Source organism: Croceivirga sp. ABH4_376, assembly GCF_056160685.1.
In genome coordinates, this window is the sequence record NZ_JBSWXQ010000003.1 from 288,358 (window position 1) to 403,700 (window position 115,343).

Consider the following 115,343-nt stretch of genomic DNA (forward strand, 5'->3'; position numbering starts at 1 on the left):
TCATAACTAGCCGTTAGCAACATAAACCGCATAACATGTTTACGGGCTTCTGGCTCTAAAACAAAAGTTTTATTGATTTTAAGACTTTTAATTTTAGATGGGTATAACCCAAAGAAGAATGAAATTAGAATTCCTATAGCAACCACGATTCCCGGTGGTAGCGGCAAGATAAATAGTAAGGCAACGGTTAAAAATAACCTACTCCACATTTCGGTTTGGTAGGTAGTAGATAAGCTTACAAATTCTTGCTTTCCTTGATAGATACCCCTATTTAAACTCATAAAGAAGTACACCGGAACACCAATGGCAAAAATGACAAACATCCATGCACTGTCTGTATGAAAAAGGCTTTTTAAACTAGAAGAAAATAGAATTAACAGTACCCCAACAACCGCTCCAAATACCAGTACCATGAATAAGGTTTTATTCTTAAAAGCCTTCCATGTAGCTCCGGCAAATTCAACTGCAAATTTTGCTGCGGTCAATTGAAAAGTCATCCCAACAAAAGACAATACCAATAAAAGGGTAATTAATAAAGCGGCCTCCGCAAAAGCTTCCGGACCCAATATTCTACCAAGCAGTAAATTGTATAAATAGTTACCACCGTTAACCACAATTACACTTACCATGAACAATTGCTCTGGCGATAAACGTTTATGTATCGTTTTTAAAGCTTGCATTTGGTTAGTTTTGTACTTGATATTTGTAAATGTCCTTATGGTTATTGGAGTAATAAGAAATACTTCCGTTAACCTCATGTGCTATCTTTTTAAGCGCATGCATCTCCTTTACAATTTCGTTGGTAATCTTAGTTACACCATCTACATTTACCAATAACTGTTTACCAGCCTCTAATTGTGGTACTAGGTAACTCCTTAAACACGTAAGATTAGTGGTATCTAAACACCCATCTATGTAAATTACATTATTGTATTCCTTAATATGTAATGCCATACAGCAAATTTGTAGGTTAATATTTTTGGGAGAGCAAATCGCTCATAATACATATAACGCTTATTCTTATATTTATTGTAGTCTTAATCCTACTTTTCTTTATATTATGTTAATTTTAGACCATTTTCCTATCCATAAAGAGATAAACCCACTCGTTGATTTAAGTTTTCGTTAACATAAATTGAAATACTATCCTGGCTGTAAATCTTTTTCTATACCTCAAAAGTCTTGGTTTTAAGTATTCATTTATAAGAAGATTAGCCCAAATACAAACAAGTGTAGACCAACGTTAAAATGCCTACTATTGAATGTGTATGGTCATCATTTAACTTTACATACTCCCTTTTCACCAATAAAATCCAAATTTCATCGTTACCTAATTGTAGTATTTAACCTACTTTTTATGAAGCTAAATAGTATATCTATCTTATTTCTCTGTTTTTGCTGGATGACCAATGCACAGATGGACATTACCAAAGGATTTGCATTGTTGGATTCTGGACAATTTAAAGAGGCAGCAACTTTTTTTGAAGCTTATCTCAAAGAAGACCCGCAAAATAAATCTGCAAGAATCTGTTATGGCAGAGCTTTTGGTTTAAGTGGTAAACCGGAAGAAGCCATAAGCTATTTTGATGCTATGAAAGCAGATTACCCAAATGACTATGAGATAGAATCTAATTGGTGCGAAGCTTTTCTATGGGCAAAACAGTTTAAAGAGGCCAAGCCAAATTATAGAAAACTCGTTAAAAACTATCCGGATAAATTTGGTGCCGTGTTAGGTTTGGCCAATACCCTTTCTAATTTACAAGAATATGATGATGCCCTAGTGTGGGTAAATAAGGCTATTGCTATGCAACCCGAAAATGAAGGCGCAAAAGTTTCTAGAAAGTATATTTATTTAGGCCATGCCTATCTGTTATCCAAGCAAGATCAGTACAAACAAGCAGAAACTTTGTTAAAAAAAGTTTTCATAGACTTTCCTGAAGACAAACAAGGTTTGCAAAATTTGGCTAACCTATACCTAATGTCAAAAGAATATGACAAACAAATTGCTACTTATAAAAGAATGGCAACTACACATACGGACAGCATTACTGCACTAAACGGTATTGCTCTTGCACATCATCTAAAAGAAGATGACAAAACAGCGCTTAACACGGTGTTGAAAGCAAAAAATAAGGTAGACCTGGTAGCCAATCATCCACAAACAGAAGATACTTATAATAGGTACATTCAAGCCCTTATCTGGAACCAAAAATATGTTGTGGCCAGAAAAAAAATAGATAGTTTAGAAAAACTATATCCCAAGAGTAATTGGCCTATTCTGCTACGCTCAACCTTAGGCATGTATACGGGAGATTTTAAAACAAGTATTACAAATTATGATGTTATTTTAGAAAGGGACAGTACCTCTTTTGACGGTAATATGGGAAAAGCCAACGCCATGTTTGCTAATGACAATTTGGTGCCGGCCTATGAAAATGCGTTTAACACGCTTAAGATTTATGAGAACCAAAAAGATGCTATTGGTTTTATAGAAAAACTAAATTTACAAAATACCCCAATTGCGGAAGAATGGCTCCAATACACTTTTGATAATGGCAACAATGTGGCCTACGCGGCTACTACCACGGTAGATGTACCCATAACCCCTAAGTTCAAAACCGGAGTTTTATACCAATATAGAAATAGTGAAAATGAGATTACCGTAAATAAAGCAAGCTCACACACTTTCACCGGTACGGCCAGCTACAAATTGGCACCAAGGATTAATTTAATTGCCAGCGGCGGTGTGTATGCGGCCCGTTTTTTAGATACTACCTACGTAACGCCATTATTGGATTTTAAACTACAAACCAAACCTTTAAAATTAAATAGCCTAGAGCTAAATTATAAAAGAGAAGTACAAGCTTTTAATGCGGAATTGATTAAAAGAGAAATTATCATGAACCATTACGGTCTTACCTATAATTTAGGCACTAATTTTAATTTGGGTTGGTACACCCAAGCCATATATACCACACAGACAGATGAAAATGTTAGGCAATTATTATTTACCTCTTTGTATTATAATCTATTTAAAAAACCAGCCTTTAAATTTGGGGTGAATTTTCAATATCTATCTTTTAAGAACCAAGTACCCACCATATACTTTAGTCCTTCTATTTATAAAAACATGGAGTTGTTTTTTGATTTAAGAGGTGATTTTTCAAAGAAAACAAAAGGGTATGTAAGTGCTGCTGGTGGTTTGCAGCAAGTAGAACAGGATGACATGACGGTGATTTACCGTGCAGAAGGTGGGCTTACACATGCTTTTACAAAACGTTTAAGCCTTACTGCTTATGGAAAGTACAGTAATATTGCATCTGCTATTGGGGCCGGATTTCAATTTACGGAAATGGGGCTAAGACTTAAATGGAACATAACAGAAAAGCCCTTATTCTTTAATCAGCTTTTTGGTAAGGATATGGCCCTACTAGAAAAATAAAAAAACTAATTCATGCATAAAAAAAGGGTGCCAATGGCACCCTTTTTTTATGTAAATAGACCCACCTAATTTATTCTAGTGTGGTTATAAATTCTTTTGCTTTATCTAAAACCGGCAAAAATGTACTATGCAAAGCCGCCGACCCTTCCTTTAACTCTTCTTCATAGGTTACGGCCAGCTTGTAACCTTCTTGTAAGCCAACAATATTAAGTTTATGCTTTAATTTGTGCACAATACTTGCGGTTTCCTTTAAGTTACCCTCGTTATACATTTGTAAATAGTATTGGTATTCTTCTGGAAATTCCATTTTTACTATGTTAATAAAACTTGCTCTAAAATCTGCATCAGAGCCAGCTACATCGTCTATGTAAGTTGTGCTAGGTTGTTCTGTTACCATAAAATCAAGATTTAGATTCTGATAGGATATAAGCGGTTTTGGTAAACCTCAAGGTTTCCATTACACAGGCATTATCCTTTCCATAAAATTGAGTTCTTTTTACTGTAAGATTAGAAGCCTTATATAACTCTTCTAACAATAAGGCAGCTTTTATATCTAATTGCTGTACTTTACTTAAGTCTACTTTTAAGTTTTGTTCTGCCAATAACCGTTCTTGTAGAAATATTAAAATGGCACCAATGTTATGGGCATTAACCATACCCTTTAACACCACAACACCATCTTTCTCTTCAATTTCTAAAGCCATATCGTTATACTAAACGCAACAAAACTGTTTATATATAACGTATTTTCTTACTTTTATTGCGCTAAAAATAGCTGTTATTGTAGCAAATTTAATCGCTGCATTAGGTTTGGTCGCTGGGACCTGCTTATTGGAATTACACTTTTCTCTATGAGCACACTATTATCCTGTATATCAATAATTTTAGTGAAATTGATAACATAAGACCTGTGAATTTGCATGAACAAAGACTCTGGAAGTTTGTCCTTAATCTTTTTTAAAGTGCTATGTACCCTAAAGTCTTCTTTAATTGTTTTTACGTGAATATAGTCTCCCTTGGCCTCTATAAATAGGATATCCTTAAATTTTAGTTTAATGAGCCTTCTATCTATATTGATGAACAACTCATCTCCTGCACTACCGCTTTCTTCTTTATCTTGGTTGGCCGCTTTAGGTGCTTTCTGCTCTGAAAAGGCAGCCTCAATCCTAGAAACTGTTTTTTCAAAGCGATCAGATGTTATTGGTTTAACCAAATAATCTACTATGTTATCATATTCATAAGAAGCAGATGCAAATGATGGGTCAGATGTAGTTAAAACCACCTTTTGATCATTACTAATGGTTTTCAAAAAATCTACTCCAGAAAAATCTTTCATATGCAGATCAAGAAAAATTAAATCTACCTTGTGGTCCCCCAAATATTTTAATGCTGCTATACAACTAGGAAATTTCTCTGCTATTTCTAGCTTGGAATGTGCCGTTATAAGCTGCCCCATAATTTCTTGGGACAACATTTCATCATCTATGACAATACAGTTCACGTGTTTTTAAATTTTCTGAATATAATTGCTAACTACAGCTAATACGGTTTCAAAGTTAGTTTTGAGGGAATAATCTTCTACTTTTAGGCCTTCTTCGTAGTTTACCGCAATTTGGTATCCATTATTTAAACCTAAAATACCAAATTTATTTTTTATTTTATGAACTAACTCTGCAGCTTCTTTGTTTTTCTTCGTTTTAATTAAATCAAAATACGCTTCTCTTTCTTGTGGAAACTCTACTTTTACTACCTGTAAAAATTTATTCCTTACCACATCATTTCCACCAGAAATATCGTTTAGATAAGCCAGGTCTACCACATGTTCCATTACACTTCCTTTAAATTCAATGTAAAGTAAAATATGGCCCCTAGACCTTTTTGGGAGTCTAACCAGATTTTACCGTTATAATAATTGATTATTTTTTTGACCAAGGCCAAACCAATACCAGTAGCTGTAGCATCGTTTTCTAGTTTTTTAAACATATCAAAAATACCATCTTGCAAATGCCTAGGTATACCTTTACCGTTATCTTTTACCGTAAAAAACCAGTTATCGCCATCTTTTTCTGCCGATAGAACAATTTTACCTTCCGGCTTTTCCGAAACTGCACTTACTGCATTGGTCAACAAGTTTTTAAACAGTTGTTCCAGCCTATATTTACCTGCCATTAATACGGGTAGCTCCCCGTTGATACTTATTTCTACGTGTTCTGGTATAAAGATGGTACGCTGTATTTCTGCAACTAATGCATTTAAATCTACCGGTATGGTATCTTCTTCCAGTGCATCTATGGTAGCATGCTTTAAAATTCCCTTAATTAGGCTGTCCATTTTGGTTAAATTTTGAAAAATTAAATCAAAATTTTCCTTGTAGGTAGCCTTAAAATCTTCTGAGCCATCTTCGTAGGTCCAGCCAACCAATGAATGTATATTCCTTATGGGCGATTTTAGGTCATGAGAAACCATATGGGCATAATTGTTTAAAGCTTCATTTTTTCGCTCTAAGTTGGTAAGTAACTCGTCTTTTTCTTGGTTTATAGAAATAATACGTTGCGTTTGCTTTTCAATATTCTCTACCAATTCAGACGTCTTTATTTTAATCTCATTACTATCAGATACCGTTTTGTTTTCCATTGCCGCTATTGCAGTACTTAACGCATCCAGAATTTTTTGTTGGCTATCGGTTTCTTTGTTCAATCGTTGGTTGGCCTCATACAATTCTTCTGAACTTAATGCCGTGGCACGTTGTATCATATCTAATTTATCATCGTAATCCACATAAGACCTATTAACAGCTTCTAGAAACGTTTCTAAATCCTTGTTGTCTTTACAACTGTCTGGTAAAAATTTACGTATTTGTCTTCTAAGTAATGAATGCATCCTATTCACTCATTAAGGTTAATGTCATAGTCTGGTTGTGTAAAAGACAGTTAGATTGACCAGAAAAGGGTGCCATTTCTCCATAAGAATAAAAGCCACTTATAATAGCTGCTTCACCAATTACTTCTCTAACCTCCTCAATTTCTTCTTCTGTTCTGCCTGCTAGAACCAATTTTCTACCTACACAGCTTACCAACAGTGCCAACTCTGGTGTTTTACTCCGTTTTTCCATTGCCAAATTAGCTGCCTTAGAAGCTGCTTCGGCAATATCGTTCATGGTAGACATCATTAATTGTACCATTGCCCCTTCTGGAACATCTCCGGCCAATATCATAGAATTTGTCTTTTCGTCTATATTTAAAATGGTACGCACCAATGGTTTATCATCCCCAACTTTTACAGATAATGGATAAAGTAGTGCTGCTTGTGGCAAATCTTTAGATTTTTCGCCTAGGTATTTTTTATACAATTCTAATGCTGGCTGCCCATCAATTTCAAACAGCACGTTGTCTTTAGACCGGGTAACCGATCGGTTTGGTCCAAATACGGACCAACCACCGTAGTTTGCATAACTTACTTCCAATTCTTCTCCATAAAAACCAATTACAACAACCTCTCCTTCTTTTGGGTTGCTATTGTAAGCGGCTAACGTTCTTTCAAAACGTGCACCATCTCCACAAAGACCACCGGTAATTGGAGCGTTATTACTACTAAATTCTTCAATACCCTTGATCAGTTGGCTGCCATTTACAAAACTACCATCTGAGACCACGAAAATGTGATTCAAATTCTCTTGTGGCAATTTTTCGGCCAAAGACCTACCCAATTCTGCAATGGAATTATAGTTTTTTACATTATCTGTTACTATTTTAAATTGGGTTTTTTCAAACTCAATAGCCGTAATTGCTATAGACTCTTCAAAAACATTGGTGTCATATATTTCTCCTGAAGTAGAACCAAAAACAAGTTCCCCGTCTGGATACATTGCCCGTATCTCTTCAAAAATCGTTTCAGATTCTAGTAAAAACCGGTCTCCGAACACTAGAACTAAAGGATTGGCTAGGGGTGTTTTTTCTGTAAAAACCCAATCTCCATTTTTCTGTTTTATACCTTGATTAAACTTCATTACAAATTCTTTTTTAGGGTGAAGTGGAATGTAGTACCTACACCAATTTCGCTATCTAACCAAACCTTACCTTGATATCTATCTATAATCTTTTTTACTATGGATAGTCCTATACCGGTACTTCTTTCATTATTACCAATAGATTGAAATATTTTAAAGATTTTTTCATGATATTCCTTAGGGATACCAACACCATTATCTTGAATACTAAATTGCCAATGCGAGGCGGTCTCTTTACCAGAAACTTCTACTAATCCAACCTCTTTATCAATATTTACCACGGCATTACCAATTATATTTTGAAACAATTGGTGCATTTTTACTTTGTCTGCCTGTATGGTTGGCAAATCTCCCTTAATTTTTACCTGAACATTATCTGGTATATAAATAATATCTGCAATCTCTTCTACTACCTTATTTAAATCAACAGCGGTACTATCTAGGGTATCATTATTTACTGTAGAGTATTTTAAAATACCACCAATAAGCCTATCCATACCCTCAATTTTATCCGTTATCATTTTTAGGGTGTTCTTACCATTTTCATCCAATACCGCTGCATAGTCTTCTTGTAACCATGTTATTAAAGCGGTAACACTTCTTAAGGGCGATTTTAAATCGTGAGAAACAATATGGGCATATTCTTGTAAGCCCTTATTACTTTCAGCTAATTGCTTTTCTAGTTCTTTTTGCTCCGTAATATCTAAATGTACTCCAATGGACCCGATAACGTTTCCAGACTCATCAAAATTGGGGCCGGCACTTATTAGCCAATGGCGCAGATTACCATTGTAATCTGTAATTTCTATCTCATAAGAATCAGACACATGATGCTTACGCTTGTTAATTTGTTCCCGTATTTTATTCCTATTGGCCTCATCTAGTTGCATTAGATTCACCACATTCTGGCCCACAATAGCTTCTTTGGAATACCCAATCATTTCTAAGAAACGACCGTTGGTCATAAGAATATTACCATCTCCATCTATTTCTACCAGACCAAGATTCATGTTATCTACAATGCTGCCATACTTTCTGCGCTCTGCCTCTAAGTTTTTACGGTAGTTCTTTTTAATGGTAACATCATTATAAGACCATAAATGCCCTTGATAAACATTGTCTATGTAAAGGGGAATATAATCTCTCTCTAGCGTACGGCCATCTGCAAGTTCTATCTCGTCTGACATTACCAGTTCTCGCGCTTCTAATACGTGATTTAATCTTTCGATAACCGCATCTGGGTTTTTAAAGACATCTTTACTTTTTTCCAGGTAAGCCTTACAATCTACACCAACCAAGCTTTCTGGTGCAATAGGTATGTTAAAGAGCTCACAGAACTTCTTGTTGGTCAATACCATTTTCCTGTTCGCATCTTCCAAAAGAATTCCTGTTTGCAGGTTTGTGATCAAAGTAGACATTCGCTGCTCAGAAGCACGTATTTTTTCTTCTGCAATACGATCTTGGGTAATATCTTCTATCATTACTACTTGATAGACAATTTCTCCTTCTTTATTGCGAACGGTATTTACCGAGGTTTTTCCATAAAGTGTCTCACCTGTTTTTTTTCTAAATTTTCTAACTATAGAATATTTATCACTTATCGAGGTATCATCACTCTCTAAAATGCGTTCCAACGCATCTAAATCTTCAACAGAAGAAATGTCATCCAAGGTTTTACTAGCCAATTCTGTTGCCGAATAACCCAATAGTTCTACAAAAGTCTTATTGGCTTTTACAATTACATCCTTTACCGTAAGTAAGATGCCCAAAGAAGAATTTTCTACAATGATATCTTGTTGCTTTTTTTGATCTTCTAGCAACTCCTTAATTTCTACTTCTCTAGTGGTATCTCTAATAACCCCTTGGGCCGCAATAGGGGTACCCTTATCATCATAGATAAGGCTTGCATTCATATTTACAAAACGCTCCCCGTTAGATAAGGTATTTAATTTGGCATTATAATTTTTAATAATACCCGTATGCATTAAAGAGGCAAAAGTGTTTTTGGTGTATTCTACGTAGTCTTTATGAACAAGCGATCTAAGATTTACACTTTGTTTTTCATGGTCAAAACCAAAGAATTCTTTGGCGCTTTGGTTCATACTCAAAACATTGCCAGAAATATCCATTACCACGTAGGGGTCTATAATATTTACAAAAGCATCTTCCCAAAGAGAATCTTTAGTAGATAGCATACCTTGTAACCGACCGTTTACTTCGCGTAAATGCATAGATGCGTCATAAAGCTGCTTGGATTTTTCTTCTAACAAACCCTCTGCTGCCCTACGCGCTGTTTTCTCTCTTTTTAAGGCACGTTTAAGTAATTCTACTTCTTTGTTGCTATCCATGTTGGACTATAGAAAACTTTACTTCCGTTCCCTGCTCGTTAAGCAGCTCCATTTCTACATCTACCTTCTTATTAAAATGCTCAAAAGTTTTGGTCATTAATCCATGTGCCAATGCATATAGCCCTCTAGAAGAACTGTAGATTATAACCATGGTATTATCCGTTTTTTCCAACACCTTAAAGGTTGGCAGTTCTGCATCTGGATATAATTTCTTTACATGAACATGAATATGATCTTCTATGGAATATAAAAGATTGAGCGGTGCTTTATAGCCAGCTACCACCTCTGGATGCACACCTGCCAAGCTATTGAACAAATAGGTGCCAAAGGTATACAGTAAGTCGTTCGCCGGAATTTCGGTTTCTTGGCTCAAGTTCGTCAGCAATTGTACCATTTCATTAAAATCATAGGTACCAACTGCGGTATATGCAGCCCCTGAGGGTAAATCTGCATTTTCAATGATATTATCAACGGTTTCTAGACCAAAAGTTTCTTCTACCATTTCAAGAAACTCGGTAAAAACAATTCCTTTCATAATAAGACAGCGTTAGTTTGTAGATAAACGTAAGAAATAGACTACTTATTATACAGGTAACAAAGAAGTATATTGGGTACTAACCTTTGATTAGCTCATTAATTTCCCAGTACTGAAAAGCCCTCTTAATTTTATCTTCGTAATCTTCGTATTTCAAAGGCTTAATAATGTATCCTGCAATACCAATCTTAAAACATTCCAATAAGTCTGTTCGGTTTTCAGAAGTTGTAAGAATTATAGTAGGTAAGTATCTAAGTTTTTCATCATTTTTTAGAATAGTTAGAAATTCTATTCCATTCATCCTTGGCATGTTCAAGTCTAGAAATATTATATCTGGTAAGTCACCTCCCTTAAGAATATTCAAAGCCTCTTCGCCATTTTTGGCCTCTATAATTTGGTGTTTGGTAGTGAACTTGGATACGGCACGTTGCATTTTCATGCACTCGATCATATCGTCTTCAATGAATAATACTTTCATTACTTGTTTGTTTGGATAACTACAAATTTGTCTTTTTTAACCTTATGGGGGAGAGCGTTAAAGCATCAACAGTTATTTACTATCGATGAATAACCTAAAAGTTTCGATGAAGTTAATAATAATATTCTTACAGATAGGTGCCTGTTTAAATTATTCGGCAGATGCTAGCGCTTCTTTCTGTTTTTTGGTCAATTTAGCTACGACCAAATTATAGGAGTGGTCAATCATTTCTTTATATTCCCTAGCTTCTAAATTGTTTAAGACAACCGTATTCCAGTGCTTTTTATTCATATGATAGCCAGGCAATACTACTCCGTCAAAAGTTTCTCTTAGTTCAACAGCTTTTTCCGGGTCACATTTTAAGTTAATTTGGGCGGGCAGGCGCTCCAAGGGTGCCAAGGCAAACATTTTATCCATTACTTTGAATACCAAAGTACTTTCATCAAAGGGAAAGGTTTCCGTTGCCCCCTTTTTTTGTAAACAATATTCTCTAATGGCTTCTATATGCATTTAATCGATGCTATTAGAATCATAGACAATTACTTTTTCCCATAAATCTTTACATTCTTCTATAAATAATAAGTGTGCAGGCTCTTCTTGATATTTGGCTTGTTCTTCTGCAGAAGAAAATGTTGCAATTAAATTATAGGTAAAGCTATCATCTACTACATCTCTAATAGCCTTGGGCGGTGTACCAATATATTGTGTTTTGGCATATTTAGAGTTGTCCATGAATTTTTTTAGAGAAGCTTCAAAAGTGGCCTTTGCTTCTGCATTATTTGGTTCTTTAAACCAGAAATATACCACATGGGCAAAATTGCCGTCAAATTCTTTCATATTAGTGTCTTGTGCTTTAGCTATAAAGCTAACACAAATTAGGGTTAATACTACAAGTGTTTTTTTCATTTTTTTTATAGGTTATTGTTCCAAAAATTGTTTGTCCCTATTAGATATTTCTAGGGCAGAATAGTCTAACTTCCATCCTATGGTCTCTACTATTTTTTCCATTAAAAGTACTGCTTGCAACGCTTCTGTTTTTGCAGAATCCAATAAACCGCTTTCGGGTATTTTGGTCCTTATATGCTCTTTGGCATTTGCGTTTAACTTGGTTAAATCATCTGGGGAAAACGAATTAAAAAACCCATTTTTAATATCGTAAAATTGTAAATCTGGTTCTATGGAAAGTACTTCGGGTTCTGGAAATTTAGAAAGCAATACTTTTTTATTTTCCGTATCCGCTTGCAGTTCCAACTTCTTTAAATCATACCCTACTTGGGCTTTGGCATTAATTACAATCAATGCTTTTTTCTTACTGCTAAGAAGACTCATAAAACCTTCTTTGGTATTCTCATAGGTGTAAATTTCAGCAAATTCACCTTCCACGGTGGTAAGCTTACAAACACTTTTTATTTTTTCTAATATAACCGTGGATTGATGCTCTACCAGCTCTCTTCTTTTCTTTTTGTTGAAAAGTGAGTAGACCCAATACATGATTATGGCACCAAGAATTAGGCCTAAAAATGCTTCTACAATACTATCCATACCCAAATATACTGTGTTCTAATCTATTATCTTGTACAAGATTGGCCTACTAGGCGAAGCATCGTTTACTATTGCCGCCAGTTGTAGGTTTAAGAAATAAGTGCCGTCTACAACCTTATTGGGCACATAAATAAACTCTGTGATGGTTGCCTTTGTTCGTACCTTGCCCGTAACGTTCCAGAATGCTTTATGAGCTACAAGGGCACCTTCATCTTTTTCCTTGTCTACAGAGGGCAAATCTATCAGTAAATGCTGTATGCCTTTCTCTTTCAAAAAGTTTGCGGCAGCCTCAGACATAAAAGGAGGATTACTATTAGCGTATTGTCTGGATTTTTTCTTTCTGGTATTAGGCAAAGTCCTAATAACAACCGCCTCTCTCTTCTTTTTGCCCAATGCATAACTAAGTTGCTTTTTAGATATAATCCAATCGTCTCCTTTCTTTTCAGGAGCAATGGTAATTACCTCTGCCAAGAAAAAATACTTTTTAAACTTATCATGAACAGAAACCAATTGTTCCGAAATATGACCAACCGTTTCCGTATGTGTAATATGCGCGTGTGGATTAAAGGTTATGGTATTAAAATTGATGGAAGCACCTTCTTTAACACTCCCAACAAAACCCTCTTCAATATGAGGTTTTATCTGAGCTGGCGGTAAGTACCATGCATTTACATCCGTTTCATCTCCTTTCATGGGTATGGACAAATCCAACGGTGCTTTTAAATCAATTTTATAATTTTTTGAATTGAGTTTTATCGTTGCTATCATGCTTATAATTTAACCATAAATAAATCAGATGCAATTCCGTCTACTAAAAATTTCCCCTTACGTGTTGCCCTAAGTATATCATCTTCTAAAAACAGTAAATGTTCAGCCACATATTTTTGCGCCTGCATCTTAGCATACGCAGCGTAATTGGGTCCAAATTCTTTGGCTATATGTGTTAAAGAAATTCCCCAAACGGTACGCAATCCCGTCATTACATATTCATTGTAACGATCCTTTACGGAAAGTTCTTCAATTTCTATTGGCAACTCATCAGCTTCTAAAGCTTTTACATAAGTTGTGTTATTACAGACGTTCCAGCCTCTATGGGTACCGTTAAAAGAATGTGCAGAAGGCCCAATACCCAAGTAGGATTTACCCAACCAATAAGCGGTATTGTTTTTGGAGAAATAACCCGCTTTCCCAAAATTAGAAATCTCGTAATTAATAAAATCTTTGCTTTCTAACTCTTTAACCAATTGTAAAAACTGGCGTTGTGCTTGTTCATCATCTACCTCTGGCACAATGCCCTTGGCTACAAAATTGGCCAAAGCCGTTTTAGGTTCTACAGTAAGGGCATAACTAGAAATATGGGGTACTCCAGATGCTAAAGCAATGCTAATATTTTCTTGCCATTCTGTATCGGTAAGTCCTGGAATACCATAAATTAAATCTATACTAATGTTGTTAAAATACTGCGTGGCCCAATCCAACACCTGTTTGGCTTCTTGAGCATTGTGGGCCCGATTCATTAACTTTAAATCTTTCTCAAAGAAGGATTGCACGCCTATGCTTAAGCGATTTACCGGAGACCCTGCCAAGGTTTTTATACGCTCTATTGATAAATCGTCTGGGTTGGCTTCTAGCGTAATTTCCGGGTCTGCTATTATTGTGTAGTTTTCCTGTACAGTGCCAACCAAATCCAATATTTCATCCGTTGATAATATGGAGGGCGTACCGCCACCAAAATAAATAGTTTCTATTGTGGCACCACCTAATTCATCTTTACGCAAAACCAGTTCTTTTTTTAAGGCATTGAGTACGGCTTCCTTTTTTTTAAGCGAAGTAGAAAAATGGAAATCGCAATAATGGCAAGCCTGTTTGCAAAACGGGATGTGTATGTAAATACCGCTCATGATTAAGTATTTACTTTTTAACCTTATTGGCATTGGCTTTTACAAAGGCTTCCCAACCCGAGTATTGGGTACCCAACTCTACCCTTCCTTCATTATAAAAATGGCATACAGCAGCCGCCAAACCATCTGTACTATCCAAATTTTTTGGTAAGGTTTTTAACCCCAAAAGCCCTTTGAGCATCTTAGCCACCTGCTCCTTGCTTGCGTTACCATTACCTGTAATGGCCATTTTTATTTTCTTGGGAAAATACTCCGTAATAGGAATTTCCCTAGATAAACCGGCAGCCATTGCTACGCCTTGTGCCCTGCCCAATTTTAGCATGGATTGTACGTTTTTACCGTAAAAGGGAGCTTCAATAGCAATTTCATCTGGGTTATAAGTATCTATTAATTCTATGGTACGCTCAAAAATCAACTTTAACTTTATGTAAGGATCTTTATATTTATTTAAGAGCAACTCGTTCATTTGAACAAAATGCATCTTTTTGTTAACCACCTTAATAATTCCAAACCCCATGATGGTGGTACCCGGATCAATCCCTAAAATTATTTTCTCTTTTGACAATTATTCTGTTGTTTTTAAAATCAAGGGCAGCCTTATGGAAACCCCAACCGGAACACCTTGTTTAATAGCCGGTGCTACGGTGGTCAAATCATTAAGGCGAGTGGTTATTTCTTGTTTTATATTGGGCAGAACGGACATAATTTCGCCGTTTTCTTCAATATCCCTTATGGTAATAAAGCCATGTTCGTCTATTAAAAAATCTACCTTTATGGTATCGTTCATATCTTGTTCCACCTCAAATTGCAAACCGCTAAACGCTTTTGCAAAATGATTTAACATAGTGGTTTCAAAACAAGCTTTTTGTATTTCCTTTGAGACGTTTTCATCGCAGTTGTCAAAAAGTGGATATTGATCCACCGAGTCCCAATCTATTGCCATTAACTCTTGGTTTACACGGCGCTCCATTTGCTTTTCTTTTGAGATAAAAAGCTCACAGGATGTAAATACCAATAAAACCACCAAGAAAAGAATCCGTTGCATATTCCCCGTTATGGGGCTGAAATTACGATAATTTAGAGAAATTAATTCGCAGCGAAGTGTATTTCCTCCTTTAGCTCTGTAATTCTAATTTTTGCCCGTTCTTTTAAATAGGGCACCAGTTCTGGATAGCGTTCTAACAAACGTTCATAATAGCCCAACTTGGTTTTGGGGTCTTTGTAATACGCATCTGCCAAAGTACAGATTTGATAATAAAAATGCGAATTGGTGGTATCTTCTTTCCATGCCAGGGTATAATACTCCATCGCCTTTTTCAAGTTTCCCTTTAACTTGTAAATATGGCCTAAACTGGCGTATTCCTTGGAAAAGGAAACGGTATTTTCTTTAATACCTTCTTTATAGTAGTAAGTGGCACTGTCAAATTGTTTGGCTTTTAAATACACCGCTCCCAGACCCAAATAGGCATCTCCCGTGTAGTCTGGAAATTTGGCCATTTGCCTGTAGGCCTCTACCGCTTTTTGTGTTTCCCAAAGAGCATTCTCTGCAAATCCCAATTTTTTAAAAATAAAAGGTTTCTTTTCTCCTAGGGCAATTAATTCATTAAACAAACCAGCTGCTTCTTTATAATTACCATTTTCAAAATACACTAAGGCCTTTAAATTTAAAAGTGCAACATCTTTGGGAGCCGTCTGCAATCCAAGGTTTATAATTTTCTTGGCGTTACTAGGTTCTCCATGGGTAAATAGGTGTTTGGCCAAAACATAAATAGCCTTTAAATGGGTATTGTCTTTGTCTATGGCTTCTTGGAGCGCTATTTTTCCTGAGTTATAGTTACCTAAGGCCAATTGGGTTTTCCCCAAATGATAGAAAAATCCGGCGTTAGATTGGTCATTCGCGGTTAGGCGTACAAAAAGCGGCAAGTCGCTAGAAGCCTTATTTTTAGCAGCCAATAGTTTACCTAGCTCAAACATGGCAATGGTTTGTGTACTATCTGGGGTAATTATGGACTGGTATGCCATTACCGCTTTTTCTGAATTGCCCAATGCAGCATATGCCCTTGCAATCTGTAGTTTGGCTTTTTCGCCTTCTAAACCTGCATAGGTATTTATGGCTGCAGTATAATTACCAACTGTATAGAGGCTATCTGCCACGGCAAAGGCCGGACCTTGAGCTCCGGCTTTTGCCATTAACAATATCAGCAGTAGCGAAAAAAAAGACTTCATCTTAAAGCTTAAAAGTAATGGGTATAGAGTGAGCTACATCTGCCAATTCACCGTTATTGCTGGCTGGTTGCATTTTAGGCAAACGTTTAATAATTCGCTCTGCCTCTGCCTCTAAAATTGGGCTTGGTCCTCGTTTTTGTATATCTATAATCTCACCTTTGGTGTTAATTACAAACATAATGGCCACCCTACCTTGTATGCCCTTTTCTTTTGCTTCTTGCGGATAATTAAAATGCTTTTTAACGTGATTAATCATCTTTTCACTAAAACATGCTCTCGTATCAGCAGCGTCTTCGCATCCAGGAAAAACTGGTGGATTTTCTATTGCCCTAAACGGCACCCAATTGGTATCTCTTTTAGAAAATTGTGCAATTGCGTTATCTATACCATTCTCCTCTTGTAACCTAAAAGTAATAGGTATAGAAAAAGGTACGCTTACTACTTCGCCTTTGTGTTTGCCCGGCTCCATTTTTGGTAACCATTCTATAATCCGTACTGCTTCTTCTTCCAATAGCGCGTGCGGGCCACGTTTTTCAATATTACCTATGGTACCATCTTCTTGTATGGTAAACATTAAAGAAACCCTGCCCTGGATATTTTGCTCCTGTGCCTCTAAGGGGTAATTAAAGTGTTTGCGAATGTGGTTTTGAATATTTTCTTGAAAACAAGCCCTTTTATCTGCTGCATTTTCACAACCAGGAAATACCGGGACTTGGTCTATAACACTAAAAGGAACTTTTTCATTATGAAAAATGAAGTTAGTAATCACAGGATTTAATAATTTAAAGTCTTTCTCTTCTATTAAAAAACTAAAATTGTCATCTAATAGTACAACGTTTCTTTTAGTGCCCTCATTGATTTTTAATGCCCTTTTTATTTCATTGATTTCCGATGAAGAAAGGTCTTTAACATTTACCACGTTAATCCAGTCCCCTTGACCTAAATTGGAATCCTTCTTTTTTACTAAACGAATACTATAGTTTGTATTTCTTAGCGAAGTTTTTAAATCCTCATCAAGAAGTTGAAATACTTCCCACCTATTTAAATAATCATTGTATTTGGCCGTATTAGGTAAAATATATTCATGATTTTCATCATTTGATGTAGACATTAACTCATACATTAGCAAAGACTGTGCAAAATATGTTTTCTTATTCATAGGTAAATTACCATTTTCAGAAACTTCAATTTCATTAGAAACTTCTTTCATCATGGTCAATAACCAGTCGTCACTTTCCTTTTTAGCTTTTATTATATCACGCCTTATTTCATCGATTAAATCTTGGTCTTCGTCATTATTACCTACTAATTGTTCTTCTTTTATATTTTCTTTGCCGTCCTCCTCACAAGAAGTATACACCAACATGCCTAGCACTAGCGGAATCAACAAGATGTACTTTAATTGAAAAATGCGCTTTGATTTTTGTTTTGATAACATGACTATTCGTTTTTTGATTAATGATTGTGTGAAAAATTGATTGATAAAACTGATATTTTCCGTCTTAAAAGCTTGGGACAACAAGATGGCGTACTGTTCTTTTTTATGTTCTTTGGCTACCTTGGCATCTGCAATAAACTCATGTAATTCTGATACCCTATTTTGATATACGTACACTAGCGGATTAAACCAGTAAGCAATACGCATTAGCTCAAAAAAGAACAAATCCAAAGAGTGCCATTGCTTTATGTGCACCAGCTCGTGTCCCAATATTTGCTGCTCCTTGTTTTTGGGCAACGCATCGCCCATAAAAATCGATTTAAAGAATGAAAAGGCTACATTACTCTCTTGAACCGTAACCCGCGTATACTCTGGGTAGTACTTTTTGAAGCCTTTTAGATGTAGTTTTCTAATCTTGTATAGTTTTACTACCAACCACACGGCCATGCCTAAAACACCAAAAATGTAGGTCCATTCCCAAGCCGAGAAATGCTCCCAAAAACCGGTGACTGTTGTGTTTTCTCCTACTACTACGCCTTCCATTTGTACAAACCAGTTGGCAGGGTAATACACCGCCTCTTTACTTACCGTGGTTTTTAAGGCCTCTATCTTAACCCACGGCAACACCAGCGATAGCAGAAAGCTTAATAGTAAAAAGGCCCGATTCCATTGAAAAAAAGTTTCCTTTTTCAGGAATAAATCATAAACCAGAAGACAAATAAGTTGAAACGCTACGCATTCTAATATATAAGTAAGCATAAGGTGTGTTTTTAATGTGGTCTGCTATTTTTTCTAAGGCTATTCTTCTTCCTTAATTTGGTCTAGAATTTCTTCTAATTCTTTTAGGTTGATGTCGTTCTTCTTCATAAAAAACGACACCATACTACTGAACGAACCTTGAAAGTAACCGTTCAATAATTTGTTGATGCTCTGGTTGCTGTAATCCGATTTTTTTACAAGTGGATAATACACATGCCCCTTACCTACTTTTTCATGGTTCACAAAACCCTTGTCTTCTAATATGCGCACAATGGTAGAAACCGTGTTGTAGGCAGGTTTTGGCGCACTAAATTCGTCTATTATGGCCGCTACGTTGGCTTTTTGTAGTTGCCAAAGCACTTGCATAACTTCTTCTTCTGCTTTAGTAAGTTGTTTCATGCTATTTATATATTGTTTTCTCCTAAATGATTTACCCGTACTTAAGTACTTTCTGTTTCTTTTTTAACTAAGTTTTTAGTTAAACACGATTCAAATATAACTAAATATTTAGTTTAAACTAATTTTTTAGTTAAAAAATGATTTAAAAAAACCTGCTAATGAGCGTTTTAGCAGGTTTTTGTCTTTTTTTTCTAGAACTGATAGGTAATTTTACCTCTTAAATAAAATGGGGTTCCTGGAGTAAAATGTATTTCTTCTACCGGGTTGGTTTCATTAAACAATCGGCTTTCCGTTGCAAATTGCGTTTCGTTCCATTCGGTATCAAATAAGTTTTCTACAATAAGACCAAAAGTCCATTGTTGGGTACTGTAGTTTAAAGTAGCATTGGTAACAAAATAGCCTTCTGCAACAATACTATTGTCTTCATTGGCCGCTCTATCGTCTATGTAACGGTAGTTTAACCCTCCAGAGAAACCTTGTTCCCTACCAAGACTTAGTCCACCCACTGCCGTAAAGTCTGGTGCAAGTGGAATGTAATCTTGGCCCTCTGCTTCTTCTGTGCTTCTGGCATGGGTATAATTGGCATCGGTATACACATAAAACCAATCCGTAGGTTGGTAACGGGCGCCTACCTCAACACCCATTCTTCTGGTTTTGCCGCTGGGCTCTACAATACCAGCATCACCCACATATACAAACTCTTGGTTTAGGAACAAACTCCATAACGTGGCGTTCAAAACTAAATTCTTGGCAGGTTTGGTAATTACACCAAGATCCACACCGTAGGCTGCCGGCAAAATATCTTCTCCACTATTGGCCACCACTACCCTTGCATCGTTGCTATGAAACCCTATTCCGGTTTTAACAAACAACTGGGTGTTCTCCGTTGCGTTAAAAATGGTATTGAATTTTGGGCTAAAAGCAAGCTTTTCTTGACCTTTATTATCGTAGGTTTCGGTAAGTCTGTTTACATAGTCAAACTTAAAATAATCTAAGCGCAAGGCCGGTTCAAAGCTAAACTTACCACTAGTAAAAGTTGCAGCTATAAATGCATTTGCATTGGTTTCGTCTACATCACCATAGGCCAAACGTTCCAGAATTTCTTTTCTGTTTAGTGTACGAGAAAGGGCTACATCATCTACATTATCATACCTAAAACCAAGGCCTGCTTTGTATTCAAAAGTACTATTCCCTAAGGTTGCCATGCTGTTTTTAAAAACCGTGCTTGCTCCTAGTAAACTTCTATCTTCTTCTTGCATTATCTGGTCGCCATTCTCTGGGTCTTCTAAGAAAAAGGTGAAGTTAGAAAACAATTTAAAATCGTACTTAGACACGTAGGCATCCGTTTGCCAACTCTTACCATTGCCCAAAAACTTTTTATGACGTAACATGATATTGCTTCGCGATGTTTCCCCTCCTTCGGTATCGTCTATCGCTCCAAAACGAGATATTAATCCTTGGTCTACGGCACGTTGTGGAATTTGACCGGATGCATCCCATTTGCTTTGAAAATGCGATACCGTTAATGTTACTTCAGAATCTGTGGCCAATTGCGCATTGTATCGCCCTAAAATATTGATACGATTAAAATTCTGTGGCGATTCTACCGAACCGTTAGTTAAATATACTTCTGACGCTAAATAAGCCGATTGGTTTTGCCCATCCAATACATTAAACATACCCAATAACCTACGGGTATCAAACTGGCCTGCTTCTAAGCTAATTCGGTTAGTATTCAAACGTTTTTTAAGTCCTAAATCTACGTAGCCTGCCGTATTAAAATTTCCCTGTTGGGCATAAAACGGGCCTTTACCAAAATCTACGTTTTCTATAGTTTCTGGTATTACAAAATGTAAATCTGCATAGCCTTGTCCATGCGCATGGCTTACCATATTCACGGGCATGCCATCTACGGTTATGGCCACATCTGTTCCGTGGTCTACATCAAAACCACGTAGAAAAATTTGCTCTGCCTTACCGCCACCGGCATGCTGACCTATGATTAAACCTGGTACTTTTCTTAGAATTTCTTGAGATGATTTTACGGGCTGTTGCTTAAGGTCTACATCTACCAATTGGGTGAGTACCTTTTTATCTGATGTAAGTACAATTTGGTCCAGATTAATGCTACTTTCTTCTAAAATTAAGTTTAGCCCGTTTTGCATGTGTGCTTGGCTGATTGTAATGGTTTTAGTAGCATAGCCTAATCTAGAAAACGAGACCATATCGTTTATTTGGGTGCCTTCCAATACAAATTCGCCCAAAGCATTTGTATGATTGTGCTTACCATTGGTTTTATTAAAAATTCCAGCGTCTTCTAGGGGTACACCCGCCACATTCTTAAGGGTACCTTTTAATTGTTGCGCATTTATAGATAGGACACAAAATAGCATACCTATCCAAATAAAATATTTCATTATATATTGATTGTTTGTTATGTTTCTATTTAAATGTTGCCCAATAATCCGGTTTATAAAGTAACCGCATAGTATTGAACCGCTAAGCAACTAACAAACGTCTGGAGGCGGTGTAGGTATTCCCAAAATTGGTTTCGATAAGATCATTAAAACATAACCATAATTTTTGGGTACTAAAACAGGCTCCCATCTTGGGAGCTCAAAGCTGTATTGCGTAAAGTGTTTATCTAATTTTAAATCTGACTTAAAACTATCTGTTGGCACGGGATTCTCTTCCAATTCCAGCACTAATTTTAAGGTTTCTAACATATTGTGATCATGCCCGGCCATTGCTTCTAAAGAACGTTGCGCTTCTGAAGCTTCATGTGTTTTAAAAAATAAATGCGAGTGTGTATTACTTTTAGAAATAGCCAAAGAGTGCGATAGCGTATGGCCCAGCTCCAATACCGGAAACTGCACTAAGGCCAATAGATAAAAGCAGGCCAGAAGGGTTACAAACCCTTTTAACCGTCCTCTATATTTAGCCATTGTTCGCATTGCTTTTTTACGCTTTAATCTACTTACGGAATTTTTTAACCTAGGGTTTTATTTACGCTATAATTGTAACAATTTGCCATAAATTTAGTCTTATAAACCAATATGGACATAGTATTACTTATAATTGGCCTTTTGTGTATGCTTGTTGGTGTACTAGGCAGTTTTTTACCGGTTTTACCAGGACCTCCTATTAGCTGGGTAGGTTTGCTTTTATTGTATTTGACCAAAGCAGTTCCGGAAAATTGGACGTTGCTAATTATTCTTTTGGTGATTGCGCTTACCATTACAATTCTAGATTATATTATCCCAGCTGCCGGCACCAAAAAATTTGGTGGTAGCAAGTATGGAATCTGGGGTAGTATATTGGGCTTGCTAGTGGCCATATTCTTCCCTATACTGGGTCCGTTTGGCATTATAATCTGGCCCTTTATTGGTGCTTTAGTGGGCGAACTAATCCACAATTCTGACCAAAAAAGAGCCCTAAAAGCAGCCTTTGGTTCCTTTATTGGTTTTTTAACGGGCACATTTTTAAAATTCTTGGTTACCTTGGTCTATCTAGGCCTCTTTATTTGGAAAGCAGTAGAATATGGTCCTGAATTATTTACATTTAGCGCCTAATCCAACCAGGTTACTTTATTTTCAATAGGGCTACGTTGACCTTCTTGCAAATCTCCATCAAAATACCCCATATAGAAAAAGCCTAGGCATTTTTCGCCTTCGTTAAAATCAAAGTATTCATCCATAAACTTAATAAGGCCTGGCGAACTCCAGTAAGCTCCAATACCCAATTCTGCGCAACACAGCCACATATTTTGTACGGCCATACCAACAGCTGCTATTTCTTCCCACTCTGGTAAGCTCTCTTTTGGATCACGTTGCATACAAATGGCAATAACGGCCGCTGAACGTTCTGGGTTATCCTGTAGTTTTTTAATGGTAACCTGTTTTGGTTTTGGGTCTACCTCTTGGTATTTATCTGATAAAAATCTCCCTAGTTCGGTTTTCTTTTCAGCAGAAGTAAACACTTTAAACCGCCATGGTTCTGTTTTTTTATGTGTAGGCGCCCAATTAGCCGCCTCCAAAATTTTCTCTAAGGTTTCTTTGGCTATAGGTTTATCTATAAATTGCGGCGGAAAAACCGAACGTCTATTTGCTATTAAATCGAATATCATCTGTTACTTTTTTTCAAAAATAAGAAATGCTATTGCCCCTTTTAGTTTCTTAACAACAGATCAACACCCTGTTTTAAGACAGGATTTCTATTATCTAACTTCCAGATTACACTTAAAATCGCTTTTTGCTTTATTTTATTTAGCTCAATAAATTTCACCGCCATATCAAATCCATTTTGTAATTGCGTGGGTATTATAGCGATACCCAAACCATTTTCTACCAACTTAAAAATAGTTTGTGCGTGTACAGATTTATGTGAGACTTTTGGTACATAGCCTGCATCTTCGCAAATACTCATGACCGTATCATAATACAGTGGACTATAGGCAGCACTGAACAAGATAAATTCCTCTTTTTTAAATTGATGCATTCCCTTAAAATTTTCCTTGTTAATTGAATGGTTTTGAGGCAAAACCAAAGAAAACGTATCCTCAAAAACAGGTGCCAAAGCCACCCCTTTAGGTACTCGGGATAAACGCACAAAGCCCAAATCTAATTTGTCTTTTAAAATAGCGTTTAACTGTGCGGTATTGGATAACTCATCTAATGTGGTGTTAATTTTTGGAAACCGCTTTTTTAGCCGAAGCAATAAATGTGGAATAACTTGTTGCATGGCCGAACCCAAGAATCCTATACGCAATTCGCCCAATTCTCCATTACCAATATGCTTTACTTGTTTTTTGGTTAATTCCAAATGGTTGAGCAGATACTCTACCTCCGTCTTAAAATATTCTCCAGCAGGGGTCAGTGCAACTTTTCGTTTATCTCGTACAAACAACTGGGTATGCAAAGCTTGTTCTAACTGCTTTATTTGTGTGCTTAATCCAGGCTGACTTATAAATAAGCGTTCTGCAGCTTTTCTAAAGTGTAAACTCTCTGCTACGGCCAAGAAATAATTAAGATGGCGCAATTCAATTTGATAATTCATAGTTATCATTTATTACAAAAATAAGTATTACCAATTATCAATTAGCGGTTTTACTTTTATTGGCATCAATTAACAAATCATGAGCTTAAAAACTTTTGCTGTTGGCGAAGCCACTTTAACGGGTCTAATAGCCTTGCAATTAGCCAAGGCCCAGCTAAAACCGATACTTACCAGCACCACCAAAGAAAAAATTAATGCGAGTAGCAAGTTAGTAGCCCAAATAGTAGAAAAAGGCGCTCCCGTTTATGGTATCAATACCGGTTTTGGCCCCTTATGTACCACTAAAATTTCAAAAGAAGAAACCCAAATACTGCAGTCCAATATCTTACAAAGTCATAGTGTTGGTGTGGGCGAACCAATTGACATACTACTCTCTCGTTTAATGCTGATTTTGAAAATACACGTACTTGCTAAGGGATTCTCCGGCATACAATTGCCCACCTTAGAAATGATGATGTGGTTTTTAGAAAACGACGTTATACCCGTTGTGCCCTCGCAAGGTTCTGTTGGCGCCTCTGGCGATTTAGCGCCTTTGTCCCATTTATTTTTACCCTTAATAGGATTAGGAAAAGTTCATTTTAATAACAAGATAGTACCTACCCAAACTGCTTTTGATGCTTTCCAAAAAAAACCGATACAGTTGAGCGCCAAAGAAGGTCTTGCCTTAATTAATGGCACACAGTTTATTTTGGCACATGCTGTTTTAGTTACCCAAAAACTAAAAAGCTGCTTGGATCAAGCAGATATCATTGGCGCTATGATGTTAGAAGGCCTACAGGGCTCCATAAAACCTTTCTATAGTCAACTACACGCGCTACGCCCCTATAAAGGCAACCTACATGTAGCCGGGCGTATACGCACCTTATTACAAGGCTCGGAAATTTTAGAAGACCATATTGATTGTGACCGCGTACAAGACCCTTACTCCCTGCGTTGCATTCCGCAAGTTCATGGCGCTTCTAGAAACACTTGGCTACATCTAAAAGAATTAATACAAATTGAACTAAATGCCGTTACCGATAACCCGGTAATCATAGATAAAGAGTTGACCATAAGCGGTGGAAGCTTTCACGGACAACCCCTTGCCATGGCACTGGATTATGCCGCTTTGGCCGCATCAGAATTGGGTAACATTTCTGATAGGCGTATCTATTTGGCATTGGAAGGCGGGCATGGCGTACCTCAACTATTAATGAATAATACGGGTATCAATTCTGGGTACATGATTTTACAGTATACCTCTGCGGCCTTGGCTAGCGAAAACAAAAGTTTGTGTTACCCAGCAAGTGCAGATAGTATACCTACTTCCTTGGGGCAAGAAGACCACGTAAGCATGGGCAGCATTAGCGGCAGAAAAGCCTTAAGCATCTTAAATAACGTAGAGAAAATATTGGCCATTGAACTTTTGACCGCAGCACAAGCATTTGACTTTAGAAAACCCTTAAAGTCAGGGCCATTGTTAAATAGCGTTCATCAATTTGTGCGCAGTAAAGTAACCTTTGCCAAGGAAGACCGTGTATTTGCAGAGGACATAGAAATTGCTATTGGTTTAATTCAAGGTGAAAATATCTTACAAACCGTAGCTAAAGAAATGCAAACCCACTCTCTAAAGTGGGATTCTAATTTAACCCAAGAATTTAATCTATTCTAATATGAAACGTAAACTTATAGGTCCGTTTAGTCAACTACTACCCTTAAGTAACTTACCATTAAAAGGAAGCCTTAAAGACGAAGCTTTAAAAATAATTACCGAAGGTGGAATCATAGTTAACGAAGCTAGAATAGAGCGAGTGGGCAAATTCAAGGATTTAAACGATGGTACTATTGCCGTAGAGCGGATACACCAGCCCACAGTGGCAATGCCCGGATTAATTGATGCACATACCCATATTTGTTATGCCGGTAGCAGAGCACAAGATTTTGCGCTACGTAATTCTGGAAAAACCTATTTAGAAATTGCCAAATCTGGAGGAGGTATATGGGATACCGTAACCAAAACCCGTAACGCCAGTATTAATAACCTGGAAGACCTAATTATAGCTCGCGGTAAAAAAATGTTGCTCCAAGGCATTACTACTTTAGAAATCAAAAGCGGATACGGCCTATCCGTATCAGAAGAACTTAAGATGCTAAAGGCCATAAAAGCTGCGGCTTCAACACTTAAACAAAATGTGGTTACCACTTGTTTGGCAGCTCATATGTTACCAAAAGACTATAAGGGTAACCGTAATGCCTATTTGGATGAAATAGTAACGCATTTATTACCCACCCTACAAGTAGAAAATTTGGCCCAACGTATAGATGCATTTGTAGAAGAAAGTGCCTTTTCGCCCCAAGAAATAACGCCTTATCTTAAAAAGGCCAAAGCGCTTGGTTTTGATATAACCGTGCATGCCGATCAATTTACCACAGGTGGCAGTAAGGTTGGTGTAGACTTAGGCGCTATAAGCGTAGACCATTTAGAAGCAAGTACCCAAAAAGAAATTGAACACATTGCCAAAAGTAATACTGTGGCGGTAGCCTTACCCGGTGCTTCTTTGGGATTGGGGTGCAATTTTACGCCTGCCCGTAAATTATTGGATGCGGGTGCCATCTTGGCAATTGCCAGCGATTACAATCCCGGTTCTGCCCCTATGGGTAATTTAATGGTACAAGCATCCATTTTGGGGACATTTGAAAAATTGAGCAATGCTGAAATTTTGGCCGCACTAACCTATAGGGCTGCTGCAGCCTTAAATCTTAAATTCTATGGTAGTTTGGCCGTAGGTTATTACGCAGATCTAGCCCTTTACCCAACAGACGATTACAGAGAAATTACCTACCAACAGGGACAATTGTTACCACACGGAATTATTAAACATGGTGAAAAAATATCCTTTTAAAATGACAACAACATTTAAACAAGCAATACAAGAGGGCATTCCCAACTCGCTACCCCAAAAACCAACAATTCTGCAGAATAACAACCCTGCTCCCAAACGGAAAGATATTCTTTCTGAAGATGAAAAAAAATTAGCGCTAAAAAATGCCTTACGTTATTTTCCAAAAACATGGCATGCCGAATTGGCCTCAGAATTTTTAGAGGAACTAAACACCCTAGGGCGTATATACATGCATCGGTTTAAGCCGAGTTATAAAATGCATGCACGGCCAATAGAAGAATATCCTGCAAAATGTAAAGAAGCTGCAGCAATTATGCTTATGATACAAAACAATTTGGATCCTGCCGTAGCACAACACCCTAATGAGTTGATTACCTATGGTGGCAATGGGGCGGTTTTTCAAAACTGGGCGCAATACCTGTTAACCATGCAGTACCTGTCTCAAATGACCAAAAACCAGACTTTGCATATCTACTCTGGGCATCCAATGGGTTTGTTCCCTTCTTCAGAAATGGCACCAAGGGTTGTAGTTACAAACGGAATGATGATACCCAACTATTCCAAACCAGACCACTGGGAAAAGTATAATGCCTTAGGTGTTACACAATATGGACAAATGACGGCTGGTTCCTATATGTATATTGGTCCGCAAGGTATTGTACATGGCACCACCATTACCGTAATGAACGCTTTTAGGAAAGTATTGAAAAAGGGAACTTCTCCACGTGGCAAAGTATTTTTGACCGCAGGCTTAGGCGGTATGAGCGGCGCACAACCCAAAGCGGGCACAATTGCCCAGTGTATTACTGTTTGCGCAGAAGTGAACGAACAAGCAGCCAAAAAAAGACACGAACAGGGTTGGGTAGACGAGTTGTTCTCTGACATACACTCACTAACAAATCGTGTTAAAAATGCCATTACTAATGAAGAGGTGGTCTCCCTAGCTTTTATAGGAAATGTGATTACCGTTTGGGAACACTTTTTAGAAGCAAATATTTATATCCACTTAGGATCTGACCAAACTTCTCTGCACAACCCTTGGGCGGGTGGTTACTACCCCGCAGACCTAACTTTTGAGGAGGCCAACACCTTAATGGTCAAAGACCCAGGTTTATTTAAAAAATATGTTCAAAAATCATTGGTTAGGCATGTAAAAGCCATAAATGCCCACGTAGCCAAAGGAACTTATTTTTTTGATTACGGAAATGCCTTTCTATTAGAGGCCTCACGAGCGGGTGCAGCTGTATTTACTTCCAATAAGACTGATTTTAGATATCCGTCTTACGTACAAGATATTTTAGGACCAATGTGTTTTGATTATGGTTTTGGTCCATTTAGGTGGGTATGTACTTCGGGAAAAACAAAAGACCTTGACCAAACAGACGCTATTGCATTAAAGGTTTTGGAAAAGATAAAAGAAGAGGCTCCAGATGAAATTCAGCAACAATTGGCAGACAATATTGCATGGATTAAGGCCGCCAATAAAAATAAATTGGTAGTAGGTTCACAAGCCCGTATTCTATATGCGGATGCCGAAGGCCGAATTAAAATTGCCCAAGCCTTTAACAACGCTATTGCCAACGGGGAAATTAGCGCTCCTATTGTTCTAGGCAGGGACCACCATGATGTAAGCGGAACTGATTCTCCTTACCGGGAAACCAGTAATATTTATGACGGCAGTAAATTTACCGCAGATATGGCCATCCATAATGTTATAGGCGATAGTTTTAGAGGGGCAACCTGGGTGTCTATCCATAACGGTGGCGGTGTAGGTTGGGGCGAAGTAATCAATGGTGGTTTTGGACTTATTCTCGACGGAACTAAAGATGCGGCAAAACGTCTAGAAAACATGTTGTTCTATGATGTTAACAATGGAATAGCAAGAAGAAGTTGGGCCAGAAACGATGCTGCTTTGTTAGCTATAGAAAGAGAAATGCAACGTACGCCACAATTAAAAGTAACCCTACCACAAATTGCAGATGATGCATTGATTGATTCACTATTTTAGTTGCATGGTCTTATACACAAAACCCAACCCTAAAAACTGGAACGGTAGAAAATCCGAAGAACGGTTATATCTACATGAAAAAGTACAATTGGTTCCAATAACGGAAATAGCTAACTTAAAAACCGTGCAATATGCTTTGTTAGGTTACGCTTGTGATGAAGGAGTTAGAAGAAACCAGGGTAGAACTGGTACAGTTAACGGGCCAGATACCATAAAAAAAATGTTGGGCAAAATGCCTAATCACCTACCAGAGGATTATAACTTACTAGATGTAGGTAATGTAGCCTGTGTAGAGACCGATTTGGAACACACACAGCAGCAACTGGCAAAAAATATAACAGCATTATTAGACCATCAAATATTCCCAATAGTATTGGGTGGCGGCCATGATATAGCTTATGCCCAGTATAAAGGCATTAAAGGTTATTTAAATGATAAGAAGCCTAAATCAAAATTGGGGATTATTAATTTTGATGCGCATTTTGACCTAAGGAAACCGGAAAATGGCGCTACTTCTGGCACGCCGTTCTTCCAAATTGCCAGTGAAGAAAAAGAGTTTAATTATTTGTGTATTGGTGTAAGGAAAGACGCCAATGACAAACAATTATTTGAAACCGCAAGGGAGTTAGACGTTGTATTTATAGAACGCCAAGTAATGCGCCTTAATTATCTTGAAGAACTAAAAACTTGGGTGAAAGCATTTATAGAAAAGGTAGATTGCATTTATTTGACAATAGACCTAGACGGGTTTTCTTCTGCTTTTGCGCCAGGTGTGAGTGCCGCTTCCCCAATGGGTTTTGAACCCCAATTAGTCCTTGAACTTTTAACGAGCATTTTAGATAGTGGCAAGCTTTTAAGCATGGACATTGCAGAACTAAATCCCGATTACGATAGAGATAACCAAACCGCAAAATTGGCTGCTTCTTTGGTGCATTTTGTTATGCATGAACGACCTGTATAAACAAAAAAAGCCTCCCACAAGAGGAAAGCCTTTCATTGGATTACATCGTATTAAGATGTTCACCTGTCTTGATATCACATCAAGACACAACACAACGTTGCAAAGATAAAAAAGTTTTAATTGGTTTGGTGGTTTTCCCAAATTAATGCGGCGGCACCACAGATAGCGGCGGTCTTGCCCTCCATACCAGATTCTAAAATCTTTACCTTACCCCTATATACTTCCAATAAATACTGATCTAAGTACGTATTAAGTGGTTCCAAAATCCATTTACCACTATTTACCAAACCTCCCATTAAAATAAATGCTTCTGGCTGCGTAAAAGCCGTAAAGTTAGCTAAGGCCTTTGCCATTATCTTTGCTGTATAATCAAAGGCTTTTATTGCTAATATATCACCCTCCTCTGCTGCTTTGGTTATATCTTCTCCGTGTAAATCATTAAAGGCTACGTTCCTAAACCTACTTTCGTCCAAATATTGTGCTTGCATGTACACAATTGTACGTTTTAAACCGGTTGCAGACACATATGCTTCCAAACCACCGGGTATTCCCAATCCTGTTAATCTACCGTCTCCCAAATTCATGTCTACATGGCCCAATTCTCCTGCAAACCCATCAAAGCCATCTATTAATTTACCATTAGCTACTATACCAGCACCAAAACCAGTTCCTAAGGTAATAGCAATAAAATCTGTCATTTCCTTCCCCCTACCAAAAAGCAGCTCACCCAAAGCAGCCGCACTTGCATCGTTCATAATACGCATGGGCATGGGCATCTTTTCCTTTAATTTGGCCACAAATGGTGTGCTTCCTTTCCAAGCCAAGTTTGCTGGGTTTTCTATGGTTCCATTTTTACTAGAGGCGTTTGGTGCACCTATTCCACAACCCAAAACAATTGGTGTGCCTCCTAGCTCCTGCAACAATGCATCAACCGTATTTTTTATTTGCAGTTGATAGGCGTCTAAATCCAGATAATCTCTTGTTCTAAAAAACGTTTGAACCAAGCAGGTACCTTCTTTGTTAACCAAGCCTATCTTGGTTTTTGTACCACCTATATCTATACCTACAACAATTTCCATAATCTACTAGTGTAAGGTTTAAAAATAGTAGTTTATCAGCTTTTTTTGAAAGGGTTTTTCATTTATTAAATCTAAAAATACCCTACAACGTTGTAGTTTTTTGAATAATGTATTAAAACGCAAAAACACCCTCCAAAAGAGGGTGTTTTAATCAGCTCCCAATATATCTACCCTAAAATAGATAATCCCATTTACTGTCCCCAAACGACAGTATTCTTTTTATAGTCAAATAGTGTTTTGCTTTGTTTGATGATTCAAAAATACCATCAAGGGGAGGGAAATAAAGAGCAATTTCCGTAGTACTCTTTTTTATGTAGACGAATTACCCAGTTCTTTAGATTAATGGATTTTTATGATATGCCCAAACGGGAAAGTACATTAGGCTTATAGCTCTCTCCAATAGGTATGCGCATATCGCTTAACACAATCCTATTTCTTTGTACGGCATCTATATGGTTTATGTTTACAAGAAAAGATTTGTGTACCCTTTCAAAACTTGAGCTATTAAGACGATCTGCCAATTGCTTAAAGCTCATTAAGGTAAGTATGGGTTTGTTACACTGTACCAGATGTACTTTTAAATAATCTTTTAAGCCTTGCACATAGGTAATATCTTCTATCTTAACCTTAATGTTTTCATATTCTGATTTAATGAAAATAAAATCTTCCTTTTTATTTTCTCCTCCAACAGAAGAAAAAATGTTGTTGGCTATTAGTGGGTTGCGTTGTGAATGAACTTCTTTAACCCTAGTTACCGCTTTGATAAACCTGCTTCTCCGTATAGGTTTTAAGAGGTAGTCTACCGCATTTAGATCAAACCCCTCTACGGCGTATTGTGAATAGGCTGTGGTGAAAACAAATAGTGGCGGATTATCTAACAACTCTATAAACTCAAGTCCAGATAGTTGAGGCATTTCAATATCTAAAAAAATGAGGTCTATTTTTTTGGCTTTGATCACAGGAATAGATTCTAATGGATTGGTAAAAACCCCTACTACTTCTAAGAAATCTAAATGCTGACAATAGTCTGCCAACAACTCTGCCGCCAAAGGCTCATCGTCTATAATAATACACTTCATCTAAACTAAATTTAATTTTAAAAGCACGGTAAAAAGAGTTTCTCCTTTATTTACCAATAGTTCGTGGTTATCTGGATAAAGCAACAACAAACGATCTTTAATATTGGTTAAACCTATTCCAGAACTTTGTAACACACGTTTTTTTCTGCCAATGGTATTTTCTACCTTAAACTCTATAGACCTATCTTTTATTAAAAGGTTTATTACCACATGTGTATTTCCTTTATAATCCGTACCATATTTAAACGCGTTCTCTATAAAAGATATGAAAATGAGTGGGGTTATTTCTTTGTTGCGTTCGTCACCGGTAACCTTAAATTGTACGGTTGCGGTATGAGGCAACCTAAGTTTTTGCAGTTGTACGTAATTTTCTATATAGTTAATTTCACTAGCCAGTGAAACTTTATCCCCGTTAGCTTCGTACAACATGTACCGCATTAATTCAGATAGATTTAAAATTGCCTCTCCGGTATCATTAGATTTTTTTTCGGAAAGTGAATAAATAGCATTTAAAGAATTGAATAAAAAATGCGGATTAAGTTGTGTTTTTAAGAACTGAAGTTGTGAGTTTACCCGTTGGTTCTCTATTTCTTTTTTAAGCACCTCGCTCCTATTCCATTCTTTATAAATACGAGTTAAGGCGCCAGCAACAAAATGGAGCGCAAAAATGGCGGTATCTGGCATAAACAACGGAAAACGCTTTGGTGCAACAGTAGGTCCTAAAGGTCTAGGCCTTAACGGACCGTTTATAGGTGGCACGCGGTCATGCATTAAAAACTCGTGGCTTATAAAGCCCAGAACTACTAGGGCCACTAAGGATACTATAAAATAGACCAACAACTTTCTTTTAAGTAGTAAAAAAGGGACTAACAAAAAATAATTGCAATAAAACAAAACTAGGCCTATGCCCAATTTAATAAGTAGTTTAAATGGAAGCTGGTTAAACTCATTAGCAAATTGGTAAAGAATCAATGCATAAATGGATACCCAAATAAAAAAATGCATCCAAACTTCCTTGCTATTGAATTTATTCCCTTCCATTTAACAAATGCTATTTAAGCGTAATCTTTAATCCTATTAAATCTGAATGATTTACCGTTGGTAAATTACCTGCTACCAGTTTGGAAACGACTAAATCGCCAATTTTTTGTGCTTCTATTTCATTTTTAAAAGGCAGGTTACCTGCAACTCCCGGTATAACCTCTTGCTTAACCAATAAAGATTCTCCCTTATAAATATGATAACCGAAACCATGCTGCAATTGCACGGTTTTAACCTCAAAAGCCTGTAAATCATTTACTTTCCATAAAGAAACAGAATATGTTATAAGAAAAATGAAAATTCCTGTTAAAAGAACTATTAGCACCATAAAACCTTTTTTACCCACAACCCTACACTTTAAAACTTAAGGGGTTGTATTGCTACAACCCCACAAGAAAAATTACTCAATACTCAACTATTTAAAAAATGAAAAACTTTAATTAATCTTCATCGTCATATTCTTCAAAGGCAAAGAACTCATCTAGGTCATCTAAGTATAAACTACCAGACCTACCTAGTCCAATAAAGGCCCTTACCCCATTAGAAAATGCCACGGCATCTTGCCTAGATGTACCTTCAAAATTTGTTTTTACCTCCCAATCATCCGTACTCGGGTGGTACTCCCAAACACTACTTAAGCTTCCAGAAGATGTACCACACGCAATATATCCATAATCGTTTAAGCCAAAACCAACTGCATTACTACGGGTAATGGCGTAGTCATCTTCTTCATCTAAATCTGTTAATTGGGTCCAACTTTCAGTAGCTGGGTCAAAAGACCAAAAATCTGTTAGATAAACCCCGTTAGACACCCCCGTACCCATGTAAACCGTACCGTTAACAGTAAAACTTGTTGCATCTCTTCTTTTATTACCTCCAAAACCAACTAAAGCAGTCCAGGTATCTGTTGCAGGATTATATTTCCAAAAATCCTTACGATCGTTTTCACCGTCAAAGCCGGTTCCAAAATAACCTACATCGTTAGCGCTAAATGCAAGAGCACTTCTTCTGGGATTTTCTGGAAAATTGGCAATCTGGCTCCAAGAATTGCTACTTGGATCATAACCATAAAAATCTGCCAGCTCATCTAAGCCATCGTAACCAGACCCCACATAACCCTTATTGGCAGCAGTAAAAGCCACTGCAGAACTTCTAGCCACCCCTGGAAAATCAGCTTTTTGAGACCAAAAGTTACCTTCTATATCATAAGACCAAACGGAATTTAAATAATCATCTCCATCATAACCCGTAACTATATACCCTGTATTATCCAAAGTAAAATAAGCAGCTGAACTTCTTGGACTTCCGTCAAAAACGGAGCGGTCTACCCAGTTGCCAATTTCGTCATCGTCGTCATCATTATTACAAGCGGTTAGTAAGGACATGGTTAGTACCATTATAAAAACTATTCTAAGGTGGTATAATTTAGCCATAGGTATTATTTACAATTTTTTGTTATTTGATGGCTAAACTACTCGCCACTTATAACTTGTGGTAACAAAATATACGAACAGGTGGTTTTAATACACCAAACATACATTTTGTCCTACCAATTACCCACCTCTTATTTATAGTATGAATCTAGGTTTTGGTAGTGTAAAAAACTTACTTGATCTATTACGTTACCGTACTAGGTAAGACTAGGTTTAGTTTGGTCTCAAATTAAACCACCAATGCGTTTTATAATATCATTTATAGTATTGCTAACGGCAATTTTAATTAGCTGCTCTTCAGACCCATATAACAGCTCGGACTTTGTAGCAGGAGAAGGTTTTACCAACTCTAACTTAAAAGTAATTACGTTTGATACCCTTAGCTTACACACCAGCACCGTTAAGCTAGATAGTTTTGTAACCGGAGATGCTAGCCGTATTTTAGTTGGTTCCTATACAGATCCGATCTTTGGTACGGTAAAGGCTAGCAGTTATTTTGAACTAGAGCCAGAATCTTATATTCTAGACCATGACGCCGTTTACGATAGTATTACCATCTCTCTAAAACAAGATGGTTATTACTATAACGATACTACCTTAACCCAGAAAATAGAAATTAGGGAGTTACTGGAAAGTGTTGTTCCAACAGAAGACTACTTTTATAACACCTCCAGCATTGCTTATACTAGTAACCAAATATTGGGCACGCTTTCCTTTATCCCTAGACCTTTAGAAAAAGACTCCATTAGTACACGCTTAAACGATAGTCTAGGGCTAAATCTTTTTAATAGAATTAAAGAAAAATCCATAACCGATCAAGCTGGCTTCAGGGATTATTTTAAAGGAATAGTACTACTTCCCCCTGAACAAGATAATACTTGCATACTAGGCTATGCCAAAGATGCTGGGGCGCTTACCGTACAATTGCATTATACCCAAGAAGATGAAGACAACTCTGTTACCTACACCCTAGATTTTAATCTTAGCTCATATGGCACTACCACTCCTTTCTTTAACGCCATTACTTCCACTGAAAACTTGGAACCCCTAGCGGCTATTACCAGCCAAGAACAGGAGGTAATAGACAGCGATACAGAAAACAAAACATTTATTCATAGTGGTTTAGGATTTGCTACAAAATTTAGTTTACCTACCATAAAATCTTTAGACGATATTGAAGGTGCCGGCGCACTTTTAAGCGCCAACCTAAAGTTTTACCCAAGCGTACAGGATTATACAGATAATTTACCGCTAAACGACTCCCTAAGCGTGTATTTGGTGGACCGAAAAAATGTGATACTAAACCAGCTTACTAGTGCAAGTTCTTCTGCCATATATGCTGTTTTAAATAAAGTTGATTCTGAATTTAACAACACGTACTATGAAGCAGACATTTCTACGTTTGCAGATTTGCTATATACAACCACAGATTATACAGATTATGGACTGTTGTTTTTACCAACCAACAATAATTCTACGGTAGATAGGAACATCCTTACCGGAAGCAACGCATTAGAAAACCCTGCAAAAATCACCATTAATTATACCATTTACCAAAATGATTAGAATACCAATAACATTTGTACTTTTCTTAGTCTATTTTTCCACCTTTTCCCAGTCTGAAGGTTTAACCAACTCTCCATATTCTTTATACGGATTGGGAACCATAAACCAGACTACCCTTGGCAGGTATAATAGCATGGGCTACACGGGTATTGGCCAAAAATCTAGTACGGACATCAATAACTTAAACGCTGCCAATTTTGCGCTTATACAAAAAGGCACATTCTTGTACGATGTTGGCTTACGGGGCAATTACAATACTTATGAAAATTACAATGACTTAGAATCTAAAACCTATTTTAATTTTTCTAACCTTGCTTTTGCCTTTCCCATAGGCGAGAAAGGAGGTATGGGCATTACATTGCTACCCTATACAGATGTTGGTTACACATTAATTGGCAAACAAAATAATATAGAAGGCTCTACGGACACTTATGAAAGTAATGTTGATGGATTAGGAGGGCTAACTGATTTTAAATTAAATTTTGGTTACGCTGTACTACCCAGTTTGCGTTTGGGGGTAAGCGCCTCGCTCTTATTTGGAAATATTGAACAAACCGAAAGTTTTTCTCTGGAAAGCAGTGCCTTTACCCAAGAAAAAAGCACCAATTATAGCGGCTTTAAAATTGGAACCGGCCTACAATGGGACATAAATAAAAATACCACCTTGGGATCAACCATAAATTTACCGGTAAACCTTAGTGGAAATCAAATTACCAATACCATCAAAATTGTAGATAATGCCGAAGTAGCGGTTCAAGAAGACGAAAAAAGCAAAGTAGATAGTTTTACACTACCTATGGAACTTGGACTAGGAATTAGTACCCTAATTAAAAATAATTGGACGTTAAACGTAGACTACAAGAAAAATTATTGGGAACAAACCAACCAATCTGAATTTTTGGGGTCTTATATAGACCAAGATGTATTTGGAATAGGCTTAGCGTACAAAAAAGAAGGCCGAAATTTAAAATATGGTCAGCGTATAGCCTTTAGAACGGGCTACACCTATGATACTGGAAATTTGCGCGTTGGCGGTAGCAGTATAAACGGGCAACAGTTTACCTTGGGTATTGGTTTGCCCACCAGTTACAGAAGTGGATCCATGGTAAATTTATCGTATGCCTATGGTACAAGGGGTAAGATTGACAATTCCTTGATTAAAGAAAACTACCATTTGCTCACTTTAAATCTAAGCTTACTAGACAATTGGTTTCTACGAAGAAAAATTAACTGATCTATTTCTTAAAATGAACCGTAAACGTAGAGCCTACATCTAGATTGCTGGTAACGGATATTCTACCCCCCATAGACTCAATTTGATTTTTAATAATAAACAACCCAACACCCTTAGCTTCTGGATGGTTATGAAAGGTTTTATACATACCAAAAACCTTGTTGGCATGTCGTTTTAAATCTATACCTAATCCGTTATCCGCAACATCCAAAACAATACTATCCTCGGTTTCCCTTGCTGCTATATTAATCATAGGATGCCTCTGTGGCGACTTATATTTTATGGCATTTGAAAGTAAATTGGTCAAGATACTTTCCACATAATTAGCCAACCCCAAAACCTCAATACGGTTAGAACAGTTTATGGCTAATTTTATGTCATTCTTTTCCAATTCCATTTCATAATTCTTAACTACTTTTTCAATAAGGTCCAACAAATTTATTCTACCCATTTTATTATGGGTATTTAGTTTAACCTGAACCACTTCGTTTAGATGAAAAATAGTTTCGTTTAAACCCTCAGAAGCCTCATTTAACATATCTAAGGTTTGTTCCTTTTCGTCTTCTTCTACTTCATTATCAATTAATAAACTAGAAATCATTGTTAGGTTAGAAGCATGGGAGCGTAAATTATGAGATACGATGTGGGCAAAATTAAGTAAGCTTTCGTTTTGCTTGTTACTAATTTCTAGTAGCCCTTTTAACTTATTTTCGGTATTCTTTATTTTGGTAATGTCTACTAGCTGTACGATTAAATAAGAAAGATTATCGCCCAAACCCAACCTTACGGTAGCGTTCATGATTACATGTACCACAGACCCATTTTTATGAAGATAGCGTTTCTCTGTCTTGTAATTACTAATTTCACCTCTTCTAAGAGCAATAAAATTAGGTATGTCTCGCTCCAAATCTACTGGATGGGATATAGATCTAAAATTAATCCCTACCAATTCATCTATCTTATAACCTAAACTTTTGGCCAATGGCAAATTTGCCTTTAAAATAGTAGCCTCTCCATCTACAAGCGCCATTCCTATTGCTGAATTTTCAAATAAAGCATCAAGGGCACCTTCTACAGAGACCAACTGTTTTTGTGTTTCTACAAATTCGGTTACATCTTCTGCTATACCAATTACCTTAAAGGGCTTATTGTCTTCATCTAAAATTACCGTATGCATACCCTTTATATACTTTAAACCAATAGTATGGTAATTTGCTCTAAAGATGAACGTAAATTGATCGTTTTCTGGCGTAGCTTTATCGATTAATCTTTTAAGCTCTGAAAGATCTTCTGGATGAACTATTTCTGAAAATAACTTGCGTAGGTTCTTGTCTGCTTCCTTTTCTTTTAAACCATAAATTTTATACATATTGTCATCCCAAACAACCTCACTTGTAATCAAATTTATTTCCCAGATACCAAAGCCAGCTTTTGCTGTTGCCATTTTTAAGCGATTCCGGGTCTTTTTATATTCTAACTCTATCTTTTTTCTAGAATCTATGTCTTGGAACGTACCATATATGCGTACACACTTTTTACCTACCCATTCTGGTTCTCCTTTGGCCCTAACCCAAATTTCCTTTCCGGTTTGGGTTACAATCTGTAATTCTACATCCCAAGGCAGACCTTTTTCTATTCCTTGGGTTACCTTTTCTGTAATTAATTCCCTACTATAACCTTCTTTGTAAAAATTTATACCTGTTTCTAAGTTTGGCACAAAATCTTCTGAAACCTCATGTATTTCCTTGGTTATCTTACACCAATACAACTGGTTATTAACCAAATCTACCTCCCAACCACCAATACGGGCTACTTGTTGTGATTTTGAAAAAAGTTGTTTGTCTAAATTCTCCTTTGTGGTCTCCGTTAGAAAAACTATAAAACCAGAAGGGCTATCGCTATCAAAATATTGAGCAATTTGCCATTTATACCAGACAAGTTTACCGGATGGCAAATAGAATTTAACTTCATCTTCGCGCTCGCCAAGACCTTCCCTGCAATAATCTAAATCAATTTTTAGTTCATTGGGAAGGTGAGGCATTAACTTAAAAAATGGTTTGTCCTTATAATTCTCAGATAAATTATACGTATCTCTCCATTTTTTAGAAAGCCCTATAATATTAAAATCCAAATCAAGCAATGCAATTGGCAAGGGAGCTTGATCTAAGATAAGTTTATTGTCCACCATGCCGGTTAGGCCATTAACGTTTCAACTACAAATTACACAAATTATATAATTTCTTAGCAAATTGTAAGTTTTTTACTCCAAAATATTGGTATTGAAAAACAACAAAGCGCTAATTATTCATTAGCGCTTTACGTATAACTGGCATAATTACAGGTTAATTAAAAAGTTATTCTACAATAGTAATCTCTTTTATGTTTAGTAAGTCCTGGTGAGATACAAATGGATTCTTTAGCTTTTTCTTCCCTAAAAACACTTGTCTTTCCCTGTTCAAATCTTCTGATTTCTCTTTTTGAATAACTAAAGTTCCGCCTTCATAATACCTATCGTCTAACTGTATTATTACCTTATCAAAGGCAGGAACGGTAAAGGTGTAAATAGGATTTGCCGGACTCACGGGATAAATCCCCATCATACTAAAAACCGCCCACGCACTCATGGTTCCCGTATCGTCATTTCCGGGCAGACCAGCCGGTTCATTTTTAAAATACGTTGCTAAAAGCTCGTTGACCAATTGGTCCGTTCGGTGGGTTTCTCCCTTTACATAATTGAACAAGTAGGGGTAAGCTATGTCGGGCTCATTGGCCATATCAAACTGATTTTTATCAAAAACCTGCTGTAGTTTATTCGCGAACGATTTTGAACCTCCCATCAAATTCATAAGACCTTTTACATCATGGGCAACCATAAAGGAGTATTGCCAGGCATTACCCTCTATAAACCCTAGGTTTTTTACAAAATTAGCTCCGGTCTCCGGATTGTATGGGGTAAGCCAACTGCCATCATCGTTTTTAGGACGAAGCAGATTGAACTCCTTATCAAATAACTTTCTATAGGAAATGGAACGCTTGGAAAAGCGTTTGTAATCTTCTTTTTTACCCAAGGCTTTGGCCAATTGCGCAATGGCATAATCAGAAATATTGTATTCCTGCGTTGTTGACACAGAACCACTTTTGGTAGTTTTAGTAGTGAGGTAGCCTTTTTCAATATAATCCTTAAGCCCGGGGCGTAACGGATTCCCTTCTAACTGGTCCGCACTTTTTAGCATGGCTTGGTAGGCAAGTTCTACATCAAAATCCTGAATTCCCTTAAGGTACGTATCTGCCAAAACAATACCTGCAGGATCACCTACCATGGTGGTTGTTTCCGTAGCATTGAGTTCCCATTTGGGCAGCCAACCAGACTCATCGTACACCTGAAGCATACTTTTTACCATATCTGATTGCTGTTTTGGATACACCAAACTCATTAATTGATGGTAATTTCTGTAGGTATCCCAAAGTGAAAAGGCAGTATACCGCGTGTCTTCTGTTTTTAAGGTTTCCCGGGTTTGTATTTTAGGATATTCCCCATTAGCATCGTTTAATGTACTTGGATGTATCTGGGTATGGTACAATGCGGTGTAGAAAATGGTTTTATCTTCTTCCGTCCCGCCTTCAACTGTTATCGTAGACAATTGTTTGTTCCATTTAACTTGAGCTTCTGCCAATAGGGTTTCAAAATCTTTACCTTCCGTTTCTACTTTTAAATTTTCACGTGCATTTTCAATACTTACATAAGACACCCCCACTTTTACCGATACCGTTTTGGGTTGTTTAAAATGGTATCGCATATACGCTCCAATACTATCCCCTACTACAGCCTGCCTAAAACCTTTTTTAATACGGGTTTCACCATTGGCTACCATCCATTGCGCCTCTAGACCGTCATATTTACGTGGTTTTTTCCAAATTCCAAATTCGCTAGCCGGTTCTGAGAATTGAGCAACAAAATAAATGGGGTAGCTCTCTTCTGATTTGTAATAACAAAAAGAACCAACCATGCGCATACCTTCTATTTCGGTTGGGGAAACAACCTTTACTTGAGCCCCTTCTTCATTGGTTAATCCAAGGCCTAAATTCAATAGCACATTAGCTTCCCCTGCTGGGAAATGGTATTTACTTACCCCCGTTCTGGTAGTTGCCGTAGCTTCTACCTTTACACCGTACTTATCTAGGCTATTGGTATAATATCCTGGTTTTGCAGCCTCATTGCTATAGGTAGATCCGTATTGTTCGTGATCGGTAACCAAGGCCCCAGTTGTAGGCATGGTTATAATTACCCCCAACTCCGGACAACCCACGCCACTAAGGTTTACATGGCTAAAGCCCGTTAAGTAAGGATTTTCATTTACGTAGGGTGTAGAAAACCATCGGCTATCCTTTTCCATAGGTAAATTTTGTGCCCCTGCCACATTAAAGGGTGATACGTTCGCCATTCCCCTTACAGCAATAGGCCCTGGGTTAGTGGTGCCAAAATTAGAGGTGCCAATAAACGGATTTACATAGTCTACTGGTTTTTTTTGACCCATAAGAATGGTTGCTACTAAACTAAATACTAAAGAAAAAAAACTAGTTTTCATTGGATAAAGAATAAGGTTTTGCAGCCTCAGATACGGCCCAATTTTTATTAGGCTCTTTGCCCATATTAAATTCTAGATTACCGCCATGTTGTATAGCCTGTGTTGAAATAAAGGTTTGATCAAATGGTTTACCATTTAACCTGGCCGATTGGATATATGGATGATCCATTGCGTTATTGCTGGCAGAAACAGTAAAAGTGTTACCATTTTGCAATTTTAACGTAACCTCATCAAACAACGGGCTGCCTATTACATATTGGTTGGTAGCGGGGGCTACCGGGTAAAAGCCTAAGGCACTAAAAACGTACCAAGCAGATGTTTGCCCGTTGTCTTCGTCCCCGCAATAGCCATCAGGATTTGGCGTATATAGCTTGGTTAATACTTCCCTTATTTTTTCTTGGGTTTTCCAAGGTTGTTTGGCATAATTGTACAAATAAATCATATGCTGTATGGGTTGGTTACCGTGCGCATAATTTCCCATATTGGCTATTTGCATTTCTCGTATTTCATGTATGGTAAATCCATAATAAGACGCGTCAAATTTTGGCGGCATGTTAAAAACCTCGTCCAATTTACCAACAAAGCCTTCCTCACCACCCATTAAACCTATTAATCCTTGAACATCGTGAAAAACAGACCAGGTATAATGCAGGCTATTACCTTCTGTAAACGCATCTCCCCATTTCAAAGGATTAAAAGGTTCTTGAAAGGTTCCATCTTGGTTTTTACCACGCATCCAATTGGTTTGCGGATCAAAAAGGTTCTTGTAGTTCAATGATTTTTGATAGTATTTTTTTGCCAATTCTTCTTTACCCATAGATTTGGCCATTTGGGCAATGGTAAAATCCGCATAGGCATATTCTAGCGTTCTAGCAGCATTCTCATTGATGTTTACATCATAAGGTACGTAACCCAATTCATTGTAGTAATCTATACCTGCCCTACCTACGGAATTCACCGGACGCCCTTGGGAAACCGTTGCGTTTTTTAGCATGGCTTCCATTAAAATCTCTTTATCAAAACCAGATAAACCGTTTAGATGCGCGTCTGCAATTATAGGGGCAGAATTGGAACCAATCATACAATCCCGATGACCAGGGCTAGCCCATTCTGGTAGCCATCCAGATTCTTTGTAGGTATTGGCTAAACCTTCCATTATCTGGGTGTTTAGTTCCGGATACATCATATTAAAAAAAGGAAAAACCGCTCTAAAGGTGTCCCAAAAGCCATTATCCGTAAACATGTAACCGGCTTCCACTTTTCCATTGTATGGACTATAATGTACTACATTGTTTTGTGCATCTATTTCGTAAAAAGTCCTTGGAAATAATAACACCCTGTATAGGCAAGAATAGAATGTACGCAATTGGTCTAGGTTATTAGAGGTAACCGCTATTCTACTTAATTCCTTTTCCCAAGCAACGGCTGCTTTTTCTTTGGTTTCATCAAAAGTGTCTTTTCCAATCTCCCGATCTAAATTTAATTCTGCTTGCTCTAGACTTATAAAAGACGAAGCTACTTTTACAGTAACTTTTTCCCCTTTTTTGGTCTTAAAACCAATTATAGCCCCTACGTGCTCCCCTTTATTGTCCGTGCTATTTTCTAGAAGGCTCCACTTATCTCCCCAAGTGTGGGTAGCTTCAAAAGGTTTATCAAATTCTGCTACAAAATAATTATGGAAATTATCTGGTACACCACCACTATTGTTACGGCAGTACCCAATAATTTTTTGCTCTTCCGGTATTATTTTTACCATAGATCCTTTAAAAAATGCATCTAAAAGTATGTAGGCACTGTCTGTTTCCGGAAAGGTAAAACGAAACTGTGCTGCACGTGATGTTGGCGTAACCTCTGCCGTAACATCATAATCTGCCAAATACACACTGTAATAATCTGGGCGTACGGTTTCTGCCTTGTGCGAAAAATAAGAAGCACGTTCGTCTTCTTTGTATTTCAACTCGCCCACTACCGGCATAAAAGAGAACGCGGCATAATCATTGATCCATGGACTTGGTTGATGCGTTTGCTTAATACCTCTTATGGTTTTATCGTCATAACCATACGTCCACCCATCTCCCATTTTATTGGTCATTGGTGTCCAAAAATTCATACCCCAAGGTGTAGCAATAGCCGGGTAGGTATTGCCATTAGAAAGGCTAAAATCAGAATCCGTACCCATTAAAGGGTTTACATAAGCCAGTAATTCTGTTCTTGAATCGTCTTTAGAAATGGTATTTGTGGATTTTTCCCCACAAGCATATATCAGCGCGGTCCATGCTAATAAAATTAGTTTTGTTTTGTTAATCATTATGAGCATTTATTCAGTTTAGTTATAAATTTTTAGGGGATTTGGTTGTTCAAAACTTTGCCTATTCACCGTATCCTTTTTTGCAGTCAATGTAAACTCTAAAATACCTCCCTGCATTAGTTCTTTATAAGTGATAAATCTTCTATTCAATTGTTCACCGTTTAAAGAAATAGCAGCAACATAGCGGTTTTCTTCTGATAAACCTGTGGCTTTTACCTCGAAGTTTTTATTGTTTGGCAATTGTATGCTAGCTTTAGAAAATTGTGGTACACTCAAATCCAATATTCCTTGGGCGGCATTTACAGGATACATACCTAAACTGTTTAAAATGTACCAAGAAGACATTTGCCCACAATCCTCGTTTCCGCAATGGCCATTAGGCTCGTTTTTATACTGTTCATTGCGAATTTTATAAACCAAATCTTGGGTTTTATGAGGTTTGCCAATATAATTATACAGATAAGCAACATGATGGCTTGGTTCGTTACCATGTGCGTATTGGCCAATCATCCCTGTACTGAATATGGGCAACTTATCTGTTGGCAGCGGAGCATAAGTAAACATGGAGTCTAACTTTTGTTCAAATCGGTTTGCACCTCCAGTGGCTGCCACAAGGCCAGGAATATCTTGAGCTACCGACCAATAATATTGCCATGCATTGCTTTCACAGAAATAAGGCGAATATTCTTTTGGTGTGAAAGGATAGATAAAAGTGCCTGATTGATCTTTTGGTTGCAACCAAGAGTTTTTGGTATTGTATAGGTTTTTCCAATTATTGGACCGTTCTAGGAAATAATCATAGTCTTCTTCTTTGCCCAAATCCTTAGCAAATTGGGCCAAACACCAATCGTCATAAGCATATTCCAAGGTTTTGGAAACCGACCAATTTTCGTGTCCGGCAGCAGTTGCTATATAACCCTTTAGAGCAAACTCCTCTATTTGACGCTCTTTTACCATAGCACTGGTTTTACACGCTTGGTAGGCCAAATTGGCATCAAATTCAAAACCTTTAAAATAAGCATCTACTATTACCGGAACCGCATGGTAACCAATCATCATATTGGTTTCACTACCCTGCAAGGACCACACAGGTAATTTTCCGGTTTCTTGGTAATGTGCCAAAAGCGATTTTATCATATCCGGTACACGCTCGGTTTGAATAATGGTGTACAATGGGTGCGCTGCCCGGTAGGTATCCCAAAGCGAAAAGGTATCATATCTATTAAAACCGACTGCTGTTGCAATACTATCCGTTCCTGATAAATACTGGCCATTAGCATCGTTTGCGGCCTTATATTGCTGATTGCTATCGCTATATAACGTTGGTGCCAACATAGATTGATACATCATGGTGTAGAAGATGGTTTTTTGCCCTTTATTTTGTGTTGTTATTCTAATTTTAGAAAGTTCTTTTTCCCATTTTGCTCTTGCTTGTTTTTTGATTGACTCAAAATCATCGTCTGCTTCTTCTCTAATAGCTTTTGATGCACCCGCTATACTTGCAGAGGACAAACCTGTTTTAACCGTAACTACCTCATCTTCTTCTGTTTGATAATTTAAAATGATTTTAGATGCTTGCCCTTCTTTATTTTCTTTAATGTAGTAGGAAGAAAACGGTTTGGAAAAAGTCATCTCAAAATAAAGCTGTTGATTTCTAGCCCAACCTTCGGACATTCTAAAACCTTGAAGCACCGAATCATTAACCACGGTAATCTTGGTATTGGTTGGCCTGTCCCAATTTAAGCTATATCCTAAATCTATATGGATTTGTGATAAAGTATCTTTTGGAAAGGTGTATTTGTGTACTCCAACTCGTGAAGTAGCCGTGAGTTCCGCTTTTATTCCATAATCTTTTAATTGTACCCAATAGTAACCAGGTGATGCCTCTTCCTCTTCATGATTAAAATGGGAATACGCCTTATAACTATTGGCTTTAAGTGTATCCTTAAACCTGCTATTGGTTGGCATAACCAAGATATCATACAAATCTCCGGCACCCGTACCCGTTAAATGCGTATGGGAAAAGCCAGTTAGGATACTATCTGGGTAATAATAGCCAGCAATGCGATCCCAACCTGGGATTCCAATATCCGGGCTTAACTGAACCATACCAAAAGGGACGGTAGCCCCAGGATAAGTATTCCCAGGGCCATCTGTTCCAATAAAAGGATTAACATAGCTAGTTAAGCTTTCTAGACTATCGGTTTTTGGTTGGTCTTTACAAGCCATAACAAAAAGTACACTTAATACCCAAAAACCATATCTCATCATCCTCTAATTTTTACAAGCTGTTTTCTATGGTAAATTTAACCACCTCTGATAATTTACCGTATGCCAATGCCACGGTAGTATCTGCCGCACCGTAGTAGATAGCCACTTTATCTTCTTCAACAGAATGTAATGCTGCACAAGGAAATACCACATTGGGTACGTCTCCCATACACTCATAAGTGGTCTGTGGGGCTAAAAGATATGGTTGCGTCCTATATTTTACAATGTCAGGATTTTCCTTATCTAAAATAGCGGCGCCCATAGAATATCTAAATCCATTGCAGGTATTGATTACGCCATGGTAAAACATTAACCAACCTTCGTCTACCAAAATAGGTATTGGCCCAGCTCCAATTTTAGTGCATTGCCACGCACTATCCATAAACGGGGCAGCTTTCATTACACAACGATGCTCTCCCCAATACTTCATATCTGGGCTGTAGCTAACATAAATGTCTCCAAAGGGCGTATGGCCGTTATCACTGGGCCTACTTAACATGGCAAATTTACCATCTATCTTTTCTGGAAAAAGCACGCCGTTTCTGTTAAAAGGCAAAAAGGCATTTTCACATTGGAAAAACGCTTTAAAATCAAAAGTATAGCCTATCCCAATTGTAGGTCCGTGGTATCCATTACACCAAGTAATCCAATAACGGTCTTCTATCCAAGTAATCCTAGGATCGTACTTATAATCAGAATCTATCATTTCTGTATTACCCGCTGCAAATTGGATTGGTTCATGGGCTATGTCCCAATTAATACCGTCTTTACTAAATCCGGCAAAAATATTCATTTGCACGGCCTTGTTATCACAACGAAACACGCCTGCATATCCATCACCAAAAGGCACTACGGCACTATTAAAAATACTATTGGAGCTAGGAATTGCATCTCTGGCTATAATTGGATTTTCTGCATGTCTCCAAAGAACTTCGGTATGACCTTCCGGTCTGTCTTGCCATGGCATGGCTACTTTTTCTGTACTCATTTAAAAAACAATTAATTCGGGATTTGTCTGACCTTATCTAGCCAGGTGAATTTTAAAACTGTGGTGGTAACGATAAAAACGGTAAAGGCTACCCACATTTTAGGATAATCTCTTACCAATAAATAAATTGGAAGTAATATCATACTCGATTGCCATATCATGCCCACTAAACAGTTGAGCATATCTGACCAAAACTCCGTATTCTTTTTAAAATCAGGTTGCGTCTGTTGTATTTGGGTAACCACGGGTTGCCACCAACCCCATGGCTTAACACTTTTATAAAATGCCTGTAACACCTCTGGTTTTGTAGGTTGGGTAAAATACGTACCTAAAATAGACCCCAACAATGAAAAACCTAAGATTAATGGAAACAGGTAAATGGCATGTACATTGGTTAAGTCATATAACAATGTTCCTTCTTCAAAGCTGGCCTTGTTTTGATCCAACAAGAAATTTAGGGTAGCAACAAGCAAACCGGCAAGCATTCCCCAAAAATAACCCCAACCATTAAAGCGCCACCATACCCATTTTAAAAAGTTGGCTGCCACATAACCACCGTACAAAGCACTTGTAATCCATAAGGTTAAGGAGTTGATAGAGTCTGCAAAGAAACCCATGCAAACACCTAAAACCACAACTAAACAAGATGCCAATTGGCTAGCCTTGATATAATGACTTGGGGAAGCATTGGGCTTAAAGTACTTTTTATAAATATCGTTTACAATATAAGCTGGACCAGAATTTACAAAGGCAGAAAATGTGGACATGAATGCCGCTAAAAGCCCTGCTAATAATAATCCTTTAATACCTACTGGAATATGATTATTAATAACTTTAGGAAGAATTACCTCTAAACTACCGCCATTTAAATTAGGGTCCGCGTTCATTTCTGGACCCATGGCCACTAAAGCTATTACCACTACCCCCGCTATTAAAAGGTACCTAGGTATATACAATACCAAATTGGTAAAACCACTCATATAGGCCGCCTCCTTTACATTTCTAGTAGAAAGTATGCGTTGAAAATCGTAACTAGGTACAGGCCCTGCAATACTTGCAAAAAAGCCTTTAAATAATGTCATTCCTATAAAGGCCCCAAACATTTTGTAACCTTCAGTATCTATAAGCCTATTAAATGCCGAAAACTTATCTCCCCAAACCGGTTCCAGTTCTGCACCAAACAATATGCTTTTCCACTCTGGTGTAATAATCCCTTCTAATTGTAAATCGGTAACACTATAAAAAGCATAACCAGCTACTAGAATACCGGTTACAACCATTATACCAAATTGCAGTACCTCCGTAGCAACTACAGAGAACATTCCGCCTTTAATTGTGTAGAGGGTAGTTAAAAGTATAATTACCAATGCATAGGCTTGCTCTGAGGTAAGTAATACCAATTCTCCCAATTGCAAGGTTAAGTCCCAAGGTAGTATTACGGTTAAAAATTTACCGGTTCCTTCAAAAAAATAAGCGATAAAACCAATAGTTGAAACTACGGCAAACACAGCCACTATACTATGCGATGCCCTACCTGCACGGTCATCTCCAAATCGTGTTAGAATCCATTCAGACCCCGTCATAATATTGGACCTCCTAATCCAGATGGCCAAGAATATCATTACAAAAACTTGGTTCCAGATAGGCCACAACCACATGAACATAAAACTCTTGGCACCATATAAGAACAAGATACCCACCATCCAGGCCGTACCAGAAATATCGAACATTCCAGACCCGTTGCTCAACCCTAGATAGTACCACTTAATATCGTTACCCCCTAAGAAATACGATTTAAGGCCTTTAGAAGCCTTCTTAGAAATCCAAATACCCACAAAAAGCGTTAGCAAAATGTAGATAGCAATTATAGATACATCTATGATATCCATACTCAATTATTCTTTACATTCAATACTTGGGATTTGCTCCCATCTCAAATTCTAAAACCCCACCAACCATAATTTCGTTATGCGTTATGTAGGTACGGTCTAGCAGCTTACCGTTTAGTTTCACCGTTTGTATATATTTATTCTCAGTTGTTGTTTTTGGGGCTTTAACCGTAAAAGTTTTACCATTGTCTAGCGTTATAATCGCTTTTTTAAATAATGGACTTCCAAATTCATAGGTGCCAGAGGCCGGATTCATTGGATAAAAACCAAGTGCACTAAAAACGTACCAAGCAGACATTTGTCCGCAATCCTCATTACCACTTAAACCATCTGGCCTAGTGGTATATTGGGAGTTTAAAATTTCGCGCACCCAAAACTGGGTTTTCCAAGGGGCTTTTGCTTTATTAAAAAGATACGCTATGTGGTGACTGGGCTCATTACCATGCGCATACTGGCCAATGAGACCAGAAATATCTACAGAAACGTTATCTCCCGTTATATCTGAACTTTCTGTAAATAATTGCTCCAATTTTTTAACAAAAGAAGCTTCCCCGCCATGCAAAGCAATTAGCGTTTCCACATCATGTGGTACAAACCAACTATGCTGCCAAGCATTTCCTTCTGTGTAATCTGTATGTTCTCTATGATTAGAATATTTGGGATCAAAAGGCTGCCTCCATTGTTGCCCATTTGCCGATTTACCCTGCATAAATCCGGTCTTGGGATTAAACAAGTGCTCAAACGCCTTAGACCTTTTATAGAAATAATCGTAATCTTCTTTTTTACCCAAAGCTTTAGCCATTTGAGCCACACACCAATCGTTATAAGCATACTCCAAGGAAATGGTCACGGATTCGTCTGCCTTATCAAATGGTATGTATCCGTATTGACTGTATAAATCCAGTCCTCTATCCCTACCCAACATGGTCTTTTTTACTGCTTGGTAGACCAAATCAACATCATATTCCCTATAGCCCTTTAAATAGGCTTCTACCAAAACCGACACTGCATGGTTTCCGGTCATGGTGTGGGTTTCATTACCATAGAGCGTCCAAATGGGTAGCCTACCCTGCTCTTGGTAATAAGCTAGCATGGATTGTATAATTCCGTTTACTTTTTTAGGTTGAAGAATATTCAACAAAGGGTTCTCTGCCCTAAAAGTATCCCAAACGGAAAGGGTTGAATAGGCGGCTGTATTTTGAGGGGCCTTTACAATAGAATCGTTTTGTAAACGAAATTCGCCAGATACATCACTGAACAAACTTGGAGCAATTTGAGCGTGATATAAAGCGGTATAAAAAATAGTTTTTAAAGAATCTGTTGGCGTTTCTATTTTTATTTTTCCTAATGCGTTACGCCAATCTTGTTCCGTTTTCGCCTTAGTATCTGTAAACCATTTACCCGTGGCCAAATTTGCTTTGGCATTAGCTATACTTACAGAGGACACTGCAATTTTTAACGCTACACTGTCTGTTTCTGTTTCAAAAAAGAATTGTGCCCCAGTATTTTTACCTGTTACTTTTTGCGTTTGTTGTTTTTTAAAACCATCTGCTACCCAATTGGCATTAACAATAGATTGATTGGTCTGAATAGCAAAAAAGACTTTTTGATTTTTTGCCCAACCCGTACTATGCCTATAACCTGTTACCAATGTTTTATTTTCCAGATTAATTTCCGATGCCAAAACACCATCCCAATTAACTGCAAAGCCTAAATCAATAATAAAAGAAGGTTCCGCTTTAGAATTGAAAGCATATTTATGCACCGCTACGCGCTCACCAGCCGTAAGGGAAACAGTTACGTCTGGCTGTGGTAAATAAACACTATAAAATCCAGGGTGCGCTTGTTCTCGTTCATGAGAAAAACTAGCCACATATGGCAAACTATCCCTAGATTTTCCAAAGCGCGAAAGGTCCATTTTTGAATTGGTAGGCATTACTAGCACATCTAGTAAATCGCCAATACCCGTGCCACTTAAATGCAACTGTGAAAAACCAGCAATCAAAGTATCTGTTATATGATACCCCGAGCACCAATCCCAGCCACCTCTACCATTATCCGGACTAGGCTGCACCATACCAAATGGTGATACGGCTCCAGGGAATGTATGGCCATGACCACCGGTACCAATAAAAGGATCAACATAAGACAATACGTCTTCCGTACTTTGGTTAGCCCCTTTGCTATTGCTTTCTGTACCGCATGCGCCGTACAATAACAAACCAAAGGTTACTACAACCCATATATTTCTAGCCAATGGTGTCATTAAAATCTATAGTTGGTTTGGATATAGAGGTCAAAAAGTCGAAAAAATCTCTTGATTTTGCCTTCTTTATTAGACCAGCGACCAATGAGAGAAGCCAAATGCTAGAAAAAAACGTATACCATCTGTAAATTGAACCCTTAAGCTATTAAGTCAATAAAACGTGCATTTAGCCTAAACCAAATATTTGGTTGCGTCTATTTTTAGCAAAAAAAGAAGATGTTTCAGTTCCTTTCTAGATTAATAGATAATCCCGACCCAGTTATTATTATCCCATTTGGGGGATACGCCAACAACGATAAGGTTTTTGGTCAAGCTAGGGTTTTGGAAGATGAAGGAATTACCCACGAAGAGGACGACGGTTTTTTAAAGAATTTATATAATAGTTATAAACGTTTTGAAAGCGATGAGAAAGAAGGAGTTGTAGTTACGGTAACCGCTAATGATTTTAAAACCAGTCTTACATCAGATGCGGAAGGTTATGTATATTTAGACGAAGCCTACCATGCCAATTTACTTGACAAAGAATGGCACCCCATAAATTATTCATTAACATACGCAGGAAAACCCTTTACTATAAAAGACGAAATTCTTAAACCCTTACCTTCTGCACAGTATGGTATAATTTCAGATTTAGACGACACTGTAATACGTACCGGTATATCTTCTGCATTTAAATGGAAGGTAATCGTAAATTCTTTCTTTAAGCATAGCAATCAGCGTATGCCATTAGAAGGTGCACAAGAATTCTACCAGTTGCTCAGAAAAGGTAAAAGCGGACATGACAAAAATCCATTTTTCTACCTTTCCAATAGTCCTTGGAATTTGTATGAATATCTTATGGAATTTTTAAAGTATCAGAATTTTCCAAAAGGCGTATTGTTATTGAGAGACATTGGCTTGGAAAACAAAAAAAAGCCAAGTTTTAAGGAAGAAAACAAGTATATAAAAATTACCCACATTCTGGAGAGTTATCCAAATCTACCTTTTGTTTTAATTGGCGATGCGGCAGATTTAGACCATGATATTTACAGCGCTATTGCAGAAACATATCCAAATAGGATTAGTGCCATTTACATTCGCACCACAAAAGATCATGAAAAAATGAAACGAATTAAAAAAAGACTGGAGCAAAAAACCCATGTTCCCATTCAACTTATTGAGCATACAGACGAAGCTGTGGTACATGCCAGAGTTAATGGACTTATAAATTAACGGGAAAAAACAAAAAAGCCTCAACATTCGTTGAGGCTTTTTGCGGTCTGGACGGGACTCGAACCCGCGACCCCCTGCGTGACAGGCAGGTATTCTAACCAACTGAACTACCAGACCAAGAATTTTATCTTATTTAACTAAGACTCCTGCATCAGCGGGATTCAAATCTTGTTACAATTGCTTTTCAAAAGCGAGTGCAAATATACACGCTGTTTTTAATTACACAAAATTTTTTTTCGTTTAAACGAATTTTCTTCGTTCCACTAAAAATGTATTTAATACTGTTGCGAAATCTGCACCAATGTCAACTCCCACATACTTAATCTTATACTGCATACATTTAAGCTTTACTTCCTCTTTATAAGCCTCAAATTCTTTTTTATAATTTTCTTTTACACTTTCTGCGTATACATCAATTTTAGTACCGGTTTCAACATCAACAAAACGTTTGGGACCATCTTCAAATTCAAAATCTTGCTCTAACTTTTTGTCCATTACATGAAACAACACAACATCATGTTTATTATATTTTAGATGACGTAAGGCCTCAAACAATTTTTCTTGTTCCACTTGATGCTGTAACATATCCGTAAACAAAAAAACCAAACTTCTACGGTGTAGCTTTTCTGCTATTTGGTGCAAATATTCATAGGTGCGCGTTTCCTCATCCCCTTGCTTACTATTTCCTAATGCATTTAATTGCGCCAAAAGCATTTGCATGTGCCGTTCACTGCTTTTTTCAGGGGCATAGTAATTATAACCTTTGCCATATACACTTAGGCCAACAGCGTCTCGTTGTTTTTTAAGCAAATTCATCAAAGCCGCAATAGCTAATACCGAAAATCCCATTTTATTTAAACTCCCCAACTGTTGTTGCTTAAATTCTGGAAAATACATGGAAGCTGAATTGTCCAAAATCATATGACAACGTAGGTTGGTTTCTTCTTCGTAGCGTTTGGTGTACAACTTGTCCGTTCGTGCAAACAATTTCCAATCTATATGCTTGGTACTCTCACCATTGTTATAAATCTTATGTTCCGCGAATTCTGAAGAGAAACCATGAAAAGGACTTTTATGCATACCATTAATTAACCCTTCTACCACTTGCTTGGCAAGCAATTCTAGGTTTTTAAATAGTTTGGCGTCTTGTAATTGATTTTTAATATCCATCTAACCCCAAGATAAAAAGAAAAGGCCCGGTTTACACCAGGCCTTTAAAAATTTATTGCGCTATAGGTTTACAACAAACCGTCTATAGCATCTGTGTATACTTTTTTAGGAGATACACCAACTTGTCTACTTACAATTTCACCATCTTTGAATACCAATACGGTAGGGATGTTTCTTACCCCATATTTAGCGGCAAATTCCTGGTTGGCATCTACATCTACCTTACCAACTACAGCTTTACCATCGTATTCTTGACTTACTTCTTCTATGATTGGGCCTACCATTCTACAAGGTCCGCACCATGCAGCCCAAAAATCTACCATTACTGGCTTATCACTTTTTAAAACAACTTCTTCAAATGTTGCATCTGTTATCTCTAGTGCCATGTGTATTTATTTATATTAGTGCAAAGTTAGTCAATTAAAACGCGCATTCCTTACTCTTATCGCATTTGTTTTCATTATCAAGCAATTGGCAAAACTTATACTAGTTGAGTTTGTAAACCACCTCTTGTTGCTCCAACGTATTTAATAGGTCTGTGGTAATATTTACTTTTTGCTTTCTGCTAGATAAATTTAGTTTTATTTTTTCCTCTTGTTCGTACACCACAAAATTTAGGGTATGGCTTCCGGCATGTTCTAAAATAGCTTCCTTAAGCTCCTTAATTCGCTGTTCTTGTAGGGCAGCTACATTTAATTTTATAGTCAGTTTTTTGGCATAAGTTTCCATAACATCCTGTAACTGCTTAAAGTCATTGAACTGCAACCTCGGATCTCCCTTTTTGCCGGTTTCCCTATTTACCCAACCCTCTCTAATAAAAACCTTTAGGTAAATAAAAGAATTCATCATTAGAAAATGTCTAAAACGCAGGTATTCTTCACCAAAAATCCTAAACTCATAAGAATCCATATAATCTTCTACCGTGAATGCGGCCCAACCTTTTCCGTTCTTAGAAACGCGGTGCTGCACATCTGTAATTACTCCTGCAACGGAAAGCTCTCTATTAACCACCTCATTCAAATCGCCCTTTAAATGAGATAAACTTGCAGTACAAAAGGCATCCATCTCCTTTTTAAAATCATCTAGAGGGTGCCCAGAAAGGTAAATGCCTACCACTTCTTTTTCCCTTCTTAATTTTTCCATGGTACCCCAATCATCACAAGGAGGCACCACTGGTTCCGGAATTTGAACCTCACTAGCTTCGCCAAACAAACTTACTTGAGAACTATTTTGGTTTTCTTGGAACTTAGAACCATATTTTATCACTTTCTCCAAGAACATAATACCATCTGCCTCTTGATGAAAATACTGTGCCCGGTGCGTGCCTCCAAAGGAATCGAACCCTCCAGCTAAAGCTAAATTTTCGAATGCTTTTTTATTTGCTGCGCGAAGGTCTATTCGTTTGGTCATATCAAATACAGACTTGTACGGACCATTTTCGCCACGTTCCTTAACGATAGCTTCTACGGCTGCCCTACCAACACCTTTAATGGCTCCCAATCCAAAACGAACCGCATAGTCTTTATTTACGGCAAATTTGTAGAACGATTCATTTACATCTGGCCCCAATACCTGCAAGCCCATTCGCTTACACTCTTCCATAAAAAAGGTTACCTGTTTAATATCATTCATATTATTAGACAGTACAGCCGCCATATATTCTGCTGGATAGTGGGCTTTTAAGTAGGCAGTTTGGTAAGCAATGTATGCATAGCAGGTAGAGTGACTTTTATTAAAGGCATAGGATGCAAAAGCTTCCCAGTCTTTCCAAATCTTTGCCAGAACATCTCTTGGATGGCCATTTTTTTCGCCCCCGTCCAAGAACTGCGGTTTCAACTTTTCTAGTAGGGCAAAAATCTTTTTACCCATAGCCTTACGCAAAACATCGGCATCACCCTTAGAAAAGCTAGCCAGTTTCTGAGACAAACGCATCACCTGCTCTTGATACACCGTAATACCATAAGTATCTTGTAGGTACTCTTCCATCTCTGGTAAATCGTACGTAATCTCTTCATCGCCATGTTTACGGGCAATAAAACTTGGTATGTATTCCATGGGCCCCGGACGGTACAAAGCGTTCATGGCAATTAAATCGTCAAAAACAGTTGGTTTAAGACTCTTCATGTGTTTTTGCATCCCAGGAGATTCGTATTGGAACACCCCAATGGTTTCTCCTCGTTGAAAAAGCTCATACGTCTTTTCATCATCTAGCGGAAAATCATCTGGAATTAATTCTACCCCCGTTCTTGCTTTTACAATTTTTACCGTATCCTTAATTAGGGTTAGTGTTTTTAACCCCAAGAAATCCATTTTTAGCAGCCCCGCACTTTCTACCACGGAGTTATCGAACTGGGTCACGTACAAATCGGAATCCTTAGCAGTAGAAACGGGTACGAACTTGGTGATATCATCCGGGGTAATAATTACCCCACAGGCATGGATACCAGTATTACGCACAGAACCTTCTAGAATACGCGCCATGTTCACGGTACGGCCTTCCAAATCGTCCGTTTCAGAGATATTCAACAGCTCATTGATTTTCTCTAAATCTTCTGCACGGAATTTCTTTTTTAAAGTAGCCTCGTCTACCCCAAAAATCTTACCCAGCTTACTCATTTGCGGAATAAGCTTGGCAATACGGTCGGCATCGCTCAACGGTAAATCTAAAACCCTAGCCGTATCACGAATAGAAGATTTGGCCGCCATGGTACCGTAGGTGATAATTTGCGCTACTTGGTTGGCACCATATTTTTTGATTACGTAATCCATTACACGCCCACGCCCCTCATCATCAAAGTCAATATCAATATCGGGCATGGACACCCTATCCGGATTTAAAAAACGCTCAAAAAGTAAATCGTACTTTATGGGGTCTATATTGGTAATGGTTAAGCAGTACGCCACTACAGAACCAGCGGCAGAACCCCTACCTGGCCCCACGGAAACCCCCATGTTACGGGCCTCACGGATAAAGTCTTCCACAATCAAGAAATAACCTGGGTAACCAGAATTCTCTATGGTTGCTAGCTCAAAATCTATTCGCTCCGTAATTTCTGGGGTAATTTCGCCATAACGTACTTTGGCACCCTCATAGGTAATGTGCCTTAAATAGGCATTCTCTCCACGTTTACCTCCGTCTACCTCATCTTCTGCAACTTTAAACTCGTCCGGTATATCAAACTTGGGCAGTAATACGTCTCGTGCTAAATCATACGGCTCTACTTTGGCAACAATTTCGTGTAAGTTTTGTATCGCCTCTGGCAAATCCGTGAAAAGTTCACGCATTTCTTCAGATGATTTAAAATAGTATTCCTGATTGGGCAATCCGTAACGGTAGCCACGACCACGACCAATAGGCGTAGTTACCTTTTCACCATCTTTAACACACAATAAAATATCATGCGCCTCTGCATCATCTTTTTTGCCATAGTAGGTATTGTTGGTCGCCACCAATTTTACATCGTGTTTTTTGGCCAACTCTAACAACACCATGTTTACACGGTCTTCATCTTCTTGACCGTGGCGCATTATTTCTAAATAGAAATCGTCTCCAAACTGTTCTTTCCACCATAGCAAAGCTTCTTCTGCTTGGTTTTGACCTACATTCAATATTTTATTAGGCACCTCACCGTACAAATTACCAGAAAGGACCATTACGTTCTCCTTGTACTGCTCTACGATCTTACGGTCTATTCTTGGAACGTAATAGAAGCCATCGGTGTAGGCCAAAGAGGCCATTTTAATCAGATTTTGATAGCCAGCCTTGTTCTTTGCCAAAAACACAATTTGGTAACCATTGTCTTTAACCGATTTATTGGTGTGGTCTTCGCACACCTGAAACTCACAACCTATGATTGGTGTTATTTCTACTTCCGTAGGCTGCTCACCATTGGCAATGAGTTCTTCATTTTTATCTCTTGCGGCTTTATTATGCCCTTTTACTTCTTTCACAAAATGAAACGCCCCCATCATGTTGGCGTGATCCGTTATGGCTACCGCAGGCATTTTAGCTTTTGCTGTTTGAGATACCAGCTCTTTGGTACTCATGGTAGATTGCAAAATGGAATACTGGGTGTGATTGTGCAAATGCACAAAGTCAACTTCTGCTAACTCGGCTGCATTTTGCTTAAGTTCCTTATCACTAACACCACCCGTATCTTTTTCCCAAAGTGCATCTGCAATTTTTTTAGAGGCTGCTTTTAGGTTGATGTGCTTTAAGCCTATTAGCTGTATTTCTTGCGGATTGGCCTCCGAAAAACGCTCAAAATAATCTGGCGCAACGTCTAATTGCTCAAGGGTATATTGTTTTTTACGAACCAACTCTAAAAAGCAACGCGTGGTTGCTTCCACATCTGCAGTGGCATTATGTGCCTCTGCAAAAGGTTCTCCAAATAAATATTGATGTAATTCTGTTAACGTGGGCAGTTTAAATTTACCCCCTCTACCACCTGGAATTTGACAAAGTTCTGCCGTATGTTCCGTACAAGTATCCAGTACAGGGAGTTCCTGCAACGGATTGGCCACGGATTCCCTATAAAATTCGGAGCCCATAACGTTAACATCAAAACCCACGTTTTGCCCAACAATGAATTTTGTTTTGGCCATTGCCGCATTAAATTTCTCCAACACCTCTTTTAACGGCACACCTTCTGCCTCTGCCAAAGCTGTGGATATCCCGTGAATCTGCTCTGCCTCATACGGAATATTAAAGCCTTCTGGTTTTACCAAATAGTCCTGACTTTCAATAAGGCGACCCATTTCGTCATGCAATTGCCATGCAATCTGTATACATCTTGGCCAGTTATCGGTGTCAGAAATAGGCGCATCCCAACGTTTGGGCAAACCCGTTGTTTCCGTATCAAAAATCAAGTACATAGGCAGAAAATTGTAACCCTCAAAATTAGGCAAAGATGCCCGTTTATTAAAACCAGAACCACTCAACTTTTCAGTAGTTATGAACCAATAAAAAAGCCAGGCAAAACCTGGCTTTTAAAACTATGTTGAATCTAAACTAGGACACTGCGTTCTCATAAACACTTGCCGTGTCCAATGTCTCTCTAATTGCGTTACGCTGTTTCATCAACAAATTCTCTGTTGAAGGTGGTAACACAAATTTTTTGTCGTTAATAATGTCGTTATAAGTATTAATGGCTTCTTTTTCGCCACGTTCTACCTCGTTCAACATAGCTTCTTCATTATTCGACTCAAAGTAGGACCTTAAATTCATCCAATTTCTATGTAGTGTTCCTTTGGTACTGCCACCTTTATCGGGGTCTTGGCCAAAAGCTCTTATTTCTTTTTTCAACTCGTGCCCAAAATCATATCGTTGATTAGCACGTTCTTTAAAGAACTTTTGAATCACTGGGTTGTTTACATTATCTGCAGCTTGCTTAAAGCCTTTTTCCGCATCATATGTTTTTTCCAATAACTCATTCAATTTGTTAGACATTTCTACTGTGTACTCCATTATTCTCTTTCATTTTAATTCAACATACCTGTTATTGACTATCAACAACAGTATTTAAGATAATATTATTTAGCGCAATATCAAGTATTTAACAGGGTTTATAAGGGATTTAACAAGCTAGAAGGCAGCTGTTAAGAGAATTAACTTTTTTACAGCTAATTAGTTGGCATATGGGAAAATAAGGCTATATTTGCACCCGCTTTTCGAGTAAAAGCAAAAATTGAATTAATAATCAAGGGTCGGGCACCCAACAAATTAATGTGATATGCCAGTAAAAATTAGATTACAACGCCACGGTAAAAAAGGAAAACCATTCTATTGGGTAGTAGCAGCGGATAGCCGCTCTAAAAGAGACGGTAAATTTTTAGAAAAATTAGGTACTTACAATCCTAACACTAACCCTGCAACTATTAACTTAGATGTTGATGGCGCTGTAAAATGGTTGAACAATGGAGCACAACCAACAGATACTGCTAGAGCCATCCTTTCTTATAAAGGCGCGCTTTTAAAGCATCACTTATTAGGTGGTGTTAGAAAAGGTGCTTTCTCTGAAGAAGAGGCAGAAAAGCGTTTTAATGCTTGGGTAGAAGAAAAGGAAAAAGCCGTACAATCAAAAGTAGACGGTTTAGACAAAGCTAAAGAAGAAGAAAAAGCAAAAGCTTTAGCTGCTGAAAAAGAAGTAAACGAAGCACGTATCGCTGCACAGCAACCAGAAGTAGAAGAAACTCCAGAAACTGAAGTTGCTGGCGATGCATCTGCAGAAGTAGAAGCTGTTGAAGCTGCACCAGAAGTGCCAGAAGAGGCTCCTGCAGCTCCAGAAATGAAAGAAGGCGAAGCTGATAAAGAATAATTTGTAGACGATGCGCAAGGAAGATTGTTTCTACCTGGGCAAAATCGTTTCAAAATATAGCTTCAAGGGTGAGGTTCTAGTAAAACTAGATACTGATGAACCCGAAATCTACGAAAACATGGAATCAGTATTTGTCCTTTTAGGGCGAAATCTGGTTCCATTTTTTATTGATAGGTGCCGCCTACACAAATCGGCCTTACTCCGTATAGATTTTGAAGACGTAAAAGACGAGGCTGCCGCAGACCGAATTATGGGAAGCGAATTGTATTTACCACTTTCCTTTTTACCCAAACTGAGTGGCGACCAGTTTTACTATCATGAGGTAATTGGATTTAGAATGATAGATGACGTTCATGGTGATATAGGAGCAATTGTTGCCATTAACGATAGCGCTAGTCAAGTTTTATTTGAAGTGGAAAAGGACGGTAAAGAATTATTGATTCCGTTGAACGACGACATCATTACCAAACTAGATCGCCAGCAAAAAGAAGTACATGTTTCCACACCTGAAGGGTTGGTAGAATTGTATTTAGGCGAATAATGACAGTACCTTTCACTTTTAAACAATTTACGGTTCACCAAGACCGCTGCGCCATGAAAATTGGCACAGATGGCGTACTACTTGGTGCTTGGACACCCTTGCACAACCAACCCGATTCCATTTTAGATGTAGGTACCGGAACCGGTGTAATAGCTTTGCAATTAGCCCAGCGAAGCCCCGCAGAACTTATAGACGCATTGGAGTTAGACGATGCCGCCTATGAACAATGCGTTGCCAATTTTGAAGCATCTAATTGGGCAGACCGCTTATTCTGCTACCATGCCGAGTTTTCTGAATTTGTAACCGAGATGGATGCGGATGAGTACGACCTTATTGTTGCCAACCCACCATTTTATACCGAAGACGTAAACAGTGGCTCTCCTGAAAGAGATGCTGCGCGGCAAGAATCTTCATTGCCTTTTCCCAATTTACTAGAAGGTGTTGCCAAACTTTTGACTCCAGAAGGTGCATTTGCCTGCATTATTCCCCATAGCGAAGAAAATTCCTTTTTGAGAATTGCAAAGACATATGGACTCTATGCTGCTAAAATTACGCATGTAAAAGGCAACCCCAATGCACCTATTAAACGCAGCTTGCTCTATTTAACTTTTGAAGAAAAGCCAGCTAAGGTGAATGATTTGGTGATAGAAAAGGAACGCCACCAATACACAGAAGATTACATTAACCTTACCAAGGATTTTTATTTAAAAATGTAAAGACCTCCCAAGTGCTTCTTATCTTTGAAAAGAGACTAAACTGAAGCACATGGACCCAAAGGCATTTTCTGCACCGGATTATTACTTAATAGACAATCTTTTAAGTAGCGAACACAAACTGGTTCGGGATGCGGCACGTTCATGGGTAAACAAAGCCGTTATCCCTATTATTGATGAGCATGCACAAAATGCTACCTTTCCCAAACAGTTAATCGGCGGCTTAGCAGAAATAGGTGCTTTTGGCCCTATGATTCCAGAAAACTATGGCGGTGCTGGTTTAGACTATATAAGCTACGGTTTGTTAATGCAAGAAATAGAGCGTGGCGATAGCGGTATCCGTTCTACCGCTTCTGTGCAATCTTCCTTGGTTATGTACCCCATTTATGCTTTTGGTACCGAAGCACAAAAACAACGATTTTTACCCAAATTGGCAGCTGGGGAATTTATGGGTGCTTTTGGACTTACAGAACCCAATCATGGTTCTAACCCTGGAGGCATGGAAACCAAATTTAAAGACCAAGGAGACCACTACCTATTAAACGGTGCTAAAATGTGGATTTCAAATGCGCCATTTGCAGACGTTGCTGTAGTTTGGGCCAAAAACGAAGATGGTAGAATTCATGGTCTTTTGGTAGAACGTGGCATGGAAGGCTTTACCACACCAGAAACCCACAACAAATGGTCTTTGCGCGCATCTGCAACTGGAGAACTTCATTTTGACAATGTAAAGGTTCCTAAAGAAAATCTATTGCCCGGTAAAAGTGGATTATCCGCTCCATTACATTGCCTAGACTCTGCCCGATATGGTATTTCTTGGGGCGCAATAGGAGCTGCAATTGATTGTTACGATACCGCCTTGCAATACGCTAAAGAACGTATGCAGTTTGGCAAACCCATTGCTGCATTTCAACTACAACAAAAAAAGCTAGCAGAAATGGTAACGGAAATAACCAAAGCGCAATTGTTAGCGCATCGGTTAGGACAATTAAAAAATGAAGGTAAAGCTAGCTCTGCCATGATATCCATGGCAAAAAGAAACAATGTTGCCATGGCCTTACAAGTATCTAGGGAATCCAGACAAATACTCGGTGCTATGGGAATTTCTGGGGAATTTAGTATCATGCGACATATGATGAACCTAGAAAGTGTTATTACTTATGAAGGCACACATGACATCCATCTACTAATTACAGGAGCGGATATAACCGGTATACCTGCATTTAAATAATACGCACACTATGAAAAACTTATATTTTCTCTTGATTTCACTATTACTACTCGCTTGTAAGCAGGAACCCAAACCTACAGATAATAATACTGAACTTACAACAGCAACACCTCAACTCAACCTGCAAACTCCAGACGAGTTGTATGGCGATTTATTTGTAGCCGTACAAATGAGTACGCTGTTTAAAGACAGCAAAACCTTTGTAGACTGCACACCTAAAAACGACCCAGAAGTTATTCTGGAAGCTTATCAGAACGAAAAATTAAAAGATGATTTTAGCCTAAAGGCGTTTATAACAGCTCATTTTGACCTTCCGCCGTCCGTATCATCTGATTTTAAATCAGACTCCACTAAAAATGCAGCGGAGCATGTTGCATCGCTCTGGCCTGTGTTAACCAGAAGTAATGATACCGTACAACAAATGGGCTCTTTAATACCCTTACCTAAGGCTTATATAGTTCCAGGCGGACGCTTTAGAGAGGTTTACTATTGGGATAGCTACTTTACCATGTTGGGCCTAGCTGAAAGCGGCGAGTTTGAACTGATTGAAAACATGCTAGATAATTTTTCGCATTTAATTTATACCATAGGGCATATACCTAACGGCAATAGAACGTATTATTTAACCCGTTCCCAACCTCCCTTTTTTGCACAAATGGTGGCATTATTGGCAAAGCATAAAGGTCCGGAAATCTACAGCAAATATGCAAAAGCATTAAAAGCAGAATACGAGTTTTGGATGCATATGGATACCGCGGAACAAACAGCAAGCGAACATGTAGTTAAAACAGCCATTGGCCCAATGAATCGCTATTTTGACAAAGGGACCGGGCCAAGACAAGAATCTTTTAAAGAAGATTCCCTCCAAGTTGCCAAAGTGAACGGTGGCATAAAAATGTACCAAGATTTACGCGCCGGTGCAGAATCTGGCTGGGATTATTCTACCCGTTGGTTTGCAGACGGGAATAGCATAGAGACCATAGAAACCACAGATATTATTCCTGTAGATTTAAATGCACTGCTTTACGGTTTAGAAACCGTACTTATAGAATGCTATAAGGACCATCCAGATTATGTAAACCAATTAAAAACTCAGCAAGAAAACCGTATAGCCTTCTTAACTAAAGAATGTTGGAATCCAGAATTGGGTGTTTTTGAAGATTACAATTTTATTAAAAACAAGGGAACAGGCGTAAAATCTTTGGCTACCGTGTATCCGCTATTTTTTAAAATGGCAACGCAAGCCCAGGCGGATGCTATTGCCAAAGCTATAGCACAAGAGTTTTTAAAACCAGGTGGCGTGGTTAGCACATTAAACCATTCTGGACAACAGTGGGATGCCCCTAACGGATGGGCACCGCTGCAGTGGCTAACCTATGTTGGGTTAAAAAACTATGGCCATGAAACGCTCGCTAACACCATTGCTACCCGCTGGGTACAATTGAATGAAAAGGTTTATGAAAATACAGGCAAATTTGTAGAAAAATATAACGTAGAGGATTTATCCTTAGAAGCAGGCGGCGGAGAATACCCAGTGCAAGATGGTTTTGGTTGGAGCAATGGAGTGTACCTAGCTTTTAAAAAAGAGTTGGAACAATAAAATTATTCCAACTTCTTTCAACTATAACTTTTCCACAGTAACCTTTACACTTTTACTTATAGGCGTGTAACTACGGTCTGCAAAGTGATTGATAGGAACCAACACATTGGTTTCTGGAAAATAAGCTCCTAAGTTTCCTTCTGGAATGTTGTAAGGTATCACTAGAAATTTTTCCGCAGTACGTTTTACACCGTCGTAGTGGCTATGCAAATTCACCACATCACGTTTAGCCAAACCTTTAGCCGCCATATCGTTCGTATTCATAAACAAGACCCGCCTTTCATTATAAACCCCACGGTAACGATCATGTAACCCATAAATAGTGGTGTTAAATTGGTCGTGAGAGCGAATGGTCATCAACATAAATTCGTCCTCATTCAAATCATGATTTGGTAAATTATTCACCATCAATTGCGCTTTACCGTTGGGCAAACGGCTAAAATCTTTTTCTCTAGCATTATTGGGCAAATAATACCCTGAGCCTTTGGCGCGCTCCTCTGTATCTTTAAAACCTTTTGCCACTTTATCTATCAACTCTCTAACCATTTCATAGTTATCCCCAAGGGTTTTCCAATCCACAGAATGATTCCCTTTAAAATAAGCATCGGCAATATTTGCAATAATTTCGGGTTCGCTTACCAAATCTCCGGAAGCAGGTTTCAGCAGACCTTTACTATGCCTAACTTTTCCCATGCTATTTTCTACCGTAAAGCTGCGCAGTTTACCATTTTTCATGTCTTTTTCTGAGCGTCCCATGGTGGGTAAAATCAAAGCTGTTTTTCCTGTCACCAAGTGAGAACGGTTCAGTTTTGTGCTAATTTGCACGGTTAACTCGCAATTCTGAATAGCTTCTGCCGTATAGGCCGTGTCTGATGCTGCCATTAAAAAATTACCGCCCAAACACATGAATACTTTAGCATCGCCTTTATGCATTGCCATTATGGCTTTTACCACATCTACACCCTCTTCCGTAGGCGCATCAAAACCCAAATGTTCTTTAATACGTTGGTTCATGGCCTCATCTACAAAGTGCTGAATACCTACGCTACGGTCTCCTTGTACGTTACTGTGGCCCCTTACCGGACAGGTTCCTGCATGGGGTTTACCTATTGCTCCTTTAAGTAGTAGTAAATTGATGAATTCCCGTATGGTCTCTACCCCATTTTTATGCTGTGTAAGCCCCATGGCCCAGCAAACAATTATTTTAGAAGATGGCGCCAATAACTGTACCGTCTCGTCTATTTTTGCCTCGGAAACGCCAGTCATTGCAATTAAATCTTGCAAATTATGCTGGTCCAAATCGTTCATTACTGCCTCATAACCTTCTGTGTACTTCGCAATAAAATCGTGGTCAAAAACTGAATTACCTTCCGCATCTAATGCCTTTAACTTTTTTAAGATGGCCTTTACCAAAGGAATATCTTGGTTTATGCGTACCTGTAAATGAATATCTGCCATGTCTTCACCACTCAACATTCCTTTTACATGCTGTGGATTCTTAAAATGTACAAGTCCTGATTCTTCCAGCGGATTAATACTGACCACTTTACCACCATTCTGCTTGCATTTTTCTAAGGCCGATAACATTCTAGGGTGATTGGTGCCAGGGTTTTGCCCGGCTATGATAATAACTTCTGCCCCGTACAAATCGTCTAAAGTAACAGAACCTTTACCTATACCCAAAGTTTCTCCCAACGCTACGCCACTACTTTCATGACACATATTGGAGCAATCTGGCATATTATTAGTACCAAAAGCCCTAGCAAAGGTGCCGTATAAAAAAGCAGCTTCGTTACTAGAACGCCCAGAGGTATAAAAAATAGCTTCATTGGGGTTGTTTAGTTTGTGTAAATGTTCGGCTATAAGCTGATAGGATTCTTCCCAAGAAATGGCTTCATAATGCACGCTATTAGGGCGCAACACCAAAGGTGCCACCAAACGCCCAAATCGGTTTAATTCGTAATCCGTGAGTTGGGATAGCGCTTCTACCGAATGTTTAGCAAAAAAAGAGGCGTCTATTTTATCTGTGGTAGCCTCATCTGCCAATGCCTTGGCTCCGTTTTCACAGTATTCTGCAATTTTAGAAGGATGTTCTGGATCTGGCCAGGCACAACTAGGACAATCAAATCCGTCTTTCTGGTTCATTTTAAATAAGGCACGGGTAGAACGCACCACCCCCATTTCTTTGAAGGTATGTTTTAAAGCTTCCTTTACGCCCAATGCACCTGCAGCATGTTGTATGGGATCTCCCAATTTTAAACCTGTAAATTCTGTAGAACCCGTATAGGAGACTTTTCTTTTGTTGTTTGCCATTTTATTGCAGTTTAGGATTGGGGTAGTTGTCTGACTGGTCTTCTATGGTATTATCCATACAGGTAAAATCTTTTTCTAACAGTAGGTATAATTTTTCTCCAGATGGCAGCAACATGGTATTATCATGACCAATTAGATTGTTAGCATACCACTCCTTGGCCTCTGTTTCTGGCACCAACATTGAAATACAATTGTTCTCAAAATTAGCTTGCAATGCGGTGATGCCAGCATATTGCCTTACTTGATAGGTAAAGTTTGCACTTTCAAAAGCTGTGGTTTCTACCACTATACCCTCTGTGGAAAGCTTTTTAACCTCAGACTGCGTAAGTCTAAATCGTACCGAATTCCCTTTTATTCTAATTTTCATGGAGCAATTTTTAACCTATCCACTAAGGTACGCATTAGCCAATAGTTCTTTACCTCATTTACACCTATCCTTTATTCTTTTGGAACCAATTTTTCCCGATTCTGAAAAAATATGCAGTGTCAATTGCAAAATAAACGCAACTTACTCGTGACAACTATTAAACCCTTTCTTCATCTTTTTTCTTATCCTCCAATGCTTTTTTACCGGCGCGCATATCTGCATAGCGTGGGTCTGGCACGTAATCTTGCTTTTGCATTTTTATTACTTCAATACTTAAAAATCCAAATTCGCTCACCACTTTACCATAAAACCGATAAATACCCTTGCCTCTAAAGCTGTATTTGGCGGCGACCGGCGGAAAAAGAACCGTATCAAACACTTCTCCGTAACAGTCTAAAAGCGTAGCAAAGTGCATTCTTTTACCCGTATGTGTTTTGGTATTTTTTACCGTAACCAAATACCCGTAAATATCTATATGCTTATTTAAATACGCCTGTAAATGTTTTTGTCCGTTGTTATTTTTAGCAGGCTCTGCCAACAACGCAAAAGGGCTACACAATGGAAATCCCAATAGCTCCCACTGTTCAAAAGCCGTTTCTAAATCCGTAGTGTGTAGTTTAGGAATTTGGAACTTAGGCTGCTTGGGTTTAAAAAGCTTGGGGTGTTCTATGCGCTTGCCCTTGGCTAAGGCAAAATGCGCCTTCCAAAGCAACTCATGTTTATTAACTCCCGTAAACCTAAAGGCATCTATCCGTATTAAAATACTTAACTGCTCCATAGCAATAGGCACACGGTCTAAAAAATCTTCTAGAGACAAAAAACGCCCCTGTTCCATGCGTTCGTTTACAATGCGTTGCATTACCCGCTCTTCCAAATCGCGCAGGTACATAAATCCTAAATAAATATGGGTACCATAGATTACATTGGCCGCCACACTTTGATTTACACAAGGCGGATGTATGGTTGCCCCAAGCATACGTGCATCATGAATGTAAAATTCTGCACTATAAAATCCACCACCATTATTGAGCACCGCCACCATATATTCCAACGGAAAATAAGCCCGTAAAAATAAACTCTGATAGCTCTCTACCGCATAAGAGGCCGAATGCCCCTTGGCGAAAGCGTAGCCAGCAAAACTAGCCACTTGGTGCCACACCTCATCTATCAACGTTTCTGCATACCCTTTGGCCAAGCAATTGCTTCGGAATTTATCCTTTACTTTTTCAAACTCTTCGCGCGAGCGAAATTTACCACTCATGCCCCTGCGGAGTACATCTGCCTCTCCCAAATCCAAATCGGCAAAATGGTGCGCCACCTTTATCACATCTTCTTGGTACACCATAACCCCATAGGTTTCTGGCATAATAGATAATAGTACAGGATGCCCTTTTTCTTCTGCCCTTCCCGGATTACGATGCCTAAGAATATACTCCCGCATCATACCGCTTTTTGCCACCCCAGGCCTAATTATAGAACTGGCCGCCACCAACCCCAGATAATTATCTACTTCTAATTTTTTGAGTAGCATGCGCATAGCGGGAGACTCCACGTAAAAACACCCCATACATTGTGCTGTCTTTATTAAATTGTTGATGGTAGGGTCTTTAAAAAATGCTTTTACATCATGAATATCAAAAGTGTACTTCTCTGGCTGATTGTATTGCACAATACCCAAAGTATCTTTGATTTTACCCAGACCGCGTTGCGCAAGAATATCAAACTTATACAAGCCTACATCTTCTGCAGCTATCATATCAAAATGAACGGTAGCAAAACCTTTTGGCGGTAAAAAAGTGGCCGAAAATTGCTGCAACGGACCCTCACTTATTAAAATACCACTGGCATGTACGCTTACATAATTGGGCATTCCATGGATGAGCCTACCGTATTTGAGTACCAACTGCGCTATGGTGTCTAGTTGTTTTAGGTTGGTTTGCCCCGAACTCAAAGCATCTATTTCTTCTTTAGGCAATCCAAACACCTTACCTAATTCGCGAATTACCCCTCTTTCTTTAAACGTAACATAGGTACCTACCAGTGCCACGTGATTAAAGCGATTAAAAATATACTGCGTCATGTGCTCACGGTCTCGCCACGAAAAATCGATATCAAAATCGGGAGGATTGGCACGATACAGGTTGATGAACCTTTCAAAATACAAATCCAAATCCATTGGATCCACATCTGTAATTCGCAATAAATACGCCACCACACTATTAGCACCACTACCCCTGCCCACGTAGAAAAAACCCTGCTTGCGAGCATAGCTCACAATATCCCAATTAATGAGAAAGTAAGAGACAAAATCCATCTGAATAATTAAATCCAGTTCTTTTGCCACACGGTCCTTTACAGCCTGGGTCACCTCTGGATACCGATACGGCAGTCCCTCTTCTGCCAATTTTTTAAGCAAGGCTACATCTTCTGCGGCATTTTTAGTGTAATGCTGTAAGTTCTGGGTCTTTTTATGGGCCGAAAAATCAAAAGACAGTTCGCAGCCATCCAACAACTTTTGAGTGTTCTCTAAGATGAAACTGTATTCTGAAAACACTTGGGCCAAATTGGCGATAGGATACATTTTCTCTTCTTCGCTAGCTACTTGGTCGTCGTCTAGCTTACTTAATAGCACGTTATTATCAATAGCACGCAATAGCCGGTGCGCATTAAAATCGCGCTTGTTTCTAAAAGTAACCGGCTGCTGTACTACTAACTTGTCTGTGTAATTTTTAAGTCGAGAAAAAGGTAGTCTCCGTAAATCGCGCACGGAAATACCTATAAATTCATGCGGTAGAAAATCATCATATTCATTCAGCAAAACCTTTTCAAACGGATATACTACAAAAGCATGTTTAAAAACAGGAGCCCGTTCTGGAATAGGGGTATGTTGGTGCAAAAAATGAGATAAATAGGCATTTAATTCTTGGAACCCCACATTATTTTGTGCCACACCAACAAAACACTGGTCTACACCATTCCTAAAATCGATACCCAAAATAGGTTTTACCCCATATTCTGGCGCTTTACGCATAAAATTAAGCGCCGCAGAAGTATTATTTACATCCGTTAGCACCAATTGCCGCACATGATGCTCTTGTGCCAATTGCAAAAGCTCTACCTCAGAAAAGGTTCCAAAGCGTAAGCTATAATAGGTATGGCAATTTAGATACACGGTGTGTTTTTTCGTTTTTCGTTGTTCGTTACTCGTTTTTCGTTGCTCGTTGTTCGTTACTCGTTACTCGTTACTCGTTACTCGTTGTTCGTTGTTCGTTTCGCACAAAATTTTTGAATTAGTAATGTTACCATCTGGCAACTAGGTTTTACTGTTTTCTATGCGCCAAGACGACGGGTGGTTGCCCATTAAATGGGTTTTGCATTCTACCAATGGTTTTGGCGCCCATAGCAGAAGCCCGCAATACGGCCCTGTCTCCAAAGCGCTGCCGCACTTTATCCATGGCTTGGTATAGATTTAGGGTTTCTTCTGTATCCTCAAACAAGTTTATTTGGTAATTTCCAGACACCAGGTGGCTAAACCGCACCCCAACCAAGCGCACCAACATTCTTTTATTGTAGAGCGATTGAAACAACTCCATCACCTTAGGTATTAAAATATGGTCCGCACTGGTGTAGGCAATTCGTTTTTGCTTGGAATAAGTGTTAAAATCCGAATACCGAATCTTTACCGTAATGCAAGCAGTAAGCTTTTCGCCACGGCGCAGCTGATAGGCCAAATTCTCTGTCATTGCCGTTAAAATACCTTTGAGCTTAACCACGTCTATGGTGTCTTTATCAAAAGTGCGCTCCGTAGAAATAGATTTACGCTCGTTAAAAGGAACCACTGGCGTATTATCTATGCCTTGTGCCCTTTTCCAAATAAGCACCCCGTTGGCACCCAGTACTTGGTGAATAACATCTTTGGGCATTTCTTGCACGGTTTTTACTTGGCGTATTCCCAGATTACGCAGGGTTTGGTAGGTTTTATCGCCCACCATGGGTATTTTTTTAATGGACAAAGGAGCCAGAAAAGGCTTTTCGTACCCAAAATCTATTTTTATCTGATTATTAGGCTTTGCCTCATTAGTAGCAACTTTAGATACCACTTTATTTACCGAAAGCCCGAAAGAAATAGGCAAACCCGTCTCCTTAATTATTTTTTTACGCAGTTCCGTAGCATATTTATACGAGCCAAAAAAACGGTCCATCCCCGTTAAATCTGCATAAAACTCATCTATGCTGGATTTCTCAAAAACAGGCACCTGCTCTTTAATAATCTCCGTAACCACATCTGAATGCTTACTGTACGTACCCGCATTGCCCCTAATTACCACCGCCTCTGGACACAACTGTTTGGCCATACGCATGGGCATACCAGAATGCACCCCAAAACCACGAGTTTCATAACTACAGGCCGCAACCACACCACGATCACTTGTACCGCCAACCAATAATGGACGGTGCTTTAATGCTGGTTGTATGAGTCGCTCGACAGACACATAAAACGTATCTAAATCCAAATGTAGAATAGTCTTGTTCATACCACTTAACTCCCCTACTGCTAACTTGTTAGACATCCCTTTTTAACAATCAAAAAGGCAATCCATAAAAAGAGGGAAGCTAAATTATGGAATTTTTCCATTTATTTGGATTTTATCCATGTTAAAATACCAACAAGAAAATTAGAAGCCTATTTAGCTACTCAAGACTTTGATAAAATCATCTAAAAAAAGGAAGAGGAAATTAGGTGGGCAAACAATAAAAAAGCCTCAAAATCCAAAGATTAAGAGGCTTTAAGTACCTTGGGTGGGAATCGAACCCACACGTCCGAAGACACTGGATTTTGAATCCAGCGCGTCTACCAGTTCCGCCACCAAGGCTAAAACGGATGGCAAAATTATAAAATAATTTGAATCCCCAATCAATAATTACAAAAATATTCTTTAGCAACCCAGATTATTGTGTAAATTTGCAGCGATTTTAAGCAGGCATTTTATGTAAATTTGCCTGTTTTCAATTTTTAGCAATGCCATATCAAGTACCAGAACCGAAAATTTTTGCCTGTACCCAAAGCACCGCTTTAGGGGAAAAAATAGCAGCTGCCTATGGGGCTGAGCTAGGAAACATAAAATTCTCTAGATATAGTGATGGGGAATTTCAACCTTCTTTTGAAGAATCTGTTAGGGGCGCAAGAATTTTTATTATTGGTTCTACCAATCCCGGTCCGGAAAACTTAATGGAAATGTTGTTAATGCTAGATGCCGCAAAACGTGCGTCTGCTAGACACATTACGGCCGTATTGCCTTATTTTGGTTGGGCTAGACAAGACCGAAAAGATAAGCCTAGAGTACCCATAGCGGCTAAACTAGTGGCAAAAATGCTAGAAACGGCTGGTGCTACAAGAATCATTACCATGGATCTGCATGCAGACCAGATTCAAGGTTTCTTTGAAAAGCCTGTAGACCACCTGTTTGCCTCTACTTTGTTCTTACCTTATCTTAAAGAATTAAACTTAGATAACTTATGTATTGCATCGCCAGATATGGGTGGTTCTAAAAGAGCTTATGCCTATTCCAAAGCATTGGAAAGCGATGTTGTTATTTGTTATAAGCAACGCGAAAAAGCCAATATAATTTCTAAAATGGAATTAATTGGAGATGTTACCGGAAAGAACGTTGTTTTGGTAGACGACATGGTAGATACCGCTGGCACCTTGACCAAAGCAGCCGATTTAATGATAGAACGTGGTGCATTAAGCGTACGCGCCATTACTACCCACGGATTGCTTTCTGGCAACGCTTATGAAAGAATAGAAAAATCCCAACTTAAAGAATTGATTATAACAGATTCAATTCCGTCAAGGGAAAATTTTGACAAGATTAAAGTGCTAAGTTGTGCCAATTTATTTGCAGATGTAATGCATAGGGTACACCACAACACCTCTATATCTTCTAAATTTTTAATGTAATTTTTTAATAAATAGATAAAATGAAGTCAATTACTATCAAAGGATCCCAAAGAGAAAGCGTGGGCAAGGTAGCAACCAAAGCCCTACGTAATGCTGGAAAGGTCCCTTGCGTTATATACGGAGGGGAATCACCGATACACTTTTCAGCAGAAGAGCTATCGTTCAAAGAGTTGGTGTACACTCCTAACGCGTATACCGCTGTAATTGAGTTGGACAACGGACAGTCTATAAACGCAGTATTGCAAGACATCCAGTTTCACCCAGTAACAGATAGTATCTTACACATAGATTTCTTCCAGTTGTTTGATGACAAGCCTGTAACAATGAACATTCCTGTTCGTTTAGAAGGTAACTCACCAGGTGTTAGAAACGGTGGTAGATTGTTGTTCAGAAACCGTAAGCTTTCTGTTAAAGCATTACCTAATTTATTACCAGACGAGATTATTGTAGATATCTCAAAACTTAAAATTGGTGGTAAAGTTGCCGTTGAAAGCCTAAGGGTAGACGAGTATACCATCATGCAACCAGACAACATCACCGTAGTACAGGTTAAAGCCTCTAGAAATGCTGTTGTTGGTGATGATGAAGACGAAGAAGAAGGCGAAGAAGAAGGTGGCGAAGCTGCAGAAGCTTAATCCACTTTTACCAAATAGTAAAAGCATCCTTTTCCAAGAAAAGGATGCTTTTGTATTTTTAGACCATGCTAAAATGGTTGTTTAAAGACAGAACAGAAGTTTCTAACCTAACTACAGAAACAGACCCCATGAAAAAGTTTTTAGTTGTTGGCCTTGGTAACATAGGCACAGAATATGACGATACCCGACACAACATTGGATTTAAAGTATTAGACGCTTTAGCAGAAGAGGAGCAATTTTCTTTTGAGTCTGATAAATTAGGTTCTGTTGGACGTTTTAAACACAAAGGAAAAAGCGTTGTTTGCCTAAAACCCAGCACCTATATGAACTTAAGTGGAAAAGCGGTAAAATATTGGATGGACAAAGAAAATGTTCCGTTAGACCATGTGTTGATTATTACAGACGACTTAAACCTAGATTTTGGCACGCTTCGTTTAAAAGGAAAAGGAAGTGACGGTGGACACAATGGCCTAAAAGACATTCAAAAAATACTAAATACCACAACATACCCCAGGTTCCGTTTTGGTGTGGGAGCCAATTATTCCAAAGGAAAGCAAGTAGATTTTGTACTAGGTAAATGGACGGAACAAGAAAATGCCTCATTAAAAGAACGTTTACAACGTTCTACAGACTTGGTTCGCTCTTTTATTTTTGCCGGTATTAAAAATACCATGAACCAATACAACAACACCTAATTCACTAATACACTTTAAAATCGAATACGCCAGAATCAGAAGTGTTACCACTTGCATCTATTGTTACCACACGCCAATAATACGTGCTATCAGAAACTACGGAAACGCCTAAACCAGTAGTTGCATTATCTAAAGTCTGAACCAATTCTTCCGGTGGATTGGTAGCTGAAAAATAAACTTCAAAAGTTTCAATATCTTCTTCTACATCTGCTCCAGACCATTGCAAAAATACTTGGCTATCTTGATTCATAAATACGGTGCTACCAGATTTTGGGGTAAGTATTTGTGCGGGAAACGGAGCATAATTTGTTTGTGCACCAGCATTATAAAATAGCCAATTTTCACTAGTAGCAGTTTCTGCACTATTGCTATTGGTAGACGACACAGACCAAGAAAAAGGAGTGCCTTTTTCTATGGCCACACTTGCAGAAGTATTTCTGGTTCTTATAGCTTGTGGACTATTGGTCTCTAAGTTTATAACCGTAAGTATATACTCATCTGTATTTGCAGATGCCTGCCAAGAAAACGTTACTTGTGTTTGGTTTTCATTTATAACCGTTCCCGTGGTACATTCAGAATTCTGCTCAGGAAAAAGCAGTAACGCAGCCTGTGGAGCTGGCGGAGGACCATCATCGTTCTTACCACAGCTAAAAGCTACTAATAGCACTACAATAACAACTAATAACCTTGTCTTCATCGTTTTATTAGTTTTATGGTTTCTGTCTTTACTTTTCCTTGAATCTGCAGCAAGTAAATACCACTAGCCAAATTGCTTACGGGCACTTGAAATTGATTACCGGTTACTGTATGTTTAGCAGACGACAGCAAACTTCCATTCAATCCAAAAACACGAACATAGACGGTATCTTCTGGCCAATCCAGAAGAATCCTAGCAGTATTGGCAACGGGGTTTTCTAGTAAAGTAGGGTTGCCCGCTACTACAAGAATACGTTCATAAACGCCTTGACAAGCTAATGCCGAACTTACTTTTAGGTTATGAACCCCAACACCCAATTGCTTTTCAAAAATATGCTCTTGGGTTTGATAGGTTACGCCATCAATTTCAATGTTATAAAATTCCGAACCGGATAGCGATAAACTTAAAAACCCGTCTTCGGTTAACGTTTCATTCAAAATTTCTAATGACTGTGGTTCAGAAATTACCACGTCAAAACAAGTTTCCCTATAGTTTAACACACCATCTGTTGCGGTAAAACATAATTGATAAGTCCCGGAAGATAGATTAGCAAAAACAACATCTTCCGTAAATTCTAACTGCGACTCTCCAGTGTTCCCTGTTAATGTAGCCGTATACAGTAAACTTGTATTTTGCACCTCTACACTTACACTACCATCCTCGTTGGAACGGCAAGATTCACTGTTTATTTCAATTGAAAAATTAGACGTCTCAAAAGTATTAATTGCACAACCATTGGCGTCAACCAAGGCACCTTTAGGAGTCCCCAAGCAAAGATCATCTCCATCATCAAAAACCCCATCCCCATCCTCATCTGGCCTAAAAATACCCTCTATACACGCTTCAATAGAAAATGCTTCCAATTGCCCTCCATCTGATGGAGCCGTGTCTTCTATTCTTAACACCCACTCTCCCAGCAAACTTTCTCCGTTAAAGCTAGCCAGGGTTCCTAAAGGCTTTACAATACCGCTAACAGCTGGGTTATTACCGCATACCAAGGTTTCACCTTCATCGTCAAAAGTGGCGACTATATTATTCAAGTTTCCGCAGTTTTTAGAAAGTAAAAACACCTTGGTACCCGCGGGTGATGTTAGGCTAACGATTAAATCTTCTAAATACGTATGAGACAGTTCTAGGTTTACGTTTAAATCTGCAATTGGGGCATCTTGAAAAAACGTAATCTTAGATTCCACAACAGATGCTGTTTCGGGTGAAATCTCTAGTGGTAACCATGGTGCATCAAAAGCATCGCAATTTACCACGGTAGTTGTAAATGCACTGCCCGGATTAAAAGTTCCGGTAGCGCAACTATTATTTGGCCTAACACGCCAAAAATAGGTAGTCTCCGCGCTTAAACCCGCTACATTTACTGAATTTGTATTTACGGTTTTGGTATAGACAACGTTGGCAAAGGTATTATCCGTAGCAATTTCTACTTCGTAAAAACCATGATTATCGTTTTCTGCCCAAGTTAAAATTGGTTCCAAACCAATATTGATAGCACCATCTTCCGGGAATTCAGGCGATATGTTATCCAAGGCATCATCCAAAACCTTTAGCGTAAGTGGTACGGAAGCAGAAGCGCTATTCGCCATACCAACCAGTTCTATATCATATATGCCAACTGGTATGGAGGAAATATTATTTAACTCTACCAATACAGCGGTTTCATCTACATTAGCATTGTTTGGTGTAAATACCGCCGTAATACCACTGGGTAAATTAGCGGAAAAATTTACAGTTTCGGAAAAACCATCATTTAGTTCTAATGTAAAAGGAATGGTTAACGTATTAGGTTTACAGACCTCGTAAGTTAATTGTTCCGTTTTTAGAACTATAGTACTGGAAGTAATAGTAAAATTAGCCGTATTTACCGAAAAGAAGATGTTACCTTTTCCCTTAACCATAATCCTAGCCGTTGCTGTATTTGTACTTGGTAATTGCACTTTTGCCATTCCCGTATTGGGAACGTTTTCTGCTAAGACCACATCAAAATTAAATCCACCATCGGTTGAAAGAAAAATATCTACAAATTCTGTGTTAATTGGTGCCAAGTTGGTCTCTGCTACTTGCCAACGCACTTCTTGTACACTACCTGCAGCATAATTTACACTAGTTTTTTGCGATAACACTTCAAAGGCGCGTGGCGTATTCACCACCTGCACTTTAACAGAATCTGTAGCTACTTGCCCACCCAGAGGATTGTTATCTCTTACGGTAACGGCAAAGTTTAAATCGCGCTCTACACTAGACAACGTTTCCCAGATAGAATCTACGTTAGGTAACGTTTGTGTTAATTGGTTTTCTAAGATTCTAGTAATTCTTGGAAAATAACGATAATTATTGCCGCTGGGAGCTACCGACCTAAAGTTAGCCCCTGAAGTATTCTCTGGCCCAAAAGACTGGGTGGTAACCACCCCATTGTCTATTTGTTCCCAGGCATAAGTTAGGTTATCCAATTCTGCATCTGTGGCTGTTGCTTCTAATTTAAAAGGGGTATTCCTAGGTATAATATAATTTTCCTGTACTGCTATTGTAGGCGCTGTATTGGCAAAACTTAAGGTTTCTTGACAACTTAAACTACTGACAAAATTGGTGATTTGCACAATACTGGCATGATGAAAATAGTCGCTCCCAAAGGCGGCAACATTATTGCCTTCTACAATACCTGCGTATGCCATGATGGTTGTACCGCTGGCCGGTTCTACTTGGACTCCCGTGCCTTCGCTTTCAAAAGACCAAGTATGGTTGGCTCCAAACTGATGCCCTAATTCATGGGCAACGTAATCCAAATCAAATCGGTCACCTTCTGGTTCAAAACTAGCCGAAAAAGCACTACCCTTTCTACTATCATTACAAACCGAACCAATAGAACCCGCATTTCCGTTAGGATTCGCATCATGAAATAAATGACCTACATCATAATTTTCTGCCCCAATTATGGTAGTTAGGGTTTCTTGCGCCTCTGCATTTAGGCTACCATTATAAGGGTCTGTCTCAGCATCTGTATAAATAACATCAGCGTTATTTGGTACAATTTCTAAAGTAATAGCTAAATCTCGTTCAAAAACAACATTAACCCTTGTGATAGTGGCATTTATTGCAGCCAAAGCATCTGCCACCGTACCACCATGATGGGCCGTATATTCACCCGTAGCAGAGACTGCTATTCTAAATTTACGCAAAGCTTGGTCTTGCACCAGATTTCTGGGAATATCTTGGTAAGCACTTTGTTTTGCAAAACTTTCTGGAGTTTTACATACAAAAGCACCAAAAGCTTTTGGAGCAAGGTTACGTTCATAGCTTGTGTACAAACCTGTATTTTTATCTAACGAAACTATTTGCGTTTTTCCGTTGCCATTATTTAAAATTGTAATGTCCGCACCTTTAGGGGTAAAGCTAATTTTGGCAGTATACCTTTTATCCGTACTTACCGCTTGGTAGGATTTTATTTCTGGAAATTGCGCTGCCAATGCAGGATGTAATACACTAGCTTCTTTGACCAAAAAAGCCTTAGTACCTTGGTTAGTTATTGGTAGATACACTAATTGCCCTTTAATAGTACCTTCCTTTAACACGGCACCAAATTTTTGTGCGTTAAGGGCATAAATGTCCGTTTTTATTGATAATTTACCTGTAGTTGCAACTGACTGATTTGCTGTAGGTTTCCAATAATTATCTTGAGACCATCCGGAAAAGACAATAAAAAATATGGATATTGATAAAACAAGGTGTAACTTAGCTCTCATCCTGAAAAAGGGGCGTATTGCTATCAAATGTAAGCCTTTTTTATTTGTTATTCTGTGGAAGCAATCCAAGATATTTTTGAATTTACAACCAGCAACAGAACGGCTATTACCATTGGTACGTTTGATGGGGTTCATATTGGTCATCGTAAGATTTTAGAACGCCTCATAAATAATGCCAAAAGTACGGGCACCAAGTCTCTGGTACTTACTTTTTTTCCGCATCCAAGAATGGTCTTGCAAAAAGATGCCAACATAAAACTGCTGAATACCTTAGAGGAAAAAGAGCAAATTTTAAAAGAAATAGGGCTAGACTACCTTATTGTACATCCATTTACACAAAAATTTTCTAGGCTTACCGCTTTAGAATTTGTGCGCGATGTTTTAGCCAACCAACTAAAGGTGAAAAATGTGGTAATTGGATATGACCACAGATTTGGCCGAAATAGAAATGCCAATATAAACGACCTTAAATTATACGGTGAAACGTATGATTTTGATGTAGAAGAAATACCGGCCCAAGAAATTTCTGATGTTTCCGTAAGTTCTACAAAAATTAGAGCTGCCTTGAATGAAGGAGATATTGAAACAGCCAACTCTTATTTGGGCTATCCGTATTTACTAACGGGACATATAGTTAAAGGAAAGGGGATTGGTAAAAAAATGGGATTTCCAACGGCCAACCTACAGATAAAAGAAGCTTACAAGCTTATACCGCAAAATGGGGTTTATATTGCCCAATCAGAATTAGCAGGAAAAACGGTTTATGGCATGATGAACATTGGCTTTAATCCTACCGTTTCTGGAACCCAGCAAAGCATTGAGATTCATTTTTTTGATGTAGACCAAGATTTGTATGGTCAAAAATTACAATTGCGCCTACTTAAGAAGATAAGGAACGAGAAAAAGTTTGACTCCCTAGAAAAGTTGATTGCCCAACTAGAAAAAGACAAAATTACCTCCCTAGCCTATTTAGAGAATGGAATACCTAAATAAGTTCTTATTAAAAAAAATAGACAACGCCCAGTTACTGGTTTTTAGGGTGTTTTATGGGATTTTGGTTGCAGCAGAAAGTTTTGGCGCAATTGCCACAGGTTGGGTAAGGCGCACCTTAATAGAACCTAAATTTACTTTTAATTTTATTGGTTTTGAATTTTTACAGCCCTTACCCGGTAACGGAATGTATATTTATTTTGCCCTAATGGGCATCTTTGGCATACTAATTATGCTTGGTTATCGGTACCGGTTTGCCTCTTTAGGGTTTGCTATACTTTGGACAGGGGTATATTTAATGCAAAAGACCTCTTATAACAACCATTATTATCTTTTAATGTTGTTAGCCTACATCATGGCATTTTTACCAGCCGCAGCTAGTTTTTCACTAGATTCAAGAATTAAGCCTACCACCAAAAAAGAATGGATGTATAATTGGTGCAGATGGCTAATAATCGCCCAATTATTTATTGTATATACGTATGCAGCTGTTGCCAAATTATATGCAGATTGGCTAGATTTTAGTTTTGTAGAACTATTATTAAAAGGCAAAAAAGATTATGCCTTAGTAGGTGCATTTTTACAACAAGCTTGGGTACATAAATCCGTTGCATTTTTTGGTATATTTTTTGACCTTCTTATTGTACCGGCCTTACTATGGAAACGAACACGCAAATTTGCTTTTATAGCTGCTATTTTCTTTCACCTATTTAATAGCATCGTCTTTAGAATTGGTATTTTCCCATATTTATCTTTAGCATTTTGCCTGTTCTTTTTTGGACCAAAAACCATCCGTAATTTATTTCTAAGGGATAAAAAATGGTCTGTTCCTATTACGGGCACTATACCCGCCCATGCAAGATGGACAACCGCAGCCATACTAGTTTACCTAGTAATTCAGATTGCCCTACCTATTAGGCATCATTTTATTGATAGCGATGTATTGTGGACAGAAGAGGGCCACCGTTTAAGTTGGCGTATGATGCTCAGAAGTAGAGCGGGTACAATTCGTTTTAGGGTAGTGAATAAAAAAACCAAAGCAATTACCCGCATTAATATGAATAACTACTTAACCAAAAAACAACGCAGAAAGGTTGCCTGTTATCCAGATTTTGCTTGGCAATTTGCCCAGCATTTAAAGAAAGAGTACGCCCAAAAAGGTGAAGATGTAGCAGTCTACGCAATTTCTAAAGCCAAAGTAAACCAAGGAGAATACGCACCGCTCATAGACCCCAAAGTAGACCTGGCAAGTGCGAAATGGCACCATTTAAAACCCAATCCGTGGGTATTACCCTACCCACCTAACACACAAAAGTAAATTTAAGCATGGGTAGTTCTATAGTTGATGGACTTTCATTAGCAAAAGAAATCCTTTAATAATTCGCCTATTAACTTAAATTTGCAGCATAAAGAACAAATTAGATGTTGCAACTTCAAGAAATAAGGAATCAGAAAGATGCATTTGCAGAAGCCTTAAAAAAAAGAAATATAGAGGCTTTACCCATTCTAGATAAAATTCTAGAATTAGATGAACAAAGGCGTGCTACCCAAACCGAACTGGATAACACCTTAGCAGAAAGCAACAAACTTTCCAAAGAAATAGGTATACTTTTTAAAAGCGGTAGAGCAGCAGAGGCCAATGAGTTAAAAGAAAAAACCGCAACTTTAAAAGAACAATCCAAATCCTTAAACGAGCAACTTTCTATAACGGCTACGGCCTTACAACAAGAACTGTATCAATTACCCAATGTTCCACATAGTAGTGTTCCTGCGGGAAATAGCGATGAGGATAATGAGGAAATTTTCAGGGAAGGCAACATACCTAGTTTGGTAGAAGGTGCGCTACCCCATTGGGAATTGGCTAAAAAATACGACATCATAGACTTTGAATTGGGTGTGAAGGTTACTGGAGCAGGATTTCCAATTTACAAGGGAAAAGGTGCTCGTTTACAGCGCGCTTTAATTCAATATTTTTTGGATAAAAACACAGCTGCGGGCTATACAGAAATTCAAGTACCGCACCTGGTAAACGAGGCTTCTGGATTTGGGACCGGTCAACTGCCAGATAAAGAAGGGCAAATGTACCATGTAGGCGAAGACGATTTATACCTAATACCAACCGCAGAAGTTCCAATAACCAATGTTTTTAGGGACGAGATTTTAAATGCAAAAGAGCTTCCTATAAAATACACCGGATATACACCCTGTTTTAGAAGAGAAGCAGGTAGCTATGGAGCCCATGTAAGAGGTTTAAATAGGCTACATCAATTTGATAAAGTAGAAATTGTTAGGGTAGAGCACCCAGACAATAGCTATGCTGCTTTAGAAGATATGACCAATCATATTAAAGAACTTTTAAAAGAACTTAAACTACCCTACCGCATATTAAGGTTATGCGGGGGCGACTTAGGTTTTACCGCTGCCTTAACGTACGATTTTGAGGTGTTCTCTACAGCACAAGATAGGTGGTTAGAAATTAGTTCTGTATCTAATTTTGAGACCTATCAAGCCAATCGTCTAAAATTGCGTTTTAAGGACGAAAATGGCAAAAAGCAGTTGGCCCACACTTTAAACGGTAGTTCTTTAGCCTTGCCAAGGGTTTTAGCAGGTATTTTGGAAAACTATCAAACTGAAAATGGAATTAAAATTCCTGATGTATTAGTACCTTATTGCGGATTTGATATTATCGATTAGAAGAAAAGCGCTAATCCATATTTTAATTAAGATTTCAAGGAGCCAATGGCTCCTTTTTTTTGTCCTAAAATGGGCAAACCAAAAGCAAACTAGCTACATATTTAACAAAAAAGAATTTGATTTTGTTTTTATTTAGACTCATTATATATAAATTTGATGCCTGATAATTCTCAATAGAATTTATCCAATTTCACAAACGTTACAACGCATCAAAAAATGAGTAAAACCATTAGTGCTTTTTTAATAGCTTCTTTTCTTTGCTTACAACTTGTTGCCCAAACCAAAAAAGAGCTAGATCAACAATCCATTAAAAAGATGTGCGGTTGTTTTGAGGTTACTTTCAACTTTGCCGAAACTTTTAACTACAGTAAAGATTCGCTCTACAAACCTTCTAAAACAAAAGTGGACAAAGGGTTAGAGTGGGCACAATTAGTAACAGACACGGATAATAAAATAGTGATACAACACCTACTACAAGTAGGTGACCCTAAAGACCCATACATTGTTAAACATTGGAGACAGGACTGGTTGTTTGAAAACACGGATTTCTATCATTATAATGGAGCGAATAATTGGACCTTTGTACAAAAACCAGTAGAAGAAGTTAAAGGCCAATGGACCCAAAAAGTGTATCAGGTAGATGATAGCCCCAGATACGAAGGCTCCGCCACCTGGGTACACGTAGACGGAAAAAGCTATTGGGAAAATACCACAACGGCACCTTTACCTAGAAGAGAATATACCACAAGAGCGGATTACAATATTACGCTAAGAGGCAATAGACATGAAATTACCAAAGAAGGATGGGTACACGACCAAGATAACAGCAAACTAATTAGAAAACAGAACCAAAAAGATGTGGTTCTTGCCAAAGAAAAGGGTTACAATACATATGTACGTGTACCGGACGAACGCTGCAAAGGCGCCGCTAATTGGTGGTCTTCGCATAAAGAAAAATGGGCCACCGTGCGCGCTATATGGGAAAAAGTTTACCAAAATAACCAAGACCTTACCCTTAAAGAAAAAGTAGACCATAAAGTACTTTACAAGCATTTGTTTGATGAAGAACTTACAAGCGAATTGGAAATTGAAAAAACAATAAACGCCTTTGTGGTAGAAAACCCAGAGGGCAATACTAAAAACTAATTATAAATGAAAAAATTAGCAGTTTTAAGTGTACTCACATTAGGTTGTTTTACACAACTACTAGCTCAAAAAAATGTCTTTTTAAATCGGGATTTTTGGAGCAATAACCCAAGCATAGCTACTATAGGAGAAAAAATTGCCGCCGGTAACGACATTGCTGCACGTAATCCTGCATTTTTTGATGGAGCTACATACGCCATTTTACAAAAAGTTGACCCCAAAACTATTGCCTACATTATTGAAAAAGAAGGCAATGGTGTGGACAAACTTACCCATGACGGAAGAATTTATCTGCATTGGGCAGCATATTCTGGCAACCAGCAAGTTGTAGATTATCTACTAAAAAATGGCGCAGATGCCGCAGCAGTAGACGCCCATGGGTATTCCGTAATAAACTTTTCTGCCAATGCAGGATTAAAAGACACCAAAATTTATGATGCTTTACTAGCAAAAGGAGCAGATTTAAACGCTACCACCCATAATGGAGCAAATGCCCTATTACTTTCTTCTTCTAGCGCCAAAGACTTTACGATCATCCAATATTTTATAGATAAGGGACTTTCTTTAAGCAGCAAAGATAACGATGGTAATGGCGCATTTATGTATGCGGCACGTAGTGGAAATATTGACTTGTTAAAAACGCTTAAAGATAAAGGTGTAGACTACAAATCCATTAACAGTAAAGGAGAAAACGCGCTCTTTTTAGCCGCCCAAGGTTCTCGCCGTAACCAAAATGATAAAAAAGTTTTTGACTACTTAGAAGGGCTAGGGTTAAAACCTAATTTAATTAATTCTGAAGGGCAATCCTTATTACATCTTGTTGCAAGAAATAATAAAGATGTGGCGCTTTTTAAGCATTTAATCCAAGCAGGTCTTGACTCAGAATTAGCAGACAACAATGGCCAAACTCCTTATTTAAATGCCGCCAGTGGTAATGGTTTAGAAATAATAAAGCTATTGGCCCCAAAAAAAGATATTCATCCCGTAAACAAAAAAGGACAAACAGCTTTAATGCTCGCAGTTGAGCGCAATTCTGCAGATGTAGTGGCCTATTTAATTGGGCAGGGAGCCAATGTAAATGCAAAAGATAAGGAAGGTAACGGTCTAGCTTATTATTTATTACAAAACTACAATCCAAGAAATATAGACCAGTATGAAGCTAAACTTGCTTTGCTACAAGAAGCGAACGTAGATTTTACAGCACCTCAAAACAATGGTAACACCCTGTTACATTTAGCGGCCAAAGAGAATAACTTAAAACTACTAAAACAGTTGGCATCTTTCCAGATCAACGTAAATAAGAAGAATAATGAAGGTAACACGGCACTACACCTTGCGGCCATGTCTTCTAAGAACGATGATATTTTAAAGTATTTAATTTCTGTAGGAGCAGATGTATCGGCCACTACGGATTTTGAGGAAACGGTATTTGATTTGGCTTCTGAAAATGAAATGCTAAGAAAAAACAACATCAAACTAGATTTTTTAAAACCATAAGAATAAAATGAAAAGAATACTAGGATTAACCTTTGGTTTAGTACTACTAACTACATTAATTGCCTTTGTACAGGCACCAAATACTATTGGTTACAAATGCATGATCCAATTAACCAATTACGAGGGCGAAGGAGCCTATGTTGTAGTCTCTGTGGTTGATAAGGACGGTAACTATATAGAAACCCTTTATGTTCAAGGAGATGATGAAGAATGGTACCGAGATTTAACAGCTTGGTGGACAAACTTGTATGGGGTAAAAAGACCTACCCTAGATGGCATAGTTGGCGAAACCGTTACCGGAGGACAACGAAAAATGACTGTTTTACAAATTCCTGCAGATAAAATTGATACCGGCTATAAATTACGATTTGAATCGGCTGTTGAGGACCATGAATACTACATGGACGATGTAGAGTTTGATTTAACTACCGAAAATCTTGCCACCAAAAATGAAGGCAAGGGTTACATTAGGTATGTAAGAATGATTAAACAATAAATAGTTTATGACCATCTCTATTTGGAGGTATAGTCATTTGGTATTGGCCCTATCATCGGGCCTTTTTTTAATTCTGGCATCGGTCACCGGAATTGTATTGGCCTTTGAGCCTATGCAAACCGCAACAAAAGGATATAATCCTATGCCCTTAGACCAGGTAAGGCTATCCGAAACAATTGCCGCTTTGCAGCAAGAATACGACGAGGTACTATCGTTTAAAGTAGACCAAGATGATTATGTAGTAGCCAACGTAGTAACCAAAGAAGGGAATAACAAAGAGCTATATGTACATCCAAAAAGTGCTGAAATTTTAGGTGTACCAAAACCACAACATCCTATTTTTAGCTTTACTACCAACCTACACCGATCGTTATTTCTAAAAAGTGTAGGTCGCTTTTTTGTTGGTCTGGTATCATTTCTACTTTGTTTAATTGCCGTAACTGGTCTGTTACTGATTATTAAACGCCAAGGTGGTTTGTTAAAACTGTTTAGCAAGGTACAGCCAGATTATTTTGAATTACGCTACCACGTGGTTCTTGGGCGTTGGTTTTTACTACCCATTATCCTAATTGCAGCTACAGGAGTTTATTTATCTGCGGAAAAATTTTCACTCCTACCACCCACTCGGGTTACTCATAAGATGATAGGACCAGAAGACAATGTAGACGAAAGTGTACATGCTTCAGATTTAGCCATCTTTAAAGACATAACCCTAGACCAAGTGCGGTTGGTTACCTTTCCGTTTTCGCCATTTCCGGAAGATTATTTTGAGCTCGCCCTAAAAGACAAAGAACTTTACGTACACCAATATACCGGTGAAATACTCAGTGAACAACCCTATCCTTTTACCTATTTGGCCAGTAAACTAAGTTTAACCTTGCACACAGGGCAAGGATCTATTCTTTGGTCCATAGTTTTATTACTAGCCAGTGGTTCAATTCTTTTCTTTATTTATTCCGGCTTTGTCATGTGGCGTAAACGCGTAAAACATTCCATTGGCAAATCTAAATTTAGTAAAGATGAAAGCTCTCACATTATACTATATGGTTCTGAAACTGGTAACACCAATGGTTTTGTTTTGGCATTACAGAAAGGATTGATAAAAGCGGGCAAAAGTGTCTTTGTTGCACCTTTAAACACCTATTCTACCTACAAAAAAGCAACGGATATATTTATACTTACCGCAACCTATGGCGAAGGGGAAGCACCTACCAATGCAAATAAGTTTCTAAACAAACTAAGAACCATAGTACAACCCAACCAACTTAACTATGCCGTAATTGGTTTTGGCTCGTTGTCCTATCCACTCTATTGCCAATTTGCTATAGATGTGGCACAAAATTTACGTGAACAAGATAACTTCAAAGAAATTCTTCCATTGGTAAAAATTAACAACCAAGCTAAGGATACGTTTGCAGACTGGGTAGAAAAGTACAACAATAAAAAAGGAGAGCACTTAAATTTGGCAGCATACCTACCTAAAAGTAGCCACCTTAAACCAAATGATTTTGAAGTGACTTTAAGGACCAAAGTAAATGAAGACCAAACCTTTTTATTACGGCTAAAACCTAGAAAAAAAATACAATTTCAATCAGGAGATTTACTTGCGTACAGCCCTAAAGAAGACCAAGTGCCTAGACTGTATTCCATAGCTAAATACAACGAACAACTTTTGTTAAGTATTAAAGTTCATGAGCATGGTATTTGTTCTAGGTATTTTTCCACATTAGAAGCAAAGAATAAAATAAAGGCCAACATTCAAAAAAACATACACTTTCATTTTCCCACAGAAGCAACAAGTATAACCTGTATTGCTAACGGTACAGGTTTGGCTCCATTTTTAGGAATAATTGCAGAAAACAAAAAAAAGATTCATTTAGATTTATTCTGGGGTGGCCGCACCAAGGCCTCTTACCAAATTTATGAACCCTACCTGTCTGCCCATTTACAATCAGAACAATTACAACAGGTACATTTAGCCTATTCCCAAGAAGGTACAAAACAGTATATACAGCAAGTACTGGAATTACATAGCAAGGAAATAGCCGCTAAATTGCAAAACGGAGGGGCCATCATGATTTGCGGTTCCCTAGCCATGCACAAACAAGTTTTAAAAGTTCTAAATCAGGCTACTATAACCCATCTTAACCAGCCTTTGTATCTTTTTGAAGAAAGAGGGCAAATACTTTCAGATTGTTACTAAGCCGGGTTTACCCTATAAATTCTAATCTCCTTAACACAAAACTCTAAAAAGCAACGTTATATTTATCCTATGCGTTTACTCTTTTTCGTTTTACTTGCTATTACAATTAGTGCCAATGGGTTTTCCCAAGAAGACTTCTTGGCCAAGCAATATTTTAATGATGGTGAATTTGAGAAAGCAAAAGTGTTATACGAAAAACTAGTAAAAAAATCACCCGGAAGAAAAGATTATGCTGAATATTACATTACCACTTTACAACAATTAGAAGACTACCAGACGGCAGAATCTTTTCTACTAAAAAAACTGGAGCAGCCAAGGGTGTTTCCAACTTTTTATATAGAAACCGGTTACAATTATGCCTTGATGAAACGGGAAGATGAGGCCGGTCTATTTTATGATCGTGCCATTTCCAGTATACAGACCAATCCAAATTATGGTTACGCTATTGGCCTTCGATTTCAAAAATATTCTTTGTTAAACCAAGCTGTAGCAGCGTATAGTTTGGCCATGCAATTAAATCCGGAGGCAAATTTTGATTTACAATTAGCGCGTATTTATGGAGAGCAAGGCGAAATTCAAAAAATGTTCAGGGCATACCTTAATTTGGTTTATGACGGTAAAACCAGTCGATCTAGTGTTCAGCGTTATTTGGAAGATTTTATTACCGATGACCAGGAAAACACCAATAACATTTTATTGCGTAAAATTCTGCTACAAAACGCACAGCAACAACCAGATGTGTTTTGGAACGAAATGTTAAGTTGGCTCTTTATACAACAAAAACAATACAATAGCGCTTTTGCTCAAGAAAAAGCAATTTACAAGCGTACGGACGAAGCTTCTTTGGAACGACTTAAAAATTTAGGGCAAATCTGTTTGGAAAACGAAGCTTGGGATACAGCGGAGAACATCTTTTCATTTATCACGGATAAATCTAATAATGGGAATACTAAACTAAATGCTGCACTAGAACTCATAGAAATTGAACTAAAAACCAATGCCAATCCTAACTTAAAAGACCTAGATAAACAATATCAAAATTTATTGGCCACTTACGGGCAAGAACTGAACACGCTAAACTTACAAATTGCCTATGCCAACTTTCTAACCTTTAAAATGAATAATGCCAAGCCGGCAATAAACCTACTTAAAGCGAGTATGGACTTACCAATGGGTAGATTTGGTAACGCATATTTAAAAATGGCGTTAGGAGATATTTTGGTTTTTGACCAAAAATTTAATCAAGCACTTATTTATTTTACGCAAGTACAACAAAGCCTAAAAAACGATGTATTGGCGCAAGATGCTAGGTTTAAAGTTGCACAAACCAGTTTTTACAAAGGTGATTTTGACTGGGCATTAACCCAATTAAAGGTATTAAGGAGTTCTACTTCGCAACTAATTGCCAATGATGCCATGCAACTAAGTCTTTTAATTTCTGATAACTCCCAGGAAGATTCTACACAAACCGCACTAAAAAAGTATGCAAGAGCAGACTTATTGGCCTATCAAAATAAAACTCAAGAAGCCATAAATGCCTTGACTGCAATTTTAACCGATCATAAAGGTGAAAGTATTGAAGACGAAGCACTGCTAAAACAAGCGGAATTATTAGAATCGCAAAATAAATATGACGATGCGCGCTTTAATTACATCAAAATCATAGAATTTTATGCCGACGGTATTTTAGCGGACGATGCCCATTTTAGACTAGCACAATTATTAGAAAACCAATTGGGCCAACCAGAAAAAGCAAAAGACTATTACGAGAAAATTATTTTCAATTTTAAAGACAGTTACTATTTTCCACAAGCTCGTAAAAATTACAGAAGGCTAAGGGGAGACACTATAAATTAAATTTACATGATTATATATAACGTTACAACCAATATAGACGACTCTGTACATGACGAATGGTTAAGTTGGATGAAAGATATTCACATACCCGCAATGTTAGCCACAAAAAAGTTTGTGGAAGCCAAAATGTGCAAGGTAGTGGTTAAGGAAGAGATGGGCGGTACTACCTACTCCGTTCAATACAGAAGTATAGATAGGCCTACCTTAGAAAGCTATTATACGGAGCATGCAGAAAACATGAGACTTCAGGGAGAGCGTCTTTTTCCAAATAAATTTGTCTCTTTTAGAACAGAACTAGAAGTTATTAGCGAACAAGAGCGTTAAAACATGCATTTGGTATTCAGCTATGGCACCCTTCAAGAGGCAACCATTCAACTAGATTTATATGGTACAACCTTAGAAGGTGCTGCAGACCAATTGCAAGACTATGAACTATTTAAAAATGTAGTCTACAGTAGATATCCTGCAGTTAGAAAAGCTACAGGCCAAGTTGTTAAAGGCACGGTTTTTAACCTTACCGCCCAGCAGCTAAAAATTACGGACCAGTATGAAGGCGAAGGATACAAACGTATTGCGATCCAACTTAATTCTGGGATTAAGGCTTGGGTTTATGTAGAAAATTGATTTTAGCGTTGTACCTTGCGTGCAAAACCTCCTTATGCCTAAAAAGAGAAAAGACAAGTTTCGTGGCCAACGGGATGTTCCTGCAAAGCATGTCCATGACAATGGACCTGTAAAAGCCAAAAAACATTTAGGACAACATTTTCTCAAAGACGAGAAAATAGCACAACAAATTGCAGAAACCCTTTCTTTACAAGGCTATGATAAGGTGCTAGAAATTGGTCCGGGCACTGGAGTTTTAACCAAATACTTGTTGCAAAGAGGTATAGACCTAGTGGCTATGGATTTAGATGCAGATTCTATAGTTTACCTAAACCACAGTTTTACCTTAGAACACCCAAACGTATTCAATAAAAATGGAAAGCTTAAGGTTATAGAGGCTGATTTTCTTCGGTTTGATTTAACCAAATTATACGGCAAGGAAGCGTTTGCCATTACAGGTAATTTCCCTTATAACATATCCAGTCAAATTGTTTTTAAGGTGCTGGAGTTAAGACATGCCATTCCAGAATTTTCCGGGATGTTTCAGAAAGAAGTAGCTAAACGCATTTGCGAAAAAGAAGGAAGCAAAACGTACGGTATCCTATCTGTTTTGGTCCAAGCTTTTTACGAAGCAGAATATTTGTTCACGGTACACCCAGAAGTTTTTGCTCCGCCACCAAAGGTACAGTCCGGAGTACTACGCTTAGTGCGTAAAAAAGACTATTCCCTTGCATGTGAAGAACGCCTGTTCTTTAGAGTGGTAAAAATGGCTTTTAACCAACGTAGAAAAACTATTAGAAATAGCTTAAAACCATTAGAGCTTTCAACAGAATTAAAAGAAGACCCTATATTTGACCAACGCCCAGAACAATTGTCTGTGGCACAATTTTTAGAGCTAACCAAACGCATAGAAAATGACGCCATTTAAGTTAACAGAAGAACTTTTAGCGGAAATTCAGCAACTCATCTTAGAAGAGGCACATGATAAGCTTAGAGAAATGCTTAAGGAATTTCACTATGCGGATATTGCGGAAATTGTAAACGACCTAGAAATTGAAGAAGCCACCTATCTAATAAAACAATTGGATAGTGAAAAAACTTCAGATGCCCTTACAGAGTTAGACGAGGATGTAAGGGAAGCCATTTTAGGCAACCTTTCGCCAAAAGAGATTGCAGACGAGTTAGAGGAACTAGATACGGATGATGCTGCGGATATTATAGGAGAATTACCAAAAAGTATTGTACAAGAAGTAATCTCTGAGATAGACGACCGTGAACACGCTAAGGATATTGTAGATTTATTACGCTATGATGAAAGTACTGCCGGTGGCTTAATGGCAAAAGAATTGGTAAAGGTTAATGAAAATTGGAATGTATTAACCTGTGTAAAAGAAATGCGCATACAGGCAGAAAATGTAACACGTGTTCATAGCATCTATGTGGTAGATGATGAGGATAAATTAAAAGGAAGACTATCTTTAAAAGACCTACTTACCACAAGTACCCGTGCCAATATTAGAGACGTTTATATTAATAAGGTAGATTCTGTTAACGTAAATGAGAAGCCAGAAGAGGTAGCAAAAATCATGTCTAAATATGATTTGGAAGCCATACCCGTAGTAGATGAAATTGGACGATTGGTGGGCCGCATTACCATTGATGATATTGTGGACGTAATACGTGAAGAAGCAGATAAAGATTACCAAATGGCGGCCGGTATTTCTCAAGATGTAGATTCTGATGATAGCATTTGGGAGTTAACGCGTGCCCGCTTACCTTGGCTTATTCTTGGCCTTTTTGGTGGAGCCGCTGCCGCTGTAATTATGGGTGGTTTTGAAGAAATGTTCAAAGCCTATACCATCCTATTTCTATTTACACCACTTATTGCGGCAATGGCTGGTAATGTTGGCGTGCAATCTAGCGCTATAATTGTACAGGGCTTGGCCAATGATGATATTAAGGGGAGTATAAGTAATCGTTTAATCAAAGAAATGCTATTAGCTTTACTTAATGGTTTTATCCTTTCTATTTTATTACTCTTGTTTACTTGGCTTTGGAAAGGCGATTTAATGACCTCTATTGCCATATCCATTTCCTTAATAGCGGTTATTGTAGTAGCCGGGTTTATTGGCACCTTTGTACCGCTATTTCTTGACAAAAGAGGCATAGACCCTGCCATTGCAACCGGACCATTTATAACCACTAGCAATGATATTTTTGGCATCCTAATCTATTTTAGCATAGCCAAGCTTATATTAGGTTTATAGCAGCGTCTAAGCGCAGAAAAGTAAATCGGCATGAAATCGATAAACATTCAACAAAAATTTGAGCAATTCGAAGCTAAATGGCATCCACAACAAATTGGGGTGGTAGATCAAATGCAAGTGTTGTTAGCCAAGTTACAAGGAGAGTTTGTTTGGCATAGCCATGAAGAAGAAGACGAACTCTTTCAGGTAGTTAAAGGTACGCTATACATGCAATTTAGAGACCGTACAGAAATAGTAAAAGAAGGGGAAATCATAATTGTACCTAAAGGCATTGAGCATTGTCCATTAACCAAAAACAACGAAATTGTAGAGGTTTTGCTCTTTGAAAAACTAACTACATCGCATACAGGCAAAACAAAACACCAACTTACAAAAACAGCATATCCTAAAATATGAAAGTACTTCATTTAGATACCAATCACGATTTATTAATACAGGGGTTTCAAGAACTAGGCTGGGAAAATCATGAAGATTATTCCAGTACTAAAGAACAGATTCAAGCTAAAATCCATGAATACGATGGTATTATAATAAGAAGTAGGTTTACCATTGACCAACAGTTTTTAGACGCAGCAAAAAAATTAAAATTTATTGGCAGGGTTGGTGCAGGTTTAGAAAACATAGACATCCAATACGCCAAAACACTAGGCATATTATTGGCCAGTGCACCAGAAGGAAATAGAAATGCGGTTGGCGAACATACATTGGGCATGCTGCTTTCTTTAATGAATAAGATGAACAAGGCCCATAAAGAAGTCTTGAACGGCCAATGGAATAGAGAAGACAATCGCGGTGTAGAATTAGATGGAAAAGTTGTTGGCATTATAGGCTACGGCAATATGGGCAAAGCTTTTGCAAAAAAATTACGTGGTTTTGACGTAGAAGTTATCTGTTATGATATTTTGGGCGGTGTAGGCGATGAAAATGCCAGACAAGTAGGTATTTTAGAGTTTAAGCAACACGCAGACGTAGTTAGCCTTCATGTACCGCAAACCGAAGAAACTATTGGCATGGTAGATGCAGAGTTTATATCCGGGTTTAATAAACCCTTTTGGATTTTAAATACGGCCCGTGGCACATGTATTAAAACGGAAGACTTGGTAAAAGCGCTTGAAGAGGGTAAAATTTTAGGTGCCGGATTAGATGTTTTGGAATACGAAAAAAAATCTTTTGAAGATTGGTTTACTAAAAGCCCTAAACCATTTGAATATTTGAAGCAAGCAGACAATGTACTTTTAACCCCCCATGTTGCAGGTTGGACAGTAGAAAGTAAAATTAAGTTGGCACAAACCATAGTAGACAAGGTAAAAGCTAAATTTTCTTAACTTTATTGGTCTAGCCAATTTAGTTAAATGACTATACAAGCAAAAACCGTAGAAGAATACCTTTCTAAACTTCCAGAAGAAAGAAAGCAGGCTGTAACCAAACTAAGAGATACCATTAAAAAAAAACTCCCTTTTGGTTTTGAAGAAGGAATCTCGTATAATATGATTGGGTTTTATGTACCCCATTCAGTTTATCCTAATGGGTATCATTGCAACCCCAAATTACCCTTACCTTTTATAAATATTGCATCCCAAAAAAATTATCTTGCCCTATATCATTCCGGCATATATGCAGATAACCAATTATTAGAATGGTTTGTTATGGAATATCCCAAGCATGTTAAAACAAAGTTAGATATGGGTAAAAGTTGTATTCGGTTTAAGAAAATGGACCAAATACCTTACCTGCTAATTGGAGAATTAGCCAAAAAAATGAGCGCCAAAGACTGGATTAAGGTATATGAGAAAAATCTAAAGCGCAAATAAATACGCAGCACAAATATTACCGCCACCTAACCTTTTTAATGGCGAGTTAGAAATACATAAAAAGATGAAAAAACGAGTTACAGGATTGGGCGGAATCTTCTTTAAGTGCGATGACCCTGATAAAATTAAAAATTGGTACAACAAACATCTAGGCTTAAATACAGACCAATATGGCTGTAGCTTTTGGTGGAAAGACAAGGAAGGTAATGATGCTTTAACTCAATGGAGTCCTATGAGTAAAGACACTACCTATTTTGAGCCTAGCCAAAAGCAGTTCATGATGAATTTTAGGGTAGAAAACCTTAAAGAATTACTTGCTACGTTAAAAAAAGAAGGCGTTACGGTAATTGATAAAATTGAAGAATTTGACTATGGAAAATTTGGTTGGATTCTGGATCCAGAGGGAAATAAAATAGAACTATGGGAACCTGTAGACCAAGCTTTTCTGTAGGTATTGATTTATTTGCTACATTTATTCCAGATTAACCAACAATTAGAAAAACAATGTCTGAAGAAAACAAAGACCTAGGCGATAAAGCCGAAGAAGCATTTGATAAAGCAAAAGAGGCGGCCAAGGAAGCCGCAGAAGATGCAAAAGATGGCGCTAAAGATTTTAGTGAAGGCGCAAAAAAGACTGCCAATGAATTCACAGAAGGAATGAAGGATTTAGGCGGGGAAAACAAAAAGATTTTAGCCGGCATTTTGGGAATAATCGTAGGATGGGCAGGAATCCACAAATTCATTCTTGGTTATAAAAAAGAAGGAATCATCATGTTATCCGTATCTATTGTGGGGATTATCTTAAGCTGTGTAGGCATTGGAGTTTTTGTAGTTTGGATTATGGGATTAGTAGGCTTAATAGAAGGTATTATTTATCTAACCAAATCGGACGAAGATTTCTATAACACCTACCAAGTGGGTAGAAAACCTTGGTTCTAATAGTATAAGCCGGCTAATTGCCGGCTTTTTTGCTGTTTTATTAATCGCAATATTACGATTATATGCTTATAAGAACAATGCAGATAGAAGATTGGCCTAGTATTTCCCGTATTTACAAAGAAGGATTGGCAACCGGTTTTGCTAGTTTTGAAACTGATGTTCCAGACTTTGATACTTGGTCTGCCAAAAAACTAAGTTTTTGTAGGCTGGTAATTACAGAAAATCAAGAGATTTTGGGTTGGGCCGCCCTGTCTCCCACTTCAACACGTATGGTTTATAAAGGTGTAGCAGAAGTGAGTATTTATCTCTCTAAGCGAGCCCAAGGTAAAGGCTTTGCCCAATTACTATTTCAAGAATTAATCACAGTAAGTGAAAAAAATGGTATTTGGAGTTTACAATCCAGTATTTTCCCCGAAAACAAATCCAGTATCAAATTACATGAGAAAATGGGTTTCCGTTATTTGGGTAAACGGGAACGTATAGCCAAGACCGCTTCTGGTGTTTGGAAAGATAATTTGCTATATGAAAGAAGAAGCGATACCGTAGGTAGGGATTAAGCTTCATTATTTAGATTAGCCTGCTCTTGCATAGCTTCCATATGCTTCCTCTCCAATTCTGCTTGAAACTCTTCCATTACCGGTTTAACGGTACTCTCTGGTAAATCTGCAATTTTAATGTACATTAAACCGTCTACGGAATTATTGAACAAAGGATCCACATTAAAAGAAACCACTTTGGCATTCTGTTTAATATATTTTTTTATTAATACGGGTAAACGTAGACTACCAGGCTCTACTTCTTCAATAAGCTTATCAAACTTGTTTAAATCTGCCTGTGTTTCGTCAAAAACAAATTCTTTATCGGCATCTTTTAATTTCACCTTAAATTCTTTTTTAGGTCTAACGTATTGGGCTACGTATGGATCCCAATAATGCGACTTCATAAACTCTATCATCAAGGATTTAGAGAAGTTAGAGAATTGATTGCTAATACTTACCCCACCAATTAAGTATTTATGTTCCGGATAACGTAGCGTGGTGTGCACAATTCCTTTCCACAATAAGAACAAGGGCATAGGTTTTTGCTGGTATTCTGCCACAATATATGCCCTACCCATTTCAATACTATCTCGCATCATTGGATACAGTTCTGGCTCAAATCGGAATAAATCTTGTAAATAAAATCCGTCTATTCCATGTGCTTCAAAAATTTTAGAACCAAGCCCCATGCGGTAAGCGCCAACAATGGCCTTTTGCTCATCGTCCCACAAAAACAAATGATGGTAATAGGTATCAAAATGGTCTAAATCTATGGCATTGTTGGTTCCTTCTCCAATTGCCCTAAACGTTACTTCGCGCTGCCTACCTATTTCTTTTAAGATAAAGGGCATGTCTTTTTCTTGTGCTAAAAATACTTCGTAGTTTTTGCTCTGTAACAGTCTTAAATCCTTTTCTCTTAGCTTCTCAATTTCACCTTGGATTACCTCGGTACGCACTGCAGTAACTATTTTTTTAGGCGGCTTAGGTATTTTTAAAGATGAAGGCACTTTATCTATAAAGCGCTCTTTCTCAAAGGCATTTGACAGTAGGTACGTTTTTTTTCGCAGTAATTCGGTAAAACTTTCCAACGTAGGCTCCTCTTTCTGTACCGCCACGGAAATTGGCTTTCCAATACGTACTTTTATTGGCCTACGATTTTGAGTAGTTACCTCTGATGGCAATTTTGCTGTTCTAAAAACGTCGTCTATTTTAGATAACCTGTAAAATAACCTACTATTTTTTGCATGAAAATAGATTGGCACCACGGGTACTTCTGCCTTTCTTATCAATTTTAGGGCTGCTTCTTCCCAAGGCTTATCTACCACTAACTTCCCATCCCGGTAAGTAGACACTTCCCCTGCAGGAAAAATACCCAACGGATGGCCATTGCGTAAATGCGCCAACGCGTTTTTAAATCCAGCTACACTGCTTTTGGCGTCTTTATGATTTTCAAACGGGTTTACAGGCATTATATAGGGCCTTAACGGCTCTATTCTATGTAATAAAAAATTTGCGATTATCTTAAAATCGGGCCGTTGGCCCAATAGTAGTTTAAGCAACAATACCCCATCTATACCACCAAGCGGATGGTTAGAAATAGTAATAAAAGCCCCATCTTTAGGCAGACGCTTTAAATCTTCTTCTACTATCTCAAAATTGATTTCGTAATGCTCCAAGATTTTATCTAGAAACTCAGGAGCATCTAAATCCTTATGGTTATCGTAAAACCTGTTTATAGTAGTAATTCGGGTAACTTTCATTAGCAACCAACCAATGAAGGTTCCAATAAAACCATACTTTTCTAGGTGTAAAACCTGTGCTACTTCTTTTGCGGAAACCAATCCCATCATCACTATATCTAAACGTAAATATAGAAAAATAGCAAGAGCAAGTAGACTGCCTTAACCTTATTTTACCACCAACTGTGTAGTTTGCTTACCCCGTTGCTCTACAAGCACCTCATAACCATTTAGTACGGATTTTACAGCCTCTTCAGTAAAATGTCTCACCGTGTATAGCGAAACCTCTTCATGACAAACCACTTTGAACTTTTTTTCCAATTCTGTTAACACTGCGGAAAGCCCACCAAACTTGTTATCTAAACAAACAGAAAAGCTAATGGCGGAGTTCTGAATCAAATCTACTTTTAAACGATGTTCATGAAATAATTTAAACAACTCGCTTATATTGTTTTCTACAATAAAAGAGAAATCTAATGAAGATAGCTTTAAAAGAACTTGGTTTTTCTTAACGATAAAACACGGTACTTCTGGCTCAATTTTTACCCCTTTACCTACGGTTGTACCCGGTTCTTTTGGGTTAATAAAGGATTTTACATGCAATGGAATTTCCTTGCGCTGCAATGGCTGTAGCGTTTTGGGGTGTATTACCGAGGCACCATAGAATGCCAACTCAATAGCCTCTCTGTAATTTATTTTATTTAGTAATTGGGTTTCTGTAAAGTGTCTGGGATCCGCATTTAATACGCCGGGCACATCCTTCCAAATGGTAACAGATGCTGCATCTAAACAATACGCTAAAATCGCTGCGGTATAATCAGAACCTTCCCTACCTAAAGTTGTGGTAAAGTTATTTTCATCGCTCCCTAAAAAACCTTGGGCAATGTTTAACTTAGACTTATCCACAGTTGTTTTAACCGCTGCCTCGGTTTTTTCCCAATCTACTTGGGCATCTCTGTAACTGTTATCCGTTTTTATTAACTCCCTTACATCTAGCCATTGATTGTCTAAACCAACTTCTTTAAGATAAGCACTAACTATAGTAGTAGAAATTAACTCTCCGTAACCTACTACTTGGTCATAAACAAAGGCATATTTTGGCGACTTGTTCCAGATTAAGAATCCTTTAACCTCTTCAATAAGCCTGTTCACCGCGTGGTGCACCTCATGGTTCTTAGCTTCAAATAGGTCGTTTAGTATTGTTTTATGATAGGTTACCAATTCTTCAATGGCCGCATCCATATCGGGTTTATCATTAAAGTAACCGTTAACTACACGCTCCATAGCATTGGTTGTTTTGCCCATGGCAGAAATTACCAATAGTGTGTTGGTATGCCCAACCGTTCTTAGAACATTAACTACATTCTTAACACCCTCGGCGTCTTTTACAGAAGCCCCACCAAACTTAAAAATCCTCATATATTTTGTATCATCGTCCTACTTTTAGGACTATACGTTAAAGTAATTGTCTATTGCATCTTTGCGTAGGTGCACCACATCCCAATCTCTCTTAACATCTGCACCTTTGCTTTTATAAAATCGTATGGCCGGGCTATTCCAATCTAAAACCTCCCAACTAATACGCCTAACTTTTTTCTCTTGACCGTAAGCTACTACAGCATCTAGTAATAAGGTACCAATACCCTTACCTCTGCTAGATTGGGTAACTATTAAATCTTCTAAGTGTATTATAGGACCTTCCCAAGTAGAGTACCGTGGATACACCAAAGCCATACCAACAATCTCCTCACCTTCTTGGGCAACAAAACAGTGGTACAAGGGTTTTTCTCCAAAACCTGCAGTGGCTAATTCTTCTTCCGTAACATTTACCGCATTGGGTTCCTTTTCAAAAATGGCCAATTCCATAATTAATTTATAAAGACTTGGCACATCTGCTTTTGTAGCTGTTCTGATAATTGTTTCCATATTGTTGCAAATAAAACAAATAGTTATAATACTTCACAACATGGAACGCTCGAAAACGTTGTAGTTTCACAAAATGTACGATATTTGCCTTTAAATAACACAACAGACATCCATGTTCCAAAAGAAACACCTAACCATGGGCGAGTTCATCATCGCCAATCAAAACTCCTTTAAATACACTTCTGGCGAACTATCAAGACTGCTAAACGGCATCCGTTTGGCGGCCAAAGTAGTAAACCATGAGGTTAACAAAGCAGGCCTAGTAGATATTACTGGAGCAGCCGGTGAAACCAATATTCAAGGCGAAGACCAACAAAAACTTGATGTGCTGGCTAACGAAAAGTTTATCCAAACATTAAAAAATCGTGAAATTGTTTGTGGTATTGCTTCTGAAGAAGAAGATGATTTTATCACCATCAATAGTTTTGACGAAAATCACCAAAATAAATATGTGGTTCTTATAGATCCATTGGATGGTTCGTCTAATATAGATGTAAACGTTTCCGTAGGTACAATTTTTTCTATATACCGTAGGGTTACCCCAGTAGGCACACCTGTGACCATGGAAGACTTTTTGCAGCCAGGCAACAAACAAATTGCCGCAGGCTATATCATTTATGGCACATCTACCATGTACGTGTACACAACTGGGCATGGCGTAAATGGTTTTACCCTAAACCCGGCTTTAGGCACATTTTATTTAAGTCACCCAAACATGCAATTTCCAGAAGATGGTACTATTTACTCTGTGAACGAAGGTAATTATGTACACTTTCCGCAAGGGGTAAAAGACTATATAAAGTACTGTCAAAAAGAAGAAGGAGACAGACCGTATACCTCCAGATACATTGGTTCTTTGGTTTCGGACTTTCACCGTAATATGATTAAAGGTGGTATTTATATGTACCCACAAACCAGCAAAGCTAAAAATGGAAAGCTACGTTTATTGTACGAGTGTAATCCTATGGCATTTTTGGCAGAGCAAGCCAATGGTAAAGCAAGTGATGGTACACAAAGAATTATGGATATAGAACCTACAGAGCTACACCAGCGTGTACCTTTTTTCTGTGGTAGTAAAAATATGGTAGAAAAGGTCGAAGAATTTCTCCGACCTTAGAAGTTATAGATAGGGCTATTTTCTTGCCATTACATATTGGTAATCCTCAAAAGAGATTTTACCAGAAAATAGCTCTATTGATTTTTTTATGATTACTTCAGACTGTTCAGAGGTAAATCCTAGTCCTAATGCATAACGCTTAACCATTCGGTGCTGTGATTCGTCCATCTCATTATTCGAAAAGATAATTTGAAAAAAGTCGTGAAGTCTTTTTAGACGCTTCTCTGCGCTATGCGGCGTCTCTATAGGATACTTATTCTCTTTATCCAAGATTTCGGCATACTCCGCATCACTTATATGCAATCTAAAAGCAAACTTGTCCAAAACAGCTTTTTCTTCCGGATTAATTTCTCCGTCCACAGAAGCTAATGTAGCTAAAGTAGCAAAGTGTGCTACTTCTTTTCTTCTTTCTCCGTGCTCGTATAAATCTATAATTGGCATCTTCAAATTTTTGTTCCGCAAATATAGTTTTTATGGATAAATGCCACAGTACGAAATGCTAGAAAGAATTCGTAAATTCACACTGCTATGAAAAAACCCTTATTGGAATTTACGGACCGAGGCATTTACTGCCATCCGGCAAAGGTGTATTTAGACCCTTGGAAACCGGTAGACAAAGCTTTGATTACCCACGGCCATGCAGACCACAGCCGCTGGGGCCACCAACAATACATTACCCATAACAGTAACGTGCCTATTATAAAACATCGGCTAGGAGACATCAATGTTTCTGGAGTAAACTGGGGAAAACCCTTTACCGTAAACAATGTAAAATTCACCTTTTACCCTGCTGGGCATATTATTGGCTCTTCCCAGATTAAGGTAGAACACAAGGGAGAAATTTGGGTGTTTACCGGGGATTATAAATTAGAAAACGATGGCGTAGCCACGCCTTACGAATCCGTAAAATGCCATAGTTTTATTACCGAATGTACCTTTGGCCTACCTGCTTTTTTATGGCGGCCGCAAACCGAAGTTTTTACGGATCTTAACAACTGGTGGGCCCAAAACAAAGCTAACGGACAAACCTCTATTCTTTTTGGCTACTCCCTGGGTAAGGCACAACGACTGCTAAAGCATTTAGACCCCAACATTGGCAAAATTTATACCCATGGTGCCATTGAAAATATGACCGAAGTATTGCGGCCATTAGTAGATTTTCCAGAAACCGAATTGATTACAAGAGATACCAAAAAGGAGGCCATAAAAGGCAATTTGGTGCTAGCGCCGCCTTCTGCCCACGGTAGCACGTGGATACGTAAAATGGTGCCCTTTGTTACGGCATCTGCCAGTGGTTGGATGGCCTTTAGGGGTGCACGCCGTAGACGCGCTATAGACAAAGGTTTTGTATTGAGCGACCATTGCGATTGGCCATCATTACTCAAAGCGATTAAAGACACCGGGGCAGAAAAGGTAATCTGCACCCACGGTTATACCGATATTTTTTCGAAGTACTTGCGCGACTTAGGGTATGATGCCCGTACAGAAGCTACACAGTTTGAAGGAGAAAATGCCGAAGTGAACGCAGAACCGGAAACTCAAGAATCGGTATGAAGCACTTCTCTCAACTTATAAAAACCTTGGACGGCACCAATAAGACCAATGTAAAAGTGACTGCCTTGGCCAATTATTTCACTTCCGCACCAAACCAAGACAAAGTTTGGACAATAGCCATTTTGTCTCATAGAAGACCTCCGCGACCTGTAAATACCACATTGTTGCGCGAATGGGCTTCGGAGCTAGCGAATATTCCGCTGTGGCTTTTTGAGGAAAGCTACCATATTGTGGGTGATTTGGCAGAAACCATTGCCCTAGTAGTACCTTCTGACGAAACCGCGACAGACAAGTCATTAACCCAGTTTCTACAAGAAATGATTTGGCTTAAAAAACAGGAAGATGCGGATAAAAAAGCCTACCTCTTTTCCAATTGGAAACAATTGGATTACTACGGCCGTTTTGTATTTACCAAACTCATTACGGGGGGCTTCCGTATTGGGGTAAGTCAAAAATTAATGACCCGAGCTTTGGCGAAAGCTACCGGTATAGATGAGGATATCCTGGCTTATAAATTAATGGGAAATTGGGACCCAAACACCATCAGTTTCCAAGATTTGGTATTGGAAGAAAAGGCAAGTGATTTCCTTTCCAAACCCTATCCTTTTTATTTGGCATATGCCTTGGAAGATGAACCCAAGGATTTAGGTGATGTTACCCAATGGTCTTTTGAACACAAATGGGATGGCATTCGAGCACAAGTGATTCTTCGTAACAATGAATTTTTTGTTTGGAGCCGTGGCGAAGAATTGGTAACGGACAAATATCCGGAGTTTGAAGCGTTTGTGGGTATAATTCCCAACGGTACCGTTTTAGACGGTGAAATTCTACCCTATCCTAATGGGGAGATTGGCACTTTTAACGATTTACAAACCCGTATAGGGCGCAAAACCGTGTCCAAGGCGTTGCTTAAAAAGACTCCTGTTGTTTTAAAAGCTTACGATTTGTTGGAATGGAAAGGTAAGGATTGCCGAGAATTACCCTATTTAGAAAGGCGAAAGCTTCTAGAACAACTGTACAGTCAAGTAACCTCAGCTAACGAAATACCTTTATTGCTATCCCAAAAAATGGCCTTTACCTCATGGGAAGAAGTAGCCGCGGAAAGGGAAACGTCCAGAGAAAAACGCAGTGAAGGCCTCATGCTAAAGAAAAACGATTCGCCCTATTTGGTAGGCCGTAAAAAAGGCGATTGGTGGAAATGGAAGGTAGACCCATTAACCATAGATGCGGTACTCACCTACGCCATGCGCGGTCATGGTAGGCGCAGTAACCTGTTCACGGATTATACTTTTGCCCTTTGGGACAAAAATGAAGAAGGCGAAAAAGAGTTGGTCACCTTTGCAAAAGCCTACTCTGGGCTTACAGATGCAGAATTCCGAAAAGTAGACGCCTGGATAAAGAAAAATACCTTGGAACGCTTTGGACCAGTACGCAGCGTAACCCCACATCATGTTTTTGAAATTGCCTTTGAAGGCATAGCACTATCCAAAAGACACAAAAGCGGTGTTGCCACAAGATTCCCAAGAATTTTACGCTGGCGCCAAGACAAAAAAATTGAAGAAGCCAATAGCTTGGAAGATTTAAAAGCTTTGATACCGAATGGGGAGGGATAAGTTAAATAAGCTGATTACGAGACGTAATTCCGAGCAAAGCGAAGGAATCTGTTTAAAATACTAACAAATAGCTATTAATGCCCGGGTATTGTTACATCTTGACAAATAAAAATAAGACCGTTTTGTATGTTGGCGCAACAACTGATTTACAACGGAGAATAAGTGAACATAAAAATGGAAAATACAAAAACGCATTCAGCAAACGATACAATTGTACCTGGCTAGTATATTTTGAAAAGTTTGATATGGTTAAAGATGCATTTGCAAGAGAAAAACAACTTAAAGCAGGAAACCGAAAACGAAAAATAGATTTAATAAATTCGATAAACCCAAAGTGGAACGACTTAGCTTTAGAATGGAGGGATAGTGAAGAATAGGCCTTTGCTTCGCTTAGTAAAATAGAGGGATTGCTTCGTCGCTTCGCTTAGTAAAATAGAGGGATTGCTTCGTCGCTTCGCTTAGTAAAATAGAGGGATTGCTTCGTCGCTTCGCTCCTCGCAAAATATGACCCAAAAAGAATTATTCCATATCGCCCAAGATTGGTTTCAGCAGCAAGGCTGGAAACCCTTCCCGTTTCAAAAAGAAACCTGGAAAGCTTTTCTGGCGGGCAAACACGGCCTGCTCAATGCACCTACCGGCAGTGGAAAAACCTATGCGCTTTGGTTTCCCATCGTTCTAAACTACATCAAACAAAATCCGGATTACAAGAACAAACATAAAAAAGGATTAAAGGCCATTTGGATAACACCGCTACGTGCCCTTTCTCAAGAAATAAAGCAATCCGCAGAACGCATTACGGAAGATTTGGGTACCCAGATGACGGTAGGTATCCGTACAGGAGACACCAGTACCAAGGAGCGCGCCAAGCAACGGACAACAATGCCAGATTTGCTGATTACCACACCAGAAAGTTTACAATTACTACTGTCTTCCAAGGATTATAAAAAGATTCTTAAAAACTGCTCTGCCATTGTGGTAGACGAGTGGCACGAACTTTTAGGAACCAAACGTGGTATACAAATGGAATTGGGCCTTAGCCGACTTAAAACTATCTGCAAAGATTTACGTATTTGGGGCATTTCTGCAACCATTGGCAATCTGGAACAGGCCAGACAAGTGTTACTGGGCCCTACGAGTCCGGAATTGGAAAATTCGGTTATGGTACGTGCCAACTTACAAAAGAAAATTACTGTAAAAAGCATCATTCCCAAAACAATGGAAACCTTTCCGTGGCGTGGGCATTTAGGTTTGCATTTGTTAGACGAAGTGGTCCCCATCATCAACAATAGTAAAACCACTTTACTATTTACCAATACCCGCAGTCAATGCGAAATTTGGTTTCAGAAAATCTTGGAAAAGTATCCGGAATTCGCTGGGGAAATGGCTATGCACCACGGCAGTGTAAACAAGGAAACACGTTTGTGGGTAGAACAGGCCATCCGTAACGAAAGCTTAAAAGCTGTGGTTTGTACTTCCAGCTTGGATTTGGGTGTAGATTTTGCCCCTGTAGAAACGGTAATACAAATTGGTGGCCCCAAGGGCGTGGCTCGTTTCTTACAACGTGCAGGGCGTAGTGGACATCGACCCGGCAAAGAGAGTGTTATCCACTTTTTGCCTACACATGCCATGGAATTGATAGAGGCTTCTGCTCTACAGGTGGCCGTTAAGGAAAATGCGGTGGAGGACCGCCTACCCTACCTCAACAGTTATGATGTGTTGTTGCAATACCTAACCACTTTAGCAGTTTCGGATGGATTTTACCCTGAAGAAATCTTTCCTGAAATTCAGCAGACCTTTTGCTACCAGGGCATCACGGAAGAACAATGGCAATGGCTCTTAAATTTCTTGGTCATGGGCAGCCAAAGCCTAAGCAGCTATGACGAATACAAAAAAGTGGAAGTAGAAGCAGACGGTAAGTTTAAGGTAAACAATAGAGGAGTAGCTATGCGGCATCGATTTCAAATTGGGACCATTGTTGGCGATGCCACCATCAGCATTCGTTATCAAAAAGGAGGCTATATTGGTTCTATTGAAGAATATTTTATTTCTAAATTAACGCAAGGCGATGTTTTTACTTTTGCGGGTAGAAACTTAGAATTCATTCGAATTAAAGGCATGCAGGCCCACGTGCTAAATTCGAATAAAAAAACCAACAAAGTACCCAGTTGGATGGGCGGCAGACTTAGTTTTAGTGCCCAAATGTCCGAATTGCTTCGCCAAGAACTTTATAAAGCTGCTGCCGACGAATTACAGGGGGCGGAATTGAAATCACTACAACCTATTTTTGATAAGCAACGTCAAGAAAGCAAAGTCCCCAAACCGGACGAATTTCTCATAGAAACATTCAAAACCCGAGACGGTTACCATCATATTTTTTATCCTTTCGAGGGTCGTGCAGTACACGAAGCTATGAGTAGCCTACTTGCCTATCGCATCAGTTTATTGAGCCCAATTACCGCCTCATTAGCCTTTAACGATTATGGTTTTGAGATGCTAAGCGACAAACCAATCGATATACAAGCGGTTCTGGACAATGATTTATTTACCACGGATTATATGCTGGCCGATTTACAAAAGAGCCTGAACAGCAACGAAATGGCACGGCGTAAGTTTCGTGATATTGCGGTAATCAGCGGAATGGTTTTTACCGGCTATCCAGAGAAAGGGGTAAAAATGAAGCATCTACAAAGTAGTTCGCAATTGTTGTTTGATGTTTTTCGGGATTACGAGCCAGATAACTTGTTGTTTCAACAGGCATTTACAGAGACTTTTGAACATCAATTGGAAGAAGGCCGTTTACGCTTGGCATTGGAACGCATCGCGCAGCAAAACATTATTTGGAAAAATTGCGAAAAGCCTACTCCCTTTTCTTTTCCTATCATCACCGACCGATTGCGAGAAAAACTATCATCAGAAAAACTGGCAGACCGTATTAAGCGTATGACTCGCATGCTTACCAAATAACGGTTCGCCTATGTGTTAAAATTGTTAACCTAACCTTAATTTTTAGCACACCTCTACAACACAAAAACGCTGCACCTTTAAGCGCTTTTTTATTCTAAAACCCACTATATGAAAAAAAATTACGCGCTACTATTTTTAGCAACCCTCTTTTTTGGTTTTAGCGGCCTAGCCCAAGACCTAAGAATTACAGGGGTAATAGACGGCCCACTCAGCGGCGGACTACCAAAAGCGGTAGAACTTTATGCCGTTAATAATATTGCCGATCTTAGTATTTACAGTCTTGGCTCTGCCAATAATGGCGGAGGCACGGATGGCGAAGAATTTGTTTTTCCGGTAACCAGTGTAACAGCGGGTTCTTTTATTTATATAGCTTCAGAAGAGGTACAATTCGCTTCCTTTTTTGGTTTTACTCCAGATTACGTAGATAGTACAGCGAATATAAATGGAGATGATGCTATAGAATTATTCTACCAGGGCACTGTAATTGATACCTTTGGCGATATCAACACAGACGGAACTGGGCAACCTTGGGAGTACCTAGACGGATGGGCATATCGTAAAAGTGATACCGGCCCAGATGGGGCAACATTTGTATTGGACAATTGGACGTACAGTGGCCCTAATACCTTAGATGGACAAACAAGCAACGCCAATGCGCCATTGCCTTTTCCTACGGCATCTTATGGAGGTGGTCAAGTAGATCTCATTACCAATCCTACTAATTTCAACAGTGCTGCCACAAGTACTACCGCTATAGATTTGTCATGGACGCTAAATGCAGAAAATGACGCTGTTCTAGTCGCAGTTTCTACTACAGGCCCTATCACTGCCACTCCACAGGACGGTATTCCTTACCTACCCGGAGAACAATTAAGCGATGGTAGTACCATTTTACTTTCTGGAAATAACAGTAGTTTTAATCATGGAGGTTTAATACCTAATACATCGTACTACTACAAAATTTGGTCGGCTTCCGACAGTTTTGAGTATTCTACTGGAGTAACTACTACTGCTAAAACTCAATCTGACAGCCCAATAAGTGCAAACCTTATTATTACAGGCGTTTTTGACGGGCCGCTTTCTGGCGGCGTACCTAAAGGGGTAGAATTATATACTACCGCTGCCATTGAAGATTTATCTAGCTATGGTTTGGGTTCTGCCAATAACGGTGGTGGTACAGACGGACAAGAATTTACTTTTGATGCGGTTCCCGTACCTGCTGGTACGTTTATCTACGTGGCTTCAGAAACTGATGGCTTTATCAACTTCTTTGGATTTGAACCCGATTACACCACAGGTGCAATGGGGATTAATGGCGATGATGCTATAGAATTATTTTTAAATGGTGATGTTATTGACGTTTTTGGCGATATCAATATCGATGGCACAGGTACAGCTTGGGACCATGTAGACGGTTGGGCGTATCGTAAAGACAATAGCATAGCTAATGGTGGTTCTTTTGACCCAAGCAACTGGATATTCTCAGGAACCGATGCTTTAGACGGCAGCACGGATAATTCCACGGCAACTACACCGTTCCCTACTAAAGCTTTTGGACCCGATTTATTAATTACTGGGGTTATAGATGGCCCACTTTCTGGCGGCACGCCAAAAGCTATGGAATTGTATGCAAGAAATACCATTGCTAATTTAAGTAGCTATGGTGTTGGTTCTGCCAACAACGGTGGCGGAACTGATGGGGAAGAATTTACTTTTCCGGCGGTAAGCGTAGCTGCAGGAACTTACATCTACATAGCTTCTGAGACCGATAATTTTACCGCCTACTTAGGCTTTGCACCAGATTATACTTCTGGAGCCTTAGCAATTAATGGGGATGATGCCGTTGAACTATTTTACAACAATGAAATTATAGATGTTTTTGGGGATAGCAACACAGATGGTACAGGACAAGCATGGGAGTATTTAGATGGATGGGCCTACCGTAACACAGGTACATTAAATAACGGTTCTTTTGTTTTAACCGATTGGAGTTTTAGTGGCACCAACGCTTTGGATGGCACCACTAGTAATGCCACAGCAAGCATACCTTACCCTGCTAAAACCTATGCTGGTGACGGTGGCGTGGATGAAAATCCAGATGTAATTAGCATTAGCGAAGCACGAAATGCCGCAGAGGGCACTTTGGTTACCGTTACTGGCGTATTAACCGTAGCGGACGAATTTGGTGGTTCTGCATACCTACAAGATGCTACTGCGGGTATTGCCATTTTTGACCCTCAAGTTCATGGCGAAGGGCTTTTCCAGATTGGAGACAGTATTACCGTTACCGCAGTTCGTAGTTCGTTTAACGAACAATTACAATTAGGGCCGGTTACCTCGGTAAGCGCGAACGGCACACCTACAGAACCCATTATTCCAGCATCGATAACCATAGACCAATTAGGGCAATATGATGGACAGTTAGTAAGAATCAACAATATTACCTTCCCTAGACCAAATGATTTATTGTTTGGCAATAGCAATTACCAACTTACAGATGCGAGTGGTACTGGCGAAATGCGCATAGACAATGACGTAACCGCATTAGTTGGTTTGGCACAACCAGAAAATTGTGGAGAAGTTATTGGAGTAGTTGGTAAATTTCGCGATATCTATCAGTTGCTACCAAGACAACGCACCGATTTGGCCTGTGCGCAACCGTATGAGAATCCACCTTTGCCTATACCAGTAGACCTTGCCAGTACTTTAGAAATTACCACGTGGAATATAGAATGGTTTGGAGATGACAGTAATTCTCCGGCCGCCGGTACTCTTAATTCAGATGCGATACAAAAAGACAGTGTTAAGACCATTATTCAGCAATTAAACCCTGATGTTTTAGCCGTACAAGAGATAGCAGATGAAGCGCTGTTTACTACAATGGTTAACGAATTGGACGGATACAGCTACATACTTTCTCCAGCCGTATCTTATCCAGACGATACATCTGGCAACCAACAAAAAGTAGGTTTTATTTATAAGAACAGTACGGTAAGTATTACGGATACCAAGGTGTTACTAGAAAGTGTACATCCCTATTACAATGGCGGTGACACATCATTCTTAAACGATTATCCTAGTACTCCAGACCGCTTTTATGCCAGTGGCCGTTTACCGTTTATGATGTCTACCCAAGTAACTATTGATAGTACGGAGGTTGCTTACGATTTTATCGTACTACACGCTAGAGCAAACAGTAGTAACGGACCGCAAGAACGTTATGATATGCGTAAGTATGATGTTGAAGTACTTCGCGATAGCTTAAACCAATACTACCCTACTAACAATTTAGTTTTGTTAGGCGATTTTAATGATGATGTGGACGAGACGGTTGCAGATGGTATTAACACCACCGTTTCTAGTTACGAAGCCTATGTAGCAGACGCTACCAACTTTGATGTACTTACAGATGTTTTAAGTGAACAAGGTTTTAGGTCTTATGCATTCAGAGAAAACATGATAGACCATATTTTGGTTTCTAATGAAGTGGCTCCTAATTATATTGAGCAATCTGCCCGTGTGCATTACGAATTTTACGATGGGGATTATACCAGCACAGCATCGGACCACTTCCCTGTTTCTGTGCGTATGCTTATTAAGCCACTAAGTTTGGAGCAATTGGCAAGTACAGATATTAGTTGTTTTGCTGCTGCCGATGGTACAGCAAGTGTAAACGTATCTGGTGGTGCGGCTCCCTACACCTATGTTTGGAGTAATGGCGCTAGCACACCAAGCGTTTCTGGATTAGAAGCTGGCGACTATACCGTTACCATTACAGATGCGCTTTCTGCTAGCGTGAGTACCAGTTTTACCCTCATGGAGCCAGCGGCTTTAGACGTGATTACTACCGAAGACGTTAAGGTTTTTGTTGGTTATAATGATGCCAATTGCACTACCCTTAGCGTTCTGGAAACTATGGGTGGCACTGCACCCTACAACTACCTGTGGAATACGGGTGAAGCTACAGAGCAAATACATGTTTGCCCAGAAGAAACCACCACGTATAGCGTAACGGTTACCGATGCCAACGGTTGCGAAACCATTAAAGATATTACGGTAACTGTAGAAGACGTGAGTTGTGGCAACAACTACAGAAACCCTAAAGTTACTGTTTGTTTTAAAGGCAGAAGCCTTTGTGTTTCCAAAAGAGCAGCAGCACGTTTATTGGAAAAAGGAGCTACTTTGGGTAGTTGTGAGAATGTACCCCCTGTAGCGCAGGTAATTACCGCGAGTCCAAATCCGTTTAGTTCTTATACCCAAATAAACTTTAGCACACCTACTCAAGAACGATACTATGCAGTTGTTTTTAATAGCTACGGACGTGTGGTATACCGAACTTGGATAAGAAAAGGATGTCAAAGTCAAAAACTATACTTAAATTACCTTTACAAAGGCATCTACTTTTTAAATATTTATGAAGGTAGGGAGGTAGTAGAAAGCATTAAATTGATAAAAGAATAGCATACACACTTTCCAGATATTAAGTAACGCCCGGCATAATGCTGGGCGTTCTTTTTTTGGCTCGTATCTTTGCCACCCTGATTCTTGCAGTTGCTCAATGAAGATTACTATTTTAAATCAAACCTTTACTTTACATCCTTTTGGGGCACTTTTCTGGCACGAAAAGTCGTGCTTATTTATAAGCGATGTGCATTTGGGAAAGGTATCTCATTTTAGAAAATTTGGCGCTGCAGTACCAAAACAAGCGGTACACCAGAATTATGTATTGCTAGATGAAGTCATCCAAACATTTCAACCTTTTGAAATTTGTTTTTTAGGCGATTTGTTCCATTCTTCCTTAAACAAAGAATGGTTGTTATTTGAAAATTGGGTAGCAAAGACTCCGGCTAAAATCACACTAATTACTGGAAATCACGACATCATTGCTCCAGAAAAGTTTGAAGCGTTGGGCATTGAATTGCATGAGGAGTTGCTCTCGGAAGGATTGCTATTGACGCATCTCCCAGATGAAAGAGAAGGCTACTACAATTTTTGCGGGCACATACACCCTGCGGTTAAATTAAAGGGGTTTGGGCGGCAACAGCTTAAACTCCCCTGCTTTTATAAAACGGACAAGCAACTCATTCTACCTGCATTTGGAGAGTTCACAGGAACGTATGTTTTGACACCCAAACCAGAAGACGAAGTTTTTGTATTGGCAGACCAACAAGTGATTAAAGTATAGCCAAAAAGACACCTTTTTATAGCAATCCAGACCAACAAAGCACTGCTATTTCCTTAATTTTCCAGACTAAATTGGCACCGATGGTAAAACGACTAACAATCATAAATGCATTATCCGTAGTATTGGTACTATTGGTTAATGCACTTTCTCAAATTTATCGCTTAAACAATACTACTATTGGTGAGGTTAGCGCCAAATACGACAACCTTTTTACGCCGGCCGGTTATGCCTTCTCTATTTGGGGCATCATTTTTTTTAGCTTGATTGCCTTTTCGGTTTTTCAGATTAGACGGGCGTTTTTTAGCAAAAAGACAGATGAGTTTATTTTACAAACTGGCTTTTGGTTCGCTTTAGCCAATTTACTAAATGCGAGTTGGGTAGTAGCTTTTAGCTATGACTTTGTTGGACTCTCCGTACTTATCATGCTCGGAATTTTGGTTTCCTTGATTCAGATAATAAGAAATACGGATATGGAATGCTGGGATGCTCCCATAGAAATTATCGCTTTTGTATGGTGGCCCATTTGCTTGTATTCTGGTTGGATAACGGTGGCTACCATCGCTAACGTTTCGGCCTACTTGACCAAATTGGGTTGGACCGGTGGTCCACTTTCTGAAGAAACATGGACTATTGTTATGATTGTTGCTGCGGTAAGCATCAACCTACTTATCATTCTAAAAAGAAACATGCGAGAATTTGTCTTGGTAGGTGTTTGGGCATTGGTGGCTATTTACATTCGCCATAAAACCACTATGACAAGCATCGCATTTACTGCTTTAGGTGGTGCAATTATCTTATTTATTGCGACAGGAATCCATGCTTATAAAAATAGAGCCACAAGCCCGGTAGAAAAATGTAAAGAACGCTGGGGCTTAAAATAACTACACCATACTTTTAGTATCATACACCCAAGATGGGTAAGAAAATATAGTGCCCTGTAAATCGTCCTCCGTCATTTTATGATTTATCGCCAAGGCAAAAGTATTAATAGTCTCACCTGCATCCGGACCCAAAAGGTGTGCGCCCACAATTTCTCGTGTACGCTCATTCAATAAAATTTTATAAGCGTATACTGGAGCGTTCCATCGTTTAGCGTTAAACCAACTGCTAGCATCACCAGACTTTACAATTACATTTTTATAGCGCTTTTTAGCTTCTTCTTCGCTATACCCCACAGAAGCCAAATTGGGTAAGGTGAATACTGTAGAAGGAATAACCGGCACATTTATTCGTTTTTTGCTGTTTTTGATGATGTTTTCTGCAACCACATAGCCTTCCCTACCCGATAGCGGGGTTAAGGGCACGTTACTATCTGCCACATCACCACAGGCATACACCATATCATTACTTTTACTTTGGAGAAAGGTGTTTACTTCTATACCATTTGCATTAAAATCTACCCGACCTTTTTCCAAGTCTAACGCTTTTAAAGCAGGTACCCTACCCGCCGTATTAAATACCATCGCGGTTTTTAAATGGTACTTTTTATCGCCTTGCTTATAATAAACTTTATAGTTCTTTTTTAGTTTTTTTACGGCGCTTGCCTTGGCATTCATGATAAATTCAATTCCCAAGGTTTTAGAGTAAGCCACCAAACGCTTCACTAAGTCTTGATCAAACGTTTTTAAAGGCAACGCTCCAGAATCTATGACCGTTACTTTTGCCCCTGCTCTGGCGGCTATATGCGCAAACTCCATCCCCACATAACCACCACCTATAAACACCAATTTTTCCGGGAGTTCTTTAAGGTTAAGAAAGTCGTCACTAGTTTTTAAATGTTTGCTCCCGTCTATAGGCAAATTAATAGGTTCTAAACCCGTTGCAATCACAATATGGTTTGCCTTAATCATCTTACCTTCTACGGACAAGGTATTCCTATCTAAAAATTTGGGCGATTGATGGTACAGCGTTATACCGGCTTCTAGTAATTTTTCTTCGGTTGCTTTGGGTACGGATTTGGTAAACTTACGCTTAAACTTCTGAAGTTTTTTCCAGTTCACATCCATTTTCCCCTCTAAACCAATACCTTTTAATTGCTGTATTTGCTGTAATGCCTCGGTAGCCGCAAGTAGTACTTTTTTAGGGTCGCACCCTCTATTGGCGCAAGTACCACCAAATTCGCGCTTATCAGCAATGGCTACTTTGAGGCCAGTTTCGGCGCAACTCGTAGCCACGGTTTGCCCCGCTATGCCACTTCCTATTACAAACACATCAAACTTTTTAGCTTCCATATAAATACGGTATTGGTCTCTTCTAAATTTACAAAAAGAGAATTTAGGGCAAGGTGTTCATTTTTAGCGTCAAGGACTAACGCATTTCCATTAAAAATGGATGGCATCGATTTAGGAACGATGCGTATCTTTGCAACTCAAAAAAAATTAAAGGATTGACCAAAGCGTCCGTACTTCAGCTATTTGAACAGTCTCCTACCCTTAGGAAACTGCAAAACACTATTACCCAAGATTCCGCATCGCCCTTAAAAACTACCGTACAAGGCCTAGTAGGTTCTTCTCTCTCTTTTGCCCTAGCCAACACTTTTAAAACAGCAGAAAAGCCATTTTTAGTGTTGCTGAGCAATAAGGAAGAGGCCGCCTACGTACTTAACGATTTAGAACAACTACTAGGCGATAAGGATGTACTGTTCTATCCAGGCAGCTACCGCAGACCCTACCAAATAGAAGAAACAGATAATGCTAATGTACTCCTGAGAGCAGAGGTACTAAACCGCATTAACTCCCGTAAAAAGCCAGCATTAATTGTTACCTACGCCGATGCCCTTTTTGAAAAAGTAGTTACGCGTAAGGAACTGGAAAAAAGCACGCTTAAAATTAAGTTGGATGACACGCTATCTTTAGATTTTTTAAACGAAGTACTATTTGAGTACAAATTTAAACGTGTAGACTTTGTTACAGAACCCGGAGAATTCTCTGTGCGTGGTGGTATTGTAGATGTCTTTTCTTTTAGTCATGATAAACCGTACCGACTAGAATTTTTTGGAGACGAGGTAGATAGCATCCGCACGTTTGATGTGGAAACACAATTGTCTACGGATAAGGTGAATAAAATTACCATTATCCCGAACGTAGAAAACAAAACCTTACAAGAAAGCAGACAAAGCTTTCTAAAATACATAGCCAATAACACCGTAATTTTTGCCAAAGACCTGCCTTTGGTCTACAATCGCATTAATGAAAATTTTGAGCGTGCGGAAGAAAGTTTCAATAAACTAGGCAACGAGGTAAAACGCGCTACGCCAGATGAACTTTTTGCCAGCAGTGCAT

General features: G+C 38.5%; 96 protein-coding genes and 2 tRNA genes (2 of these 98 only partly in view). 44 read left to right on the forward strand and 54 right to left on the reverse strand.

Annotation, left to right across the window (positions count from 1 at the left end; genetic code table 11):
• Nucleotides 1-680, reverse strand: partial view of an MATE family efflux transporter gene (locus tag ACXAGS_RS09765; protein ID WP_474906368.1) — the 5' portion only. It extends 583 nt beyond the left edge of the window; only the first 680 of its 1,263 coding nucleotides appear in the window; it begins with the start codon at nucleotides 678-680; its stop codon lies beyond the left edge, outside the window.
• 4 nt (nucleotides 681-684) lie between these two features.
• Nucleotides 685-954: a hypothetical protein gene (locus ACXAGS_RS09770; RefSeq protein WP_474906369.1), complete on the reverse strand. Its 270-nt coding sequence runs from the start codon at nucleotides 952-954 to the stop codon at nucleotides 685-687.
• A 403-nt stretch (nucleotides 955-1,357) separates the two neighbouring features.
• Here ACXAGS_RS09770 and ACXAGS_RS09775 point away from each other — a divergent pair, with 403 nt between their 5' ends.
• Nucleotides 1,358-3,442 carry a tetratricopeptide repeat protein gene (locus ACXAGS_RS09775; RefSeq protein ID WP_474906370.1) on the forward strand — a complete coding sequence of 695 codons (2,085 nt, stop codon included), beginning with the start codon at nucleotides 1,358-1,360 and terminating at the stop codon, nucleotides 3,440-3,442.
• A gap of 70 nt (nucleotides 3,443-3,512) precedes the next feature.
• Here the strand turns inward: ACXAGS_RS09775 and ACXAGS_RS09780 are convergent, their stop codons facing one another.
• The 21 genes from ACXAGS_RS09780 to ACXAGS_RS09880 all read right to left on the reverse strand — a co-directional run bounded on the left by ACXAGS_RS09780 (nucleotide 3,513) and on the right by ACXAGS_RS09880 (nucleotide 22,019).
• Complete coding sequence (locus ACXAGS_RS09780) at nucleotides 3,513-3,839, reverse strand: Hpt domain-containing protein (protein ID WP_474906372.1); 327 nt, start codon at nucleotides 3,837-3,839, stop codon at nucleotides 3,513-3,515.
• A gap of 4 nt (nucleotides 3,840-3,843) precedes the next feature.
• The gene (locus tag ACXAGS_RS09785; RefSeq protein WP_474906374.1) at nucleotides 3,844-4,146 is read right to left on the reverse strand and encodes an STAS domain-containing protein; all 303 of its coding nucleotides are present in this window, start codon (nucleotides 4,144-4,146) and stop codon (nucleotides 3,844-3,846) included.
• Nucleotides 4,147-4,220: 74 nt separating this feature from the next.
• A complete protein-coding gene (locus ACXAGS_RS09790) occupies nucleotides 4,221-4,943 on the reverse strand; it encodes a LytR/AlgR family response regulator transcription factor (RefSeq protein ID WP_474906376.1) in 723 nt (240 codons plus the stop codon).
• Nucleotides 4,944-4,949: 6 nt separating this feature from the next.
• Nucleotides 4,950-5,270: an Hpt domain-containing protein gene (locus tag ACXAGS_RS09795; protein WP_474906378.1), complete on the reverse strand. Its 321-nt coding sequence runs from the start codon at nucleotides 5,268-5,270 to the stop codon at nucleotides 4,950-4,952.
• Nucleotides 5,270-6,322 (reverse strand): sensor histidine kinase, encoded by a 1,053-nt coding sequence (locus ACXAGS_RS09800; RefSeq protein WP_474906380.1) that lies wholly within the window; start codon nucleotides 6,320-6,322, stop codon nucleotides 5,270-5,272. The genes ACXAGS_RS09795 and ACXAGS_RS09800 overlap by 1 nt, the downstream gene beginning before the upstream one ends.
• Nucleotide 6,323: 1 nt before the next feature.
• A complete protein-coding gene (locus tag ACXAGS_RS09805) occupies nucleotides 6,324-7,448 on the reverse strand; it encodes an FIST signal transduction protein (protein WP_474906382.1) in 1,125 nt (374 codons plus the stop codon).
• Nucleotides 7,448-9,796, reverse strand: coding sequence for a PAS domain S-box protein (locus tag ACXAGS_RS09810; protein WP_474906384.1), 2,349 nt, complete (start codon nucleotides 9,794-9,796; stop codon nucleotides 7,448-7,450). Before ACXAGS_RS09810 ends, ACXAGS_RS09805 begins: the two co-directional genes overlap by 1 nt.
• Nucleotides 9,789-10,331 carry a heme NO-binding domain-containing protein gene (locus ACXAGS_RS09815; protein ID WP_474906386.1) on the reverse strand — a complete coding sequence of 181 codons (543 nt, stop codon included), beginning with the start codon at nucleotides 10,329-10,331 and terminating at the stop codon, nucleotides 9,789-9,791. Before ACXAGS_RS09815 ends, ACXAGS_RS09810 begins: the two co-directional genes overlap by 8 nt.
• Before the next feature lie 79 nt (nucleotides 10,332-10,410).
• On the reverse strand, nucleotides 10,411-10,809 hold the full coding sequence (locus ACXAGS_RS09820) for a response regulator (RefSeq protein WP_474906388.1): 399 nt from the start codon (nucleotides 10,807-10,809) through the stop codon (nucleotides 10,411-10,413).
• 150 nt (nucleotides 10,810-10,959) lie between these two features.
• Nucleotides 10,960-11,319 (reverse strand): MmcQ/YjbR family DNA-binding protein, encoded by a 360-nt coding sequence (locus tag ACXAGS_RS09825; RefSeq protein ID WP_474906390.1) that lies wholly within the window; start codon nucleotides 11,317-11,319, stop codon nucleotides 10,960-10,962.
• The gene (locus tag ACXAGS_RS09830; RefSeq protein ID WP_474906392.1) at nucleotides 11,320-11,715 is read right to left on the reverse strand and encodes a Dabb family protein; all 396 of its coding nucleotides are present in this window, start codon (nucleotides 11,713-11,715) and stop codon (nucleotides 11,320-11,322) included. It abuts the gene before it with no gap.
• A 12-nt stretch (nucleotides 11,716-11,727) separates the two neighbouring features.
• Nucleotides 11,728-12,351, reverse strand: a complete 624-nt coding sequence (locus ACXAGS_RS09835) for a DUF4230 domain-containing protein (RefSeq protein ID WP_010518641.1) — start codon at nucleotides 12,349-12,351, stop codon at nucleotides 11,728-11,730.
• A gap of 18 nt (nucleotides 12,352-12,369) precedes the next feature.
• Nucleotides 12,370-13,119 (reverse strand): cyclase family protein, encoded by a 750-nt coding sequence (locus ACXAGS_RS09840; RefSeq protein ID WP_474906395.1) that lies wholly within the window; start codon nucleotides 13,117-13,119, stop codon nucleotides 12,370-12,372.
• Between the two features lie 2 nt (nucleotides 13,120-13,121).
• Nucleotides 13,122-14,252: a radical SAM family heme chaperone HemW gene (hemW, locus tag ACXAGS_RS09845; protein WP_474906397.1), complete on the reverse strand. Its 1,131-nt coding sequence runs from the start codon at nucleotides 14,250-14,252 to the stop codon at nucleotides 13,122-13,124.
• Nucleotides 14,253-14,262: 10 nt separating this feature from the next.
• Nucleotides 14,263-14,817 (reverse strand): crossover junction endodeoxyribonuclease RuvC, encoded by a 555-nt coding sequence (ruvC, locus tag ACXAGS_RS09850; protein WP_474906399.1) that lies wholly within the window; start codon nucleotides 14,815-14,817, stop codon nucleotides 14,263-14,265.
• A complete protein-coding gene (locus ACXAGS_RS09855) occupies nucleotides 14,818-15,297 on the reverse strand; it encodes a hypothetical protein (protein ID WP_474906401.1) in 480 nt (159 codons plus the stop codon). It lies immediately after the preceding gene.
• Nucleotides 15,298-15,338: 41 nt separating this feature from the next.
• A complete protein-coding gene (locus ACXAGS_RS09860) occupies nucleotides 15,339-16,478 on the reverse strand; it encodes a tetratricopeptide repeat protein (protein ID WP_474906403.1) in 1,140 nt (379 codons plus the stop codon).
• Between the two features lies 1 nt (nucleotide 16,479).
• Nucleotides 16,480-18,675 carry a TonB family protein gene (locus ACXAGS_RS09865; RefSeq protein WP_474906405.1) on the reverse strand — a complete coding sequence of 732 codons (2,196 nt, stop codon included), beginning with the start codon at nucleotides 18,673-18,675 and terminating at the stop codon, nucleotides 16,480-16,482.
• A 39-nt stretch (nucleotides 18,676-18,714) separates the two neighbouring features.
• Entirely contained in the window at nucleotides 18,715-19,074 is a 360-nt protein-coding gene (locus ACXAGS_RS09870; protein WP_474906407.1) for a BlaI/MecI/CopY family transcriptional regulator, read from the reverse strand.
• Nucleotides 19,075-19,265: 191 nt separating this feature from the next.
• A complete protein-coding gene (locus ACXAGS_RS09875) occupies nucleotides 19,266-21,491 on the reverse strand; it encodes a TonB-dependent receptor (protein ID WP_474906409.1) in 2,226 nt (741 codons plus the stop codon).
• A gap of 90 nt (nucleotides 21,492-21,581) precedes the next feature.
• Nucleotides 21,582-22,019, reverse strand: coding sequence for a hypothetical protein (locus ACXAGS_RS09880; RefSeq protein ID WP_474906411.1), 438 nt, complete (start codon nucleotides 22,017-22,019; stop codon nucleotides 21,582-21,584).
• 111 nt (nucleotides 22,020-22,130) lie between these two features.
• Between ACXAGS_RS09880 and ACXAGS_RS09885 the strand changes: the two genes are divergently transcribed.
• A complete protein-coding gene (locus ACXAGS_RS09885) occupies nucleotides 22,131-22,646 on the forward strand; it encodes a DUF456 domain-containing protein (protein ID WP_474906413.1) in 516 nt (171 codons plus the stop codon).
• Here ACXAGS_RS09885 and ACXAGS_RS09890 read toward each other — a convergent pair.
• A complete protein-coding gene (locus ACXAGS_RS09890; RefSeq protein WP_474906415.1) occupies nucleotides 22,643-23,200 on the reverse strand; it encodes a nitroreductase family protein in 558 nt (185 codons plus the stop codon). The genes ACXAGS_RS09885 and ACXAGS_RS09890 overlap by 4 nt on opposite strands.
• 41 nt (nucleotides 23,201-23,241) lie before the next feature.
• Nucleotides 23,242-24,129 carry a LysR family transcriptional regulator gene (locus tag ACXAGS_RS09895; RefSeq protein ID WP_474906417.1) on the reverse strand — a complete coding sequence of 296 codons (888 nt, stop codon included), beginning with the start codon at nucleotides 24,127-24,129 and terminating at the stop codon, nucleotides 23,242-23,244.
• 79 nt (nucleotides 24,130-24,208) lie between these two features.
• Between ACXAGS_RS09895 and hutH the strand changes: the two genes are divergently transcribed.
• The 4 genes from hutH to hutG are packed head-to-tail and all read left to right on the forward strand — an operon-like array spanning nucleotide 24,209 to nucleotide 29,980.
• Nucleotides 24,209-25,780, forward strand: coding sequence for a histidine ammonia-lyase (hutH, locus tag ACXAGS_RS09900; RefSeq protein ID WP_474906419.1), 1,572 nt, complete (start codon nucleotides 24,209-24,211; stop codon nucleotides 25,778-25,780).
• Between the two features lies 1 nt (nucleotide 25,781).
• Entirely contained in the window at nucleotides 25,782-27,011 is a 1,230-nt protein-coding gene (hutI, locus tag ACXAGS_RS09905) for an imidazolonepropionase (RefSeq protein ID WP_474906421.1), read from the forward strand.
• Between the two features lies 1 nt (nucleotide 27,012).
• Nucleotides 27,013-29,019 carry a urocanate hydratase gene (locus ACXAGS_RS09910; protein WP_474906423.1) on the forward strand — a complete coding sequence of 669 codons (2,007 nt, stop codon included), beginning with the start codon at nucleotides 27,013-27,015 and terminating at the stop codon, nucleotides 29,017-29,019.
• Between the two features lie 4 nt (nucleotides 29,020-29,023).
• Nucleotides 29,024-29,980 carry a formimidoylglutamase gene (gene hutG / locus ACXAGS_RS09915; protein WP_474906425.1) on the forward strand — a complete coding sequence of 319 codons (957 nt, stop codon included), beginning with the start codon at nucleotides 29,024-29,026 and terminating at the stop codon, nucleotides 29,978-29,980.
• A gap of 116 nt (nucleotides 29,981-30,096) precedes the next feature.
• Here hutG and ACXAGS_RS09920 read toward each other — a convergent pair whose 3' ends face one another.
• The 5 genes from ACXAGS_RS09920 to ACXAGS_RS09940 form a co-directional block, all read right to left on the reverse strand.
• Nucleotides 30,097-31,059, reverse strand: a complete 963-nt coding sequence (locus ACXAGS_RS09920; RefSeq protein ID WP_474906427.1) for an ROK family protein — start codon at nucleotides 31,057-31,059, stop codon at nucleotides 30,097-30,099.
• Nucleotides 31,060-31,409: 350 nt separating this feature from the next.
• Nucleotides 31,410-32,138 (reverse strand): LytR/AlgR family response regulator transcription factor, encoded by a 729-nt coding sequence (locus ACXAGS_RS09925; RefSeq protein WP_474906429.1) that lies wholly within the window; start codon nucleotides 32,136-32,138, stop codon nucleotides 31,410-31,412.
• A complete protein-coding gene (locus ACXAGS_RS09930; protein ID WP_474906431.1) occupies nucleotides 32,139-33,179 on the reverse strand; it encodes a sensor histidine kinase in 1,041 nt (346 codons plus the stop codon). It abuts the gene before it with no gap.
• A 10-nt stretch (nucleotides 33,180-33,189) separates the two neighbouring features.
• Nucleotides 33,190-33,507: a DUF4907 domain-containing protein gene (locus ACXAGS_RS09935; protein WP_474906433.1), complete on the reverse strand. Its 318-nt coding sequence runs from the start codon at nucleotides 33,505-33,507 to the stop codon at nucleotides 33,190-33,192.
• A gap of 112 nt (nucleotides 33,508-33,619) precedes the next feature.
• Nucleotides 33,620-34,612, reverse strand: a complete 993-nt coding sequence (locus tag ACXAGS_RS09940; RefSeq protein WP_474906435.1) for a Kelch repeat-containing protein — start codon at nucleotides 34,610-34,612, stop codon at nucleotides 33,620-33,622.
• Between the two features lie 240 nt (nucleotides 34,613-34,852).
• Here ACXAGS_RS09940 and ACXAGS_RS09945 point away from each other — a divergent pair, with 240 nt between their 5' ends.
• Together ACXAGS_RS09945 and bamG are read left to right on the forward strand one after the other, a co-directional pair.
• Nucleotides 34,853-36,178 (forward strand): DUF4270 family protein, encoded by a 1,326-nt coding sequence (locus ACXAGS_RS09945; RefSeq protein ID WP_474906437.1) that lies wholly within the window; start codon nucleotides 34,853-34,855, stop codon nucleotides 36,176-36,178.
• Complete coding sequence (bamG, locus tag ACXAGS_RS09950; protein ID WP_474906439.1) at nucleotides 36,171-37,412, forward strand: BamG family beta-barrel-assembly machinery protein; 1,242 nt, start codon at nucleotides 36,171-36,173, stop codon at nucleotides 37,410-37,412. The genes ACXAGS_RS09945 and bamG overlap by 8 nt, the downstream gene beginning before the upstream one ends.
• A 1-nt stretch (nucleotide 37,413) precedes the next feature.
• On the opposite strand, the gene ACXAGS_RS09955 is transcribed toward bamG, so the two are convergent.
• From ACXAGS_RS09955 to ACXAGS_RS09985, 7 genes are all read right to left on the reverse strand, one after another.
• A complete protein-coding gene (locus ACXAGS_RS09955) occupies nucleotides 37,414-39,600 on the reverse strand; it encodes a PAS domain-containing sensor histidine kinase (RefSeq protein WP_474906441.1) in 2,187 nt (728 codons plus the stop codon).
• Between the two features lie 166 nt (nucleotides 39,601-39,766).
• Nucleotides 39,767-41,998, reverse strand: coding sequence for a GH92 family glycosyl hydrolase (locus ACXAGS_RS09960; RefSeq protein WP_474906443.1), 2,232 nt, complete (start codon nucleotides 41,996-41,998; stop codon nucleotides 39,767-39,769).
• Nucleotides 41,988-44,306, reverse strand: a complete 2,319-nt coding sequence (locus ACXAGS_RS09965) for a GH92 family glycosyl hydrolase (RefSeq protein WP_474906445.1) — start codon at nucleotides 44,304-44,306, stop codon at nucleotides 41,988-41,990. Before ACXAGS_RS09965 ends, ACXAGS_RS09960 begins: the two co-directional genes overlap by 11 nt.
• Before the next feature lie 18 nt (nucleotides 44,307-44,324).
• Nucleotides 44,325-46,574, reverse strand: a complete 2,250-nt coding sequence (locus ACXAGS_RS09970; protein ID WP_474906539.1) for a GH92 family glycosyl hydrolase — start codon at nucleotides 46,572-46,574, stop codon at nucleotides 44,325-44,327.
• 13 nt (nucleotides 46,575-46,587) lie between these two features.
• Nucleotides 46,588-47,565, reverse strand: coding sequence for a glycoside hydrolase family 130 protein (locus ACXAGS_RS09975; protein ID WP_474906447.1), 978 nt, complete (start codon nucleotides 47,563-47,565; stop codon nucleotides 46,588-46,590).
• 11 nt (nucleotides 47,566-47,576) lie between these two features.
• Entirely contained in the window at nucleotides 47,577-49,454 is a 1,878-nt protein-coding gene (locus tag ACXAGS_RS09980) for a sodium:solute symporter family protein (RefSeq protein ID WP_474906449.1), read from the reverse strand.
• Nucleotides 49,455-49,473: 19 nt separating this feature from the next.
• Nucleotides 49,474-51,720 carry a GH92 family glycosyl hydrolase gene (locus tag ACXAGS_RS09985; protein WP_474906451.1) on the reverse strand — a complete coding sequence of 749 codons (2,247 nt, stop codon included), beginning with the start codon at nucleotides 51,718-51,720 and terminating at the stop codon, nucleotides 49,474-49,476.
• 216 nt (nucleotides 51,721-51,936) lie between these two features.
• Here ACXAGS_RS09985 and ACXAGS_RS09990 point away from each other — a divergent pair, with 216 nt between their 5' ends.
• Entirely contained in the window at nucleotides 51,937-52,932 is a 996-nt protein-coding gene (locus ACXAGS_RS09990) for an App1 family protein (protein WP_474906453.1), read from the forward strand.
• Between the two features lie 43 nt (nucleotides 52,933-52,975).
• Here ACXAGS_RS09990 and ACXAGS_RS09995 read toward each other — a convergent pair.
• From ACXAGS_RS09995 to ACXAGS_RS10015, 5 genes are all read right to left on the reverse strand, one after another.
• Nucleotides 52,976-53,049 (reverse strand) — tRNA-Asp (locus tag ACXAGS_RS09995).
• 123 nt (nucleotides 53,050-53,172) lie between these two features.
• Nucleotides 53,173-54,102 carry a DUF58 domain-containing protein gene (locus tag ACXAGS_RS10000; protein ID WP_474906455.1) on the reverse strand — a complete coding sequence of 310 codons (930 nt, stop codon included), beginning with the start codon at nucleotides 54,100-54,102 and terminating at the stop codon, nucleotides 53,173-53,175.
• Nucleotides 54,103-54,170: 68 nt separating this feature from the next.
• On the reverse strand, nucleotides 54,171-54,488 hold the full coding sequence (gene trxA, locus ACXAGS_RS10005) for a thioredoxin (protein ID WP_010519498.1): 318 nt from the start codon (nucleotides 54,486-54,488) through the stop codon (nucleotides 54,171-54,173).
• A gap of 100 nt (nucleotides 54,489-54,588) precedes the next feature.
• Nucleotides 54,589-58,977: a DNA polymerase III subunit alpha gene (dnaE, locus tag ACXAGS_RS10010; RefSeq protein ID WP_474906456.1), complete on the reverse strand. Its 4,389-nt coding sequence runs from the start codon at nucleotides 58,975-58,977 to the stop codon at nucleotides 54,589-54,591.
• A 136-nt stretch (nucleotides 58,978-59,113) separates the two neighbouring features.
• The gene (locus ACXAGS_RS10015; protein ID WP_474906458.1) at nucleotides 59,114-59,569 is read right to left on the reverse strand and encodes a ferritin-like domain-containing protein; all 456 of its coding nucleotides are present in this window, start codon (nucleotides 59,567-59,569) and stop codon (nucleotides 59,114-59,116) included.
• A 265-nt stretch (nucleotides 59,570-59,834) separates the two neighbouring features.
• Here ACXAGS_RS10015 and ACXAGS_RS10020 point away from each other — a divergent pair, with 265 nt between their 5' ends.
• The 5 genes from ACXAGS_RS10020 to treF are packed head-to-tail and all read left to right on the forward strand — an operon-like array spanning nucleotide 59,835 to nucleotide 64,504.
• The gene (locus ACXAGS_RS10020) at nucleotides 59,835-60,419 is read left to right on the forward strand and encodes a 30S ribosomal protein S16 (RefSeq protein ID WP_474906460.1); all 585 of its coding nucleotides are present in this window, start codon (nucleotides 59,835-59,837) and stop codon (nucleotides 60,417-60,419) included.
• Nucleotides 60,420-60,429: 10 nt separating this feature from the next.
• Nucleotides 60,430-60,960 carry a ribosome maturation factor RimM gene (gene rimM, locus ACXAGS_RS10025; RefSeq protein WP_474906462.1) on the forward strand — a complete coding sequence of 177 codons (531 nt, stop codon included), beginning with the start codon at nucleotides 60,430-60,432 and terminating at the stop codon, nucleotides 60,958-60,960.
• Nucleotides 60,960-61,676 (forward strand): tRNA1(Val) (adenine(37)-N6)-methyltransferase, encoded by a 717-nt coding sequence (locus ACXAGS_RS10030; protein WP_474906464.1) that lies wholly within the window; start codon nucleotides 60,960-60,962, stop codon nucleotides 61,674-61,676. Before rimM ends, ACXAGS_RS10030 begins: the two co-directional genes overlap by 1 nt.
• Before the next feature lie 49 nt (nucleotides 61,677-61,725).
• Nucleotides 61,726-62,904 (forward strand): acyl-CoA dehydrogenase family protein, encoded by a 1,179-nt coding sequence (locus ACXAGS_RS10035; RefSeq protein WP_474906466.1) that lies wholly within the window; start codon nucleotides 61,726-61,728, stop codon nucleotides 62,902-62,904.
• A 10-nt stretch (nucleotides 62,905-62,914) separates the two neighbouring features.
• Nucleotides 62,915-64,504 (forward strand): alpha,alpha-trehalase TreF, encoded by a 1,590-nt coding sequence (gene treF / locus ACXAGS_RS10040; RefSeq protein WP_474906468.1) that lies wholly within the window; start codon nucleotides 62,915-62,917, stop codon nucleotides 64,502-64,504.
• 21 nt (nucleotides 64,505-64,525) lie between these two features.
• Here treF and ACXAGS_RS10045 read toward each other — a convergent pair whose 3' ends face one another.
• From ACXAGS_RS10045 to ACXAGS_RS10065, 5 genes are all read right to left on the reverse strand, one after another.
• Nucleotides 64,526-66,817 (reverse strand): FdhF/YdeP family oxidoreductase, encoded by a 2,292-nt coding sequence (locus ACXAGS_RS10045; protein WP_474906470.1) that lies wholly within the window; start codon nucleotides 66,815-66,817, stop codon nucleotides 64,526-64,528.
• 1 nt (nucleotide 66,818) lies between these two features.
• Nucleotides 66,819-67,184, reverse strand: a complete 366-nt coding sequence (locus ACXAGS_RS10050) for a DUF7009 family protein (protein WP_474906472.1) — start codon at nucleotides 67,182-67,184, stop codon at nucleotides 66,819-66,821.
• Between the two features lie 157 nt (nucleotides 67,185-67,341).
• Entirely contained in the window at nucleotides 67,342-70,356 is a 3,015-nt protein-coding gene (locus ACXAGS_RS10055; protein WP_474906474.1) for a DNA polymerase III subunit alpha, read from the reverse strand.
• 148 nt (nucleotides 70,357-70,504) lie between these two features.
• Nucleotides 70,505-71,719 carry a DNA polymerase IV gene (gene dinB, locus ACXAGS_RS10060; RefSeq protein ID WP_080318052.1) on the reverse strand — a complete coding sequence of 405 codons (1,215 nt, stop codon included), beginning with the start codon at nucleotides 71,717-71,719 and terminating at the stop codon, nucleotides 70,505-70,507.
• 257 nt (nucleotides 71,720-71,976) lie between these two features.
• A tRNA-Leu gene (locus ACXAGS_RS10065) sits at nucleotides 71,977-72,058 on the reverse strand.
• Nucleotides 72,059-72,204: 146 nt separating this feature from the next.
• Here ACXAGS_RS10065 and ACXAGS_RS10070 point away from each other — a divergent pair.
• The 3 genes from ACXAGS_RS10070 to pth all read left to right on the forward strand — a co-directional run bounded on the left by ACXAGS_RS10070 (nucleotide 72,205) and on the right by pth (nucleotide 74,476).
• Nucleotides 72,205-73,146, forward strand: coding sequence for a ribose-phosphate pyrophosphokinase (locus tag ACXAGS_RS10070; RefSeq protein WP_474906476.1), 942 nt, complete (start codon nucleotides 72,205-72,207; stop codon nucleotides 73,144-73,146).
• Nucleotides 73,147-73,166: 20 nt separating this feature from the next.
• Nucleotides 73,167-73,781, forward strand: coding sequence for a 50S ribosomal protein L25/general stress protein Ctc (locus ACXAGS_RS10075; protein ID WP_474906478.1), 615 nt, complete (start codon nucleotides 73,167-73,169; stop codon nucleotides 73,779-73,781).
• Nucleotides 73,782-73,846: 65 nt separating this feature from the next.
• Nucleotides 73,847-74,476 (forward strand): aminoacyl-tRNA hydrolase, encoded by a 630-nt coding sequence (gene pth / locus ACXAGS_RS10080; protein ID WP_474906480.1) that lies wholly within the window; start codon nucleotides 73,847-73,849, stop codon nucleotides 74,474-74,476.
• Nucleotides 74,477-74,480: 4 nt separating this feature from the next.
• Here pth and ACXAGS_RS10085 read toward each other — a convergent pair whose 3' ends face one another.
• Nucleotides 74,481-75,173, reverse strand: coding sequence for a hypothetical protein (locus ACXAGS_RS10085; RefSeq protein ID WP_474906482.1), 693 nt, complete (start codon nucleotides 75,171-75,173; stop codon nucleotides 74,481-74,483).
• A complete protein-coding gene (locus ACXAGS_RS10090) occupies nucleotides 75,170-78,922 on the reverse strand; it encodes a reprolysin-like metallopeptidase (RefSeq protein ID WP_474906484.1) in 3,753 nt (1,250 codons plus the stop codon). The genes ACXAGS_RS10085 and ACXAGS_RS10090 overlap by 4 nt, the downstream gene beginning before the upstream one ends.
• A 54-nt stretch (nucleotides 78,923-78,976) precedes the next feature.
• On the opposite strand from ACXAGS_RS10090, the gene ACXAGS_RS10095 reads away from it, so the two are divergent.
• The 18 genes from ACXAGS_RS10095 to ACXAGS_RS10180 all read left to right on the forward strand — a co-directional run bounded on the left by ACXAGS_RS10095 (nucleotide 78,977) and on the right by ACXAGS_RS10180 (nucleotide 95,982).
• Nucleotides 78,977-79,915, forward strand: coding sequence for a bifunctional riboflavin kinase/FAD synthetase (locus ACXAGS_RS10095; protein WP_474906486.1), 939 nt, complete (start codon nucleotides 78,977-78,979; stop codon nucleotides 79,913-79,915).
• Nucleotides 79,899-81,230, forward strand: a complete 1,332-nt coding sequence (locus tag ACXAGS_RS10100; protein WP_474906488.1) for an HTTM domain-containing protein — start codon at nucleotides 79,899-79,901, stop codon at nucleotides 81,228-81,230. Before ACXAGS_RS10095 ends, ACXAGS_RS10100 begins: the two co-directional genes overlap by 17 nt.
• Before the next feature lie 104 nt (nucleotides 81,231-81,334).
• Nucleotides 81,335-82,606: a serine--tRNA ligase gene (gene serS, locus ACXAGS_RS10105; RefSeq protein WP_474906490.1), complete on the forward strand. Its 1,272-nt coding sequence runs from the start codon at nucleotides 81,335-81,337 to the stop codon at nucleotides 82,604-82,606.
• Between the two features lie 216 nt (nucleotides 82,607-82,822).
• Nucleotides 82,823-83,752: a DUF6607 family protein gene (locus ACXAGS_RS10110; RefSeq protein ID WP_474906492.1), complete on the forward strand. Its 930-nt coding sequence runs from the start codon at nucleotides 82,823-82,825 to the stop codon at nucleotides 83,750-83,752.
• Between the two features lie 6 nt (nucleotides 83,753-83,758).
• Entirely contained in the window at nucleotides 83,759-85,249 is a 1,491-nt protein-coding gene (locus ACXAGS_RS10115; RefSeq protein ID WP_474906494.1) for an ankyrin repeat domain-containing protein, read from the forward strand.
• 7 nt (nucleotides 85,250-85,256) lie between these two features.
• The gene (locus tag ACXAGS_RS10120) at nucleotides 85,257-85,745 is read left to right on the forward strand and encodes a DUF2271 domain-containing protein (protein ID WP_474906496.1); all 489 of its coding nucleotides are present in this window, start codon (nucleotides 85,257-85,259) and stop codon (nucleotides 85,743-85,745) included.
• 7 nt (nucleotides 85,746-85,752) lie between these two features.
• Nucleotides 85,753-87,948, forward strand: a complete 2,196-nt coding sequence (locus ACXAGS_RS10125) for a PepSY domain-containing protein (protein ID WP_474906498.1) — start codon at nucleotides 85,753-85,755, stop codon at nucleotides 87,946-87,948.
• A 69-nt stretch (nucleotides 87,949-88,017) separates the two neighbouring features.
• Nucleotides 88,018-89,805 (forward strand): tetratricopeptide repeat protein, encoded by a 1,788-nt coding sequence (locus ACXAGS_RS10130; RefSeq protein ID WP_474906500.1) that lies wholly within the window; start codon nucleotides 88,018-88,020, stop codon nucleotides 89,803-89,805.
• 6 nt (nucleotides 89,806-89,811) lie between these two features.
• Nucleotides 89,812-90,129, forward strand: a complete 318-nt coding sequence (locus ACXAGS_RS10135) for a DUF4286 family protein (RefSeq protein WP_474906502.1) — start codon at nucleotides 89,812-89,814, stop codon at nucleotides 90,127-90,129.
• A gap of 3 nt (nucleotides 90,130-90,132) precedes the next feature.
• Entirely contained in the window at nucleotides 90,133-90,429 is a 297-nt protein-coding gene (locus ACXAGS_RS10140) for a gamma-glutamylcyclotransferase family protein (protein WP_474906504.1), read from the forward strand.
• 34 nt (nucleotides 90,430-90,463) lie between these two features.
• On the forward strand, nucleotides 90,464-91,336 hold the full coding sequence (rsmA, locus tag ACXAGS_RS10145; protein WP_474906506.1) for a 16S rRNA (adenine(1518)-N(6)/adenine(1519)-N(6))-dimethyltransferase RsmA: 873 nt from the start codon (nucleotides 90,464-90,466) through the stop codon (nucleotides 91,334-91,336).
• Nucleotides 91,323-92,675: a magnesium transporter gene (mgtE, locus tag ACXAGS_RS10150; RefSeq protein ID WP_474906508.1), complete on the forward strand. Its 1,353-nt coding sequence runs from the start codon at nucleotides 91,323-91,325 to the stop codon at nucleotides 92,673-92,675. The genes rsmA and mgtE overlap by 14 nt, the downstream gene beginning before the upstream one ends.
• Before the next feature lie 30 nt (nucleotides 92,676-92,705).
• Nucleotides 92,706-93,071, forward strand: coding sequence for a cupin domain-containing protein (locus tag ACXAGS_RS10155; protein ID WP_474906510.1), 366 nt, complete (start codon nucleotides 92,706-92,708; stop codon nucleotides 93,069-93,071).
• Nucleotides 93,068-94,000 carry a 2-hydroxyacid dehydrogenase gene (locus tag ACXAGS_RS10160; RefSeq protein ID WP_474906512.1) on the forward strand — a complete coding sequence of 311 codons (933 nt, stop codon included), beginning with the start codon at nucleotides 93,068-93,070 and terminating at the stop codon, nucleotides 93,998-94,000. The genes ACXAGS_RS10155 and ACXAGS_RS10160 overlap by 4 nt, the downstream gene beginning before the upstream one ends.
• A 27-nt stretch (nucleotides 94,001-94,027) precedes the next feature.
• Nucleotides 94,028-94,486: a DUF1801 domain-containing protein gene (locus ACXAGS_RS10165; RefSeq protein ID WP_474906514.1), complete on the forward strand. Its 459-nt coding sequence runs from the start codon at nucleotides 94,028-94,030 to the stop codon at nucleotides 94,484-94,486.
• Between the two features lie 64 nt (nucleotides 94,487-94,550).
• Complete coding sequence (locus tag ACXAGS_RS10170; RefSeq protein WP_474906516.1) at nucleotides 94,551-94,937, forward strand: VOC family protein; 387 nt, start codon at nucleotides 94,551-94,553, stop codon at nucleotides 94,935-94,937.
• Nucleotides 94,938-94,990: 53 nt separating this feature from the next.
• Nucleotides 94,991-95,425 carry a TM2 domain-containing protein gene (locus ACXAGS_RS10175; RefSeq protein WP_474906517.1) on the forward strand — a complete coding sequence of 145 codons (435 nt, stop codon included), beginning with the start codon at nucleotides 94,991-94,993 and terminating at the stop codon, nucleotides 95,423-95,425.
• A gap of 62 nt (nucleotides 95,426-95,487) precedes the next feature.
• Nucleotides 95,488-95,982, forward strand: coding sequence for an N-acetyltransferase family protein (locus ACXAGS_RS10180; protein ID WP_474906518.1), 495 nt, complete (start codon nucleotides 95,488-95,490; stop codon nucleotides 95,980-95,982).
• Here the strand turns inward: ACXAGS_RS10180 and ACXAGS_RS10185 are convergent.
• The 3 genes from ACXAGS_RS10185 to ACXAGS_RS10195 are packed head-to-tail and all read right to left on the reverse strand — an operon-like array spanning nucleotide 95,979 to nucleotide 99,629.
• The gene (locus ACXAGS_RS10185; protein ID WP_474906540.1) at nucleotides 95,979-97,811 is read right to left on the reverse strand and encodes a GNAT family N-acyltransferase; all 1,833 of its coding nucleotides are present in this window, start codon (nucleotides 97,809-97,811) and stop codon (nucleotides 95,979-95,981) included. The genes ACXAGS_RS10180 and ACXAGS_RS10185 overlap by 4 nt on opposite strands.
• A 60-nt stretch (nucleotides 97,812-97,871) precedes the next feature.
• The gene (locus ACXAGS_RS10190; RefSeq protein WP_474906519.1) at nucleotides 97,872-99,122 is read right to left on the reverse strand and encodes an aspartate kinase; all 1,251 of its coding nucleotides are present in this window, start codon (nucleotides 99,120-99,122) and stop codon (nucleotides 97,872-97,874) included.
• Between the two features lie 30 nt (nucleotides 99,123-99,152).
• Nucleotides 99,153-99,629 carry an N-acetyltransferase family protein gene (locus ACXAGS_RS10195; protein ID WP_474906520.1) on the reverse strand — a complete coding sequence of 159 codons (477 nt, stop codon included), beginning with the start codon at nucleotides 99,627-99,629 and terminating at the stop codon, nucleotides 99,153-99,155.
• A gap of 112 nt (nucleotides 99,630-99,741) precedes the next feature.
• Here ACXAGS_RS10195 and fbp point away from each other — a divergent pair, with 112 nt between their 5' ends.
• The gene (gene fbp, locus ACXAGS_RS10200) at nucleotides 99,742-100,746 is read left to right on the forward strand and encodes a class 1 fructose-bisphosphatase (protein WP_474906521.1); all 1,005 of its coding nucleotides are present in this window, start codon (nucleotides 99,742-99,744) and stop codon (nucleotides 100,744-100,746) included.
• 15 nt (nucleotides 100,747-100,761) lie between these two features.
• Here fbp and ACXAGS_RS10205 read toward each other — a convergent pair whose 3' ends face one another.
• On the reverse strand, nucleotides 100,762-101,187 hold the full coding sequence (locus tag ACXAGS_RS10205; RefSeq protein ID WP_474906522.1) for a tellurite resistance TerB family protein: 426 nt from the start codon (nucleotides 101,185-101,187) through the stop codon (nucleotides 100,762-100,764).
• Nucleotides 101,188-101,274: 87 nt separating this feature from the next.
• Between ACXAGS_RS10205 and ACXAGS_RS10210 the strand changes: the two genes are divergently transcribed.
• The 7 genes from ACXAGS_RS10210 (at nucleotide 101,275) to ACXAGS_RS10240 (ending at nucleotide 112,943) form a co-directional block, all read left to right on the forward strand.
• A complete protein-coding gene (locus tag ACXAGS_RS10210) occupies nucleotides 101,275-102,300 on the forward strand; it encodes a ligase-associated DNA damage response exonuclease (RefSeq protein ID WP_474906523.1) in 1,026 nt (341 codons plus the stop codon).
• A complete protein-coding gene (locus ACXAGS_RS10215; RefSeq protein WP_474906524.1) occupies nucleotides 102,297-103,913 on the forward strand; it encodes an ATP-dependent DNA ligase in 1,617 nt (538 codons plus the stop codon). The genes ACXAGS_RS10210 and ACXAGS_RS10215 overlap by 4 nt, the downstream gene beginning before the upstream one ends.
• A 77-nt stretch (nucleotides 103,914-103,990) precedes the next feature.
• Nucleotides 103,991-104,290: a GIY-YIG nuclease family protein gene (locus tag ACXAGS_RS10220; RefSeq protein WP_474906526.1), complete on the forward strand. Its 300-nt coding sequence runs from the start codon at nucleotides 103,991-103,993 to the stop codon at nucleotides 104,288-104,290.
• A 127-nt stretch (nucleotides 104,291-104,417) separates the two neighbouring features.
• Nucleotides 104,418-106,877, forward strand: a complete 2,460-nt coding sequence (locus tag ACXAGS_RS10225) for a ligase-associated DNA damage response DEXH box helicase (RefSeq protein WP_474906528.1) — start codon at nucleotides 104,418-104,420, stop codon at nucleotides 106,875-106,877.
• Nucleotides 106,878-106,985: 108 nt separating this feature from the next.
• A complete protein-coding gene (locus tag ACXAGS_RS10230) occupies nucleotides 106,986-111,338 on the forward strand; it encodes an endonuclease/exonuclease/phosphatase family protein (RefSeq protein WP_474906530.1) in 4,353 nt (1,450 codons plus the stop codon).
• A 97-nt stretch (nucleotides 111,339-111,435) separates the two neighbouring features.
• Complete coding sequence (gene pdeM / locus ACXAGS_RS10235; protein WP_474906532.1) at nucleotides 111,436-112,062, forward strand: ligase-associated DNA damage response endonuclease PdeM; 627 nt, start codon at nucleotides 111,436-111,438, stop codon at nucleotides 112,060-112,062.
• An 80-nt stretch (nucleotides 112,063-112,142) separates the two neighbouring features.
• A complete protein-coding gene (locus ACXAGS_RS10240) occupies nucleotides 112,143-112,943 on the forward strand; it encodes a tryptophan-rich sensory protein (protein ID WP_474906535.1) in 801 nt (266 codons plus the stop codon).
• On the opposite strand, the gene ACXAGS_RS10245 is transcribed toward ACXAGS_RS10240, so the two are convergent.
• Complete coding sequence (locus ACXAGS_RS10245) at nucleotides 112,944-114,293, reverse strand: dihydrolipoyl dehydrogenase family protein (RefSeq protein WP_474906536.1); 1,350 nt, start codon at nucleotides 114,291-114,293, stop codon at nucleotides 112,944-112,946. It abuts the gene before it with no gap.
• A gap of 155 nt (nucleotides 114,294-114,448) precedes the next feature.
• On the opposite strand from ACXAGS_RS10245, the gene mfd reads away from it, so the two are divergent.
• Nucleotides 114,449-115,343, forward strand: the 5' end (the start) of a protein-coding gene (gene mfd / locus ACXAGS_RS10250) for a transcription-repair coupling factor (protein WP_474906538.1). It continues 2,468 nt past the right edge of the window; only the first 895 of its 3,363 coding nucleotides appear in the window; the start codon lies at nucleotides 114,449-114,451; its stop codon lies off the right edge, out of view.

What these genes read in the sequence shown, in the direction of transcription:
- ACXAGS_RS10245 (WP_474906536.1), bottom strand. Translation starts at nt 114,293, where the DNA reads ATGGAAGCTAAAAAGTTTGATGTGTTTGTAATAGGAAGTGGCATAGCG.
- ACXAGS_RS10155 (WP_474906510.1), top strand. Translation starts at nt 92,706, where the DNA reads ATGAAATCGATAAACATTCAACAAAAATTTGAGCAATTCGAAGCTAAA.
- ACXAGS_RS10075 (WP_474906478.1), top strand. Translation starts at nt 73,167, where the DNA reads ATGAAGTCAATTACTATCAAAGGATCCCAAAGAGAAAGCGTGGGCAAG.
- ACXAGS_RS09820 (WP_474906388.1), bottom strand. Translation starts at nt 10,809, where the DNA reads ATGAAAGTATTATTCATTGAAGACGATATGATCGAGTGCATGAAAATG.
- ACXAGS_RS09860 (WP_474906403.1), bottom strand. Translation starts at nt 16,478, where the DNA reads ATGAAGTCTTTTTTTTCGCTACTGCTGATATTGTTAATGGCAAAAGCC.
- ACXAGS_RS09960 (WP_474906443.1), bottom strand. Translation starts at nt 41,998, where the DNA reads ATGAAAACTAGTTTTTTTTCTTTAGTATTTAGTTTAGTAGCAACCATT.
- ACXAGS_RS10180 (WP_474906518.1), top strand. Translation starts at nt 95,488, where the DNA reads ATGCTTATAAGAACAATGCAGATAGAAGATTGGCCTAGTATTTCCCGT.
- ACXAGS_RS09870 (WP_474906407.1), bottom strand. Translation starts at nt 19,074, where the DNA reads ATGAAACAACTTACTAAAGCAGAAGAAGAAGTTATGCAAGTGCTTTGG.
- pth (WP_474906480.1), top strand. Translation starts at nt 73,847, where the DNA reads ATGCTAAAATGGTTGTTTAAAGACAGAACAGAAGTTTCTAACCTAACT.
- hutI (WP_474906421.1), top strand. Translation starts at nt 25,782, where the DNA reads ATGAAACGTAAACTTATAGGTCCGTTTAGTCAACTACTACCCTTAAGT.
- rsmA (WP_474906506.1), top strand. Translation starts at nt 90,464, where the DNA reads ATGCCTAAAAAGAGAAAAGACAAGTTTCGTGGCCAACGGGATGTTCCT.
- ACXAGS_RS10160 (WP_474906512.1), top strand. Translation starts at nt 93,068, where the DNA reads ATGAAAGTACTTCATTTAGATACCAATCACGATTTATTAATACAGGGG.
- hemW (WP_474906397.1), bottom strand. Translation starts at nt 14,252, where the DNA reads ATGAGCGGTATTTACATACACATCCCGTTTTGCAAACAGGCTTGCCAT.
- ACXAGS_RS10115 (WP_474906494.1), top strand. Translation starts at nt 83,759, where the DNA reads ATGAAAAAATTAGCAGTTTTAAGTGTACTCACATTAGGTTGTTTTACA.
- ACXAGS_RS09920 (WP_474906427.1), bottom strand. Translation starts at nt 31,059, where the DNA reads ATGGAAATTGTTGTAGGTATAGATATAGGTGGTACAAAAACCAAGATA.
- ACXAGS_RS10175 (WP_474906517.1), top strand. Translation starts at nt 94,991, where the DNA reads ATGTCTGAAGAAAACAAAGACCTAGGCGATAAAGCCGAAGAAGCATTT.
- ACXAGS_RS10135 (WP_474906502.1), top strand. Translation starts at nt 89,812, where the DNA reads ATGATTATATATAACGTTACAACCAATATAGACGACTCTGTACATGAC.
- ACXAGS_RS09925 (WP_474906429.1), bottom strand. Translation starts at nt 32,138, where the DNA reads ATGAAGTGTATTATTATAGACGATGAGCCTTTGGCGGCAGAGTTGTTG.
- dnaE (WP_474906456.1), bottom strand. Translation starts at nt 58,977, where the DNA reads ATGTACTTGATTTTTGATACGGAAACAACGGGTTTGCCCAAACGTTGG.
- trxA (WP_010519498.1), bottom strand. Translation starts at nt 54,488, where the DNA reads ATGGCACTAGAGATAACAGATGCAACATTTGAAGAAGTTGTTTTAAAA.
- ACXAGS_RS09945 (WP_474906437.1), top strand. Translation starts at nt 34,853, where the DNA reads ATGCGTTTTATAATATCATTTATAGTATTGCTAACGGCAATTTTAATT.
- ACXAGS_RS09785 (WP_474906374.1), bottom strand. Translation starts at nt 4,146, where the DNA reads ATGGCTTTAGAAATTGAAGAGAAAGATGGTGTTGTGGTGTTAAAGGGT.
- ACXAGS_RS10000 (WP_474906455.1), bottom strand. Translation starts at nt 54,102, where the DNA reads ATGGATATTAAAAATCAATTACAAGACGCCAAACTATTTAAAAACCTA.
- ACXAGS_RS09955 (WP_474906441.1), bottom strand. Translation starts at nt 39,600, where the DNA reads ATGGTGGACAATAAACTTATCTTAGATCAAGCTCCCTTGCCAATTGCA.
- ACXAGS_RS09775 (WP_474906370.1), top strand. Translation starts at nt 1,358, where the DNA reads ATGAAGCTAAATAGTATATCTATCTTATTTCTCTGTTTTTGCTGGATG.
- treF (WP_474906468.1), top strand. Translation starts at nt 62,915, where the DNA reads ATGAAAAACTTATATTTTCTCTTGATTTCACTATTACTACTCGCTTGT.
- ACXAGS_RS10090 (WP_474906484.1), bottom strand. Translation starts at nt 78,922, where the DNA reads ATGAGAGCTAAGTTACACCTTGTTTTATCAATATCCATATTTTTTATT.
- ACXAGS_RS09795 (WP_474906378.1), bottom strand. Translation starts at nt 5,270, where the DNA reads ATGGAACATGTGGTAGACCTGGCTTATCTAAACGATATTTCTGGTGGA.
- ACXAGS_RS09880 (WP_474906411.1), bottom strand. Translation starts at nt 22,019, where the DNA reads ATGGCTAAATATAGAGGACGGTTAAAAGGGTTTGTAACCCTTCTGGCC.
- ACXAGS_RS09835 (WP_010518641.1), bottom strand. Translation starts at nt 12,351, where the DNA reads ATGGATAGTATTGTAGAAGCATTTTTAGGCCTAATTCTTGGTGCCATA.
- ACXAGS_RS10165 (WP_474906514.1), top strand. Translation starts at nt 94,028, where the DNA reads ATGACTATACAAGCAAAAACCGTAGAAGAATACCTTTCTAAACTTCCA.
- ACXAGS_RS09980 (WP_474906449.1), bottom strand. Translation starts at nt 49,454, where the DNA reads ATGGATATCATAGATGTATCTATAATTGCTATCTACATTTTGCTAACG.
- ACXAGS_RS10045 (WP_474906470.1), bottom strand. Translation starts at nt 66,817, where the DNA reads ATGGCAAACAACAAAAGAAAAGTCTCCTATACGGGTTCTACAGAATTT.
- ACXAGS_RS09810 (WP_474906384.1), bottom strand. Translation starts at nt 9,796, where the DNA reads ATGGATAGCAACAAAGAAGTAGAATTACTTAAACGTGCCTTAAAAAGA.
- ACXAGS_RS09975 (WP_474906447.1), bottom strand. Translation starts at nt 47,565, where the DNA reads ATGAGTACAGAAAAAGTAGCCATGCCATGGCAAGACAGACCGGAAGGT.
- ACXAGS_RS10185 (WP_474906540.1), bottom strand. Translation starts at nt 97,811, where the DNA reads ATGGGATTGGTTTCCGCAAAAGAAGTAGCACAGGTTTTACACCTAGAA.
- ACXAGS_RS09805 (WP_474906382.1), bottom strand. Translation starts at nt 7,448, where the DNA reads ATGAAGTTTAATCAAGGTATAAAACAGAAAAATGGAGATTGGGTTTTT.
- ACXAGS_RS09825 (WP_474906390.1), bottom strand. Translation starts at nt 11,319, where the DNA reads ATGCATATAGAAGCCATTAGAGAATATTGTTTACAAAAAAAGGGGGCA.
- ACXAGS_RS10140 (WP_474906504.1), top strand. Translation starts at nt 90,133, where the DNA reads ATGCATTTGGTATTCAGCTATGGCACCCTTCAAGAGGCAACCATTCAA.
- ACXAGS_RS10020 (WP_474906460.1), top strand. Translation starts at nt 59,835, where the DNA reads ATGCCAGTAAAAATTAGATTACAACGCCACGGTAAAAAAGGAAAACCA.
- mgtE (WP_474906508.1), top strand. Translation starts at nt 91,323, where the DNA reads ATGACGCCATTTAAGTTAACAGAAGAACTTTTAGCGGAAATTCAGCAA.
- ACXAGS_RS10220 (WP_474906526.1), top strand. Translation starts at nt 103,991, where the DNA reads ATGCCCGGGTATTGTTACATCTTGACAAATAAAAATAAGACCGTTTTG.
- ACXAGS_RS10035 (WP_474906466.1), top strand. Translation starts at nt 61,726, where the DNA reads ATGGACCCAAAGGCATTTTCTGCACCGGATTATTACTTAATAGACAAT.
- ACXAGS_RS10240 (WP_474906535.1), top strand. Translation starts at nt 112,143, where the DNA reads ATGGTAAAACGACTAACAATCATAAATGCATTATCCGTAGTATTGGTA.
- ACXAGS_RS09910 (WP_474906423.1), top strand. Translation starts at nt 27,013, where the DNA reads ATGACAACAACATTTAAACAAGCAATACAAGAGGGCATTCCCAACTCG.
- ACXAGS_RS09815 (WP_474906386.1), bottom strand. Translation starts at nt 10,331, where the DNA reads ATGAAAGGAATTGTTTTTACCGAGTTTCTTGAAATGGTAGAAGAAACT.
- ACXAGS_RS09780 (WP_474906372.1), bottom strand. Translation starts at nt 3,839, where the DNA reads ATGGTAACAGAACAACCTAGCACAACTTACATAGACGATGTAGCTGGC.
- ACXAGS_RS09970 (WP_474906539.1), bottom strand. Translation starts at nt 46,574, where the DNA reads ATGAGATATGGTTTTTGGGTATTAAGTGTACTTTTTGTTATGGCTTGT.
- ACXAGS_RS09875 (WP_474906409.1), bottom strand. Translation starts at nt 21,491, where the DNA reads ATGAAATATTTTATTTGGATAGGTATGCTATTTTGTGTCCTATCTATA.
- ACXAGS_RS10085 (WP_474906482.1), bottom strand. Translation starts at nt 75,173, where the DNA reads ATGAAGACAAGGTTATTAGTTGTTATTGTAGTGCTATTAGTAGCTTTT.
- ACXAGS_RS10050 (WP_474906472.1), bottom strand. Translation starts at nt 67,184, where the DNA reads ATGAAAATTAGAATAAAAGGGAATTCGGTACGATTTAGACTTACGCAG.
- ACXAGS_RS10100 (WP_474906488.1), top strand. Translation starts at nt 79,899, where the DNA reads ATGGAATACCTAAATAAGTTCTTATTAAAAAAAATAGACAACGCCCAG.
- ACXAGS_RS10230 (WP_474906530.1), top strand. Translation starts at nt 106,986, where the DNA reads ATGAAAAAAAATTACGCGCTACTATTTTTAGCAACCCTCTTTTTTGGT.
- ACXAGS_RS10120 (WP_474906496.1), top strand. Translation starts at nt 85,257, where the DNA reads ATGAAAAGAATACTAGGATTAACCTTTGGTTTAGTACTACTAACTACA.
- rimM (WP_474906462.1), top strand. Translation starts at nt 60,430, where the DNA reads ATGCGCAAGGAAGATTGTTTCTACCTGGGCAAAATCGTTTCAAAATAT.
- ACXAGS_RS10205 (WP_474906522.1), bottom strand. Translation starts at nt 101,187, where the DNA reads ATGCCAATTATAGATTTATACGAGCACGGAGAAAGAAGAAAAGAAGTA.
- ACXAGS_RS10195 (WP_474906520.1), bottom strand. Translation starts at nt 99,629, where the DNA reads ATGGAAACAATTATCAGAACAGCTACAAAAGCAGATGTGCCAAGTCTT.
- ACXAGS_RS09885 (WP_474906413.1), top strand. Translation starts at nt 22,131, where the DNA reads ATGGACATAGTATTACTTATAATTGGCCTTTTGTGTATGCTTGTTGGT.
- ACXAGS_RS09930 (WP_474906431.1), bottom strand. Translation starts at nt 33,179, where the DNA reads ATGGAAGGGAATAAATTCAATAGCAAGGAAGTTTGGATGCATTTTTTT.
- ACXAGS_RS09800 (WP_474906380.1), bottom strand. Translation starts at nt 6,322, where the DNA reads ATGCATTCATTACTTAGAAGACAAATACGTAAATTTTTACCAGACAGT.
- ACXAGS_RS09890 (WP_474906415.1), bottom strand. Translation starts at nt 23,200, where the DNA reads ATGATATTCGATTTAATAGCAAATAGACGTTCGGTTTTTCCGCCGCAA.
- ACXAGS_RS09830 (WP_474906392.1), bottom strand. Translation starts at nt 11,715, where the DNA reads ATGAAAAAAACACTTGTAGTATTAACCCTAATTTGTGTTAGCTTTATA.
- ACXAGS_RS09895 (WP_474906417.1), bottom strand. Translation starts at nt 24,129, where the DNA reads ATGAATTATCAAATTGAATTGCGCCATCTTAATTATTTCTTGGCCGTA.
- ACXAGS_RS10070 (WP_474906476.1), top strand. Translation starts at nt 72,205, where the DNA reads ATGCCATATCAAGTACCAGAACCGAAAATTTTTGCCTGTACCCAAAGC.
- ACXAGS_RS09935 (WP_474906433.1), bottom strand. Translation starts at nt 33,507, where the DNA reads ATGGTGCTAATAGTTCTTTTAACAGGAATTTTCATTTTTCTTATAACA.
- ACXAGS_RS10130 (WP_474906500.1), top strand. Translation starts at nt 88,018, where the DNA reads ATGCGTTTACTCTTTTTCGTTTTACTTGCTATTACAATTAGTGCCAAT.
- ACXAGS_RS09985 (WP_474906451.1), bottom strand. Translation starts at nt 51,720, where the DNA reads ATGACACCATTGGCTAGAAATATATGGGTTGTAGTAACCTTTGGTTTG.
- hutH (WP_474906419.1), top strand. Translation starts at nt 24,209, where the DNA reads ATGAGCTTAAAAACTTTTGCTGTTGGCGAAGCCACTTTAACGGGTCTA.
- ACXAGS_RS10170 (WP_474906516.1), top strand. Translation starts at nt 94,551, where the DNA reads ATGAAAAAACGAGTTACAGGATTGGGCGGAATCTTCTTTAAGTGCGAT.
- dinB (WP_080318052.1), bottom strand. Translation starts at nt 71,719, where the DNA reads ATGAACAAGACTATTCTACATTTGGATTTAGATACGTTTTATGTGTCT.
- hutG (WP_474906425.1), top strand. Translation starts at nt 29,024, where the DNA reads ATGGTCTTATACACAAAACCCAACCCTAAAAACTGGAACGGTAGAAAA.
- fbp (WP_474906521.1), top strand. Translation starts at nt 99,742, where the DNA reads ATGTTCCAAAAGAAACACCTAACCATGGGCGAGTTCATCATCGCCAAT.
- ACXAGS_RS10125 (WP_474906498.1), top strand. Translation starts at nt 85,753, where the DNA reads ATGACCATCTCTATTTGGAGGTATAGTCATTTGGTATTGGCCCTATCA.
- ACXAGS_RS10215 (WP_474906524.1), top strand. Translation starts at nt 102,297, where the DNA reads ATGAAGCACTTCTCTCAACTTATAAAAACCTTGGACGGCACCAATAAG.
- ACXAGS_RS10110 (WP_474906492.1), top strand. Translation starts at nt 82,823, where the DNA reads ATGAGTAAAACCATTAGTGCTTTTTTAATAGCTTCTTTTCTTTGCTTA.
- ACXAGS_RS10015 (WP_474906458.1), bottom strand. Translation starts at nt 59,569, where the DNA reads ATGGAGTACACAGTAGAAATGTCTAACAAATTGAATGAGTTATTGGAA.
- ACXAGS_RS10225 (WP_474906528.1), top strand. Translation starts at nt 104,418, where the DNA reads ATGACCCAAAAAGAATTATTCCATATCGCCCAAGATTGGTTTCAGCAG.
- ACXAGS_RS09840 (WP_474906395.1), bottom strand. Translation starts at nt 13,119, where the DNA reads ATGATAGCAACGATAAAACTCAATTCAAAAAATTATAAAATTGATTTA.
- ACXAGS_RS09865 (WP_474906405.1), bottom strand. Translation starts at nt 18,675, where the DNA reads ATGCTTACTTATATATTAGAATGCGTAGCGTTTCAACTTATTTGTCTT.
- ACXAGS_RS10210 (WP_474906523.1), top strand. Translation starts at nt 101,275, where the DNA reads ATGAAAAAACCCTTATTGGAATTTACGGACCGAGGCATTTACTGCCAT.
- serS (WP_474906490.1), top strand. Translation starts at nt 81,335, where the DNA reads ATGTTGCAACTTCAAGAAATAAGGAATCAGAAAGATGCATTTGCAGAA.
- ACXAGS_RS10190 (WP_474906519.1), bottom strand. Translation starts at nt 99,122, where the DNA reads ATGAGGATTTTTAAGTTTGGTGGGGCTTCTGTAAAAGACGCCGAGGGT.
- ACXAGS_RS09965 (WP_474906445.1), bottom strand. Translation starts at nt 44,306, where the DNA reads ATGATTAACAAAACAAAACTAATTTTATTAGCATGGACCGCGCTGATA.
- bamG (WP_474906439.1), top strand. Translation starts at nt 36,171, where the DNA reads ATGATTAGAATACCAATAACATTTGTACTTTTCTTAGTCTATTTTTCC.
- ACXAGS_RS09940 (WP_474906435.1), bottom strand. Translation starts at nt 34,612, where the DNA reads ATGGCTAAATTATACCACCTTAGAATAGTTTTTATAATGGTACTAACC.
- ACXAGS_RS10030 (WP_474906464.1), top strand. Translation starts at nt 60,960, where the DNA reads ATGACAGTACCTTTCACTTTTAAACAATTTACGGTTCACCAAGACCGC.
- ACXAGS_RS09770 (WP_474906369.1), bottom strand. Translation starts at nt 954, where the DNA reads ATGGCATTACATATTAAGGAATACAATAATGTAATTTACATAGATGGG.
- pdeM (WP_474906532.1), top strand. Translation starts at nt 111,436, where the DNA reads ATGAAGATTACTATTTTAAATCAAACCTTTACTTTACATCCTTTTGGG.
- ACXAGS_RS09990 (WP_474906453.1), top strand. Translation starts at nt 51,937, where the DNA reads ATGTTTCAGTTCCTTTCTAGATTAATAGATAATCCCGACCCAGTTATT.
- ACXAGS_RS09855 (WP_474906401.1), bottom strand. Translation starts at nt 15,297, where the DNA reads ATGCAACGGATTCTTTTCTTGGTGGTTTTATTGGTATTTACATCCTGT.